The following is a 115,343-nucleotide window of genomic DNA, read 5'->3' on the forward strand; positions in this document are numbered from 1 at the left end:
ACGGACCAATTTTATTTCTTCATATGGAGATGCTTGATAATGCAATCCTCGCAGTGTCCCTTTTCGGCGATTATAAGAAACATTACATTGGACAAATTCACATTCCAAACCGTGTGATTTAAACTCTTCTTGACACCATGTTCTAGCAAAGTGTCCCCTCGAATCAATTAAAAGCTCCGGTTCTATTAAAAAAGCCCCCGATAACTCCGTTTCTATAAACCTCATCCTTGCATTCCCCCTGTTTATTAGTCAGATATACATTTCAAATAACCGCCAGGAGCAACTGTAATTAAAAGTTTATTTTCTATACTCGCATCTACAGTAAAACGCTTATTCTCTTGTAAAAATTGTCTAACTGCACTTTTGGGACTATTTCCTTTTTTCCAAGGGCGGTTTCCAAAAAAATGATCTGGCATATCCTCTACAATGGTATCTAATACAACCAGATAGCTCTCTTTTGTAACAAAAGGAGAATACACCTCTAGCTCTCTCAAAACATGCTCATGGGTATGATTAGAATCCAATATGACAAGGACAGATTTGCGTTTTGAGATGATCTCACGGACTTCCTTGATGACTTCAACACTAGTTGAATCGCCTTCAATCAGAAAAACATTATCCGAAAATGGGTGATTCTCTATTGCATCACGATTATGAGGTCTTATATCAATATCTATACCTATCACTATGCCATCGTTGCCAATTAACTTTTGTAATGAGGAATGAAAAATAATTGATCCCCCACGTGCTATACCTGTTTCAATAATTACATCAGGCTTCACACTCCAAATCATTTCTTGCAGGGCGATGATGTCCTGAGGAAATTGAATGATCGGCATCCCCAACCATGTAAAATTGTAAGTATAGTTATATTGGGCTTGTTGGAGAATAAAATCATGTGCCGTTCTTTTCAAATTTGTATCTGCTGCTTGCCGTTTAACATTTTCTCTCTTTTCCAACTCAAAATTTCCTCTATCCATATCCACACATCCCTTTTATTTATTCAACAACGTTTATCTCAGGTATTGGTACAATCCATTTACCTCCCCATTCACGAATGAAGGATGTTTGCTTCATAATTTCGTCCTTCAAATTCCATGGGAGAATAAATACATAGTCAGGCTTTGTTAATTTAAGTAGCTCAGGAGAACTAACAGGAATTCTAGAACCCGGAAGAAAAGTCCCCTGCTTGTAAGGACTTCGATCTACTGTATAATCCAAATAATCACAATCAATGCCACAATAATTTATTAAGGTGTTGCCTTTAGCCGGAGCACCATACCCAACAACAACCTTTTCATTGGTTTTTAATTGAATAAGGAAATTTGTGATCTTCCTTTTTAATTGGACCACTCTTAATTGGAACTTTTTATACATCTCAATATCGGTAATCCCAAACTGCAATTCTTTTTCAAGTAATTCATGTACAGATGATTGTATAGAAGTTTCTTTGTTCTCTACATGACTTGCATAAATTCGAATAGAACCACCATGAGTCTCTAAGTGCTCAACATCATAGATCGAAAGTTCATGGTTAGCGAACAGTTTTAGGACCGTAGTAAAAGAAAAATAAGAATAGTGTTCATGATATATCGTATCGAATTGATTATTCTCTATGAGCTGAAGCAAATGAGGGAACTCCATCGTAATAGTACCGTTGGACTTTAGTAAAATTTTCATTCCGGCAACAAAATCATTTAAGTCAGGGACATGCGCAAGTACGTTATTCCCAAGAAGTAAATCTGCCATCTTACCTTCCTGCTTCAAAGACTCAGCTATAGATTTTCCAAAAAAATTCATTGAAGTTTCGATGCCCTTTTCAATAGCAACTTTTGCAACATTCACGGCTGGTTCAATTCCAAGAACAGAAATTCCTTTTTCTTTAAAATATTGAAGTAAATAGCCATCATTGCTAGCAATTTCGATTACTTTTGTATCACTAGTATAATGAAATCTATCTATTATATGTTCAACATAATCTTGGCAGTGACGTAGCCAGCTATCTGAGAAACTACTAAAATAGGCATAATCACTGAATATATGTTCAGGGGTTTCAAATTCGTGCACTTGAACCAAAAAACAGTGTTCACAAACATACGTTCTCAGCGGGTAAACATGCTCCATTTGATCTGTTGATTTAACATACGAATTTGCCATTGGAGAAACTCCCAGATCCAAAAAAACAGTGTTGAGTTCTTCACCACAAAAACGACAGCTATTCATGATGGCTATGCTCCTTTATGATCTCTTCAAAATACGATATTTGATTTACTGTTACTCGACGCATATCCTCACCTTGAATGTAAGCTCGAGTCCAATCCACAACCCAATCTATGCTTGTATCAACAGATAAGAGAGAAGACCATCCTAGCTTCAACTTTGCTTTTGAGCAGTCCAATCTTAGATAATTGGCTTCATGTGGATGGTTACCTTTATCATCATATTGGATATTTAAAGATTCACCCCATGCATTTTCAAACAACCGAAGCAATGTTTCTACTGATACAGCTTCTTGGTCCCCAGGACCGATGTTCCATGAATCACCATACTCTTTACCATCAAACCACATTCTTTCTGCCAATAGTAAGTACCCGTACAGCGGTTCTAAAACATGTTGCCAGGGTCTAACTGAACGCGGATTCCGGATAAAGATGATTTTATTACTTACAATTGAGCGGATGATATCAGGCACCAAACGGTCTTCTGCCCAATCTCCTCCCCCTATTACATTACCAGCACGTACGCTAGCCACCGAAGGTCCGTCGCTAAAAAAGGAGCTTCGATACGAGGTTGTAATTAATTCCGCACAACCTTTACTTGCACTATAGGGATCACTGCCACCGAGTGGTTCGTTCTCCCTATAACCCCATATCCACTCTTTATTGTCATAGCATTTATCGCTCGTAACGTTAATGATAACTCGGAGACTGTCTACTGAGCGAGCAGCCTCAAACAAATTGGCAGTTCCTATAATATTGGTTGAGAATGTCTCCAAAGGATCGAGATACGATTTTCGCACTAGAGACTGAGCCGCCATATGAAAAATAATTTCCGGTTCAAACGAACATATAAGTTGCTTCAATTGGTTAAAGTCCCGAATATCTCCGTATGTTGTTTGCATGCCACTTCCTACTTCAGCCTGACTAAATAGATTGGGAGAAGTCGGGGGTTCCATTGAGAACCCCATTACTTCTGCCCCCAGTTTTTGCAACCAGATCGAAATCCAACTTCCTTTAAATCCAGTATGCCCGGTTATCAAAACTTTTTTACCCTTCCAAAATGGCATTACGAATCCCACACTTTCCACGGAGCTTCTTTCTTTTCCCACATCTCCTCAAGCTTTACCTTATCTCTTAATGTATCCATAGGTTGCCAGAAACCATGATGTTTAAATGCCGATAACTGATTACCTTGGGCGAGCTCCTCTAACGGTCCTGCCTCCCAAATCACGCTATCATCCTTAATAAGACTGAATACTTCTGGTTCCAAGACAAAGTATCCTCCATTTATCCAGCTTCCGTCGCCTTGTGGTTTTTCCTCGAAACTAGTTATTCTATTTTGCAGTATATCTAATGCTCCAAATCGTCCTGGGGGTTGTACACCGGTTAGAGTAGCTTGTGTTCCTGATCTACGGTGGAAATTAATAAGTTCAGTAATATTGACATTAGAGACCCCATCTCCGTAAGTAAAACAAAAGGTTTCATTCCCTATATATTTTTGTATCCTTTTAAGGCGTCCACCCGTCATTGTTTCAAGTCCGGTATCTATTAATGTTACTCTCCATGGCTCACTATTATTATTGTGAATCTCCATGTTGTTACCTCTCATGTCAAAAGTGACATCAGACATGTGCAAATAGTAATTGGCGAAATACTCCTTAATCAGATATCCTTTGTAGCCAAGACAAATGACAAAATCATTGATTCCGTAATAGGAATAGATTTTCATAATATGCCAAAGGATCGGGTGGCCGCCAATCTCAATCATAGGTTTTGGCTTTAAATGAGTCTCCTCACTGATTCTGGTTCCATATCCTCCTGCTAGAATAACCGCCTTCATCCTAGTCCACATCCTATCTTGTTGAGAAAATAAAATTGATTTGTAGGACAATGTTTACCAGCCGGTAATCTTCCTAAATATATTTGCTGCCCCGTATACATCCGTAACATTAAAATCACTCAGGTTTAAGTTTAGCCCTCCATTGTATGTGAACCCTTTTTGAAACTTCCTTGGCGTTTTACCCGATATTCCAAAACCAGATTTCTCAATATAATTCTTTACGAACCATTCTTTAAGTCCCCGATCATCTTCTAAGCTGGAGTAAATGATTTGTAGATATTTTTGAAAATCCTCATCGGTAACATCAAGACTTTCAACACAAATTTGTATCATCTTTTGTCTGTTCAAATTATAATCTGCACTAAAATCCCCTAATAACTGTTTTACGTTTAGAAAGGATTCAGCAATAGGAGCTAATACGTTAGGTATATCAGGCACAATTTTAAAGCGGCTAGTTCCCAGTTTATTGTTTAGCTTATTAAAATCCTTCTGAATATCCTTGGATTCTTTATCTTTATTCCCATGTAGCGCTGCAATTCCATTACTTTTCCCAGAAGCGCCTCCTATGCTCATAGGGACGTCTATTGCAATGAAATGCTCCTGTATACATGCCAAAGCGAATCCTGAATAGACATCTGGAATAGTTCCTGCAAATACTGTCCCCGTGATTGTTTTCAGTTTATCAATCAAATCGCGATGAACCACCGCGTTGCAGTACAGCATAGGTAAGGAATTATACGGGATATTAAAATCCACAACATTGTTAATTATATCTTTGCTCTTAATTACCGTTCGATTAATGCTTCCTGTTATAGTCTTAGGAATATTAAAATAATTTTCAACACCATCAAGTTTTACATCAGGCCAGCCATAGAAGACGTAGTCCCACTTCAATATTTTCGTATCCAGGGTGTCTAAAAGAATATCTAAGGTACTAAGTGCATGAAGTAGTAAACCATCATCTGAACCCAGTACAATAATGTACTCTCCTTTTGCCTTTGAGATAGCAAAATTAAAATTTTCTGTCATTGCTAACTCTTGTTCGGTCCGAAAATATTTAATTTTATCATTATTGATACTGGCAACCAAATTACAAGTTGAGTCATTACTACTGTTGTCGCTTACCACGATTTCATAATTGTCAAATTCCTGATCAAGACAGGTTTTGAGGGTATATTCTAAAGTCATGTGATTATTTCTGGTTGGAATAACAATACTAAATTTTAGATGTTCCCGGAACATTGTAACCTTTTTGGCGTACTTTCTACTCTCTATAATTCGTCCTTCTTCTATTAAGGAGTTCGCCATATTATGATAAAGTGTCGGACTGCTGTTTAAAATATTGTTATTATGATTCAGAAGTTTATCGTATATCAAAATAGATTGATTGTAGTACCCATTCTCATAATAGTAATTACCGAGAATATAGTTATACTCGAATAAGTCCCCTTTTTCCAACTCACTTATCATATTTCTAAGTTCCCTAAACCACTTTGCAATATGAAGTAGCCTGCTCTTAAGAAGGTTACCCCGATCATTCCGGATCAAAAACTCTATTTCTGCTTTATCAATTTCTGTAAGTTTAGAATCATTTATAATCGTTTCTGCACATTCATTAATGCGATTTGCTTCTACTGAAGCAAAAATATAGTTTTTGAGAGTAGAAGCCGTCTGCAGTTCATCGTAAGCACGTTTGGCTAATCCGTAAAACTTGTCTGTCTCTGTCCCAGCAAATGTAAGCGCGTATAAAGATGATAGGGTAGGGTTTGGCTTATTCTTCAATAGCCCTTCATATCTCTCTCGAATTATTCCAATTTCAAGATTATCTGCACGCCCATTAATCATCAACAATAACTCTTTACTTTTAGAACTCCATGAATTCAGACTAAGAGATTTACCTGAGAATATATTATTTTCACGATCGTTCTCAGAGTTGTCGCCATTTTCAATTAAATAAACATTTTTATAAATCCCAAGTCTATTAACCAAGTATGATCCAGCATCGTTGGTCGTTATAATATTGGATTTCTCCAAGAGAACCGCATGATCTTCAATATTATTCTTTTCCTTTATATATAGAGTTTCCAACTCTTCTTCATCAGGACAATCATAAATAATTTTGAAGCTGCCCGTAAGTTTATTTAAAACTGCTGCGTGTGCTGGCAAACAACAAATAATTACTATTTCCTCATCGGATAGATCAATTAAACCTTGAATCATATCCAGATAGTTATCTGAGAGAAATCCGCCATTATGATAGACGGAAATAGGAATATGAACATTCAAAAAACCCAATCGACGCATATTATGTTGACTGTATTTCATCATTTCACTGGTTTCCAAGGTTGGTCTCTCTATAGAGACATCAATAAGCGGTTGAATATACTCCACTTGAAATGCTAATCTCGATAGGGATTGAGCAATCAACTGGGGCCTGTTCATAACCTCACTCCACTCTTGAGAGCCTAAAACGATGAATTTCTTTTCCGTTGTGTCATCCATCATTTTCAACTTCTTTATGGTACTTTTTATACTACTAATCTGTTGGAAATCATCAGTTATTTTCATGACCATCCAATAAAGATTAATTGCTGTACGAAACTCCCCCCTAACCTCGTAAAGATAACCTAGGTTGTATAAAATATCTTTGTTTTTATTATCTAAATCTACACCCTTCCATAGTAAATCCTCCGCTTCGTCATATTTCCCCTCTATAAATAGAATAATGGCTTTCATGCTCCATATATCAGCATCATAAGGGGCGAGGGTTTCAAATTGACGTATAAGATCTTTTGATTGTTCGATTTCTCCGTTGTTTATTAATAATTCTATATTCTCTTTAAATATTTTTTTTTGTTGCTCCATCTCTTTATTATTCGACATAAATTCATCTCCATCGGATCTTAATACTTGCCTTATACCATTGAAAATCCCTTGACCCAAGTAGCTAGAGGGAATTTACGCTTTATCTCTTCCTTTATCACACGCATACCCTGTACATTCTCACTGACTTCATACAGGTCATAGCACCTTTCATATGATGAGTAATCAGGCTTTATCTCCAGCAACTTGTTATAAAATAGTTGGGCATCTTGCAAATAACCCGATTTCAGGCAAATATCTCCTAGCAGACTAACTAAAGAAGAACTATTAGGTTTCTTTTCAAAACACTTCACAAGAATATCAATTGCCACCTCATGAAAACCGTAAGATGTCAAAACCTCACCTAATTTTTGTTTTATTCTGTCACTTTCGCTTGTTATTAACACCAAGGAAATACTCTCAAATATCTCAAACTCCTGTAAAACTATCAGATGAGAGATTACCTTTAGTATCATCTCCTCCAAATTAGTAGTCATTGACAGTTTGGTTAGATTTCCACCAAAAAGTATACTCTTGAACATTTTTCTTTCATTAACACTTAAATTTAAGATCATTTGAGCAGAATTATACAATCCTTCGTCCTGAAGGATAATTGCAAGAAGAACCACGTCCAATGCATTTTCTTGATCAAGAGGAACTTTACCCCAGTATTGTTTAGACTCCTCATATTTTTTATCAAAGAGGAGGGCAACCGCTTTGATTTTATCTTCAACAGTCAAATTATAAGTAATTAGATACTCATTAAGTAGGGGGTGACGTAATGAGTACATAGATTCCATAAGCCATCGTAACTCCTCAACATTCGATACATTGTATATATCATTTATATTGAATTTCACATCGTTGAAAGGAATATTACTTTTCAGTATGACATCAAAATAATGATTTAGTCCTGGGACAAAAAGCTTCTTATGTTGAATCACTTGTATGATCTCATCGTAACTCTTTGCCATTTCACCTTTTTTGTAATACAGCAGGGACAAATAATAGTGAGCCCCATACCCCCCTGCTCCCTCTGTAACTGTTATCCCCTTGTCACCCATGATTAAGCATTTACGAAATGCGAGTTCTGCATCTTTAAAATAACCAGCTTCGAAATAAATTTTACCTTGTGCATAACGCAAGTCCACTGTATTTGGGAATATCTCAACTGCATCTTCTAAAACTCTCAAACCTTCCTCATAGTTGCCTAAATAACTCAGGCATGTTGCTATTTTAGTTAAAAGTTCTGGAGTATAAGATTTATTTTTACTGAGTGGGTATGATCTTTGATAGAACTCTATCGCCTTTTTATAGTTACCCAGGGAGTAGTATACGTTTCCTGTGTTAAACAAATTGTAGCCATTTGGATTTTCAGCGACTTCTTTTAACATAATAGGCAGGTTTCTGGATAGCTTATCTTTTTCCGCCACAGTTTCATTCATATAACCAGTATGGAGAATAACAAACTCTGCCATTTCAGTTGAATACTCATAATTCTCGTTCATAGTATCTAGATGCTCGTGTAGACGATTTTTATATTTTAACTGTGGTTTATTTACAAACAATCGAATTGCAGTATGTGTATGCGCCCAACCAAAAGATAGCAAATTTCTGATTCTTGTTAAGTAATAATCCTTACCTGACTCGACAACTTTTTTTAAGTCCGCATCCGACTCCAAGTACTCATCTGCATCCAGAACAAGAATATAATCAGATTCAGCATATTCTAATGAATGATTACGGGCTGCTGCGAAATCATCGTCCCACTGATAGGAATATACTTTCTCTGTATATTTCCTCGCCATTTCCATCGTTGAATCTGTTGAGCCAGTATCTAATATAATGATTTCATCGACTTTGTTTACAACACTACTTAAACATCTATCTAATACTTTCTCTTCATTTTTGACGATCATGCACAAAGAAATAGTTTTGTTCATGGTAAAACTCCTTTTGTAGTAAGTGCCTTATACAACTTTTATCGGCTGTTTCTTAAGTCTTCATTAGCTTTGAAAAAGGAGTTCTCACTAACAAAAAAAGGAATCCCACTTATGGGACTCCTTTTTGACGCCAGTAAAAATTAACGAAGTAATTGCAGAACACCTTGAGGCTGTTGGTTAGCCTGAGCCAACATAGCTTGAGCAGCTTGTGCAAGAATGTTGTTCTTCGTTTGGTTCATCATTTCTTTTGCCATATCTACGTCGCGAATACGGGATTCAGCTGCAGACAGGTTTTCGGAAGAAGTATTCAGGTTGTTGATTGTGTGCTCCAGACGGTTTTGGTTCGCACCCAGTTTAGCACGCTCACCAGAAACTGTTTCGATTGCAGCGTTGATTGTGGAGATAGCTGCGTCGGCTGCAGTTTGAGTAGAGATATCGATACCGCTTGTAGCAGATTGTGCAACACCCAGAGTACTGGCATCCATAGAACCAATGGACAAGCTAATGTTTTGACCTGTGTTAGCACCAATGTGGAATACTACACCAGTAGCAGAACCATCCAACAATTTCTTAGTATTGAACTCAGTAGTGCTGGAGATTCTTGTGATCTCTTTGGAGAGTTCATCAACTTCTTTTTGAAGAGCGCCGCGGTCTATAGTAGTGTTAGTATCGTTAGCGGATTGAACAGACAATTCACGCATACGTTGAAGGATGCTGTGAGTTTCGTTCAATGCACCCTCAGCTGTTTGGATCAAGGAGATACCATCTTGAGCGTTCTTGGAAGCCATATCCAAACCACGAATTTGACCGCGCATTTTCTCGGAAATTGCCAGACCTGCAGCGTCGTCACCAGCGCGGTTGATACGCAGACCAGAAGACAATTTCTCGATAGCTTTGTTAGTGTTGCCTGTGTTGACAGCCAATTGACGGTGCGTGTTCATTGCAGCGATATTGTGATTGATAATCATTTTAAATTTCCTCCCTGAAGGTAAATGTCCCACATCCATGTGGTTTATTGTTGTTACAGCTATCCGTTGAAGTCGGCCGCCCCTCCGCAATAGCTTGTACTATATATATCGACATTCTCGTCGATCTTTTAATAGCATTTTAGGATTTTTTTTATTTTTCGTTATTTTTATTTATCATCTTGCGCAAAGCATCCAAATTTGACTGCGTATGGGCAGCAGATTCACGGTTAGATTCTTGAATGGATAAATAGATTTCCTTGCGAAAAATATCCATTTGTTTGGGCGCTGAAATCCCTATACGGACGGTGTCCCCCTCTACTCCAAGCACCGTGACCTCAATATGATCCTGAATGATAATAGACTCGCCTTTCTTACGCGAAAGTACCAGCATGATTATTCACCTTCCTTTGAACGGATGGTTTCGTCTTTCTTAATGGACTTCAGTGAATGCTTAGTCTGATACGAAGACTGGTGCAACACAACCTGCTTGGCTTGCCTATTATCGGGATTGAATACCAAAGGTGCCAATAGATTGATCGTCGAGTTCTCTACCTGCTCATGTAATGTTAATATGCTGCGTACGACTAAATTAGATTCAATCTTCAGTTCTTCCGTTTCACTATCAGGTAATTCAAACTCATAGTTAGGATAAAAAATAAAAGGGTCCACTAAGACAAAAGATAGTTCTTTCTGCTGAAGGGACTGGAGATAGTAAAAGGGTGCCTCATCATGATCAAGCAACACAAATTCGGTCGTCTCCTCAAATCCCGGAATTCCTTTTTCAAAACGATATACTTCTTTTTCATTAACTTCAATGTCACCCCAAATAGATGTGGATATAATCACTAATATTCCTCCAATATTTAATCAGATATATACATTTTATTATAAAAAAAAGGCTATAGACGGCTTGAACAACCTCTATAACCTTAACTTATTTTACATCGCGACATCAATTTCAGGTGGAATATAGGCCACTGATGGATACTGCTGCATATAAATCTCCAGTTCCCCCCGAGTATACTCAATTTCTGGACGATTAACGGTCACATGCATTTCCGATACAGCAGGTGTATAGGCAATATCAGGTGCACGCGTTTCAACATGAATATCGACATTATCCATAGATGCTGGACCCCTAAATTCAGGAAGCACATGCGTTTCAGTATCCTCTCCAAAAACATTGGCTATAGTATTCCCAGGAATGTAAATATCCGCCATTCGGTTACCTTGTTCAACTTTATGCGCAAGAGCTTGTAAAAAAATCTGTGGCACCCCTGAATAAATTCGATTATTCATCTCAAGGTAATTGCCACCGTTATAGGCAGAGAAGGCTGCACTTTGATCTATGGTCAGCTGTGGCTTATATTGGTGAATTTCCAGTTGAGCACGGCGTGTCGTTAATTCCATATCAGCCGAAGGCTGCCGAATCGAATACTGCCCAGGGTCTGCGTCAATATGCAGGATAGCCGGAGTTTGCCGGATCTGAAGTGTCGGAATGATGGCCATCTATCCACCTCCTTAGACTATCTTAAGAAATCAACTAATGATGCGGATATTATTTTCGCTCCCGCTGACAAAGAAGCATTATATATATTCTCTTGGATCTTGGAATTCATTAAAAGCTCAGCGTAATCCGCATCTTCCGTTTTTGATTGCAAATCCGTTAAGTTTACTTTCAGATCGCTCAAACGGCTTTGCATTAGCTCCACACGGTTGGATTTAGCTCCCATTTCCGACCGGACTTTCAGCATTTTATCCACACGTGAATCAATATTAGCTAGTTGATCCCCACTTGCTTTAATATCACCACTTGCCAAAGCTGCAGATAGCTGATTAAAAATAGTAAATAAATTATCGGCATCCGTGCTTGTTCCTACGACTTCATTACCTGTAACGTTAATGGGCAAAGCTACATTTTCACCCACTATAAAGTTAACATTTCCTGTATCCGTAGCAATGGATGCTGCTCCAGACGTATCATGCGTATTATCAGCATTCAAAGGGAGATCATAAGGCTTCTTGTCATAGGTCTGACCATTGAATATATATTTCCCGTTCAATTGGCTGTTCACAACATCAATCATTTGTTCCTTAAGCTGACCAATTTCTTTATTGATGCTGTCCAGCGCAGATTGTGGATTAGTTCCCGTAGAGGCCTGTACTGTAAGTTCACGTACTCTTTGCATGATTTGGCCTGCCTGATCCATGACCGTATCATTAAAATCAAGCCAAGACACTGCGCTGTCCACATTCCGTTGGTATTGTTCATTTGAAGACAATTCAGATCGGTACCTTAAGGAATACGTAATGCCTACAGGATCATCAGAGGGCTTGTTCAGCTTACGACCAGTCGACATCTGGTTCTGCGTATTATTCATACGCTCAGAATTTCGATTCAAATTCAGCAAAAGCTGTGAGCTTAGCATATTGTTAGTAACTCGCATAATTATATCCCTCCGTAATTAAATACCCTTGTATAAAACACAAGATATTTAATCCCCATTCTTATCTTCCCACTACACCTGTGGAGTTAATTAATTTATCCAATAATTGATCGAATGTGGTCATAAACCGAGCAGCGGCGCTGTAGGCATGCTGAAACTTGATCATATTGGACATTTCTTCATCCAGTGAAACACCACTCACAGACTGGCGCATAGTTTCAACCTGAGATACGAGGGCTGTTGAGTTTTGTGTCTGTCTTGTTGCCTCTTGAGCCTCTATACCCAACTGACCAATCATAGAACTGAAAAAGCTATCAATAGTAGCCTTGTTCCCTGTAGAAACAGAAGTGAAATTATTTAATTTCAAATTGGACATGAGGGATGCCAATGTATTATTGCCTTTAACCAATTCCTCAGTAGGAGCAGTGCCTGTTACACGAAGGGATGCTGCAATGGCGTTAGGATTATCTACTATAGCAGTATTTAACGTAATGTTGCCTGCCGTTATCGTCCCGCCATTATTTGAAGCTACAAAAAAAGGTTTACCTGCAACCATATTACCGTTAGCATCTTTTTCCTCTTGGGTATAACCCAATTGATGCAAACCATTAAGACCTTTAACCGTAACTGTTAAATCCGATTGAAGTGTGCGATTGGTCCCTGTATAAGTCACTCCGTTCAGTACAGTACCTTCTGGCAATACTGAGCCTTTGGGTAGCGTTACAGAAATATCACCGTTTGCCAATGTATTAGCGAGATTATCCATTTGTGCAGTATAATCTGCTACAAATTGATCTCTGGAAATGATCATTCCATGTACTTCGCCTCCTTGCAAATCATTGGAAGCAAAAGCAGCTTGTAAAAAAGCGCCGTTAATACCAGTAGTCGGTGCAAACCCAGTTACTAATGCTTGACCACCCATATTAACGTTGTAGCCTTGATCAGTATCAGTTACCGTTACATTAACGATCTTCGAAATTTTATCGACGATCAAATCACGCTGGTCACGTAGATCATTAGCGTTATCTCCCAAGCCTTCAATTTTAGTAATTGATTGATTCAGGTCCGCTATGGAGTTCACATAACTTTGTAGCTCGCTAGACTTAGCCTCCACATTTGAGGTTAAATCCGCAGATAGATTGCTTAACTGTTTACTCATATGATTCATTGCATCAGTCAACGCAAGCGCATTTTCTTTAACAATAGTTCGTGCGGTTACACTTTCTGGGTCTTTACTTAAATCAGACCAAGATTTATAAAAGTTATCCAAAACCTTGCGAATCCCTGTATCAGACGGCTCATTCATAATCTGTTGTAGCTTATCAAGTGTGTTACTTCTAATTGTCCAACTACCCAGCTCAGTATTTTCTCCGCGGTACTGACTGTCCAAGAACTTCTCACGAATGCGTTCAATAGCATCAAATTCAACACCTGTTCCCAACTGACCAGGCACATTAGAACGGTTAATACCATATGCCTCCATAGGTATAGAAGCTCTCATCTTAACCGTTTGCCGTGTATAGCCTTCTGTATTGGCATTAGCTATATTGTGTCCTGTTGTATTTAAAGCTGCCGTTTGTGTAAAAAGGCTTCTTTTAGCTGTTTCTATGGAATGAAATGTGGATGGCACTCTATTTTCCTCCTCGGATCAAGCCTTAGTGTCGAACAATCCAGGTCGTGCAGGTTGATTACTTTTCTGATCTGGATGCATATAAGTCATCTCCTGATTAGGACGACCTACAAGTAGATCTAACGAGTAATCAATAAACACCAACGATTGCTCGATGAGCTTTTGATTGATTGCATTAATTTCCTTTAATTCTGAGAGAGTGTGGGATAAGCGGCTCTGGACACTGAGGAGTTTGTTCTTATCTTCAGGATCAAAAACAAGGCGTGCCAGCTCGGTTATAGTCAAGTTAAGCTGAGACTTAATACCACGTTCACGAAGAAGCTCAAACGAAAACTCCATACGAGCTTCCTCTAGCTGTTCCACCTGTTTAAGGAGTCTGGATTCCTGATTCAAATGCTGAACCAGGCTATCCATATCATTTTCCATAACAATTTTTTTCTTACTTTTAGCTAATTCTAATAAGATAAGATGCTTTTGATCTAGCTGCTCCAGCACATCAATCAAACGCTCTAAAGGCATATTCCTTCACCTAGCTTTCGGAAGACTGCTTGAAGTAAGGTAACAGCTTATCTGCAATTTTATCGGCATCTACACGATAGGTTCCCGAAGCTACTTGTTGCTTAAGCTCCTGAATTTTCTTAACACGATCTGCATCACTGCTGCGGTTCAGCATTTCCATCGCTTCCGGAGAAATCGAGACCTCGTCCTTGCGGCGAGACTTCTTAAGCTCCTCTTGACGTCCTGTTTCAATATTTCGTTGGTATGGATTAATAGCTCCGATGCGGTTGGTCTCGTTAATTTTCATAACTTCCACCTTCCTTAGTTATTTGATATGGTCAGAATGTATCAGACGACATAGCGTCGAACATGGTTCGTATTATGCCTCACTTCTTTATTTTGTGCATGGTTGCTAAAAATAAAAAAACCGATAAGCTCTATAAAGATTATCGGCGGTATTTGAAACTTTTTGAATAGCTGAATGTGTTTTTAATTCCCCTGTACTACTTTCCACGAAGTTTATCAATCGCGCTGTAGGTACCTGAGCCCATATTATTACTTTGATCCTGATTACTACTTTCGGATACAGCCTGATGCAGGTCTTTAGTCAGACGTGTTCGACAAGAATCGCACATATGTCCTGCACGAATCGGTATCCCACATACCTCGCAAGGATACGTCATATTAGGTGCATTAGCAATGGAAATACGTCCCTCACGTATAAATGTCGTGATTTGCTTTACGGATACCTCAGTAGCCTCCGAAAGCTCATGCATATGAATGCCCTTATTTTCACGTATATGTTTGACACAGCGTTCGTATTCGATTTCAATTTCTTTAATACAGTTCTGGCAGATTCCCCTGACGTTCATAATAAACAGCTTTCCACAGCGAGGACAGTTATCCAAATTCATCCTCTGTAACGCCCCTTTCCAATTTCCGATCTTTAAATTACTTCTATCCTTACATTACCTTATAATGAAGAGCCTCGTCTAGCAAATATTTCAAAAAGGGATTTTCAGATTTTACACAATCGCACATCTTATAAGTTATCATAATAAGAGTATAAGAGAGAAAGATCCATCAGTGAAATTTTATTAACATCTATATGCATCAATATGCAATGACATAAAATAAAGAAGCTCATGGAAGCTAATGTTCAGCCTATTGCATGTGTCTATTTATCGTCAAACATTGCTCCCTACTTTAGATAGAAAATAAAATAAGCGCCATTCCAGTTATTTTCGGGAATAGCGCTTCATTAATACAATTAAAATAGCTATATGAATATGAGTAAATGTAGAAATTAATTATCAAGATGAGGGAAAAACCGGGCGAAACAATCCTCAGAAGAATTCATGTTCACCTGTGCCCCGAATGACATCAAGGAAATCCTGTAAATCCGGGGGAACGGCGCCCATACGAATGCTCCGCACATGGAGTGTGGGTATTCATAAATCTCATGGATCTAACATCATCTCAACTTATAACCTATCTGAAATCAAGCTAGATGCACCAATGGAAATTTACAGCCAAAAAAAACAAGCTATTTCACAAATAATTATTCAAAAAGCATTGTTTTAATAGAGGCCTTCCCGTATACTATAGTCAAACGCTTGGTTTAAAAAACACACTTCATTATACATTTATAATGATAATTATTTATTTGTTTTTGTTTGCGGCACTTGCAGTTCTTGACCTACTTTAACCAAGTTATTGATTTTAACCAGTTCTTCAACAGTCACACCGTATTTTTCAGCAATAGAAGTCAATGTGTCGCCCTCTTGAACATTTACTGTGATTGTATTTACAGTTGCTGGTGTTTCAGTTGTAGTCGTTGCTGGTTTTGTGGTTGTTGCTTGATTGTTGTTCTCAGTGGCTGGTTGAGCTGGTGTTGTAGTTGCTGCTTTTTCAGTAGTTTCAGTTTTGAAAAACTTAGCTTCAAATGCTTTTTGTGCTGCTTCTTGCTGCTCTCTCATGATTTGGTCTTCCAATTGTTGTTTTTCGTAATCGGAGCCAGATTTTGCCATTACTTGACCTGTTGCAAGTGGACTCAACAAAGATACTGCACCCAAACTTACTGCCAACATGCTAGATACTGCTACTTTTTTCATAACGTTTTTCATGATTTGTTCTCTCCTCTTTTTAACTTTAAATTTTAATTAACTGCTTTACTACTGAGCGAGACACTCCCAATGTCCGCTCTTTAGTCATTAGCTAATCACTTATTACCAATCATGTTAGCTATCAACAGATAGAAATTGTACTCCTCTTTTCCAAAAAAATCAACCTCTAAATTGAAATATTCTGTTTTCATCCCTCACTTCCTTACTTTTTGTTTGTCTCTATATTTTTATTATATACCTCTCTCTAGCTTGTTGTCAAATTCTGCTGATTGTACGCCTTAAAAGACTTTTTGCTCTATCATTTAACCCTTCTTTCAAGAGAATTATAACCTTTTTTCATAGTTTCAAGCGAAATTTCATGGGGAATACCAGATATTTAGACTTATGATCTTGCTAAGGTCAGGCAAAAAATAGTCAAATGTATTCCTTGCTCTAATGCCTTTTCTCTCAAAACACGTGCACACGCCTGCAATGTGCTCCCCGTTGTATAAATATCATCAACAAGCAAAACGGTAACGGAAAGCTTATTTTCCGTAACACATTGAGATTTAGCTTTTAAAATAAAAGACTTCAGCAAATTTGTCATATTGGGGTGAACAGAAAACGCATTATTCATTGTGTTCATGCGTTCCTTTTTTGATTTAAAGCTTTGTTTGCCTGTATCTTGTGGACGAGCAAGTAAAGATAGGAAGGGGAGCTTATTCCGCTTAGCAATCTCTTCTGCCAAGATCCGAGCCTGATTGAAGCCTCGCTCTGTCAGCCTCTTCTCACTTACCGGAACACAGGTCACTACATCCACACTCCACAAAGATCGCTTGAAACGAGAATGTTTAAGACCTGCAAACTCATACCTCATCGCCTGATAGGCTCGATTCATGATCTCACCCAGCAGGGAACCATACTTTTCATTCCCGCGATATTTGAACTGCCCGATCCATTCTCTCATCATTGGCGTATAGCTGGTTGCACTCCGATTGCACACATAGTAACGTACTAATCGGTCAAGCCTTACGCAATCCGGGCAAGACGTTGGACGTCCACAATAAACACAACGAATATCGTAAACCCAAGGAATTTGAAGTGAACAAGAAGTACAAATCCCGGGGAATTCGGAAAAACGACCTGTGAGAGTGCCGCAAGCCATACATGCTTGGGACTGGCGATGGAATAACCAATTCAAAAATAGACGGGTTGTTGGAATCATCCCCATATCAGAATGCACCTTTCTTGGTAGCTTACGTACCGACATTGTTTCAGGTTTCACATTTCCAAAAAAACTTTTTTTATTTAATGCATTTAGTGCTTCGCCTCCTTCAGGTATCCTCTTTTCCGAGCCAGTTCATTCATACGTTTAATCTGTCTAATTGCTCTTTTTTGACCTCGTGTCCATTGGGGGGATGTAAAAATAACAACTCCACATGGGTCATCCTTGGACCTGCCCGCGCGACCAGCCATTTGGACAAGAGAGGCTTCATCAAAAAGACTACTGTCCGCGTCTAATACGTACACATCACTCCGTGGAACAGTTACCCCTCGCTCCAAAATAGTCGTTGTAACCAGAACACGTATTTCAGTAGCTCGAAATAAGCGTACTTTAGCGGTTCTTTCTTCATCCTGTGAGGAGGTGCCCGCAATAGGTACATCAGGCAATTGTTTAATCAGCAGCTTCACAAGTCCCTGAATATGTGAGATTCGTGTTACAAACAGGAAAACCTGTGCCCCACGTTGTATGGATACGCGTAGGCGTTGAATAAAGGATGCGGGAAGCCGACCTTTTTGCAGCCATTGTTGCACTGAAGCAGTCCCCAAACGAAATGGGACAGGTAGAGGATGACGATGAAAACGAACGGGAACCTTGGCGTGTGGCAGCAGACCGCGTGCAGCCTCTTTCTGCAAGGATTGCGGTGGTGTAGCAGACAAATAGATAAACTTTCCCTTCGGCTTACATACTGCTCGTGCAGCAAAGGCAAGCATAGGATCATTGTGATAAGGAAACGCGTCAATCTCATCAATCACAACCAAATCAAAAGCTTGACGATAACGCAATAGCTGATGTGTCGTTGCCAGTGTCAGCTGTCCCCTTTGCCAGCGTTCTGCGCTTCCCCCATAGAGCGTCACCATGCTCACATCGGGAAAAGCAATGGCCAAACGAGGGGCTAACTCCAGTACCACGTCGCGGCGTGGTGTTGCCACAAGTGCCGTTCCTCTGTGGTCTAGCACATATTGCAAGAGCGGAAACATCATTTCCGTCTTGCCTGCGCCCGTTACGGCCCAGAGCAAAAAACGCTCTACCTTAGTACCAGGCACCTGCCGATCAGCGTTGTACCTCGCATCTTCGCCAGGTTTCAGCGAAGGCTGCCTGCTACGGGCAAGGTTGTTGCCCTGCGAAGCGGTAGCATCTGATGTCCGGCACGCAACCATGTCGCGTCGGAACAACGCCCGGAGTCCACGGCCTTCCGGGCGAAAATGTCCCCGCACTCCCCCGTGCGGTGTGGCTAAAAAGCGCAGCGCCGCTTCGGCGGCGGCACGCTGCGCTGGGCTTAGCCCCCAGCGGTCGAGTTCCGTCGCCGGGGCTATGCCTGCTGTGCACGGCAGCGCGGGTTTCGCTGCACCGCGCAGCAGCAGCGAGCATTCACGGCTGCGTCCAAGTGCGAGACATGTCTCGCAGTAGGCGCACGCCTTACGGCCGCACGATGCGCAGCTCGTGCGGTGCACTATCCCGCTGCCACAACGGTTGCAGCGGAGTTCATGCGTACGCGCGGCAGACCAGCGCGTGCGAGGTGCTGGATCGAGGCCAGTAGCAAAGCTGAGTCGGCCTTGCAGATATGCAAGTTGTGCAGCGGATCGCCAAGCACGCTCCAAACCTGGCGCTGCCTCTGCCAGTAGCGCTTCGACTTCTGGAACGAGTAACTGGCGTCCTGACAACAAATTAGCCAGCTCATTCGCTTGTCGTGTTAAACACTCCCTCTCCAATCCATCAATTCCCGTGATTAGACTCCTTTTTTGAATAGAACGTAAACCTCCCTTTGTTTCTCGTCTCTCATCCCCACTTTCTGTGCGAGAAGTCCAACCTTGTACATGATCCCAAATGCATATATTCTCTACTCCTCCAGATAAAATTCGTTCTCCGTCAAAAGGTTCAAGAGTCAGTTCACTTTTTAGCTGTGCGATAATATAAGCCCACCACTGCCGTTTCCCCCATCGCTCCATACCTACTAATTCCTTAAATGTTTCACACAGCTTTGTTCCCCAGGACAAGGGGAGCTCATCTTCTAATAACACCCACCTTTCGACAACATTCCCCTGCCCCTCATCTTGATTCATCCACCATGTCATATCTACTCGAATATCCACAGATAATCGGAGATTCCAATTCCCCTTATACCTCACTGCGTATACTGCAATTTTCACCTTCCCCTTCTCCCCCATTCATGACTTTTTGGGTTCTTATCACCCCAGAGAACAGCAAAAAAGCACACTTCTGTGGCTAATAGCCTGAAGTGTGCTTCACATCAAGTAGATCTCAACGATATCCCTGTTGTCTTGCCTATGCAACTGTTTATAAACATTTATATCTATATCCGATTTTGACCACGATGTCCACAATCCCCTGTCGCTAAGGAACAAGCGGAGCGTCCGCCAACGATTTGACTGTTCTAAGATCAATAACAACCTGCTTTTCACCGCCTGACTTCGGTAAAACCGGGTTCCCCGGTGAAAAACGACTTGAAATGACTGAAACATCCATATGACTATAGCGCACTAGCCGTGTCAGAATCGGTAGCGTATCATCCATAGATTCATCATCCAGTACCGTCACATGTAGCGGCCTCCGGTGCAGCCAGGCAAGTATGTTCAACGAACGCATCACCCATTCCACACGATCTCCGTCATTGGACGTAATCACAATATAGCGAATCGCGCGATGACCTGGAGATATCGCGCATGAATCTTCGCCATTGTAATAAGCCTGAACCGCCTGTCGTATATACATAAGATGCACGACAGCGGCCCCCACACCGTATATAAGCAATATCCAAACCAAGTGAGCCGTCACGAGGGTTCCACCTCCTCCTATAGCGACAATATATGCCGTATAACAGGAAGAGGTGTCACGGTTATGTACTGGGTTTCTGTATGAGCGGACATATCGCCCGGAGTGAAAGGCGGTACAGCATTCATATCTATTAGCAGCTGCATCGTCTAATGCATGAAAAAACTACACTTTACAGCGTAACCCATCCATATTTGATTGAGTTAATAACCGCTTGTGTACGGTCATCAACCTCCATTTTTTGCAAAATACTGCTGACATGGTTTTTGACCGTTTTCTCACTAATGAATAAATATTCACCGATCATCTTGTTGCTCTTACCTTCAGCCATCAGACGCAATACTTCAGCTTCACGACGGGTCAATGGATTATTTTCACCTGCGACAAACTTCACGCCGGCTTCCTTCGTATGACCTTCAGCCATAGCCCCTGTTTCATTCAAGTAGGTCATCCGGCGGAGTTGCTGAATGAGCTTACCTGTTACCTTCGGATGGATAAACGCATAGCCTTCATGAACCGAACGAATAGCATTAATGAGGGACTCGGCCTCCATATCCTTTAACAGATAACCATTGGCTCCCTTGCGCAACGTCTCAAATACATAGCTTTCATCATCATGAATGGATAAAATGATCACTTTGACATCCGGGAACATCTCACGCAGTTTTTCGGTTGCCTCTACACCATTTTCGATTGGCATATTAATGTCCATCAGAACAATATCCGGTTTCTCTACGTTACAGAATTCCAACACTTGAATACCATCGCCACATTCTCCGATGACCTCAATGTCGTCCTCCATATTCAAAATACGTTTAAGTCCTTCACGGAACAACTGATGATCGTCCGCTAAGAGAACTTTAATGGGTGCATTGCTAATTTCCTGATTTTCCATGTTGTTACTCCTTTCCCTTTTCCACGTTGGTTGGGATATGAATCACTATCTTGGTGCCTTGATTCTCAGCTGATTCGATCTCCATTCTCCCCTCGAGCAGTTCAACCCTTTCCCGCATACCAATCAGACCAAAATGCCCATGATCTTTGCTTTTTTGCTGAAAAAGCTCTGGCTTAAAGCCCAAACCATTATCCTGCACCACGATTTTTACAAGCTGCGCCTGATAGGTAATCTCAACAAGCACATAGGTAGGATAAGCATGCTTGGCAGCATTGGTCAAAGCTTCCTGGATCAGACGGTAAATGGCTGCTTCCATCGCGGAAGAGAGACGGTGTTCCTTGCCCCTTGTTTCAAAAAGCGATCTAATCTTCGTTTTTTCTTCAAAATCCTGCACATATTTCCGGAGCGTCGGAATAAGTCCCAGGTCATCCAGGGCCATAGGACGCAAATTGAAAATGACCTTTCGCATTTCCTCAAGACTGGAGCGAACCTGTTTCTTCAAGTCTACTATTTCGTCCTGAACCATCTTAAATTCCTGCTTGGCGATCATTCTTTCCACAATTTCCGTCCTAAGCACTAGATGCGCAAGGAGCTGCGCAGGTCCATCGTGAATTTCACGGGATATGCGTTTGCGCTCCTCTTCCTGAGCCAAAATAATTTTCAGACCAATAAACTGCCGGTTTTTAGCCGATTCGATGATCCGCGTCACTTGTCCCAATTCGCCCGACAAATATTCCAGCACGACTCCCATCTGCGAACCGATGGTTTCGGCGCGCTCGACAGAAGCCTCGACACTTTTGGCCCGCTTTTGAAGATCATCCCTTCTGGCTTTGAGATACATTTCCTTCTCGCGGAAAATCATCACATCGAGTTGTAGCTGTGTTGCCTTCTCATAAGCCTGCTTGATATCCTCTTCCGAATAACGAACGAAGTCACGGCTGACCTCAGTCAACCGAATGCGGGACCGCCGATAGTTCATTTCCAGCTGGTCCACCTTTTCGATCGTTTCTGCTGTTTCCTTCAAGACGCTCTGGAGCTCCTGATTTAACGTGACCAGCTCGGTCCGGGCCGTGTCCAATATTTCGAACATCTGATATTTGCTGTTCTCCATCACCTGGATGGCATTTTTAATGACTCGGTCTATGATATCGGCTTGAAAGTCCACAAATGTTCTACTCCAATCCTAGCATTTCAAGTATATATCATACCATATCATGATTGAAGGGTGATGGTCTTCGTTTCTTGTTCCCATTTTACAGTCATTCCTAACTGCTCAGACACGAGTCTCAACGGGACTAAAGTCCTACCCCCTAGCACAACGGGTGCAACATCAGTACTTTGACGCTTCCCGTTCAGAACAACTTCTTTTTTCCCTACGGTCAAATCCATCAGCACACCACCGCGCATAACGGTGATCCGTTGATCGCCCGCATTCCATTTTGCTTGTCCGCCAAATGCGTCCAGCACATACTTAATCGGAACATACGTTGAACCATCGCGAGTCATCGGAGCTGCATCAATTGTTGTAGGTGTTCCGTTTACTGTCATTGAGTTTTGTCCGATCGTCATTTGAGCTGTTCCCTTTTTAAGTCCTTCTGTGCCGACCGTTCCCGGTGTATTAAAAGAAATATTATCAAAAGCAACATTGCCTGTTTTAGCACGTTCGTCCTGACCTTCCGCCACATTGACCACATAAAGACGTTTCAGCTTCGCTGGATACGAAATATTCAAACCGCTCATATCTGCATTAATGGTTTTCCAACCGTTCCAGTCGATCACTTTAGCGAGATCAATATATGCTGTTTTGCCTTGGGCATCCTCTAGCTCCGCACGCAGCCAGTTCAGACTCTTATCCCCTCTGACATCAATTGAGATGGAAGTAGCCGCCTGTTCAAGCGTTTTCCCGGACGTGCCGTTCAATTGGGCGTAAGCATACATTTTACCACTGCCATTTGTCATATCGTAGTTCAGTTCCAGCACTTTGGAATTGGCATGGTCGCCATCTCCTTGTACAACAGCCACTGTGCCGGTAACACCTTCCACATTCGAAGTAAAGTCAACCGGATACGAAACATTTTCGAAGTTCTCCCAATTGTTTGTACTTGCTCCGCCAGCAGACAAGAAGACGACAGCGCTGAAACCATCATAGCGACCGATGGCATAGCCCGTTTTCACGCCTGCATCCACCGTATTTACTGTAAGTTGATTGTCCTTAACGCTTCCCTTAAAGCCAATGAACTCCCATTTGAGCGCATCTGACGTAATGCTGACACTCTGTCCATCTTTTGTCTTTGCCGTTACCGGTACAGCGATTTTAGCTCCAGCGGTAAGCGAGCCAGTTCCACTTCCTGCGGTGAGTGATGAAATTTCATCTGCTCCAAGCACGGTGACCTTAGTTGTAGCGCTGGCTGAGCCACTGGATGCCGTTAAAGTAGCCGTTCCCGGTTTGGCTCCCTTCACAACGCCGCCGCTCACTGACACAACAGCCGGGTTGCTGGACTTCCACGTCACTTGTACTTTTGAGGTATCGAATGGATTGTAGTAGTTGTCATAGCCTTTGAAGGAATAGCTTCCGGTCTGACCAATCAGCAGCGTTTTATTGCCCTTGATGGTGAAACCTTTAAGCGTTCCTTTAGGAGCATTGGTATATACCCCCACTCCATTTACGATACTACGTTGCTCTGTACCATATTCCGTATTGAACGTAAGTCCCGCTGTCGTATCTCCCAAATCACGAGTCACCATGGTCGTAGAACCGCCCCCATCGAGGTTCATACCCTTCCAGACGCCAATATCTTTCATCAGCGTTTGCAGCTCGCTCAGGGATACACCAACACTGTTCCCATTCTTCTCAACGGCAATGACATAAGCGTAACGCTTGTCACGGGAATATCCCAAAGCTGTACGCGCACGCGTCCCGCCTATGCTTGTTGTGCTCCGGGAAAAAGAGGTTTTCTGACCGTCATTTACTAATATGGTATGTCCACCAATCATCATCTGAAGGTTGGAAGGATCTACTTCACTCCCTGTCGATTTAACACGAAGGCGATAGCTCGTTTCTACGGTCTGTCCCACGGTCAGATGCGCTTTGGCATAATCAGCCGCTTTACCGTGAGTACGTAAAATATAGCCATCCTGCGGAACGGTCATATTCAATGTAGCATTGTCGGAGACTTGCGTAACCACACCATTTTGTACCAATACCTCGGTAGGCGTTGTCGAACTGTTTTTGGGCCGCTCAATTGCTTTCCAAGCAGATGTATAAATATACATAGCATTAGAGTGACTATAACTGCCCCCACTCGTCTCAGGCGAATACGAAGCCTTGTTCATCCCCGCCAAAGAGAAAGACGACCCGTCTCCAGCTTTTACTGTTCCTTCAAAAGTAAACTGCTCCACCATCGGAGAACCATCTTTGGTTACAGCAAAGGCATACATGCCCGTTAAATCAGATGGAGTAGACATCAACACACCCTTGGATACTTGTCCACCGATCGGAGCTCCCTCGCTTGAGGTATTAAAATAATCCCCGTTTACACCAGCAACCGCTCCAGTCTCTTTTGCCATGCCGCCTGTGCTCTGCCGGGTCGTAAACTGTCCATTCTTCCCCGTCATGACATCCAGCTTAACGTACGGGTTTTGCAAGTCTACTCGAATGATATCAGCCAGCGCTGTTCCTTTGGAGCCTTTAAAACGATATTTCAATAATGTTGCACCCGAAGTAATGATCTCTTCTCCCAATTTTACAGTTGAACCAGAGGCTGCACTTGCGATTGGAGCAGACATCCAGCCATTCAAGGGGATTAGAGCCCCAGTTCCAGCAACCGGACCGACCCATAATACCCCTGCCAGTGTTAACACGGCCCATCTTTTAGCGATTCCTCTGCCATTAACTTTCACTTCACTCTGTTTCTTATTACTTAAAAACATTTGGATAATAGCTCCCATCTTCAGTGTATTCAAACGGATTTATTCCGCACGTGTACTCTATCAATAAACAAAAAAATCCTCTTATGTTAATAGACTTATTATATAGGCAAAAGTTACGAAAATCCCGTCAACTAATTCATAAAATCTAAAACGATGAATTGACGAATGCAATATCGGCGCACTATAATACATTTGAACTTATTAGTTCAAATAATACTGATTAGTTCACAAGTCCAATTATGACCCTATCGGAAGGATTGATAATCATGAATAAACAACGGGCCATCATCATACTCACTTTATCCCTGTGCATCGCAATCGCCGGATGTTCTACAGAAAAAAAAGATGCCGCTCTAGGTTCATCTGCACAGCCAACCGTTGTGCGCACCGCAATCGTCAAATCCACGCCACTTCATGCGGCCTATAACTTGTCAGGCACTCTTCAGGCTTATGAGGAGAACACACTGGCTTTCCAAAATGGAGGCACTGTAGCCAGTGCATATCTCACTGTCGGTACTGCTGTACAGAAGGGCGCCGTTATTGCTAGTCTGGATGATACTGACTACAAGCTTCAGGTGGCACAGGCGACAGCCTCCATTTTGGAGGCACAGGCTGGTATTGATAACGCACAGGCTAATTTACAGGCTGCTACCTCCGCGATTCAATCCGCCGATGCCGGCATTACAGGAGCTCGCGCGAATGTTAACAAGGTCAATAAAGGCGCACGTGCTCAAGAGAAACAACAAGCGCAAGCTACTGTAGATAAGGCACAAAGCGCTTATAACAAGGCCAAGACGGATAGCGAGCGTACACAGAAGCTGTTTGAGGCAGGCGCTGCTACCGCATCAGATAATGAAAATGCTCGCCTGAATGCTACCGCAGCCCTGAAAGACCTGGAACAAGCCAAGGAATCCCTGTCCCTTTTGCTGGAAGGGGCCACAGCCGAAGATCATCAATCCGCCCAAGCTTCCTTTCAAGATGCGCTTGCAGGTAAAAGCAAAGCCCTAGCGGCCAGTGAACAGGCTGCGGCTTCCCAAAAACAAGCTCATGCCAACTACGAAAAAGCCCTTGTTGCCAAGGGGCAGGCAGAACTTGCACTTTCACGCACACGTCTAATCTCTCCTGTGAACGGTGTAATCTTAGACAAAATCGTGAATACAGGTGATTTGGTCGCGTCAGGGCAAGCCGTCTATCGCATAGGCTCCATCGACCGCCTCAAAGTACTACTTCCTGTACCAGACAGTGAAATTAAGGATTGGAAAAAGGGTCAACAAGTAGAAGTTGCGCTCTATGAAGAGACCCGTCAAGGTACGGTGTCTAACGTCTATCCTTCAACCAGCACCGACACAGGAAGGGTTAACGTAGAGATTGTTATAAACAATCCACAGCGAGACTGGTTACCCGGTCAGGTCATTAAAGCTGCTCAACAGGTGACCGACAAGAATGGGATTCTCGTTCCTGCCGAAGCAGTCATTAACACGGGAAGCAAGCCTTTTATTTTCAAAGACATTCAAGGAAAAGCTGTTAAAACCCCTGTGGAGCTTGGTAATCAGGTTGTAGATAATCAGTTGCAAATCGTATCGGGACTTCGTGAAGGCGAACGTATTATCGTTAAAGGGGCAGAAAACCTGTTTGATGGAAATGCGATTCAGTCGGAGGAAGGCGGACGCCCATGATTGAGTACATCGTAAAAAAACGAAAAATTACATTGCTGTTTTTTGTCATGCTGATTTTGGTCGGAATCTTCGGCTTTTTCCAGTTACCACAGCAGGAAATGCCGGATGTCACCATACAGAATGCTATGGTAACAACAGTCTACCCTGGTGCTTCACCACAAAAAGTAGAACAAACCGTAACTAAAGAGCTGGAGAAACGCATTAAGGAAGTTGAAGGTGTTAAAACGATTAGTTCGACTTCTGGTAACGGATTCTCCTCTATTTTAATCGAATCCAAAAACGGAGTTAATCCTCAAACGGTTTGGGATGATATGCGTAAAAAAGTGCAAGATGCACAAGCTGATCTTCCTCAAGGCGTTGAAGTACCTGTTGTAAATGACAAACTAACCAGCTCTTTTATCGGCTCCTATGCCCTGACGGCTGACTCTTCCGCACCGCTGTATAAACTAAATGATTTAACAACGACTTGGAAAGATCAGCTCAATACCATTTCTGGCGTATCTAGCGTCAAATTCAATGGTCTCCCTGATCAAGAAGTACGTGTCCATATTGACAATCAGAAACTTCAGCAATACCAGCTTTCGTGGGGACAAGTGGCTCAAGCGGTTCAGGCTCAAATTGATCGGGTCCCTACTGGTAATATTGAATACAACGGACGTACCTATCAACTTATTGTTCGCGAGACCGAAAAAGCTGATGAATTGAATCAGGTCCTTTTGACACGCACCAAAGAGGGTAATCCTGTTTATTTGAGAGATGTCGGCACAACGGAGCTGGCCCATCCTAATACAGAATACTTTGCCTATGTAGAGGGTAAACCGGCCATTACGCTAAGTATTGGAGCAGAAACAGGCACAGACATCCCTTCTATGAGCGAAAAGGTCAATACCAAGCTCAAAGAACTGGAGAAAACACTTCCCGCAGGTGTTCACTTTCAAACTCTTTTTGCACAAAAGGATCAGGTAAGCCATATCTTTGACGACTTAAAGCGTGAAACGATTCTTGCGATTGTGGCCGTTATTCTCGTTTGTATGTTGGGGCTGAATTTGCTCACCTCTGCATTTGTTGCACTGGCCATTCCTATTTCGGTTTCGATTGCCATTATCTTTTTGCCTATGTTCGGCATCACTCTAAATCAGATTTCCGTTGTCGGTCTGATCATCGTACTCGGCATACTCGTGGATGATGCCGTAGTTGTAAATGATAATATTGAGCGTAGACTTACGGAATTAGGAGAATCACCCTCAGTCGCAGCTGTAAAAGGTACCAAAGAGGTCATGCTTTCTATTTTGGTTGCAACTCTGGCTACCATCTCAGCTTTCGCGCCATTGTTGTTTCTTCCTGGAAATGTAGGTGCCTTTATTAAACCTATTCCTGCTATTGTCTCCCTGACCATGCTTGCCTCTATGATCATGTCGCTCACCATCATCCCTATTTTTCGAGAATGGTATGAGAAGCGCAGACAGGCTCGTCACCCTCAGGGTAAATCTAAACCAGCAGGCTTGCTCGGCCAGCAGATTCATTCTTTAAACAAGCTCTATTCACAAAAACTGATGCCTAAGGTCATTCAGCGTCCCTTGTTGACAGCCATGGTCGGACTCATGCTTGGAACAGCCGCCTATGGATTAGTTCCCTTTACCTCAGTTGAACTTTTTCCTGAGTCGGAAGATCCTCATGTTGCACTAAATGTAAAAATGCCTGTAGGCACTTCAATTGCGGAAACCAACCAGGTCGTTAAAGACCTTGCAGGCTGGGTGAAAAAGCAACCTGAAACTTCCAAGGTCGTCTACAGCACTGGAGGGACTGCCCCACAACTGTTTAGTGACATTAATAGTTCGGGTGGAAATATTAGTTATAACGAAACGGTGGGGCAGATTGCTGTCGTCGGCAAAGAAAACGTATTCGATCTCAATACGACAGTTGATGCTTGGGAACAACATGTTAAGAAATCCTACCCTGGAGTTACAGTTACGATGTATGTTCCTCGTCTCGGGATTCCAGTGGGTAAGCCCGTTTCTATTCGTATCTCAGGTCAGGATCTGAATGAACTGCAAACTCTTGCCCAAAAGGCAAAGGAGCAGATCGCGACAGTAGAGGGCACAACAGGCATCGTTGATGATATAGGAATTGAACGATATGCACTGGAGCTTGAGGTCAACAAACAAGCGATGGATCAATACCTGGTAAGTTACACAGATTTGACTCGCACCCTGCTTCTATTAAAAGAAGGAGCCCAAGTCAGCCAATTTGATACTGGAAACAGTCTGGTGGATATTAAAATGTATTTGAATCACAGCGACGAGGAGCCAAGTAAGCTTTTCCAACAATTAAGTGTAGTTAATGCAGCTGGTAAGCAAATTCCATTAAACCAGCTTGTCCAGATTAAGCCGTCATTTGCTATTCAGCAAATCAAGCATTACAATATGGAGCGGACGATTACGGTGGAAGCCGATTTGAACGGACGAACTGCAAGCGAAGCGATGGTTGATGTTGAAAGTAAGCTGGCGCAAATGAAGTTCCCAGAAGGCTACAAATGGGAGGTTGGTGGGGAAACCTCTGACCAATCGACCATATTCAAGGACTTAGGACAGCTGGCTATCGTTGTAGTCTTGCTCATTTTACTCTTGATTACTATGCAATTTTATTCTCTCTCCATTCCTATTATTATTATGACGACCGTGTACCTGGCAGCAGCCGGCGGGATTATTGGTATTTTCTTGACTGATATGCCTATCGGTTTTATGAGCATCATGGGAATCATTGCACTCGCGGGCATTGTTGTGCGGAATGGGATTGTGTTAATTGAATTTATCGAGGATGCACGACATGAAGGAATGGAATTGAAGGAAGCCGTAATACAGGCGGCCGCCGCTCGCTTCAGACCGATTTTATTGACATCCTTGGCCGCCATTGTAGGTATGATTCCGTTGGCACTATTGGGAAGCCTGCTCTTTAAGCCACTGGCGTTTACCGTCATTTTCGGTTTGTTATTCTCGACCTTGTTAACCTTGTTTGTCGTGCCGTCCTTGTATATGATCATGGCCAAATACAAGATGCGCCGTCAACTCAAAAGACAGCAGCACACAGTTATCACACGTGGACAACCTTTGTGATGTATGAAGTGAATTCGCATATTGTCGAGTTGGTCGGTCCCTAGGGGGAAGTAAGTATGGAAAGTAAAAAAAATGATATTTTACAGGCCGCCATTCGGCTGTTCTCCAGAAAAGGCTATTATTCAACATCTGTTGAAGAAATCGCCAAAGAAAGTGGGATGGCGAAGGCATCCTTCTATAAATATTTTCAGGGAAAAGAAGAACTTCCTCTAGAAATGTGTATCATTCTGGAAAATAACATTGAACAAGACATCCGGGCTCTCTACAGTAAACCTGATCTTTCTAAGCACGATAAACTGCACGGTTTTATTGTACTTTACTTGAAAAATCTCGTTGAAAACAAAGTGTATCTCATGATGGATCTTCCTGAGCCTTCCATGCTTATTTTCCAGAATGAACAACTTAATTACGCATTCGAGAATCATGAATATAAATTGTACAAATGGGTTCGCGACTGCCTGATTGATATTTTTGGACCGAGCATTGAAGATCATGCATGGGACGTGACCTTTGTACTTAAAAGCATTGTGTTTGAATATATTCGCTTCTTTGCCGATCGAATGAATGATGAAACGATTGAACATCTAACACAGTTTATTATCTTCTTATCCAGTTCCTTGGCAACCAGTCTGAACAATGCTGATTCAGCTCCACATTTGTTCTGGAGCAAGCAAGGCTGGTTACCCGAAAGTGCTCTAAGTAATCCCTTTGATCAAGGCCGTCAAATTAACAGCCTTCTCCACTCTATGGAAGACAGTATACTGCTGTCTTCTTGGAGTTCAGAGGAGAAACAGGAGTGTCAGCAAATCTACGCTCATTTAAAGGAAGAGGCTCTGAAATCGAACCCTCAGAAAGGCCTCCTGAAAGCCCTTTTTGCGTATTTGGAGCAGTACAAGGAACTGCAAAAGGTTTGTCGTTTACTTAAAAATTTATTGGACCATGCTCCGATATCCGAGTAGTCACTCAGCATTCGGTACATCAGAGCAAATTCGTACTTAACAGCGAAATACAACCCAAAAAGACTGTTCATGCAAAGCATGAAACAGTCTTTTTGGGTTGTTGCTTTTATTTTGATAACATCCGAGGAATTACAGCCCCGCTTGTTCTTTTAGAATCTCAGCTTTATCTACGCTCTCCCATGGTACATCCAAATCTGTACGTCCAAAGTGACCGTAGGCAGCAGTTTGCTTATAAATTGGACGACGTAGATCCAACATGCGAATAATACCTGTTGGGCGCAAATCAAAGTTATTTCGGATCAATTCAACCAGCTTCTCATCACTCACTTTACCCGTACCGTATGTATCGACGTTAATCGAAACAGGCGTAGCTACACCGATGGCATAAGCAAGCTGAATTTCCACTTTGTCTGCCAATCCAGCTGCTACGAGGTTTTTCGCTACATAACGAGCAGCGTAAGCAGCGGAACGGTCCACTTTGGTCGGATCTTTACCGGAGAATGCTCCCCCGCCGTGACGTGCATAACCACCATACGTATCCACAATAATTTTACGACCTGTCAGACCTGCATCTCCTTGAGGACCACCGATAACAAAGCGTCCTGTCGGATTAATGTAATACTTGGTTTGCTCATCCAATAATTCGGCAGGAACAACTGGCAAAATAACCTTTTCTTTGATGTCTGCTTGAATTTGCTCCAAAGTAGTATCCTCCGCATGCTGCGTAGAAACTACAATAGCATCAATACGAACAGGTTTACCATTTTCATACTCTACCGTTACTTGGGTTTTACCGTCAGGACGAAGGTAATTCAGCGTTCCATCCTTACGCACTTCAGACAAGCGCCGTGCAATACGGTGAGACATAGCGATAGGTAAAGGCATCAACTCCGGCGTCTCGTTCGTAGCAAAACCAAACATCAATCCTTGATCTCCAGCCCCAATGTTTTCCGTTTCTTTATCTACTTCAGCAGGATCACGGCTTTCCAAGGCAGCATTAACCCCTTGAGCGATGTCCGGCGACTGTTCATTCAAAGAAGTCAATACAGCGCAAGTATTATAGTCGAAACCGTATTTCGCACGTGTATAGCCAATTTCCTTAATCGTATTACGTACAATGGATGGAATATCCACGTACTCCGATTTGGAACTGATTTCACCAATGACGAGAACGAGACCAGTAGCTACCGATACTTCACATGCTACCCGTGCATTAGGGTCATTAGCCAGAAAGGCATCCAATACAGCATCGGATATCTGATCACAGATTTTATCCGGATGGCCTTCTGTTACAGACTCGGACGTGAACAAATGACGGCCTTTTACAGACATGAATTTCAACCTCCCACAATTAAAATACATGAGGATTTAATAAAAAAATCCTGACATGGTAATGGCATTATTCAGATACCTTCAAGCCATCAAATGGCGGTAGGTATCTTGTTACACCTGATTAATAAAAAATGAACCTTCTCCGGTAGGAAAAGGTTGCGTACAAGCCTCAAATGCCATGATATCCTATTTAAAACAAGGTGTCAATTCGTGTCACCCAATGACAACATTCGAAATTAGGGTAAGTCTACATGCAAACCATTTTTGATTCACATGTTAATTACCCCAGATTTTACGCTACTATATGTTCAAAAACTGTAGAAATTATTGCAACTTACAATGTACCATATTCAGATAAGCTACGTTCAGCAGATTGTATCAGTCGCTTAGTAATTTCACCACCAACCGAACCGTTCTGTCTTGAAGTTAAATCACGCCATGCTACATTCCCGCCCCCCGCAAACTCCCCCAATTCTGCAGCAAATTCACTGTCAGCCTTAGGTTGTATATGTGTATATTGGGGATTATAAACAGGTAGCCCAAACTCAGCAGCGATTTCATACTTCAAATCATCTAACCTGGCACGACTTTCGGGAATTAATCGTCTTTGACCTCTTGACGCCATCGTATACACCCTCCACTAAATGTATTGTCTATCATGGGGTTAGTGTGCAGCGATTAGGTTCAACTTAGCCAAGAACAATTTGCTATCCCAAACAGTATTTAAGAAAAAGAGCCGCCAAAAGCTGCTTAAATACAAAACAGTTTACTGAACAGTATAACCGCCTCGTACCATAACGACCAGACCAAACTTCTGACCTTCTTTTACTTGAATACCTCTTCCTTCTCTAGGAAACGATAATAAATGATTTTTTTCGACAGCCTGATTATGAACAATTTCCGTTCCAGAAGTAATATCAATAGCTCCACTGGCATCCATACTATACACAACAGCATAACCATTACGTAAAATAAATTCCGAGCCTGCTTTGGCAATCAGTTTTTGACCAGGCTTTACATCAACAACCTTTAAAACCTCTGTCTGCTCTGGTGTGGAAGTTTTTCCTGCACTAGAAGTTCCTGACGCCGTTGTGTTAGAGGTAGCGTTTGTCGCTGGAGTAGTCGAACTAGTCGTTTTACTACTCGTGTTACTTGCGGGAACTCCACCTTTGATTGCCTGGGCAATTTTTTGGTCAACATAGCTTTTGGTTACGACTGGATCATCAGCTGTACCAGGTTGTCCAGAACTGGAGGCACCGTTAACTGAATTGTTCATCAAGGAGCCTGCTACAATTCCTCCCCCAAGTAAAGCTGCAGCCAACGATACTTTATAGCGTGATTTCATGAAGTCCTCCTACAGTAGGTTATAGCAAGTATAGTTAAGTTTTAATTATTGCGCGCTTGCTCCAGTGGAACCTTGCATAGCCCAAGGCTTATTGAAAGCCACCTTCAAAGTATCAATACTTGAAACTATATCTTCCGCCTGTTGCTCAGCAGTAGTTACTTTCAAATTAGCTTCATAAACCTGAAGCTCTGTAGCCAACCCAACATCAAATTGCTTCTTAGCCATATCAGCCGCACTTCTAGCACTCACTAAGCCTGCTTGAATCTGTGAATATTGACTTTCCAATGCTTTGATATTGTTATAAATTGTTCTTACAGCTTCTTCGAGTTGTCTCTTTGTGCCTTCTGTAGCATATTGAGCTTTTTCAACATTTAGTTGTTCAGCTTCATAAGGGGTATTTCCTGGAGTATTGAAGTTGTAAAGCTTCAAGCTCAATTCAGCCAAATCCACTTTTTGCTCACTCAACCAAATAGCAGTACTGCTAGTAAGTACTTGGCTTACTTTTGTCTCTACATTATCTTTAAATTCAGAATAGACAGGCTTATCCTTCAGTTCATAACGTTGCTCTGGTTTGTAACCAATCACTTGGTTCAAAGATACATATGCACTATCTAAATCTTTTTTTGCCTTCTCTAAAGCAGCTTGATTTTGAGTCAACTGATTAGTCGCTTGCGTGACCTCATAATCACTCGACATTTGATTATCTCTTTTAATTTGTGCAACTTTAAGCTTGCGCTCTGCATCTTCAATATTCAAAGCAGCCAGCTTAACGGCATTTTGCTTTTGAAGGAGCTTATTGTAAAGATCTTTTACATTATATTCAATACTTTCTTTGGTCATTTCCAGATTCTTCTTGGTAGCCTCATAATTAAGGTTCGTTTGGGCATAACCTTTGTAAGCTTTATCTTGACCCTCATTACCTGCTTCTGCTGGAACAAAGTCAATATTTTTGCCTGTCTCTTTTAAAATTTTTCCTGCCTGATCAATACTCACTTCTCCTGTTTTCACTGAAGTACTATCAGCAATAGCCAGTTTGACTGCATCGTCATAGGTCAAGGAGTTATTATAGTAAGTATCATAAGTAACTTTGGTCACAGGAGCTGCAAGTGGCTTACTAGACAAGCTATTGGTGTCAGTAGCACTACCACTACCTTGATTCGAAATGGTCACTGTTCGTGTAGTCTGATCCCAATTTACTTTGGCGCCTAATGATTGGCTCACAAAACGTAAAGGAACGAGCACTTGACCCTTTTGTATTTGAGTTGCTGCATCGAGCTGTACCGGCTTACTGTTTTTATAAGCAAGTTTGGAGCCAATATTTAAAGTTAATGTATCGTCATTTTTAGATGCTGTTACTTTTTTAGCCTTGCTGTCCCACTCCACTTGCGCTCCCAAGCTTTCAAAAACACCACGAAGAGGCACCAAGGTTGTATTTTGACTGACTATCGGAGACTGTGTATATTGCTGAGTCACACCGTTAATAATAACCTTTATATCACCTGACTGAGCTCCTGCAAGATTAGCAAACGCAGATGTAAGAACCAATGTGGATAGTAATGCCATTCCAAAACGTTTCATAATTTCTCTCCTTTGTCAATAAGACTAATAAAAGAAAAGGGCTCCGAAAGGAACCCTCTTCTCATCTAATTCAGTTAACTCAAAAGAGTTGCTCTTAAATTAGTTGTTGTTTTCAACAGTTACTGTTTTAGCAGTTGCATCATAGTTGATGGATGCATCCAGCGCTCTGCTCACCCAGAAGATAGGCAGTACAGTACGGTTTTTGTTAGTTACAGCTTTAACGTCCATACGAATCACAGAACCGTTAACAGTCAACAGGTTAGTGTTCAGTTTGATTTGAGCAACGCGGTCACCTTTAATCAGGGTAACTGTGGAAGTTGCTTTGTCAAACAGGATGTTTTGTGGGGATACACCCAAAGCTTCAGCTGCATAACGTACTGGCAAGTAAGTGCGTCCGTTTTGAGCATAAGCAGCTACATCAGCTGTTTTAGATTCGCCGTTCACAGTGTAGGAAGTGCTTCCCAGTGTGAAGACAGCTTTAGTTTTAGTAGCACCTGGAGCTGGAGTTCCAACAGTTGCGATTGCTACTTCAGCAGCTGCAGTGTTGTTGTCTTTCCAGTTTTGAGTGTTGTCAGTTGCGCCTTTGTATGCAGTGTAAGAAACTGCGCTACCTTTCAGCTTAGCAACGATGTCGCCTTGAGCTACAGTACGGTCAACAGTCAGCTTAGGAGCAGAGATTGTGATTGTACTTGGAGTAGCAGATTCGCTGTCGATGTAGAAGCTCAGACGGCCTTTGTTGCTTTCGCCGTAAGTATCAGTAGATACGCTCTTCACTTTAACGTCACCAGCTGTAACTTTTACTTCTGGAGTAGAAGCAAAACGTACGCCTGTTGGCAATTCCAAGATTACTTCACGGCTACCATCTTTCTTAACGAAAGCTTCTTTAGCAGCTTCAGTGATTGTGATATCGCCAACTTGTTGGTCACCCAGACCGATTGTCAGGGTTGGTTTGGAAGCAGCAGCCAGAGTAACTGCTTGTTTCACAGTTGCAACCTTAACATTACCGCTCAGACCTTGGCTACCAGCAACTTCAACGTTCAGATCACCGGAGAAACCAGGTTGCGTAGCAACTTCAACGTTTCTCAGTTTCAAAGTACCAGCGTCAGTTGTGCTGTTAGGGTTGTTGAAAGTCAGTTTCAAAGTACGTTTGTCAGAGTCAGTGTAAGATACCTCTGCTCCACCCAATCCGTTAGTATTTTCCATAGAACCAGCGAAGCTGTTTCCTGGGTTGTTACTCTTGAAAGTTTCCTGCCAACGAGCACCTTCAGGCAGACGCAAAGTTACAGTACGTCCTTTTACAAAGGATTTAGCAACAGTTTCTTTAATTACGATGTCGCCAACTTTTTGTTCGTCATGTCCAGCAAGAATAGTTGTTGGGGTAGCTACAGTAACACCACCACCGATTTCGCCATAGTTACCAACAACAAGAGAGCTAACATCAGTTGTTGCATTACCAGAAACGCTAACAGTAACATCGCCTTGTTTAGCATTTGTTTCATCATCTACATGGAATTTAACTGGCAATTGGAAAGAATTTTGTTTGGAGCTTTTCACAGTATCTTTCAATCTTACAGTAAGAGTATCATCAATTGGGTTAGCATCAATGTCAGCAGCTTTTATATCACCAAAAAGAATTGCTGCTGTACCAGCAGCATCCCATTTAAAACCACTTGGCAATTTCAACTTGATATAGTTACTACCTGTCAAAGAACCTGCAGTTTCCTCTTTAATTTTCAATGTTGCAGTGAAGTTATCTTCACTGGAAACTGTATCGTTTGCAGCAAGAGAAACTTGACCGGAAGAAACAACGTTTGCGATTGTAATTTCACCACTAGTCAAACCACTATTGGAAGCAGCATCAATAGCTGCTTTAACTGGACCGTTACTTGGACCAGCTACATTAATTCTACTGAAGTTCAAGAAGAGAGTAATATCATCACTGATGTTAGTGTCACCAGTAAAACTAATTTTAGCGGAGTTTACGTTAACTGGTTTACCATCAGTGTCATAATTGTTGATGATTGGAGCAACTGTAATACCAGTGTCCTTATTTCCATCAAAGTCAGCGTATACACCCAAACCATAGGTAGCATCACTTACAGAACCAATTTGAGTATCACCTTTTTTTGTACCTATAACATCAGCAATTTTAGCAACATTACTACTGTTAAAGTAGAAACCTTTAGGCAAAGTAACAGTAAAAGAAGAACCATCTTTTACAGAAGCTTTGCTCACTGTAATTTTCACTCTGCCATCAAGATTAACAAAATTCTCAGCGCTACCACTAATAGTAGGAGTGTTAATAGTTGTGAAGCTAGAAGATGCATGGATAGCAGTTGGTGCAGTCAATGCTGCGATTGGAGCTGCTACACCAGCAACCAATGTTGCTGTTGCCAGCACGTTGATCATTTTTTTATTAAACTTTGTCATAACCTTTTTTTCTCCTCCTTGAATATAACCAGAAATATTATTTTTGTCTTTTTGTCGGATCTTGTCACTCATCAGTCGTTACACCTCCTTTCCGAGCTTTATGAGAACCCTTATAAAATGATATCTGTGACAATATCACAGAAGCTTGGAATCTAGTTGAAAGAAAGCGTCCATTTATGACGTACTCCAGTATTATACAATGTGATAACAATGCAGTAAAGATTTTTTTTAGCGAATTTTGTCTTTACGCTTTTGTACCCCTTTGTTTCATACTCACCCAATTAGACGTAGCATGGGTTCAAAAAGTTGCGTCTGTTTCAAAAAAAAATTTTATTTTTTTTGATTATGTATTCCGCTTCCCACAGTCATAATTATACTATTGAACCTGTTCCTCCGTCATCCTACAACTTTTACCTTATCAACCTTAAATGTACAAGGGTTATTTTCGTACATTTAAGTCGGTCTTTAATGGAGTATATTCGTTAAGAATTATCCATAGAATATCTAAAGTACATAAAGTCTATAGATTCCCTTGAAATCTAATACTCTAATACACTTTAAGTAGTAGGAATGACGGAGTAACAGTGATTTACCGTAAATATAGCCGTGACAAATTACTTCACTACATTAATCTTCGCGCCATCCGTAAGCAGACTAACGCCCTTAACGACCACATTTTGTCCTTCAGCAAGCCCCTTGGTTACCTCAACCTGTTTGGCACTTTCCTGGCCTGTCTGCACCTCTACCCGCTTAGCCACTGTTCCTTCCACTACATAAGCATACTTTTTCCCTGCCTGCTCCGTAATGGCATCCTGCGATACCAAAATGTTTTTAGGAGCTTCTGATTTCATGTATACAGTTACAACCATCCCTGATTTTAATTCGCCAGAACCATTAGGAACTGATATCTCGACAGGGTACGCCTTCAGATCATTATCCATTACCGGATTGACAGCCGATACTTTGGCCTCAATTCGCTTATTTAACGAGTCCACGCCTACAGTCACAGATGAACCCACCTGCATCTTAAGAAGCTCAGATTCAGAAACGTTAACTTTAGCAATAATAGGATTGGTATTCGCTATTGTAGCAACCGCGGATTGTGCACTAACCATTTGCCCCTGGGTTCCTGTTACTACCGATATCGTACCGGAAATAGGAGCTTTGACCACAGTATCCACCAGTTGGCTACGCGCTGTGTCTAAACTGGACTTAGCTTGATTGACAGAAGCACGAGCTACGTCAATGCCCGTTTTCTGTTGGGCAAGACGTAATGATTTTTGAGCATTGCTATATGTTGTTTGTGCACTTTGCTTGGACGTTTGTGCATTGTGAAGTGTGATCTGTGCATTCTCCACTGCAGTTAAAGCCCTTCTATGCGCTATTTGAGACTGCTCTAACTCAGATTGAGATAGAGCGCCCGCACTAAACAACTGTTGGTTGCGGTTGAGCGTATTTTGAGCATCACGCACGGAACTCTGAGCATCGACCAGACTGGTCTGAGCTTGGGTGATGGTGTTGTCTTGCTGGACAAGCGCACTTTTGGCTTGATCCACGCTGGATTCTGCCTGCTGTACCGATTGCGCTGCACCTGACTCTGCTTGTTTTAAATTGGCCAGGGCAACTTGGTAAGACTCCTGGGATTGCTTAATCGAGTCCTGCAAGTCCTTTTGGTCTATAGTAAACAATGTGTCGCCTTTATTTACTTTTTGGCCCACTGTAAGGTTAATACTTTGAATTTTACCACTAATTTTCGGAGACACCTGAGCTGTCTCTTTGGGAGCAAAGCTTCCAATAATACCTGTTGAATCGTTAATACTACCTTTAGCCACTTTTGCTACTTGAACTGGAATGGCTTGCTGCGCCGTAGTCGGTGCGGCAGGGGCCTCTCCCCCACCGCAACCCGCTAATGCAACTGATAAAAGCAAAGTTGTAGCAATCAGAGCACTTTTTTTATTCATTATGTTTCTCCACCTCACCTTATATATGAACACTTTTTTGTAGTTTCGCTTCTTTTTTTAATTCTCTCTTCGCTTGTCTTTTTAATTTCCGATTCTTACGTTTTTGTATCATATTATCCATGATGACGTAGACTACCGGAATAAGAATCAATGTAATAACAGCTGCGAAGGATAACCCGAATACAACAACAACTGCCATCGGTGCTTGTGTTTCGTTACCCTCTCCTGTAGCGAATGCCATTGGGATCAAAGCTAGTACAGTAGCCAGCGTGGTCATCAAAATCGGACGCAACCGCTCAGACGCTCCATGAATAATAGCTTCATCCCGATCTTGGCCGTCTTTTCGGAGCTGAATTATAAAGTCAATCATAACTATGGCATTGTTGACGACCAAACCGACGAGCATGATGTAACCCGTCAAAGCTGAAACGCTGAGACTCGCCCCGGTTACAGCTAAACCGATAAGCACACCAATTACCGTAGGTGGAACGGAAAACATAATAACAAACGGTGTGAGCAGAGATTCAAACTGTCCTGCCATAACCATATAAATCAGAACTATAGATAGCAGAATAGCTATCCCTAAGTTTATAAAAGACTCCATCATTTGTTCAGTTTGCCCGCCACCCGTATCTGCACTGTAGCCTTCTGGGAAGTGAGTACTCTTCAAAAGAGCATCTATTTTCTGTTTGACGGTTAGAATGTCCCCTGTTCCATCAATATCAGCTGTAATCTGCACTTGACGCGTTTGGTCTTCACGAGTAACAGTATCGGGTACAGTCCGTTTATCAATACTTACTACGGAAGACAAAGGTACATCAATACCTTGTGGAGTGGTAATCCGCAAGGCTTGTAGATTTGACAAATCGTGGCGATTTTGCTCTGGCAATGATATCTTCACATCAATCTGATCTTCACCTGTACGATAGCTTGTGGCGACTGATCCATTAAAAGAAGTATTCACTGCAGATAAGATTTGAGTTGCTGATAAGCCATATCGACTCGCAAGCTCCCGATTAACGGTAATCTCATATTCTTCGCGAACGGCACTCAAGCTACTTTTCACATTGACCGTACCCGGTATTTTTTTCACGTCCGCAACGAGATTGTCCGAGAGTTCTCTCAGGACGTCAATATCGTCACCTTTTAGATTAATGTTAACAGCCGCACCACTTGAAAGGCCTGTTGTAGACGTCAGTGTAATCTCTGCATCCGGAATACTATCAAATTTCTTACGAAGGACCTCAACTACACCATCTGTTGGCTGATGTCCATCCTTCAGCGTTACGCTTAGATCCGCCGAATTAGTTGGAGTTGCACCTGAAAAGGCAGAATTGCCACCAGATCCAACAGTCACTGTCATTTTGTCCAGATCAGGAACTTTCAAAATTTCTTTTTCTATATCTTGAACAACCTTTTCCGTTTCTTCCAAGACCGTTCCATTAGGAAGTTTCACGTTAATTGTGAATTCCCCAGTATCGGATGCTGGGATAAATTCAGCCTTAACGAAAGGAACTAGAGCCCCAGCTGCCACAAACATTAATAAAGTAATAATTAACACAGATTTTCTATGGTTAATTCCCCACTTCAGTATACGGCGATACCCACTCTTAAATTTCTCGAAGCCAATATTAAACCACACAATAGGGTTAATACCTTTATAAGTACGTGATGAGTATATGGATTCATCTGGTATAGTAGGTAACCAACGCGAGCCGAGCATTGGCACAATCAGAAGAGATACAACCAAGGCTGCAATGTGAGAGAAAATAACTGTTAACGCCAACGGTTTAAATAGAACTCCCGCAATTCCGTCAACAAAAACAACTGGTAAAAATACTACAATCTGCGCAAGTGCAGACGCCATAACGGCATTACCCACCTGTTTGGAGCCATCAATAGCCCCTTGTAGCATGCTTTTCCCTTCATGTCGTTGTCTAAAAATATTCTCAATAATAACAACAGCAAAGTCGACAAACGATCCTAACCCCAGAAGCAAACCGCTCAATGAAATAACATTAATGGTTTGTCCGGTGAAATACATCATCATAAACGTAGCTACGAAGGAAATTGGAATAACGATAGCAGCAATAATGGTAGAACGTATACTGTTCAAAAATAAAAGTAATACAATGGCTGCGATAATAAGCCCCAATATAGCATGCTCTACTAGTGAGTGTACGGAGTCGCTAATCGGTTTCGAAGCATCTGTTACCATCTCTAATTGAGTTCCCTGAGGCAATTCCTTCCGTATCGAATCTAAACTATCCTTTACAGAATTGGCGATTGAGAGGGTATTCCCCCCTGTGGCTTTCGTAACAGAAATATTGACACTTGGCTTTCCATTAAAAGTAGAAATGGTTGTAACATCATCCAAGGAATCTTCAACTGTCGCAATGTCCTTTAGCTTAACGCTCCCCTTCCCTACTGGAATTGGCGTTTCACCCATTTCTGAAACAGCTTTATATTCACCCTGAACCCGAAGTTGGATTTCTGTATTGCCTCGGTATACTGAACCAGCAGAACCAGCTACGTTATTAGACGATAGCGCTTGGCTGATTTGATCCAGCGTAATACCATAGCTTTGAAGCTTGGCTTGATCTACAGTAATCTTCACAAGCCGTTCTTGCCCACCTGACATGCTGACTGAAGCTACTCCCGCAATTCTTTCAAGTCGCGGCTGAATAATATCCTTAGCAATAGGCTTCAGCTTGTTAACATCCTGGTCCCCTGTAAAGGAGAGTGTAATAACCGGCGTTGCATTGAGATCCAATTTAAGTACGCGCGGCGAATTTGCCGCCTTTGGAAGAGATCCTCGAACTCCATCAATTTTGTCTCGCATGTCGAGGGTTGCTTGATTTATATCTACTCCCCAATTAAATTGAATGATGACCATAGATGATCCTTCTGAAGATTCGGACTGGATCGTATCTACATTCTCAATAGAAGCCAGACTCTTTTCAATAGGTTTGGTCACCAATTCCTCAACTTCCGTTGGTGTCGAGTTCGGAATACTGGTCGCTACCACAGCGATAGGCAACTTCATATCCGGCATCTGCTCGACAGGAAGCCTTAACGCAAAAATACCGCCCCCGATTAGCAAAGCAATAATTAACATAAATACTGTTACAGGACGGCGTATTGAAAACTGAGACATCTCATCACTCCCCACTCACTTCTCTATGTAATATTTAAGCACACACATCCACTACTACGATGAAATAGGCGTAAAGTTTCAGATAAATGTGCAAAAAAACATATAAAAAAATAATAAACACATTTTGAGATAAAAGCTTAAAAAAAAGCAATTAATTACAGACGTTTAAGCTAAATCCAAAATAAAAAACGTTGTAAGGCTAATCCAAAGTTTTTACCTCATTGATATTATGGCATAGGCCCTTAATTCCAGTCAAATAGCTGATTTATAAAAAACATCCCTCTCATGTATATGAAAGGGAATTTCCATTTCGCATGGAGGGATGTTTAATAATTTCAGGTGTTTTGTTGATTAGATTTTAGGAAGCAGCTTTTTATCAGCCATAACTTTAGCTACAATAATGGCTGCATCTCCACGCAAGGTCAGAGAAGTAGGATTAAACATATATCCTTTTTTCAGATCGCTTGCATCAACAGGTGAACCCGTAATAAAGCCTTTCTTGGCAATAGCCAACACAGATGCCTGCGCATAGTAATCAATTTTGTCCGCATCTTTAAAGGTTTTAGAAAGATTCTTCATGATCTTGTCATGATCTGTTTCAAGCTTCAAATTCAATGCCTTAGCGATAATGACTGCTGCATCTTGGCGTGTGATTACATCTTCCGGCATAAAGATTCTTGGTTGCGAACCTTTGACGATACCGGCGCGTGCAGCTGTTTCAATATAACGATAATCATAGAGCGCATCTGCTGATATCGTATTTGGAATAGACACGTCGTCAAAATGCTTCGCTCCACTGAAATTAAGCGGAATTTGCAGACCTTTGACAATCATCGACGTGAATTCGCCTCTTTTAATGTAGCTGTCAGGTCCAAAGCTATTAATTGGATCCATTGGATTCATGACACCTTTAGCCAAAATGGCTTCGATGTAATCTCTGGCGTATTTGTGCTTAATGACATCACTATACGTTTCTCCAACTTTAGCAACTACATAGTAACCGAAACGATCAAACGGTACTTTAATGGTGTGTTTCTTCGGATCCACCACACCACCAATGTTCTGCCAGTCTTTAAGATCAGAATCAAAATAGAACACCGACATTTGTTTCCCTGCATCCTGAGCAATACTGCTATCATACGTCAGCGTCAATGTAGCACGCTTGGAAGGTACTAACTCGTTAGATGGGTCACGCCAGTAGAAGTTTTTGATCTTGCTGCTGTCATTTTGCGACTTGTTAGCCAATTGATAAGGATCAGCACCATATGTCACTGGATCGTAAGCATCCGTTTTGATATCATCTGCGGTACCTGGGTCAATCCAGAATACTGGACTGGACTTGGTAAAACGACTTGGGAAATCCCGGTTGAAGTATCTACTTCCGTCTGCAATCAAGCTCCGCATATCGGACAATGCTTTTTCAGTTTCAAATTCATGACGGTCTACCACACCATCTTCGCTATTTGCTATCGCAAAGTACAAAGTATGCCCAGAGAAAACCTGGTTTTTGAATTGCTGTGGTTGATCGTAATCCCGGCGAATTAGACTCGTTCCCTTCGCAAAAGCAAGTGTAAGATTACCATCGAACACTTTGTGCGATGTTTTCATCGCTTCCATGTACTGCTCGCCAGGAATATTTGTAGGCACATATTTAACAGTAATGGTTTGTTTTAGTTTTTCCTTGCCTACTGTAACCACTACGTCAATTTTATTATCTTTGTTGGCTTTTAGACCTGTTACGATGGCTTTGTAAGTTGATGGGTAATCAACGGTACCATCATAGTCAGAATCAAATCCTTCTTGAACCGCTTTTTCCTTACCTACCATAACACTATCTGCGTTACCTGCGTTCACAACAACTTGCACAAAGTTTTGATTCACGATTCTCTTTTCAGGGAGCGGACGCAAAATATCAAAAGATGTAGATTGACCTGATACTTGCAGTCGGAAAGTAGCAAATGGTCCGCTCTTGCCGCTATTGTACAAGGTAATGTTATAAGCTACTGGTGTTCCATCTTGCGAAATAGTTTGGTTTTTCAACACAAAGCTGAAATACTTTTTGTCCGGATGGTAGTACACAAGCAGGTCTTTTAAATCTTTATTAGTAAATTTATCTGTAGTAGAACCGGAATTGTATGTTGTCTTAGCATCTTCTGCTGAGAAAAACTCGTTACTCAACGTCCAGTTGAATTCACTGTCATCCGATCCCTTAATCTCCAAAATATATTGATCTTTATTGGCAATATCACTTAACGAACCATTTACCTGATCTGCTTTACCCAAATCGGCAATACTGAAAGTACCAAATACATTGATATTTTTCAGAGATGTATTGTAGTTAGTATCATCCACTTTGGTGAAATTAGCATCTTTTGATTTCGGAGCAATTTCGCTATACTTCGGTGTATTGCTCAAGCCGCTAACTGGTGTAAAAGGGATGATTCCTTGTGTATTTGGAACAGGAATTACTGGAATATTCGTCTGTGTAAAGTTTACTTTTACCGTATTGCTGTACTCAATACCTGGCTTGTACACAAACTTGATTTCATTATTCCCGTTCGCCAAGGCATTGGCTGCGGCTGTCTCTGAGGAAGCAGCAAGCTTGAAGTCCGCTCCTGAACCATCCAGATCAACCAATACATTATTAACATACAGGAATACATTTCGGTTACTTCCAGTGTAATGAATATCCGCTGCGTTGCTCACATCAAGCAATTTACCTTTAAAGTAGCCCAGTTGAGTCAATTTATAGGTATTCAAGTTTGAGCTGGATGTATTTAACGGAATTTGTTGCCCATCATAAATCGTATCGTATTTCATGAACGGACCCTGCAACAGATTCACCGTTGCTTTAATTAATTTGGTCGAGTCGCCATTCAGGTAAAAATTCAGTACGTTTTGTCCTTCTTTAGGCAAAGTGTCTACATAAGCAACGATTTTCTTCACTTGTGTTGACTTACCATTGATTGTACGAATTACATCTTGCGACCCTACAGTATGAACCGTTACTCCGGAAAGCTCACTAATCGAAGTAGGTGCACCATTAACAACGATAAACTCCATACCTACAGGTACAGATGCAGCATCTGTAGTCTTGTTCTTCATAGAGCTACCTGTTAATTTCAGAGCTTCATCTATGGCAGCTGCTTGATCAGACCCGCTTCCCTTAATTCTGCTCAACAATTGATTATTAAAATCAGGAAGATAGTTTACATCATCAATATACGGCTGAGTACTGCTGCGCAATGTAAATTGAACAGCTGATGGAGCTGGAGGTGTACTGCTATCCGTATAGGTTATCCCCAGGGATGCCCTGGTCAAATGATCAATAACAGCTTCTGAAGGTACAGTCACCTGAAATGGATATACTTTATAACCATTTGATGTAACCACATTTGCAGTATCAATTGTGGCATCAACTCCAGTCGCACTACCCACAGCGCTACCATTGTTACTCACATCGGTAAAACGCGCATTAATTGTGGCTACTCCTGGATCGGTTGGACCGCCTGGCACCAAAACATTACCTTTTAAAACCACACCACTTGTAGACGATACGGTAAAGTCTGGTGAAGTGGTCAGATCGGCAGAAACATTCCCATCCTTGTTCAAGGTCAAATCAGAGAATTCCGGTTTTCCCGTATAAATCGTAATTTCACGTGTAACTGTAAGAGCCTGAGTTCCGTTATTCACTTTAATATTCACTATATTTTTACCTGGACTGAGTACAACACTACCTGTTAGTTTATAGCCAGTGTAAGAGGATACATTATACGTATTACTGCTTTTTGCAGACGTAAGCGTTACACTGTCGGCATTAGGCGCCGTACCTTGAATGACTACTTTAACATCATCCGTACCGCTATTGCGAGCGTCTGTTAACACAGCTGTCTGGTTCTCTACTAATTGCTCTGTTTCACCATTCAGCGTAGCAGACAGATCATAAACCTTGGGTCCATCCTGGTACTCTACGTAAATAGAATCCTTCATCTCAGCCGAGTTTTGGCTACTTTGGAATGTAATTCGGTTCAAACCAGGAAACAGTTTGATGTCTGTAATTTGAAGTGTAGAGCCACTGACCGTAATTCCGCCTTTTTGACTCTCATTTTTATTCACCACATTAAGGGTCGTTCCATTTTTAGAGAGCTGGAATACACTATATGATATCGTGCTTCCGTTCACTCCGTTAATCGTACCGTTAACTGTAATACGGTCGGTGTTCACCGATCTGGCCGAATCCGCATCATACTTCTCATTTGGAAAAATGAAATAAGTTCCTGTCGCAGCATGAGCCGTACCTACCAGGGCCGCCGGCACCAAGCCAATGATGAGACCAACCGTCAGCAACATGGATAGCAATCGTTTCAAATCATTGTCCTCCTTTGATTCTGTCGCACCTTGGGGTACGTAATCATTCAATACTTTTTTTATCGGTAGTAAACATACAAAAAATTAGTAAATTCTCAAAAAAGGAGGGAGTTTTTTTACAGCAAACATCAAAAAAGCCTTCAAACCCGCGGTATTCCGCCAAGCTTGAAGGCTTACTTTTAAATTAAAATTATAATTTCGAACGCGTTTGGGAATCTGGCTTAGCCAACAACCGAATCAGTGTGTTAATAACTGGACGTTTGGTTTTGCCAACAAGACCAATAACCTCTGCACCGATCTGTAGGAAGAACATCATAATACAAATCACGACAAAGGTGACCCAGTTCGCTTCATTAAGCGCAGCAGACGATTGAATCACGGCCAATACACCGAAAAATGCAGCAATACCGTAGATAATCAACACCGTCTGTCTGTGACTGAAACCTAGTTCGCGTAAGCAGTGATGCAAATGACCTTTATCCGGAGAGAAAATCGGTTTTTTCTGCAACTTGCGACGAATGATAGCAAAGAATGTATCTGACAATGGTACACCGATAATAATCAATGGCGTAATAAAAGATACGATAGCAATTTGCTTGAAACCAAGCATGGATAGCATGGCCAGACAGAAACCTAAAAATAATGACCCTGTATCACCCATAAATATTTTTGCAGGATGAAAGTTAAAAAATAAGAATCCGATAATACTGCCCAGCAGCACAAGACAAAGCATAGCTACCATGTAATTGCCCATCAACATCGACATCACAAAGATAGTTCCAATCGCAATGCCTGAGACACCTGCAGCCAGTCCATCCAGACCGTCAATCAAATTGATGGCATTCGTTACACCTACGATCCAAAAAATCGTAAGTGGAATGGAAATCCAGCTTTCCAAAGATGAGTATGCATCCTGAAAAGGTACATTTACAAAATCTACACGAATATCAAAAGCAAACACGACCATACACGCAACGGCAATTTGAGCCAAAAATTTCAATTTTGCATTGAGATCGAAACGATCATCGAGAGCACCAATCAGTGTAATCAGCGTACCGCCAATCAGAAAGGCTGCGATAAAGTTAATATCCCGAGAGGACAGCATTCCGTCAGGCACAAAAGGTAACACCGCCAATAAGGACAACAGAAATGCCAAGAAAATCCCCAATCCGCCAAGACGCGGCATAATTCGGGTATGTACTTTTCGGGCATTCGGTACATCGACGGCTCCAACCTTCACAGCGAATTTCTTGACGAGCGGAGTCAGTAACAGCGCAAGTCCCAGTGCCATGATGAACCCAATAATATAGATCAATAACATTTGATCATTCGACCCCCAATTTTAAAGCAATCCCTTTTCAGATGTAACCGCATTGAATTATACTCTGATCAAAAATAAATACCAAGCTTCATATTCTGGCAAATTAGCGGGTTTTGGAGGCAGATTCAAGCTATTTATCACACTTTTGTGACGTTTTCTTTTTCGCGCATCACTTTCGCGGCGAATTTCGGCAGCGCAAGCATTCTTTTGTAACGGCTTGGCTCTTTGAGGAGTCTATATAACCATTCAGCCCGTAGCTTTTGAAACAATTTAGGTGCGCGTTTGGTTCTGCCTGATATAACATCGAAGCTGCCGCCAACCCCCATCATCACCGGTACACCCAACTTTTCCTTATATTTACCAATCCAGGGTTCCTGTGTGTCCGCTCCACGTGCTACAAACAATAAATCAGGATTTGCTTCACGAATAGCTGCAATTACGGCTTCATCCTCTTTTGGTCCAAAAAAACCATCACGCTTGCCACAAACCGTAATTGCGGGATAAAGCTCATGTACCCGCTTTGCGGTCGCTTGAATCACCTCAGATGTTGATCCCAGTAAATAAACCTTCCAATGATAGTTTTCGCCAGCTGCAAGTAATTCATGTAACAAGTCAAAGCCCGCTACACGCTCAGGTACAGGATGTCCTACATAGTTTGCAGCCCACACTACGCCGGTCCCATCCGGGACAATCAGCTCCGCCTGTTTCATCACGTTCATGTACACTGGATCTTCCAATGCTGCCATTACCATTATCGGATTGGCAGTGATCACTTGATGGGGCCGGCGAGACTCCACTGCTTGAATTAATACATTTAATGTATCTTTCATATTAAGCCTTGATACCGGAACACCGAAAATCGGGACGGTAGGCACATTCGTAACCTTATCAACTGTCACTGTATCCATCATCCTTTGCGACACAAGTAATTAACGATATGCTGCGCCGGTAAGCGAGCCTCACTTTTTAACAAAGCAATGGCCGCTCCCTGGCTCTCGATCCATTGACTTCGCTGATCCAGCAACCGCATAGACTCATTAGCCAGTTTTTGTCCATCCAGTGCCTCTGTAGTGCCTACAGGCTGGCTACCGACACGGCTGAGGAAATGATCAATTTTAGGATCATAGGATATCCCCAACGGAGGCACCTGATGGGATGCTGCATAGATCAAGCTGTGTAATCGCATCCCGATCATCAAACTGCAACGACTGACTTCCAAAAGCATCTGTTGAGGATCGGTGACTTGATCACACATGCTTACAATGCTTCCCGTCCCCCTAATATCCCCCAACAAATCCATTACCATCCTTGAAGCCTGCTCGTCATCAGGCAGATGGAAAGGTAAAAAGCGTAAGTGTACACGGCGCTCAGCAGCTAATTTTTTTAAGCCCTCCGCGATAGCCTTCAAATCGCGGCGTTCCTTATCCCAGTAACGTACAGATACGCCAACGATCGGAGGTTGATCCTGATCAGTCTCAGTTGCTGCTTTATGCAGCTCGGAACCTGGGGGCAATGGAAGCCCCATTACCGGATCAGGAACAACTTCGACAACCGGGTTCTTTAGTTTCATAGTATCCAGTAGTGCGGCAGACTGCTCATCTCTTACAGAAACATATTCACAGCGCTGAAACACAGAACGGATCATAGGATAAAATATCTTCCGTTGTACCGGGCCAATGCCCTGAGCATATACAAATGTCGGCTTTCCAGCCCATTGGGCCAGTTTCAGAATCGCCAGATAATACGGAATACTTTTAGGACTTGTTGCATCCTGGAGCAGACTCCCGCCGCCACTTATTAGCCCATCGCTGTTTTTAATCGCTCTACGAACTTCCCCCAAACTCATCCGCGGTACAGCTTCTACTCCGTACATTTTCTGTGTCCAAGCAGGGTCAGAAGATAGAACAACAGGCTTGACCGTGATACCCGCCTGACGGCTCTCCTCCTCTAAAGCTGTCAAAATCGACTTGAGCACCGCCTCATCCCCACTATTGTGAAAGCCGTAATAACCCGAGATGATTATCGTTTGAGCTGTGGTGACCATTTCTTCCAACACCCTTCCAGCACTTGCCACACGACAATTGCGATGATTCCCAGCACCAGACCGAAGCCCAATCCTAACAGCCCGCGACTAAGCGACAGTGCCGCTGGAGAGTGAATGTGAGCAAAGGTATCCACCATAGAGGCTTGACCAATAGCAGCTATAATCAGCAAATAGATTGCTTTGCGATATTTCAAACTCAGGAACGCTCCTGCAATAAACAGTGGGTGAGCCATCAAAAATTCCTTATTGCGTGGACGTACACCAAACGCATTTTCAAGGAAGTTCCGGAATGCCAGCTCCGTATTCGACACTGTGCCCGCATTTCCAGTACGAGTCAAATAGTAATAACCTGCGGCTGCGATAACAGCCAGTGCGATCACCCACAATACAGTAATCGGCGTACGTAGCAGCTTGGAAATTTCCTCTCGTATAGAAACGCCACGATAAAAGAAAATATATATCGCTGCCAAGAAGATCGGCAGAATGTGAAGCAAGCTTACACCTCTGAATTGGTTCAGCACAAGGCTGTAAGCAATACTATTCAACAGAGCAATAACAAATGGTACTGCAGCCAGCGACAAAATCGCTGTCCGTACGTACAGTATAAGCGTTTGAACCAAACGCTGACCTGCAGAAAGTTCAGCCCCCTGTTCACGTTTAATTCTAATCGTGTGAACAGCAATGATCATTGCAACCGTTGGTCCGCTAATCGCCGCGAGTAGGGCTAGACCTTGCTCCATCAAGCTGGAGTTCAAAACATAAAGTCCTGCTGAACCTACCAAACCGAGTGCAAATGCCAGCAAAGTCAATGCCGGGACGAAATAGGACACCATAATGGAGAAGAATGCCAGTGCACCTAGTACGACAATCATTTTCAGATAGCGCTGAATGGACGAATCGACTACTTGGAATGGTTCAGCCTGTCCGAGTTCAAACCCCTTTTTCTCCATCCGTTGTACAGCGTTACCCGGCTTGTCCAAGCTGTGGATCAGGTTATCTACCGAATCCTTCACCTTGGCTTCAGCAATACTACGGCTAGGCGCGGTATTCAGATACAACATGCGAATATTACGATCCTTGGTAGCCAGAGCAAAACGATCGGCCAACGTTTCCACATCGAGCGTTGCATCTTTATCGCTCAATGAGTATAAACGCACAACGTTATAGTGGATATCGTAAGCGAGCTTATTGAAGCCTGCTTGCGGTTTTTTTAAGTTTTCGATAGCAGCTAGGCCAATATCGTATTTGTTCAGCAATTTAGCAAATGCCGCTAAGCTATGATCTTTCTCGTTATCGGTGAAGCCTTTGACTGAATCACCTTCAAACAAAATGCGTTTTACACCATTCTGCTGAAAGGAAGCAAGCATCTCTTCTGTCAACTCCTGGTTGTAAGGAAGACTGTCGCTCATCCGTGGAACAATAAAAAATCCTTTGCTCCGAAGCTGCTTCATCGCAATCGGGTCAGGCTGCATGGGCTTGAGGTACGCATCCTCTGGAGATGTTTCCACAACTAACCCTTCCTGTCCCTGATAAGTCCAAGGTTTTACATTGATGTCCAGGCTTGTAAACGTACGTAAAATTAACGGCTTTAATGCCTCCGCATTTTCTTTGTCAGCAAAAACAATATACGTAAAATTCTCATTTGCAGGTGAAAGCCGTTTTTCCATATCGGCAACGTTCTGAGTCGTATAGGTTACGACACGGCCCGCTTTACGAAAATCATCCAACGTACTTTCATACATCGCCATGCTGTTCACACCCGCTTGCTGTAAGCGGTCAAGCTGCTCATTCAGATAGTCCTGCGGATGAGCCTGATACGAGGCTGCCTCCGTCAAATCCCGATAATCGAATACAATCTCTACTTTTTTACTCGAGGATTCTGTCTTCACACGATCGGCGATGACTGGAATGGAAGCCAGCAAGCCGACAGCCACCAAAATCCATAACCATTTTCGAGAAGCCGTATTCCAATACTGCCATTTCTGATACACCAAAGAACCTCCTTAATATTCGGGATTTTGCAAAATTCAATGCTGCCCACCTTGTCGTACTCAACCTTTTGGTAGGTCACTCATTGAATTTTGCAAAATCCTCCGTTGCCGGAATAAGCCTATTTTTCCAAAGCCTCTTCCAGGTTATTCTGCAATACAGAAATGACCTCCACGGCGTACTGCCCTTTGCCGTGAGAGGTCACCGATTACTATATCTTATCCAATTACCTTAACCTATTCTATTATAAAGGGATTTTTCTCAAGCGTCTACGCGAGCCATAACAGCATCGACCAGGTGGCTGATTCTTTGCTCCGCGTCTGACAGCGAGGAACCGCGTACCGCAAAGTATACTTTGATTTTCGGCTCTGTTCCCGAAGGGCGCAGGCAAAACCACGAACCGTCCTCCAGTAAGAATTTGAGTACATTTTCCTGTGGAAGACCGTCCAGACCTTGTGAGTAGTCCAGTACCTTATCTACCTTCACGCCTGCAATCTCTTGAGGCGCGTTGCTACGCCAATCGGTCATTTTGCCCTGAATCTGTGCCACTCCATCCTTACCCTTAAGAGTACGAGACTCCAGCTTCTCAAGGAAGTAGCCAAACTGCTCGTACAGCTCTTGTAAAACATCATAGAGCGTCTTACCTTGTGTGCTGTAATAAGCAGCAGCTTCAGCGATCAGCATAGCCGCCAAGACAGCATCCTTATCGCGAGCATAATTCCCTGCCAAATAACCATAGCTCTCTTCATAGCCAAACAAGTAGGTATACTCGCCAGTTTGATCAAACTGGTTCATTTTCTCGCCAATATACTTGAAGCCAGTTAGCGTGTTAAACACGGTTGCTCCAAAATGTTCGGCAATAACTGCACCCATTTCGCTGGTTACGATGGTTTTGATAACAGCCCCATTATTCGGAAGCTTGCCCGTTTCTTTCAGCTGATTCAATAAGTAGTAAACCATGATCGCACCAGACTGATTACCGGACAATACTACATATTCGCCATCACGGTTTTTCACAACTGCACCCATACGGTCAGCATCAGGGTCTGTTCCGATCAACAGATCTGCACCAATTTTCTCACCTAGCGCAATTGCCAGTTTAAACGCATCGCGTTCTTCCGGGTTTGGCGACTTAACAGTCGAAAATTCAGCATCTGGCAGCTCTTGCTCAGGTACAATATGCACCTGTTCAAAGCCGATTTTCTCCAGTACACGAAGAACCGGTACATTTCCAGTGCCATGGAGAGGCGTAAACACAACTTTGAAGTTTTTGCCTGGTCCGGCTGCAATCAGCTCACGGTTCACACTCACACTGGCTACCGTATCTACAAACGCTTCATCTTCCTCTTCTCCAAGCCAAACCAACAATCCCTGTGCCTCTGCTTCCTCACGTGTCAGACTGCGAATGTCAGCAAAAGAAGGAACCTCACGGATATAACTAATTACCTGTTCAGCCTGATCAGGAACAAGCTGACCCCCTTCATCGTTGTATACCTTGTATCCATTATACTCAGGAGGATTGTGACTGGCTGTTACAACGATCCCTCCACTGGCTCCCAAATGACGTACACTAAACGAAAGCTGTGGCGTTGGACGCAAGGAAGGGAACAATTTAGCCACGATACCATTGCCCGCCAGCACCAAAGCTGCATCCAGTGCAAACTCTGGTGAAAAATGACGCGAATCATGTGCAATGACAACCGAAGGTTTGCCTTCTTTACCAGCATGCTGTTCTAAAATATAGCGAGCCAACCCTTGAGTCGCACGTCCGATGACGTAACGGTTCATCCGGTTACTCCCTGCTCCGATCACTCCACGCAGACCGCCTGTGCCAAATTCCAGCTCTTTGTAAAAGCGATCCTCCAGTTCCTGCTCGTTGCCTTCCAATGCGCGCAACTCCTGTTTGGTTTCTTCATCAATATAAGGGTCTTGCAGCCAGCTCTCAATGCCTTCTAATGCTTTTTTACTCAACTGCGTCATACGGAATTTCCCCTCTCCATTTTTGGTTTATCAAAACAGGATTTCTATGTACACTTGCACTCGGTTCAGACCTCGTGCTTATGTCGGCAGAGCTTTATTTATTGGGGAGGGTCAGATAAAGCAAACATAATTTCGCCCTCAGCTACTACCGTATCGCCTACTTTAGCCGTAGCTTTCCCTTTGCCAAATGCGCCTTTGGAACGAGTGATTTCCACTTCAAGCGTCAACGTATCCCCAGGAACCACCTGTCCTCGGAAACGGAAACCATCCAATCCTGCCAAGAACCCGATTTTGCCACGATTGCTCTCTAGGTGCAGTAATGCGACTGCCCCAACTTGAGCCAGTGCTTCGGTAATCAACACACCAGGCATAACGGGATACCCCGGAAAATGTCCAATGAAATGAGGCTCATTCATCGTTACATTTTTAATACCTACTGCTCTTTTCCCTTCCTCCAGCTCAATAATACGATCCACCAATAAAAATGGCGCTCGATGTGGGATAATCTCCTGAATTTGATTAACATCCAATTGCAATTTGTCCATTTACCTTAATAACTCCTCCCGCTTGCAGGTCTGACTCTGTATCAATCATGAGTTACTGCAAGCATAATATTACCCCGCCTACGCTGTATAAAAACAGCTCTTGGCGGCAACAATGTTAGATATCCTTCACCTACTGCAGAAGTGGAGGTTGAGATAAGGGGCTTTTTCCGCCGGTTATGCAACCTGAGGCGCGAAGAAGCCCTTTTGCCCGTGCTTGGTTTTACCCCGCAGTGTTATAAACTTCCCCATCATTATACAGTTATCAGATGCAAAAAGAAAATTACGCGGAAGTACCATATTGAGTGCTCCTAATATGGTGTAAAGCGGGAATTCATTTGAGCTAAAGGGAGGGGCTACGGGGATGGATCATTCTTCCGATCGCTGTTAACCTCGGATTTTCCATTGTATAAGAATCAAGGGTAAAATCCGAGGTTAAAGGCGAACGCTATCGCTTCTTCAGAACGATTCCATCCCCTCCGCCGAGTTACTTTTAGCTCAAAAGGAAAGCCTCGCTTCAATAATGCTGGCTTGTCGGGAAAGACGAGACAAAGTCGCAGCCCCTTGCGATGGCCTTAATTGGCTGCAATTCATACGCGGTACGCTGGAGGATCCTGCCTAAAGGCATAACAAAACCCTGCGCCACTGGCACAGGGTTTTGTTATTCTATACTCCCCACACAAATTGCGGGTGGTTTATTTTAATAAGAGTGGCACTAATGGCGGGTAGCAGCGGAGCGAAGGATTTGAATCTGGAGAAGTGCGAGCGTTCGCCTTTGCAACGGGATTTTCACATCTAAAAACTTAATAATTAGGAAAATCGCGTTGCAACAGCGATCGTAAGATCAAATCATTCGCGGAGCGGTCTTTTCCCGCCACCCCACTCTTTTAAAGTAAACTTAAGGCGCAAAAATAAGATCAATGACATGCTGCCAGGTTTTCCATTCAAATACGCCTGACAACCCTTGCTTACCTACAATTACATATCCTGCAATTAAGCCGCCTAACAGCGATAACAGGAGCAGCAACGGAACTATGAAATAACGAGCAGTACGCCAGCGGGACTTCGTCTTTACAGGCACCGGACGGGAATCAGATTGTTCTTCTTTCATCACCAAATCCTTAAGCCCTCAGATTGTTGGCCATGTTCATCATCGTATCGCTAGAAGTTAATGCCCGTGCCGCCATTTGATACATCCGCTGAACTTGCATCATATCCGTCATTTCGCCCGCTAAATCCACATTAGATTCCTCGAGATAACCGGAACGCACAGATACGTCCGCTGGAACAGCACCTGCCACACCTGCAGCTCCGAATACATTTGCCTCTGTTACACCATTCAACAACACGAACAGGTTATCATCCCGCTGTTCCAGTCCTTCTGGACGCTGTACATCCATTAGCTTGATTCTCTGACCAACTGTCGGATCCCCAGTTCCATTAGCACGAATCAGCAGTTCGCCATCCGAGTTAATAGCCACCTTGGAACCCGCTGGAGCAGTCACAGGAACATCATTGTTATCCAGCACGGAGTAGCCTTCAGCAGTGGTCAACATCATCGTCGCACTGTCATTGGGATCAGGAATAAAATGAAAGCTACCATCACGGGTCCAGGCTTTTTGCCCATTTCCCTGAACTTCAAACATGGCATTACCCTGGATCGCCAGATCAGTAGGAAGTCCCGTCTCCTTGAGCGGACCTTGCTCCATATTTTTCATGATTGCGGCCGTTTTAACTCCGTAGCCCAAATTATAACCGAGCGGCATGGCCCGTCCATTTTGGAGATACGTTGAAGGCTGTTGTTTCACATTGGCCAATACATCTTCAAAGGAACCCTGTTTACTCTTATAACCAACTGTATTGACATTAGCAATATTATCGGCAATTAAATCCAAACGCTGCTGCACACTGGCCATAGATACCATTGCACCAATCATGGAGTTGTTCATCACTTACCCCCTGTTATACACGGCCTACTTCATTAACGGCCTTGTCCAAGCTTTTATCATAAAATTGAATTACCTTCTGATTCGCTTCATACGCTCTTAACGCAGCCATCATATCCACCATTGACTGTGAAGCATCTACATTAGATACCTCCAGGTAACCTTGACGAACGGATACAGCATCATTAGCGGTCATCATTCTAGCTGTAGCACCATCAGTATCATTCAGACGGAAATTCCCATTACCCTCACGAACGAGCTGGTACGGACGATCAATGACACTAATACCGAGCGTCGTACCCAATGTCTGGTTGGACTGGCTATCTACCAATTCGCCCCGCTCATTTACTTTAAGCTCTGAGACAGCCCCGGTCAATTGAATTGGGTTTCCATTCGTATCCAGCACCGCTGAGCCAGTCGATGAAAGCAATGCTCCCGCTCCATTTACTTGAAAATGCCCATCACGTGTATAACGAACATTACCATTACTGTCCCGCACCGAAAAAAACGCTTCTGGACGGTAGGTGACTTCACCGTTAGCATTGATGAATTTTCCCGCCTGATCAAAAGCCATAGGTTGACCAGTAGCTGGGTCGTTCACATTAATATTGGACTGTATCGCAAAATCCGTCACTTGTCCACTGTCCTTTAATGCTCCCTGAATGTAAGGGGAGAGGCTTTCCTCAGCAAAAACGCCAGTATTGAGCTTGCCGACCGTACGGTCCGGGTTATCAGGGTTACCACCCGTCATGGATATAAGCATTTCGGGGAAAGAACGCTGAACACTGTTCTCCTGTTTGTATCCCGTCGTATTCATATTAGCAATATTTTGCGTCACGGTGTCATGGCGTCGTTGTTGTGTCATCAATCCGGCGGCCGCAGTATATAAACCTCTCAACATGTAACGTGCACCCCAATCCTATACTCTGCTAAAATCATATGCTCGCGCGGAGGCACGAAGGCCAAAATGCTAGGCAACCTGCCTGACCGCACACGAGTCTCTTATAGTCACTATCGGCAGATTAGAACTTTTTCTTAACCACATGATCCAAATTATCCAGCATAATTCCTGTACCTTTAACAACACAATGCATCGGATCTTCGGCAACCAGTACGGGAACGCGCAGTTCTTCAGCAAGTAGCTCGTCCAATCCGCTAAGCAAGGCACCGCCACCAGTCAAAATAACACCACGGTCAATAATATCAGCTGACAGTTCCGGTGGGGTCTGCTCCAATACAAACTTGGCCGCAGCAACAATCGCTGACACAGGATCTCTAAGTGCATCCTGCACTTCATCTGCAGATATACTTAACGTTTTGGGCAATCCGGATACCATATCCCGTCCACGGATGTCCATCTCTGCACGACGTCCACTCGGATGCACAGTTCCGATAGCAATCTTGATATCTTCAGCCGTACGTTCTCCGATCAGAAGCTTGTACTTCGTTTTTACATATTTCATGATGGCTGTATCAAATTTGTCCCCTGCCATTTTAATGGAAGAAGCTGTTACGACATCCCCCATAGAGAGGACTGCAACATCAGTCGTTCCACCACCAATATCCACTACCATGTTGCCGCTAGGCTCAAAAATATCCATTCCTGCTCCGATGGCAGCCGCTTTTGGCTCTTCCTCCAAAAATACTTCCTTGGCCCCGCTACGTTCCGCCGCTTCACGAATCGCTTTTTGCTCCACTGAGGTAATGTTCGTTGGCGCACAAATTAGAATACGAGGGTGGCTGTACCAGCTTTTTCCCCCCACCCGATTGATAAAATATTTTAACATCGCTTCTGTTACTTCAAAATCGGCGATGACACCATCACGTAATGGACGGATGGCTATGATATTACCAGGAGTACGTCCCACCATACGGCGCGCTTCCTCTCCGACAGCCAGGACTCTTTTTGTATCGCTTTCTATCGCGACAACGGAAGGTTCGTCAAGAACAACCCCCTTCCCTTTGACGTGGATAAGCACGTTGGCCGTACCGAGGTCGATACCGATATCATTACTGAACATATTAAAAAGGCCCCCAAAGTGATATTTTAAAAAGCTAAGATTCGACAAGAAGCGGCAAATATATGTATAAACCTACGGTTACATGTCATTTTTCGTCTTGTACCATCTTTTAACATATCATACTTCAGGGGGTTGATTCAATGGCTTTGCAGCCAATTCACTATATATTTTTAGGACTTGCCGGAAACGAGAATCTCCCTTCGTTTGCCACTCGTTTTTTTGTACTTAATTTTCGTGGCTTCTCCCCCCCGCAGATGGCGGATGGATTTATGGTATTCAAGAATGTGCTTCACCTGATCGGCAAGATCCGGGTTGATTTCAGGCAGCCGTTCGGTCAGATCTTTATGCACCGTGCTCTTGGAGACACCAAATTCCTTGGCAATCGTACGGACCGTATTCCTTGTTTCCACGATACAGCGACCGATTTTGATGGTCCGTTCCTTGATGTAATCGTGCACGCTCCCGCCTCCCTACTGTGGATAGTTTGGTACATTATATGAGGAGCGTGCCTATATATTCGCGGTTTGGCGGGAAGACATGCTTCGGAAGGCCTATTTATTTGGCAAAAGCAGCTTATGTTTACCTTATGCACAAAAACTACACAAGAAAAAAGCAGGGAATATGGATTCCCCGCTTTGCATGCAAAGCCATGACCAGATTTATTTTTTAGGAAGCAGACCTGCTGGATTCACAGGCTTGTCATCCTGATACACTTCAAAATGCAAATGTGTTTTCAAATCCTTTTCAAGCTCGTTACGACCCGCTGAAGCAATCACATCGTTTTGTTTCACTTGATCGCCTTCTTTTACTTTCAGATCACTCAAGCTTTGGTACACCGTTTTGAGATTATTATCATGCGTAATTTCTACGACATTACCTACCAGCGGATGTTGTTCCACACGAGATACTTTGCCACTCAGGGCGGCTCTTACTTCAAACGCCTGATCGTCAGTCCGGGAAAGATCAATCCCAGTGTTAGCGGTAAATGTTTTATCGTACTCTACCATAGCTGCCGCCTGCTCATCAGCGGTCGCATTCTCATCAAAGAACGGCTTTACGACCTGTACTGCGCCAGCATCTGCCACTGGCCATGCGATATTTTCCGACTGGGCAACGACTTCCACGCTTTCTGGCTGTTGTCCGTTAACATCGGTATTCACTGCACTTGTGCTTTGTACCGATGGACTAGCTGGGTCAGGTTTGAAAGACTTCTGGCTGGCATCCTGATAGACCCACACTAAAGTTAGTATAATGGCTGCTGCGGCAATGTAGGCTGCCGGGTATGCCCACCTTTTGGACAACAGCTTTTTCCACGAAGACGGCCGTGAAGCTCTTCCACCCTGAAAGGTTTTGGGTGTTTCTTCATGGTTTTGGTTCTGGTTTTTATTTTGTTCATTCATTTGCTCATCACCTCAGTAACCAGTGTTACCGGGTGCAACTCTTTTATACTTCAAAGTTTCGAAATATTTACTAACTTAGAATACGAGAGGCTTGCGCAAAAGAAATGCCAGTATAATAGTGAAGGAGTATTTGAGTGGCAGTATGACCTTCTTTGGCCATTCCATTGGCTCCCCACTGACTCATACCAACACCATGACCATAGCCATAGGTTGTTATAGCAATCCGGTCCCCTTCAGCCTTCCACGTAAACTCAGCCGAACGCAACCCCAGTTTGTTACGGATCTCCGGTCCTGTAAAGATTGAGCCACCAACTTCAATCTTCTTGATGCGATGTCCTTCTGTCTTGGAGAGTATACGAATTTCTGGCATACTTCCTCCTCCAGTAGAGGCGGCAATTGCAGTACGACTTAACCCCAATCTATCGAACACGCTTTGACGACTCAGTGTGACGGTTTCTGAATAACGCGGGGCCAACTGCTTGTCCCATGGACTTGATACGCTTCGTAAATAGGGCACTGCCTTCGCCCACACATCCTCTGAATTTTCGGTGTAGCCATTGCTAGTAGAAAAAAAAGATGCCGTAATGGGCTTGCCTTCATATACCATGATCGTATCCTTGGTGTCTCGTACGGCCTGCTGAATTTTAGCCAGCTCTGCGGATTTACCAGAATGCCCCCATTCTCTAGTAAGTTTAGCTTTGGAGATATAAGCCTGATGTTTAACAGTATCCGTCACATCTGCTCCCGCAGGGGCACCGCTAGTGTCATCAGCCAGCAAGCGCCGGGCAATGAAGGTACGCGCGGCAATGGCCTGCGCTTTCAGTGCCTCACCCTCGAAGCTGGGCGGCATTTCGGCGGCTACTACGCCGACAATGTATTGCTCCAGCGGTAACGTCTCCGTGCGACCGGTGGACGTGACATACACACGCACGTCCGGCTCTGCCGCCACCGGTACGCTGCGTGTTGGAGCAGCGGGTACCGCTGGCATCGGCGGGACGCCCGGTAAGCGCGTGACGGGCGTCTCACCCTTTGCCGTCACGCTAGGCGCAGCCGGTACTGCCGTGCGGCTGCTTGGCGGCACCGGCTGCGCCGTCTGGCGAGGCCACGCCATTAGCGCGGGCACAGCCATGGCAAGCACCAGCACCCCTGCCATGGCGGCGAATGGCAGCCATGGGCGGCGGCTGCCCCAGCGTGGGGCACGCCCGGCGGAAGGACGCAGGTGCGGCAGCGGGCTTGCAGCGCGTGCGTCATGGGCCGCTACTCCAGCGATAGGCAGAGCCGTATCAACGGATTTAACAGCGGAAGGCACGACTGTTGTACGCCGATTGGGCTTGACGCCAGTCGGCAATGTACCTCTTGCGTCCGGCTGCTGTTGCATAAGCTTATTTTTCTGTAACAAGGTAGCTATAGAGCCAGTGTCTTCCTCCGCAAATGAAGCCTGGCGATGTTCCTTAGGATGATGAATGGGTATACGGATGCGAACCTGTGAATCTTTCATAGGCTGAAACCTCCATCAAAGGGCTAAGTGTCCGGCTGGAAGTATAGATATACTCCAGCAGATATTTTCAATCATATGAAGTCGTCCACTTTGATAGAACCATTTTAAGAGAACTGAAAGAATGAAAAAGACTGGCTATAAACAATAAAAAGAACCAAGTCCTTTCGGACTTGGTTCTTCGTTGTTTAAGAATATACGTATGCAACATGAAGCTACATGCGTTAAAGCTTAGGCGAGGGAAGGCTGAATCTTCTTAAACAGATTCCCAGACGCCTCTTCCGGCATTACGCGCTCTGTACTGGGTGAATGATCCAGTTTGGACTCTTCCACGGTCACTCTGTAAATGTCCGCTCCCAATCCGGTCAGCTTCTCAGCCAAATGAACGTAACCACGATCGATGTGATGTACACCAGATACTTCCGTTGTACCTTCTGCAATGAGTCCGGTCAGAATTAACGCAGCACCTGCACGCAAATCTGTAGAGGTTACTTTCGCACCTGTCAGCTTAGCATTACCCGTTACAATGGCAGAACGGCCTTCGACCTTAATCTCCGCATTCATGAGATGAAATTCATCCACATGCATGAAACGATTTTCAAACACGGTTTCCGTAATAATGCTCGTTCCTTCAGCGGCAAGCTGAAGTGCCATCATCTGTGACTGCATATCGGTAGGAAAACCTGGATAAGGCAACGTTTTAACATCAACGGCTTTTAACGGCTTATCTGCAATGACACGAATTCCGTTCTCATCAGGTTGAATGGTTACACCCATTTCTTCCATCTTGGAAATAACCGGACCCAAATGATCGGATATTGCGCCTTCTACATATACGTTCCCGCCTGTGATCGCAGCAGCAACCATATAAGTACCTGCTTCTACCCGGTCGGGAATGACGGTATGTTTTACACCATGCAGCTTCTCAACGCCTTCAATACGAATAACGCCCGTGCCCGCACCGCGTACTTTGGCACCCATTCCATTCAGGAAATTTGCGAGATCAACAATCTCAGGTTCCTTAGCAGCATTCTCGATGGTAGTTACGCCCTCAGCAAGAGTAGCGGCCATCATAATATTCTCGGTTGCCCCTACGCTGGCTACATCCAAATAAACTTTAGCTCCACGCAGACGCCCGTTACTTTTAGCTTCAATAAAACCTTGGCCCAGGCTAATTTCCGCGCCCAATGCCTCAAAACCCTTCAAATGCTGATCAATGGGTCGCGTTCCGATTGCGCATCCGCCTGGAAGCGAGATTCTTGTACGTCCCAAACGCGTAAGCAGCGGTCCCATAACCAAGAATGAAGCGCGCATTTTCCTAACCCACTCGTAAGGGGCTTCACAGGAAATTATCTTCCGCGCGTCAACACGAATGACCTCATCTTGGTATGTAACGCCTGCTCCTAAGGACTCCAGCACTTTGTTAATGGTCATCACATCGTCTAGAGGAGGTGCATCAATAATAACACTTTCTCCTTCTTCTCCTAACAGAGAAGCGGCGATGATCGGCAGAACTGAGTTTTTGGCTCCGCTGACTTTGACACTCCCGGTCAATCTGTTGCCACCGCGGACGATAAATTTGCTCATCTATGGTTCCCTCCGCGCGTCATTTCTCTTTTCCATTCTGGAAAAAAAGAACATATTCCGCTATTTTCATGCCTTGCTTTTTCATTACATAAAAAAACAAGATTTTACTAATACCCTAACTGCCATCATACCACTGATTAAAACAAGTATACAAGCGTTTTTTTGTACTTGACGACCATTGTACTCTAACTAATTCAGCCAGCTATACATGTATGGTTCTTTTGTTTACCATTGTTAACAATATGACGCGATGTTATTCGACAATTCCCGCAGAGACGCAGTCATAAGGTCATATAACCCGCCTACTTCATGTTAAAACAAATTCTAGAGCATCTGGCTCCAAGAGATGTAGCTCAACAGGAACCCCGAAACCAACTGTCCCAAAATAATAGCAAGAAACAAGTGCAGCAATCTGCCCTGCGGTCCTTTGGGTTGTCGGATTAACAAATCCAGCTTTAAGCTCTGTAAAGCCCACCAAGCTAATGCTATACAGATGAGCGATACGATCATAGAGATCAGCGCGGTCATACTCGCCGATTGACTTAGCTGTTCTGCCAATTGCTGTTTCCCGTTCAACCATAATTCCCCCCATCTGCGTCACAGACTTCTTTATAATACTCGGCGAACGCCTAATATGCCAGTGCTATTTCTGTTTTTAGGACATTTATTTCGACAAAATGTGATTAATCACTTCTGTTTCGTGAATTTAAAAGGTACTAAATACCTAGCAGCCAGGCAAGAAATAGGACTGTACATTTGGTAATAACAGCTAAAAAAAGAGTCCGATCACAGTGATCGAAGGAAGCAAGGTTCCTCCTCACCCTCTACCGGACATTTTCTGGCAGAAGTTATGAATTGGTCTCCTTGTCGTTCCATCCGTATACTATGCCGAACCCTTTTAAAATTCCACTTAAACTCCAATATTAATTCTTATTGGTTCTGATGCTTGTAGCATTTAGACGGTTAAGCGCCCGTTGCAGAGCTACTTCCGCCCGATGATGATCTATCTGTTCCTGCTTGCTCTGGAGCCGCAGTTCTGCCCGCTCCCTTGCCGCACGGGCACGCTCCACATCAATTTCTTCGGAACGTTCCGCGCTCTCAGCCAAAATGACCACTTTATCCTTGCGGACTTCAAGAAAGCCCCCATTGACCGCGATCACTTCGGTTTGACCACCGATTTTAATGCGTATCGGTGCAATCTTCAAGGGAGTGACCAAGGGAAGGTGTCCGGGCAAAATCCCAAGATCGCCTTCCGAGCCGCGAACACTGATGCTGTTTACCTGTTCTGTATAGACCAGGCGCTCCGGCGTCACAATCTCTAGTAAATACGTGCTCACTTGAATCCCTCCTGGAAGCTGTCCGCAGACAGCTCACTTCGTAAGGCTCGGCTAATCTTTGCCTGTATGTTTACAGCGTTTTAGCTTTTTCAACTGCTTCTTCGATGGCTCCTACAAAAAGGAAGGCCGCTTCTGGAAGGTGGTCATACTTGCCTTCCAAAATTTCTTTGAAGCTTCGTACAGTTTCTTTAACCGGCACATATTTACCCGGGAAGCCGTTAAATGTTTCGGCAACGTGGAAAGGTTGAGAAAGGAAACGCTGGATTTTACGTGCACGTGCTACCAACATTTTATCTTCTTCACTCAGCTCATCCATACCCAGGATGGCAATGATATCCTGAAGCTCATTGTAGCGGGCCAAAATTTGTTTTACCCCTTGCGCTACATTGTAATGCTCTTCACCCACAACGTCTGGAGCCAAAATCCGGGAGCTTGATGCAAGTGGATCAACCGCCGGGTAAATACCCATTTCGGAAATTTTACGTTCCAGATTCGTTGTAGCATCCAAATGGGCAAACGTTGTAGCAGGAGCCGGGTCAGTGTAGTCATCCGCAGGCACGTAGATCGCCTGAATGGAAGTAACGGAACCTTTTTTAGTAGAAGTAATCCGTTCTTGCAATTGACCCATTTCAGTAGCCAGCGTAGGCTGGTAACCTACTGCTGAAGGCATACGTCCCAACAGGGCAGAAACCTCAGAACCCGCTTGGGTAAAGCGGAAAATGTTATCAATAAAGAGCAACACGTCACGGCCTTCTTGGTCACGGAAGTATTCCGCCATCGTCAGACCTGTGAGAGCTACACGCAAACGTGCACCCGGAGGCTCGTTCATTTGTCCGAACACCATCGCTGTTTTGTTGATAACGCCGGAATCTCTCATTTCATGGTACAAGTCATTTCCTTCACGTGTGCGTTCACCTACACCCGCAAATACAGAAATACCACCATGCTCCTGAGCGATATTGTTAATCAATTCTTGAATGGTTACGGTTTTACCTACACCAGCACCACCAAACAATCCGACTTTACCACCTTTGGCATAAGGAGCCAGCAAGTCAATAACTTTAATACCGGTTTCGAGCATCTCTGCTTGAGTTGTCAGCTCATCGAAAGAAGGAGCTTGACGGTGAATCGGATTTCTTGCTGTTTCACTCATATCAGCACCATTATCAATTGGCGTTCCAAGTACGTTAAATACGCGTCCAAGAGTTGCTTCGCCGACAGGTACTGAAATAGGTGCTCCCAGATCTATGGCTTCAGCTCCACGAACCAAACCATCTGTGGAAGACATGGCAATACAACGCACACGGTTGTCACCTAGATGTTTTGAAGCTTCGAGCGTCAGGTCAATTTTGACTCCGCTCTCCAGCACAGTCCCAATATGAATGGCATTCAGGATTTCCGGAAGCTGTCCACGTTCAAACTCAACGTCGACAACCGGACCCATGATGCTCACTACGCGTCCTTTGTTCATCTTTTGGTTTCCCTCCTACAAGCTTGCACAGCCGCAAATCCGAACCACTCTGATTTGTTTTGCGCCCGCAATTTATCATAATAGTGTAGACTCTGCTATAAAACAGTCGCTATAAGCCTGATTAAGACTGAGCACTTGCCCCTGCAACGATTTCCGTAATTTCCTGGGTAATAGCCGCTTGACGAGCACGGTTATAGGTCAAGGAAAGCTCACCAATTAACTTGGAAGCATTCTTCGTAGCAGATCCCATTGCCGTCATCTTCGCTCCCAGTTCACTAGCTTTACCATCCAGCAAAGCGCCGTAAATGAGCGTTTCCGCGTAACGTGGCAGCAATACTTCCAGCACTCCTTCTGGTGAAGGCTCATACTCATAGTTAATTGAGGATGAAGCTGTAGCTGAATCCGGTGTCGCCATTGGTAACAGACGGTCAACTGTTGGAATTTGAGTCAATGCGTTGACAAAGCGGTTATAGCATAGATAAAGCTCATCAAATTCTTTAAGTTCAAAGCCTTGTACAGCCTTGCTTGCAATCGTTTTGATATCTGCAAAAGCAGGTGTATCCGACAGATCTGTTACCGATTCAGCGATAGGAAATTCACGACGTCTAAAATAATCCCGTCCTTTTCGCCCAATGATGAAAATCACAAATTCATCCTGTGAACGGTGACGTTCAGAAATCGTCTGCGTAACCTGTCGTAAAATATTGGCGTTATAACCACCAGCCAGACCACGATCAGATGTAATGATGAGATAAGCAGTCTTTTTAACCGGACGCGTTTCCAGCATTGGATGCTTGATGTTATTCGCTCCAGAAGCAATGCTACTCACAACTTCCTTAAGCTTTTCCGAGTATGGACGAGCCGACTCCGCTTTCTCCTGAGCTTTTCTCAGCTTGGATGCAGCGACCATTTCCATCGCTTTCGTGATCTGCTTCGTACTCTGCACACTTTTAATCTGACGTTTAATCTCGCGCATACCTTTTGCCATGATTTCACCACCTTCAAGCTTTGGCAAAGCCAAAGCTAACTTCGTAAGATTCAAATCCAGCCGGGCATATGTTAAAGGGCCTGTTATTGAGGGTAAAACATGCCAAGGAAGCCAAAACCCGGAGGGCACGCTTCCTTAGGACATCTTTCATCATAAACAGGCAAATTCCAATGTATTATACCGACGTGGCGAATGATTTTTTGAATTTCTCGATAGCTGCCTTCAAAGCCGTTTCGTTATCAGCCACCAAGTCTTTCGTGTCGCGGATAGATTGAAGCACGTCCTGATGGTCAGACACCATGAAAGACAGGAAGTCTTTTTCAAAACGTTTTACATCCGCTACAGGGATATCATCAAGGAAGCCTTTTACAGCAGTATACAAGCTCAATACTTGTTGCTCTACAGCAAGCGGTTGGTTAACACCCTGTTTCAGAATTTCCATCATGCGTGCGCCGCGATCCAAACGGGCTTTTGTGGATTTATCCAAGTCGGACCCGAATTGGGAGAACGCTTGAAGCTCACGATATTGAGCAAGATCCAGACGCAGGGAACCTGCTACCTTTTTCATCGCTTTAATCTGAGCTGAACCACCTACACGTGATACGGAAATACCTACGTTAATCGCCGGACGTTGTCCTGCATAGAACAAGTCAGCTTCCAAGAAGATCTGTCCATCCGTGATGGAAATAACGTTGGTTGGAATATATGCAGAAACGTCGGAAGCCTGTGTCTCGATGAACGGCAATGCGGTAAGTGATCCGCCGCCCAACTCATCATTCAGCTTCGCTGCACGTTCCAGCAAGCGAGAGTGAAGATAGAAAACGTCACCCGGATATGCTTCACGGCCCGGTGGACGACGCAGCAACAGGGACAATTCCCGGTAAGCTGACGCTTGTTTAGTCAAGTCATCATAAACAACAAGGACATGCTCGCCTTTGTACATGAAATACTCACCCATAGCGCAGCCAGAGTAAGGAGCAATGTACAGCAATGGTGATGGCTCGGAAGCTGATGCCGTAACGACAATCGTATATTCCAGCGCACCGTGACGACGCAATGTTTCAACAACTTGAGCTACCGTGGATTGTTTTTGACCAATAGCGACATAAATACATTTCATGCCGTTACCTTTTTGGTTCAAAATTGCATCGATTGCGATAGATGTTTTACCTGTTTGACGGTCACCGATGATCAACTCACGTTGACCACGACCAATTGGAACCATCGCATCAATAGCTTTAATCCCCGTCTGCATAGGCTCATGTACCGATTTACGGGCCATAACGCCTGGAGCCTGACTTTCAACCGGACGGAATTCTGTTGTAGCAATCGGTCCTTTACCGTCTACTGGTTGCCCCAATGGGTTAACTACACGTCCGATCATTGCTTCCCCTACAGGGACCTGCATGATCTGGCCTGTACGTTTTACTTGACCACCTTCACGAATGTCGGAGAATTGACCCAAAATAACAACACCGACATTGCTTTCTTCCACGTTGAGCGCCAAGCCCAATACGCCAGTGTCGAATTCAACCAATTCACCGGCCATAACTTTTTCCAGTCCGTAGACGCGGGCAATACCGTCGCCGACTTCAACAACAGTGCCGACTTCAACGACCTCGATATCATTTTTATATTGTTCAATCTGACTTTTAATCAATGAACTGATTTCCTCAGGTTTGATACTCAAGTGTGTTCACCCCTATCTTCTATACTCGTCTGTTAAAGGATTTCTCGAGACGATCCAGCTTGCCGGCCAGACTGCCGTCATACAGTGTATCGCCGATAACCACTTTCAATCCGCCCAGCAGACTCGGGTCCACTATATTTTCCACACGGATTGTTTTATGTTCACGGGCTCCGAATTCCTCGGCTACCGCTGTTTTTTCCTGATCACTTAAAGCATAAGTCGAATACACCTTTGCATGAGCAAGTCCCAGCTTGTATTCCTGAATATCGAGGTATCCGGCAAGGAGAGATTCGAACAAATCTGCTCTACTCCGCTGAATCAACAGTTTGATCGTGTTAATTAGCGAGGCAGACAGCTTGCCTTCAAAACTGTTAGCCAGAACTTGAAGCTTGACCGCTTCCGTAATGTTAGGAGAATTAATGAATTTACGGATTTCAGCATCCCCCGATACAGCCTCTACAAAAGCACGTAGCTCCTGCTCGGTTTCCATAATGGTCTGTTCCTGCTCTGCCACTTCAAACAAAGCTTTCGCATACCGTTTGGCTACTACCGTATCCCGGCTCATGCTTTGCCTCCTACCTCTTTAAGGTATTGGTCGACAAGCTCTCCCTGGACTTGGTCTTCCTTGATTTCCTTTTGAATCAGTTTGGAAGCAATTTGTACCGAAGCTTTACCCACTTCGCTGCGCAGTTCAGCAACCGCCTTATTACGCTCGCTTGTGATTTCACGAACAGCTTCGTCTTTCAGGCGGACAGCTTCGTCTTTGGCCTGAACAATAATTTGCTCCGCTTGTTTGTTACCTGTTTGTTTTGACTGCTCAATAATGTCGTACGCTTCCTTACGTGCCTGCTGGAGAGCCTGCTTTTGCTCCTCAACATAAGCAGCAGCCTGTTCACGCGTCTGTGCCGCTTCATTCATTTGCTGTAATACAAGCTGACGCCGCTTCTCCATAACGGAAAAGAGAGGTCCGAATGCATAACGCGTTAGTAACCAGTACAAGATCAAAAATGCAATAATTGTGAAAACGATACTTGTCCAATTTAAACTCAATTGAAGTCACTCCTTTCCGGTGAACGTCAGTCCTAGTTATCTCTTAAGCCAAGCAACAAAGAAGGCGCGGATGGCTGTGGCCTTCCCCGCCAAACCTTGCAAGTTTCAAATTATTATGCCTTAGCGTAGAAAATAAACGCCAGAACGACCCCGATAATAGGCAAGGCTTCAACCAGACCTACACCGATAAACATTACCGTTTGCAAAGTTGATTTAGCCTCAGGCTGACGAGCGATACCTTCAACTGTTTTACTTACAATCAGACCGTTCCCAATACCTGCGCCGAGCGCACCCAAACCTACTGCGATAGCTGCTGCTATTAATGCCCAAGCTCCCATTTAAAAAATCCTCCTTAGAGATGTGTATTTGTGTTGTACATGTATTTGCAGTTAAGAGCGAAGCGTACTCCTGAACTTAACTAAAAACCCGAAACTAATTTTACCTAATGCTCTTCTTCATGCGTGTCAATTGCCTGTGAAATATATACGAACGTCAAAATGGTGAAGACGAACGCCTGAATACTGCCGACAAAAATACTGAATCCTTGCCAGACCACGAGTCCCAATACGGAAGCAATCCAGCCTCCTACACCAAGTGCTGTCAATTTCAGCAGGACACTGATCAAAACTTCGCCGGCAAAAATATTACCGAATAGACGCATACCATGTGTCAACAGTTTTGAGAACTGCTCAATCAAGTTAATTGGCAAAAAGAATGGAAATGGCTGAATGTAATGCTTGAAGTAAGCTTTGGTATTACGGAAAATCCCCAGGAAATGAACCAGGACAAAGATCATCAAAGCCAGTCCAATGGATACCCCTGCATCTGCGGTAGGTGATTTCCACCAGCTGATACCTACATGGGCAGCTTCGCCCGGGTGAGACGCCTGTGCTTGTTCTAATGCTTCTTTGACTGGAATGATTTCATGTCCAAATACTTGGGCACTTTGCGCATTATCGAACTCGGTCACAATCCCGAACGGTAAGCCCAGCATATTTCCGACGAAGATGAACATGATCAGCGTCATCCCCAAGGAGAGGAATGGCTTCCCTTTTTTCAAATCCATCGTGCTGGTAATCAGTCCTTGAACGAATTCGACGACCCATTCCATAAAATTTTGCAGCTTGCTTGGATTGTCCACAGACAAATTGCGCGTTGCAGCAAATGCCAGTCCAAATACAATCGCGCAAGTCACAACCAGCATAATAATGACGGACAAGTCAATGTTAAATCCGCCCAATTCGATAATCGGTGATTCATGCAACATGTTTTCTCACCCCTTTCTCAGTTGAGCCATCATTTTTCCTGTAGCGCGAATATGATGCCTATAATTAAAAGAAGAAATTGTCCAGTCACCAGGCTTGCCATTACAGCGATCTCATGGAAATAGGCCGGAAATTCTAGCGCCAGCACTACTGCCAAAATAGAGGTCCCTACTCGAACGCCAAAGCCAATGCCCACCTTTTTCTTCTTGCCTTCACCGGCGGCTGCATTCGCAACCTGTCGAATTTTGTAGGCCATATACAGCACATTAAGACAGCTTACTCCCGTTCCCAGAATGATTCCGTGAGCAATGTCACGATGTTGGGGCATGAAGGCGGAGACCAGGAAACACAGAGCCATAATACCAAGCGCTACGATCCATAACATTTTTTGCATACGGGTCATCTCATTCATGGTTATCCCTCAATACCTTTCCGATCACAAGGGCAATACTTAATGCGCCTACAACCAAGCCTGCGAGAACGCTTACGCCAATCCAAACTCCGGAGCCACCAAGTTTGGCATCGAGCCACTTTCCGGCATAGAAGCCACCCAGTGTGCATATCGCCAAATCAATGCCGATCGCGCTCACCAATCCAATTGCCTTGAAGGCATTCCCGGTGTTATTTCGGTTGTTGTTTTGCTTGGAAGGTTTGACCACTTTTCCATGTCACCCCTGCAATTCCAGTCCATTTTACTTAAATATAAGATGCTTTGTCAATTGAGATATTTTAGCGCCCTAAAGTATAAAATCAAACGACAAAGCATCTTAAATTGCTGTATCCCTTGGTAACCGTACAGTTTAACTGTATGCTTGCCTTGTAAAGAATAATTATATCGAACGAACACCTTTTGTGAACATTGTGTGAAATTCTTCAGGACGTTCGGATTGAACGCCATAATGGTGCAAAATCGCATTGACAATTCTTACTGATGCTTTTCCATCGCCGTAAGGATTCGCTGCCTGACTCATAGAATCGTACAACGCGGAATCTGTCAAAAGCGCCTTGGTCCGATTGTACACGTTCTCTTCGCTCGTACCCACCAGTTCCAAGGTACCCGCTTCAATTCCTTCCGGTCTTTCAGTCGTATCACGCAGCACCAGAACAGGTACTCCGAACGAAGGCGCTTCTTCCTGAAGCCCACCGGAATCCGTAAGGATCAGATGTGTATGTGGGTAAAAATTGTGCAGATCCACGACATCCAGCGGATCAATCAGCTTAATACGCGGATGGTTGCCTAAAATCTCAAATGCAGGTTCCTTCACAGCCGGACTCGGATGAACCGGATAAACAATAGCGATATCCTCAAACTCATCCGCAATTCGCTTAACCGCATTAAAAATCTGACGATGCGGTTCCCCTTGGGATTCCCGGCGATGTGCTGTCATAAGAATCAGGCGTTTGCCCTGAGCCCAGTCCAGTACAGGGTGCTCGTAATCCTGCCGAACCGTATACTGAAATACGTCAGTCACTGTATTGCCTGTAACATATATTCGCGATTCAGGCTTATTTTCCTTCCGCAAATTTCCAGCCGATAAAGAAGTAGGCGAGAAATGCAGATCAGACAGTACGCCTGTAAGCTGACGGTTCATTTCTTCAGGATATGGAGAAAGCTTGTTCCACGTCCGCAAACCTGCTTCCACATGCCCTACTTCAATCTGCTGCATAAAGGCTGCATAGCTGGCGAGGAAAGTGGTCAGCGTATCGCCGTGAACCAACACGATATCGGGCTTGGCCTCACGCAATACAGGTTCCAGACCTTGAAGTACCCGCATGGATATTTCATTTAGTGTCTGGCGATCCTTCATTACGTCCAGATCATAGTCAGGGTGAATATTGAAAACTTCCAGAACCTGATCAAGCATCTGGCGATGTTGAGCCGTAACGCATACCACGGACTCGATATGCTCTGGGTGACGCTGAAGCTCCAAAATAAGAGGAGCCATCTTAATCGCTTCCGGACGCACACCAAAAATTGTCATCACTTTGATTTTGGACATTTTCTGTTGAACCCCTTTTCATAATAAATGTCCGCTTCACAGATCTTCCATTATTTAAAATAAGGACCTGTATAACGTCCATAGATTTTGCCGAACCGCCAAAGGCAGTCTACTTGGTTCCGTACAAGCGGTCTCCCGCGTCACCAAGACCCGGAATGATATATCCATGATCATCCAGACGCTCGTCCAGTGCAGCGACATAGATGTCTACATCAGGATGTGCATCCTGCACAGCTTTGACTCCTTCAGGAGCAGCAATCAGATTCATCATTTTAATTTGAGTGCAGCCTCTCTTTTTCAACACATCAATCGCCGCAATTGCCGATCCACCCGTTGCAAGCATCGGATCAATCACGATCAATTCGCGCTCAGTTACATCTGTAGGCAGCTTCGTATAGTATTCTACGGGTTGCAGTGTCTCAGGATCGCGGAACAGTCCCACATGACCTACCTTTGCTGCAGGCAGCAGCTTTACTACACCATCCAGCATACCCAAGCCTGCACGCAGAATCGGAATAAGACCCAGCATACGTCCGGAAATCACTTTACCTTCTGTCTCAGCAACCGGTGTCTGCACCGTAATGCTTTCCAGCGGGATATCCCGTGTAATTTCATATGCCATCAATGTTGCTACTTCATCCACCAGCTCGCGGAAATCCTTGGTGTTGGTCCGCACATCGCGGATAAATGTAAGTTTGTGTTGGATCAAAGGGTGATCACAAACCACCAGTTTCGCCATAATATATTCCCTCCGGTATTATCGTCACGTTCTTTCGCACCAGCATATCGAACTATCCTGAGTCGAAAGGATCTATGTAACCTATTTGTACAAACCAAATAAGCACAGATGCAATGCGTGCCTGTAAATCCTGTTTATTATAACATTCCCTTGATTGATTTAACACCTGCCACCGTAACCTTTTGTCAAGGGAAAGATATGACATGTAAAATAATGAATAGGACCGCTTTACGTGTGACTTTCGTCACATAAAAACACAGCAAAAAGGCTCTGGCGGCCCTTGACCGCCAAAGCCTGAAGGCTTTATACTTCCTGCCCGAGCTATAGCCTTTGCCTCCTCATGCAGAGGTATTCTTTTATCTATACTTCAAATTGTCCCATGCCCCCTGAAATTGCTGAAGCATTTCATCCTTTGTGATAACCCCTGCAATATAGGCTTGCATACTGCTGCTTAAATCCTGATTCAGCCCCTTCGGAAAGCGTTGGAAGTTCCAACTCCATATCTTGCCTTCCCTCACATGCCGAGATATTTCTGCACCTAGATCGCCTGTCGTCTCGTCGCTGGACGTAATACTTTTGAAGGCGGGAACAAACTTAAACTCCTTGGTGATATAATGCTTGCCTGTTTCTGATGTGACCAACCAATTGAGGAATTCTTTTGCCTCCTGCTTCACAGGCGAATTTTTATTGACCACCCAGTTCGATGCCACTCCCACAGCGAGTCTACCTCCTGTGGAGGGATCATTGTCTATAGGCGCAGGCAGAATACCCAAATTCAAGTTAGGATTAATTCCATCTATTTGCGGTTGCGTCCAGTTCCCCTGGTGCATCATAGCAGCCTTACCTGTCGAAAACAGCGTCACTTGTGTATTGTAATCCGTCGTGAGCGGATTGCGGTTCCCATATTTTATAGTCAGGTCAAGCAACTTCACCCACTGATCGAACACCGGGTTACCGGGGATGCGAGCCGTTCCTTTGTTTAAATCCTCAACATAACTTTCCGGGTTCGGCTGTCTGGCAAACGGAATATTGATAAAATGGTTCCCCAGAACCCACCATTCCGCATACCCGTTAGCAAAAGGTATAATCCCTGCCGCTTTCAGTCGCTTGGCTGCTTCCTCCAGTTCATCTATCGTCTGAGGTAGTTTGGTTATGCCCGCTTTTTTGAACAAATCCTTGTTATAAACAAAACCAAATCCTTCTAGGTTCATAGGCTGTCCATAAATCTTACCGTTAACCGTCATCGGCTTACGAGCGAAATCGTCCAGATCCTTTACCCATGGCTGATCCGACAAATCCTCCAAGTACTCCAACCACGTATCGCGGTCCTGGTAGCCCTCATTTGTGAAAATATCCGGCTGATCGCCTGATGCGAATTTAGCCTTCAACGAAGCACCGTAGTCCGTACCACCACCGACAGATTGGATATCCAACTTGATGCCAGGGTGCGCTTTTTCATATTCTGCCTTCAGCTTATTTAGCGGTTCCGAAATCTCTACTTTGAATTGATAAATGTGTATCGTTTTCGTTTCACTCTGTTGAGCCTTCGTATTTCCGCAACCTGCAAGTGTACATGCGAGCAGCACCATCAAGGAGATGACAAGTAACGCTGTTCTTTTCATCGGATATCCCTCCCTTCAGCCCTTGACCGCACCGGCTGCAATGCCAGAAACGATGTATTTTTGCATCACCAGAAAAAACACAACAATTGGTGTGATCCCCAACACCAGTGCTGGCAGCGCCAAGTCCCATTGCTTGGTGTACTGACCAAACAACATATAGGTTGCAATCGGAATGGTGCGCAGCTCAGGATCATTCAAAATGAGCGAAGGCAACAGATAGTCATTCCAGATCCATAAGGTATTCAATATAAGCACGGTTACGAACATAGGCAGCAGGAGTGGACAAACGATGCGAAAGAACACCCCGTACCGGGATGAACCGTCCACCCTTGCCGCCTGCTCGATCTCAATAGGTACCGTTTTAATAAAGCCATGAAAAAGAAAAACGGATAAAGGCGCCCCAAAACCCAGATAACATAGGATCAGTCCTGGTATACTGTTGTTTAAGCTCAATACGTTGGACACTTCCATAAGCGGCAACATAATCGATTGAAAGGGAACTACCATTGCTGCCACAAGTAAACCGATTAAAAGGAGTGTCATGCCGAACCATCTGGTAAGCGGCCATCGAGCTGATGAGCAGCAAAAGCGCATTACTGACGATCGTGACAATCAGTGAATTCCCAAGTGCTGTGGGAAAGTTTATTTTATTCCAGGCGTTAGCATAGTTTTCAAAACGGAAGGTTGTCGGCCACGAAGCGGAATGGGCCAAAATGTCACCAAAGGATTTAATGGAGTTTACGAGCAAAAAATAGAATGGAACCAGAAAAATTAACCCGATCACAATAAGCAATATTTCAGCAACCCATGTGCCCAAATGGTAGTTTGACGTTTTTTCCATTACATTTCGACCTCCTTTTTCTTCGTGAGACGCACCTGAATGCTGGTAATGATCGCAACGACCACGAAGAAAATCATAGCCTTGGCAGTTCCCAATCCAAGTCGATTATTTGTAAACGCTTCATTATATATGTCCAACGCTACAGACTCTGTCGACTTGAAAGGTCCCCCTTTTGTGAGAGCCAAATTCAATTCAAATACTTTAAAGGACCAGGATATCGCTAGGAACAAGCAGACGGTCACCGCTGGCATAATAAGTGGCACTACAATATGACGCAAAATCTGTCTTCGGCCCGCGCCGTCAATTTGAGCCGATTCAATCAGGGCAGACGGGACATTATTTAACGAAGATATGTAAATAACCATGAGATAACCTGCATATTGCCATACAAACACAATGACAGTTCCCCAAAAAGCAGTTGGCCCATCACCCAGCCACGGCAGTTTAAAAAAGGAAAGCCCTGTTGCCTCCCCTACCGCAGAAAAGCCGCGTACAAATATAAATTGCCAGATGAAGCCGAGCAGCAAGCCGCCAATCATATTGGGCATAAAAAATACAGTTCGCAGTGCATTACGGGTACGCAACGGTTTGGTAAGTGCATAGGCTAGGAAAAAGCCAATCAGGTTCGTCAGAATGACACCACATACGGTAAACCGAACCGTAAACCAGAACGCATTACGGAAATCTGGATCATTCCTAAAAATATGAACGTAATTCCCTAGCCCGAGCCATCGGATATTTTCAGATACTCCATCCCAGTTCGTCATGGAATAATACAGCCCCAGCAGGAACGGAATGACCATAATCAAGACGAAAAACAACGCCATCGGTCCCACAAATACGAGCTGCTGCAATAATTGCGCGGATTTTCTTTGACTCAATGTAATCACTCCTTTGTCGTAGATATGAAGGAAGCGCGCGCATAAACCCTTACTGTAATCGCTTATTACCCAAAAATGTAAGTTTCGAGTCGTTCAGAAGCAAAAAAAGGCTGTTCTCCTCCGGCTTACGGAAGGAAAACAGCCTATAACATAAAGATTATGAATGTCGATGAATTAGTATTGAGTTCCTGGATAGATCGGGAACTTGTCTGTCAACTCGCCAACCGCTTGGCTTGCTTTGGACAATACAGTATCATCTTTCGGGTTTTTAAGGGTTTCGGCAATGATTTTACCAATTTTGACCATAGCCTCTTCATCCATACCACGAGATGTTGCAGCAGGTGTACCAATACGAATCCCGCTGGTTACGAATGGACTGGTCGGGTCAAAAGGAATCGCATTTTTATTGACCGTGATGCCCACGGAATCCAATACATGCTCCGCTTCTTTACCTGTGATATTCAAATTGCGCGTATCCAATAGCATCAGATGGTTATCCGTACCACCGGATACAATGTTAATCCCCTCAGCCAGCAGTGTTTCAGCCAGCACCTGTGCGTTGCGGACTACATTTTGCGCATAGGTTTTGAACGATGGCTGGAGCGCTTCACCCAAAGCAACCGCTTTGGACGCGATCACATGCATCAGTGGCCCCCCTTGAGTACCAGGGAAAATAGCTTTATCAATCGCTTGCGCCCATGCTTTGCGAGTCAGAATCAGACCCCCACGCGGACCACGCAGCGTTTTGTGTGTCGTTGTTGTTACAAATTGGGCATGCGGAACTGGACTTGGGTGAATTCCCGCTGCCACAAGACCTGCGATATGTGCCATATCCACCATGAACAAAGCACCTACATCATTGGCAATGGAAGCAAAAGCTTCAAAATCAATAGTACGCGGATATGCACTCGCGCCAGCTACAATCAGACGAGGGCGGTGCTTGAAGGCTGCCTTGCGCACTTCATCGTAGTCGATGCGGAAGTTGTCTTCGCGGACACCATAGGCAGCAAAGTTATACAACAAGCCGGAAGCGTTAACCGGACTTCCGTGTGTTAAATGGCCACCATGCGCCAGATTCATACCCAGTACAGTATCTCCAGGTTTGAGAGCTGCCAGATACACTGCCATGTTGGCTTGTGCTCCAGAGTGAGGCTGCACGTTAGCATGCTCAGCGCCGAACAGTTCTTTTGCGCGGTCACGTGCGATGTCTTCAACGATATCTACATGCTCACAGCCACCATAGTAGCGTTTGTTTGGGTAACCTTCAGCATATTTATTCGTCAGCACGGAGCCCATGGCTTCCATTACTGCTTCACTGACAATGTTCTCGGATGCGATTAGCTCGATATTGTGGCGTTGTCGTTTCAGTTCAAGTCCCATTGCTTCCATCACTGCTGGGTCACTTTTACGCAGGTGTTCCATCATGATTGATTACTCCCTCTCCATAGTCAATTGTTGGGTATACAAGCTAACGCCTGCTCCTCTGTTGGGTACCTCATCATCATTGCAAAAACGATTAGTACAAACATGCCGCCATGCCAAATGCTAATCGCAGTTTCCGCCGACTTCTTGCTCCAGACTGTACACCGCCCGTTGTCCGCCAATAAGTGGAGGACGGGTGAACGCCGCTGTCACACGTGCTTCGCCAATCCAGCGAAGGCTTGGGCGAAACGGAACAGCAATCGGTCGCAGATGCATGCCAATCAGCGTTTCGCCGATGTCTATCCCGGCATGAGCCTGCACGTTCGCCGCCAAACACGCGTCGCTCATAGAACGATAGGCGACGGTAGCCATAGAGCCTCCTGCTGTACGAACAGGAACAGCCGCAACCTCCATCAGTCTCAGCCGCTCCAGCACAGCCCGTTCAACGACCAGCGCTCGGTTCAAATGCTCACAGCATTGAAACGCTACATCAAAGCCATACTGCCTGCGAACGGACTCTACTCCAGACAACAGTTGTTGAGCCACATCGAGCGCTCCCGCCGTGCCAATTCGACTTCCAGCCACTTCACTTGTGCTAACGCCAATAACCAGCAGGCGACCAGCCCTGAGACTGGCTGCTTCTGCGATTTCCCGCACAACAGAAGTGGTCTGTGCTTCCAGCGAAATCTCATGATCCAATTGTCCCACCATTGGAACCTCCTTTGGTTGAACAGCCTCTCAGAGACTAGGCACGGTCTCATGCCCCAAGTTCAACACACTCTCTCCTGATCACAATCTCACTATATTATAGCCGATGTTTCAGATTTCGAGCAGAAAAAATGGAAGAACCTTTGAAGGAATCAACTCTCAGCTAAACATCTGGCATAACTTGTATATGAAAAAAGAGCAGTCCACACCTATGTGGAATTGCTCTTTTGCCCAGGCGACCGGCCGTATATCCGATGCTCCATCGTGGTTAATCCCACTTTTGTCGCCAGTTACATCGGATTCTCATTTTTCCACCTTATCTTAACGGATTAACCGTCGAAAATCAACAGATTCCGTACAAAATAGATGAGTAAGAGCGATTTTATTCGGAAGAGGCCTTTAGCTTGTCCAGCAGCTTATGCAGCGCCGTGCGGATTTCCGCAGCTGTGACATCGTAGTCTTCTCGCGAACCGCCAAACGGATCTGAAATATCAAAGCCCGGAATCCGTTGGTGTAATTCAATCATTCGTTCACGCTCCTGCGCCGATAGCTCTTGTCCGAGTGAAGCCATCAACTGCTGTGAAGCATATAAACCATCCAACTCCTGTACATCATTCAACACCGCATCCCGGTTCTCCACATATTCCTTAAGCGTAAATACTTTGCCCGCCGTTTGGGGAAAGCGCTGAATTACGTGCTGTTTATGTCCTTGCGTCAAGGTTAAGATCAGATGTGCCCACCCGGCAAGCCCGTCGCTCAAAGGGGTTGAAGTGATCTGATCGGATATATCGTGATCACGTAGAACCGCCTCTGCATGTCGGGATATCGGCGTGCCTTCCATCGCTGCCACTCCCGCAGAACGCACTTCCAGTTCTAGTCCATGCTCAGCAGCCAACTTACGCAGCATCCCTTCAGCCATTGGACTACGACAGGTATTCCCTGTGCATACAAATAAGATATTCTTCAACGTTTTCACCCCCCGTATGTTAAAAAATATATAAACAGAGGATTACTATAATCCTAATCCCTTACTTTAACCCTGCACTTATTTTACACTGTCTGAGCTAAAATCAAAACATAAACATAAAGCCGAATGCCAGCAAAATGGCACCGCCCACTGTTTCCCCGTAATCTCCTAGATTGCGGCTGACCTTGCGACCCAGTAGCAGGCCCAACATCGCCATTGCTCCCCCGCAAAAACCAAATGCCAGAACAGACAGCACCAGATCACTCTGGAACATCCCCAGTGACACTCCTACAGAAAATGAATCCACGCTCACCCCAAGCGCAAACAGCAAAAGACCTAAAGGCGAACGATGATCCAATACCTGTACGCCGTCCCCTTTGAAGGAATTATACACCATATGCCCGCCTAAAAGGATGAGTAGCCCCCCTGCGAAGTAGGTCGTCACATGACCTAATAAAGAACTCATATAATGGCCTGTGAAAATTCCCAGCAATGGCATCAGAATGTGAAAAAAGCCAATAACAGTGCTGATGCGCAGCACGTCTCGCAGGCGTATCCCCTTCATGCCGATCCCTACGCCCAGCGATAACGCATCCATTCCTAGCGCTACCGCCATGATCAGAATCGTTACAACCTGCCCGGCATGGGCAGAGGCTGCCAGCATACTCCATCCCTCCATTATCCGTCTGTTCTTGTACACGTTATGCGGACAAGGGGCAAATCAGTACAAGCATGCACTGAAAGTACCCAATACCGAGACGAGGAGGGAGGAAAATTTAATATAAGAGGCTCTGATTCGACAGAAGCTACAGGCGGACGATTCGGTGACCTGCCGCTTTAAGCAGGCGGTTCATAACGGCGTCGCCCAATCCTTTCGGCGGACAGGATTCCGCCAAAATGTAGGTGACGCCATCCTCGTCGCAGCAGCGCAGCACGCCGTACAGGCGTTGCGCTGCCTCATGGAGCGCGTCCAGCTTGCCTAGCGTGTAGACGCGTTCTCCGGCGTAGTCGGCGGTATGCTCGTCGAACGCGAGCACTGCCGTGCGCTCCCCGCGGGCGGAAGCCTCCGCCAGCGCAGCGCGAATCCAGCCCGTCACCTCAACGGACGACGGGCCTTGTACCACGCTCAAGCGGCCTCGCGGCGCGTAGTGTGTGTACTTCATGCCCGGCGAGCGCGGCGCCGGGCTGTCGGCATCCTCCCCGGGCGTAGCGGCCAGCGCCGGGTCCAGCACGACGGCGCGAGCAACTGCAGCGAGCTGCTCAGCCGTCACGCCGCCGGGGCGCAGGATGGTGACCGTTCCGTCGTCAGCCGCCTGCACCACCGTGGACTCCAGCCCCACACCTGTGGGGCCTCCGTCTAAAATGCCGCCGATGCGGCCCTCCAGATCCTCCCGCACATGCTGTGCAAGGGTGGGACTGGGTCTTCCCGAACGATTGGCGCTTGGCGCAGCCAACGGACAACCCGCTTCAGCGATCAAGCGCAGCGCTATCGGATGATCTGGCATACGCACACCAACCGTGTCCAGCCCGGCCGTTACACGCGATGACAGTGCCTGCGGTACCACTGGTAATACGAGAGTCAGCGGTCCCGGCCAGAACATATTCATCAGCGCCCGGGCTGTATCGTTTATTTCTGCTACCATACCCTCTAATTGATCAGCATCAGAAACATGTACAATGAGCGGGTTATCGGAGGGGCGTCCTTTGGCAGCGAATACCGCCTCCACCGCTTTTGTACTACGAGCATCGGCTCCCAGTCCGTACACGGTCTCCGTAGGAAAGGCTACCGTCTCTCCAGCTTGGAGGAGTACAGCAGCCTCGCGTATGCCTTTTTCCGCCGCGATCCGAGTCTGTTCAGCCGAAGTTTCGTCAGAAACACCCCCGTCAGTGTTGTTCACAGGAACCAAACATCTTACATCCCACCATTGGGTATGGGAAGACTTCAATGCCTGCTTCAGCTCGCAATTCCCCTGTTCGTCCAGCTTTTGCTCCGATTTTTCCTTTTGCACAAAATCTCCGTGCAAGTCTTGCATTTGATTCGATTTATCACTCATATCAGATCATCCCATATCTTATTGTCGTATACAGGCCAGTGATTTCGCTTGATCCTATAAGGCTACTTTGAAAGATCAGTTTATTTGGCTCTGCCATGTGTATATCTATCGTAAGCTCCATTATAGCATATGGGGAAACTTACACTCCTCAACGTTTAGGCAAACAAGCCACTCACCCAGCTGCACAGTCCCGCAAGTGCATCCCACAGAAAAAAACGCACTTCCGGCTCCTTGTCAGTGGCATTCGTCCGACTATCTCCATGATCCGTTTTTGGTGATACCGTTTGTGCCGCTGCTTCCCCACTGCCTGCATCAATAAAGCACAGCGGGGGAAACAGCACGCACCACCAATTTTGACCTTTTCCTTGCCCCAGCGTAACCCGTAGCGCTTCATAATTCCCTGCCGGGTAGACAAGACCACCGTACATTTTCGTCGGGAAAGGTACGCTCGCCAGTTCCACCTGATGGTCATACGCAATGCCGCGACGAGCCAGTTCCGTACCTACCAAACGGTCAATTTCAGGTAAATGAGCATCAATCAATGATCTCGCTTGGTCTAAGCTTTGCGGGTTTTCCAGCTCACCCACCCAAGCATTCATTTGCTGCACAATAGCGTCCCGTATTTCGCGTTTAACCAGCTGATCCTCTGGGCGATCCGAATTGGCCAAAATACGCAGCCGAATGGAGTCGTGTGGAATCACTTCCAGCCCTGTTGTAGTCACTCCTGCTGCTAAGGTTCCTCTTGTTCCCGTGGTCATAGCGGCATCCGTTTTTTGACCTTCCCAAGACATCATTAATATTGAAATACAAATTAATATCATTGCAGCTTGCTTTACCCAACTCCTCATCTTCGTCCCCCCAAACCCAAACTCTATCATGTCTATCAGTTTGTCCGGTTTGGGAGAGTCTAAACCTATAAGTCTTGTAAAAAATTCATAACCACTTTACAGATTTTCTTCAATACACCCTCGAATCATGCTACACCAAGCTTCTGACCCTCGCCGAGGAATATAAAAAAGCCCAGATTTCACAATCTGGACTCTCGCGTTGCACCGTTTCAACTCACACACAAATACCAATCAGTATCTAGCCACAGTCCACCTGTACTAGGCTTTTTTCGCCTTCGTCAAGTTCAATCTGGAAGGCTGTGGCAGATCATCCTCCAGCTCTTGGCCGTGCACCTTAATGCTCATAACCAAGCCGATACTAGCCATGTTAATAAGCAACGAGGTACCACCATAACTTATGAACGGGAGTGTAATCCCTGTAAGCGGCATAATGCCCAGAAACGCACCAATATTCTCAAAAATCTGATACAGCAACATGGACACAATCCCGACAATAATATACGGTCCGGCGCGATCCCGGCATTCCAGCGAAATCAGGATCATTCGGTGAATCAAAATAAAATATAACAATAGTAGCACTGAAGAGCCTACAAAGCCAAATTCCTCCGCTACGACCACAAAAATAGAATCCGCATACGTATAAGGAACACGCCCGGACTGTACCGAGGTTCCTTGCAAAAAGCCCTTGCCCATCATCCCGCCAGAGGCTATCGCCAACTTGGCATTTTTGGTATGATAAGACGCCTTCGCGGTTGCCTCTTCCGGTACCAACCAAGGGTCCAACCGCTCAACCCAGTGACTACGGCCAATCCCCTTCATAAAGGAATCAATCTCATCGTGAAACGAAATATAAGCTTTGATCCCGCCGCCAACGGCGACTGCAAATACGATGAATCCGATTAACGCATGGGATGCCTTCACATTACCAATCCATAGCATACCAATGACGATGACAATGTAACCGAGCGCATTACCCAAGTCATTTTGTGCCATAACCATGGCAAACGGGACAAAGCTCACCAGAGCCACTGGAAGAACATCCTGAATGAAATACAGTCTGCTCTTGCGCTTTTTGATCAGCATATAAGTCAGAAAAATGATAAGAACCAGCTTGAATACCTCGGCAGGCTGAAGATTCAAGCCACCAATTTTCAGAAAGCCCTGAGAGTTGTTAACCGTCCCACCAAAAAATCCGAGACCCAACAGGAATATTCCGCCTCCATATACGTACAGGGCTTTTTTAATGAATATCCGAAAATCGACCATCGCTAAACCCAAGATCGCCACAAAACCCAATATATAATACCCGATCATCTTTTGATAGTCGTTGCCGTGCTCTGCCAAGTTCGTAGGGCCCCTACCTGCGCTGTATACCGTTATGATACTAATCGCCATGAGCAAAACCAGAATAAAGATAACCGGACCGTCAATTTTTTTCAATTTCTGAAGCATGATTTCCCCCTGAGCCGTTTCTCGGTCATACTCCTCTTATTCTAAAGGAAAGACTCGCAAAAAGAAAATGCACCACTACTCCGAGACGCCTAGGACATGTCGTTCAATCCCTGCAAGGTCAGGAACGATTATAATGTTCTTCCAATGACCTGCCTGTTCCAGCAGGCCAGCCACGTCTCTGGCCTGTCCCATCCCCAGCTCAAACCCGATTAGCCGGGGCGGAGCCTGAAGGAGTCCGAGCTGCTCCAGCATTGCCCGATACGGGCCGAGCCCGTCAGGACCACCATCGAGCGCCATTCGCGGCTCATGGTCGCGGACCTCCGGCTGTAGGCCAGCGATGTCAGCAGCCGGGATGTACGGCGGGTTGGACACGAGAATGTCCACCGTCGTTCCCGCAAATGGCGCCAGCAGATCGCCCTCGCGGAATTCTACGGCTGCGCCGTTCGCAGCAGCGTTATAAGCCGCTACTTTTAACGCGGCGGCCGAAATATCCCCTGCCGCTACGCGCCAGCTCGGTCGTTCAGCCGCCAGCGTCACGGCAATCGCACCGCTGCCCGCGCCGATGTCGAGCGCCTGCGGAGCGCCGCTTGGCCACAGCCGATCGCCGTGCTGGAGTATCGCCTCGACGAGCAGTTCTGTCTCGGGGCGCGGAATCAGCACCGACGGCGAAACCATGAACGGGCGGCCATAAAATTCCTGCCGTCCGATAATATACTGCGCCGGTTCACCCGCAGCTTTGCGGGCTATGATCCGTTCCCACGCCTCCTTGGCAGTGGAAGGGAACGGATCACCCAGAGCGGCGTAAAACGCCGTACCTTCCAACCCGAGTACATGCTCCAGCAGCAAGCGGGCATTATGCTGGGGCTCCAGAACGCCACAGCTTCCTAAAAAAGAAGAAGCCTCAACCAAGGCTTCTCTGACACTCATGTTCCGTTCCGGCGACATCCGATACACACAATCGCGCTCGTTCCCCAAAACTTAAACCTCTTGTTCCATCAAATCAGCCTGCTCTGCAATCGTGAGCGCCGATACGATTTCTTCGATCTCCCCGTTCATCACCTGGTCCAGCTTATGCATAGTTAGTCCAATACGATGATCCGTTACACGGCTTTGCGGGAAGTTGTAGGTACGGATACGCTCACTGCGGTCTCCAGTACCTACTTTGCTCTTACGCTCGCCTGCATATTTGGCTTCTTCTTCCTGACGCAACATATCCGAAATACGGGCACGCAAAACTTGCAGCGCCTTCTCCTTATTGGAGTTCTGGGATTTTCCGTCCTGACAGGTTGCCATAATACCTGTTGGCATATGCGTTACACGCACCGCCGACTTGGTCGTATTAACGGATTGTCCGCCCGCACCGCTGGAACAGAACGTATCCACGCGAATATCCTTGTCGGAAATTTCAATATCCACTTCTTCTGCCTCAGGCATAACGGATACTGTAGATGTCGATGTATGAATACGTCCACCTGATTCCGTCGTCGGAATCCGCTGTACGCGGTGTGCGCCGCTTTCGAATTTCATTTTGCTGTATGCACCGCGGCCGTTAATCATGAAAATAACCTCTTTAAAGCCCCCGAGATCATTCATGTTCGCGTCCATCAGCTCTACACGCCAGCCTTGGGTATCGGCATAACGGGTATACATCCGGTACAAATCAGCTGCGAATAGTGCCGCTTCGTCACCACCCGCTGCACCACGAATCTCAATAATAACGTTTTTATCATCATTCGGGTCCTTCGGCAGCAGCAAAATACGGATTTTTTCATCCAGCTCCCGCTTACGAACACTCAGTTCTTCAATCTCCATTTTGACCATTTCACGCATCTCGTCGTCCAGCTTTTCACCCTGCATGGTTTTTGCAGCTTCCAGCTCTTCAACGACATTTTTATATTCGGTATATGCTTCATAAGCAGGCTGTAAATCAGACTGTTCTTTGGAATAATCTCTAAGTTTTTTGCTATCGTTCGCTACATCCGGATCGCAGAGCAGTTCGCTCAGTTTATCGTAGCGGTCCGCCAATGATTGCAATCGGTCCAACAAGCGATTCACCTCTTCAGTTAAATTAATATGAAGCCAGCTTCAATTTCACTGGCTACAGCTCTTTATTATACCAACTAATTCATGAATTAGCTACAAGAAATACTGACTAATTTAGGATTTTGCAAAAATCCACACGACATGTAATTCAATAAAAAAAGTCGCCGCCCTAATATAGGCAGCGACCGCATTATCTAGCACATTTTAGAACACACATACTTGAGTGAGACATCGTCTTTTATATATCCGAATCGAGTATTGTACTCTAGAAATTATATATTAAACATTAAAACGGAAATGCATAACGTCTCCGTCCTGCACTACATATTCCTTACCTTCCAGACGAAGCTGACCACGTTCCTTGGCCCCGTTCATCGAACCAGCAGCAACCAAATCGTTGTAGGATACAACCTCGGCACGAATAAATCCGCGTTCAAAATCCGTATGAATTACGCCCGCAGCACCCGGTGCCTTCGTTCCTTTGTGAATCGTCCAAGCGCGTACTTCCTGCACACCTGCTGTGAAATACGTATACAGTCCCAACAAGCGGTATGCCGCTTTAATCAGACGGTTCAATCCGGATTCGGCTAATCCCAACTCCTCAAGGAACATCGCCTTGTCTTCGCCTTCCAGCTCAGCAATTTCAGATTCTACCTTGGCGCTAATCGGCACCACTTCTGCATTTTCAGCCACGGCAAAATCGCGTACCTTTTGCACATATGGATTGCTGTCGGCTTCCGTTACACCATCTTCGCTAACATTAGCGGCGTAGAGTACAGGCTTCATCGTCAGCAAATGAAGATCGCGTACAATCAGCCGTTCTTCATCCGACAATTCTAAGCTACGCGCAGGTTTATCAGCATAGAGCGTTTCCTTGATCCGCTCCAGCACTTCAACTTCTTGGGTGTACTGCTTGTTGCCACCCTTCATGTTTTTGCGGGAACGTTCAATACGCTTGTCTACGCTTTCGATATCCGCCAGAATCAGTTCCAAATTAATGGTCTGAATGTCGCTGATCGGGTCAATTTTGCCGTCTACATGGGTAATGTTCTCATCTTCAAAGCAACGTACCACATGTACAATCGCATCCACTTCACGAATATGAGCCAGAAACTTGTTACCCAGACCCTCGCCCTTGCTCGCACCGCGCACAAGTCCTGCAATATCAACAAATTCAAAAGCCGTTGGCACCGTTTTATTCGGCACAACCAGTTCGGTCAACTTATCCAACCGCTCGTCCGGTACTTCAACGACGCCTACATTGGGGTCAATCGTACAAAATGGATAGTTTGCGGATTCCGCACCCGCCTGCGTTATTGCGTTAAAAAGTGTTGATTTGCCCACGTTCGGCAAGCCCACAATCCCCGCTTTTAAAGCCATAATCAGAACAACTCCCGTTTATATAAAATATGCGTTATGCCATCCGTTAGTTTACCAACCCACATTATATATGAGAACCTATACACGCGGCAAGCATACGGTTATGGAATTCAGGATTTTACTATATCCCTATTTAGATTTCTTTGCTCATCTGGATATCTGTAATCCGATAGCCCGACTTGCGATATACATGCAAAGCTCGCTCATTATGCCCAAATACATGCAACCCGATGCGGACAGCTCCCAGCCTGCGAGCCTCCTGTTCCAAAGCCTCCATCGCCATCGTACCTAGACCCCTCCCCTGGTATGAATCGTATACAAGGATATCCAGTAGAAAAGCTTCTTTTCCTTGCACGCCGTCCGTAATATTGAACCAGATGTAGCCAGCTTCCTCCTGACTCTGCCCCCCGTCATCGGAAAACATCAACATATACAGGTGAGCATGAGGTGTGTCTAGTCTCTGTGGCAGGTATCGAGCAAAACTTTCTGCCGCTCGCTCTGGTGCTTCTTCAACCGTCCATGTACCTGCTTGGATTTTCTCATCCGCATAGTCGGCAAGCGAGCGTTGTTCAAATCGATCATATTGCTCCGCATTCATCGGAACCAATGTAATAAGTCCGCTCATCCATTTACCTTCTTTCTTAGTCGAGTCGTATCTTTGAGCCCTTCTATTCCATCTACCCCAATGCCAAACATGACCGTGCGGAGTTCCAGTTCGACCTGCTCCAAACGTGCCTCCAGCGCTTCACTAGAGGCAACCGCAGAACCGAGCAAAGAACGCCCGAAGCCTGCCATGTCAGCTCCCAAAGCAAGCACCTTCGCTGCATCGACACCGTCTCTCAGTCCACCGCTGCCGATCAGAGCACCATGTGGCTGAGCGGCTCTGACTTCCACGATACAATCAGCGGTCGAATTGCCCCAGTCCGCAAACGCTTCCGCCGCCGCGCGACGCACAGGATCAGGGTTACGAAATTTCTCCACTTGGCTCCAGCTTGTCCCGCCTGCACCAGCGACATCAATAAAGGCTGCACCCGCATCATACAGTCTTGACGCCGTCTCGCCATCTATGCCCCAACCTACTTCCTTCACTCCTACAGGCACTGAAAGCTGACGAGACAACTCCTCGAAACGATTAAGCAGGCCGCTAAAATCCAAATTCCCTTCGGGTTGGAAAATCTCCTGCAATCCGTTCAAATGCAGCACCAACATATCTGCTCCGGCAATGTCTACTGCACGGCGACAATCGTCCACGCCAAATCCGTAGTTCAGCTGCACCGCACCCAGATTGGCAAGGATCGGGATATTGGGTGCCAGACGGCGGACTGCAAAGGTTGGAGCCAATTCTTCCCTTTCCACCGCAGCCCGTACCGAGCCGATGCCCAATGCCCAGCCGCGTCTCTCCGCTGTCTCTGCTAATCGCTCATTAATCGCTCCTGTCTCGGCGCTGCCGCCTGTCATGGAGCTAATAAGCAACGGTGTTCGTACAGCCTGTCCTAAAAAAGTAGTATCCAGGCGAACCTCGTCAAAATGCAACTCCGGCAGAGCGCAGTGCTTAAAGACATACCGCTCCAGCCCGCTGGTGATACCTTGTCCGGCCACATCTTCTTGCAAACAAAGGCGGACGTGCTCAATCTTCCGTTCGCCTGTCCGCGCGGCAGGCAACAAAGAGCCGGATCTGTTAAAGCCGTCAGGTGCTCCTTTTTTATTCTCTGTACTACTCATCTATGTTCCACCTCATCCAAAGTCACTCTGTTTATTGTATCAAGTTCAAGAAGCACAAATAAGACCGTTCCCGAACACGGTAACCGATCTATTTATCGTCTCTTATACAAATATCGTAGCCCTTAAAATGGCTATTTTAAGATACTTTCATTGTATCATGGATGGAAAAATATATACACGATCGTGAACATTTTTTCTTACCCATAGATCATGTTCAAAATTCGCAATAAACCAGTTATTTCGGATACTCTACAGAAAAGCCGCCCCCAATTGAGCTGCCGCTTTTCTGCAAAATGCCTACTCGAAAGTATGATCCCTATCCCGGCAAGATAAAGGTCATTACATTCTCCTTTATCCCTTCATCGAATCAGGTACAGATGAAATGCTTTCTCCTTGCTCCTTCGTACGCCCGTGTCCAAATTTGAACACAAGAATACCACCGATAATGACCAATACACCGATCAGCTTGTTAATGGTAAACGGAATTTTCTCTAATCCTAGCCATCCTAATGAATCCCACAACAGGGCGGTCCCTAATTGCGCTGTCAATACAATGGAGATCGCATAGGTCGGACCAAGTCGCTTCATTCCTTGTACCAGACAGAACACAACACCGACACCAATCATGCCACTGAACCAGTACCACGGCTGCATATGCTGTAAAGCAAATGTATTTTTCCCTTCAAAAATAAGACTCCCGAGTAAGGAAGCCAAGAACCCTGTGCCCAGCACCAATGTTGTTGTGGCCCACGATCCTGTCCGTTCATTCACCTTATTATTGAATATCGTTTGCAGACTGACCAAGGCACCTGCGATAACCGCCAATACAATTCCTAATAACATATGTTAACTCTCCCTTGATGATCCTTGATATTCTTCTGCTTTTTACTACATGCTCCTATTACAATGATTCATAAATATTATGCCCTGCCAGTTCACTCAAACCTTTTCTGTCCCGAATGACAATATAGCCTTTTGTCCGTTCAACCCACCCATCTTCAATCATTTTGCGAATGACACGGTTGAGATGTCTATAGCTGGTTCCGATCAAATTCGCCACATCTACCAGACTGGATGCACGTAATTCCTCATGAAAAGATGTATTCGATTCGTCAAAAGAAACCGATAACAGGTAGCTCGCCAGCCTGACTTCCACCGGATACATGAGATTAAAACTGGAAAAATCGGAGTCCAGGCAAAACTTTCGCGTAACAATATCCAATAGAAATTGCAGCAAAGGAGCATAGTCTCTGCCGTATTTGTTCATCCATTGGTGGTGAATGCCGATCACATAGATCGGAGACACTGCCTCTACCGTGTTGATGACGTGACTACTCCGAATATATTCAACATCTCCTATAACCTCGATCGGTGTTTTGAAGCAAAGGATCAGGGTTTTCCCTTCTGTAGAGCTGGTATAAATCTTGACCTTGCCCTGCACCAGTATATATAGATGCTCAATGGGGTCCCCCTGTAAACAGAGCTTTTCCCCTTGCTCCAAACGATGCAACGACAAATAAGGATGTAGTGGCTCGTAGAGTATGGATTCCAACTCATGCAGCTGCAAAAAATATTTTAGCTGCTCTTGATCCTGAATTTCTCTCATTCCTAAGCTCACCTTCAATCTCTACATTCTAAGCTTTCTTTACAAGTTAAATTTCTATTTTAAAGCTTCAGAATAATTACACCCGCGATCATCATACCAATACCTATAAATTGTGGCAGCTTCATCTTTTGCTTCACTATACCGAACCATCCCTTAATATCTACCAGGAAGGTTAAACACAACTGCGCAATCAACAACGCCGAGATCGTGAACGTAACTCCAATATGTTGGATCGCCGTGACTTCACTAAATATAATAATAGCTGCAAAGGCACCGCCCCAAAGATACATCGGCTTCACCTGTTTCATTTCAGCCACATTGCCATCCCTTGTAAACATCCAGACTAATGCTGCCAAAATAAACCCTATTAGCTGAGTAACAGCAGCAGCCTGCCATGTACCAATATCCTGACTAATCCGTGTATTCGCTACACCTTGTAGCGTAATACACGCTCCTCCCAGAAAAGCAAACAAGATTCCTCTCATAAATCGTTATTCTCCCCATGTAAATGACTTTTCTATATATTAAATTATAGGGCAGACTCTCTATAAAGGACATATGTCCTCAACGAATAGTAAAACATCCTTCATTTCATTCAGTATCCGCGTCAATCCTGCACACTTGCGTTAATAACTTGACAGTATCCCATCATAAAACTGCATGTTCCGGCACGGTAAAACGGAATGCAGCATCCAATTGAGGAGTTGATCGTCATATGACTACACGTGATCCGCTGCATTCTAAGCCGGAATATCAAAGAAAATCCAGGCATAAGGGCCGTGCCCTTAAAATCGCCATTCTGGTACTTATCCTTTGGCTGATAGCCGTCATGCTGTATCAGACCCATAAACCCTTGCCTCCGTTCGTCTCTTATGAGAGTCAGGAGTATTCAACCCATGAGGTAAACTTCTGGACGGATTTGACCTATCCCACCGGGGATGGTAGTACTGCACAGCATGAAGGACAAATTTTGAAGCGTATGCTCGGGATCATTGATGAAGCCGAGCAATTTATCGTCATCGATCTGTTTCTGTTCAACGACTATAAGCATAAAGGTCAGCACTTCCCCCAAGTTAGCGCACAAATGACCGATCATCTTATTGCCAAAAAGAATGCTCATCCTGATATGCCTATCTTTTTCATTACAGATGAAGTCAATACCAACTATAATTCTGCTCCCAATCCTTTGTTGGAGAATATGAAGCGAGCAGGGATTCAGGTCGTGCAGACTGATGTAGATCCGTTGCGGGACTCCACACCCATCTATTCGGCGGTGTGGCGTACCTTTTTCCAGTGGTTCGGGCAGCAGGGCACAGGCTGGATTCCCAACCTGATGGCCAGTGACGGACCTGATGTTACGGCTCGCTCCTATCTTAAGCTGTTAAATGTCAAGGCCAATCATCGAAAATTGGTTGCCAACGAACAGACAGCGCTCATTTCTACAGGCAATGTGCACGACGCGAGCGCCTATCACTCCAATGTAGCGCTGGAGGTAAAGGGGCCTATCATCGGAGACATTTTACAAACAGAGCAGGCGGTGTTGGACTTTTCGGGCGGTGGACAGCTTCCTGCCTATACACCACAGGCCGAACCCAAAGTTCCATCGAGTAAGGACAGCTACCGGATCAAATATCTAACTGAGGGCAAAGTGTACACCTCAGTTCTGGATGGCATTGCGCAGACGAAGAAAGGTGACAGCATTCATATGGGCAAGTTTTATTTGGCTGACCGTAAAGTATTGAATAGCCTGCTGGATGCCTCTGCGCGTGGTGTAAACATCCAATTGCTGCTGGACCCCAATGAAAATGCGTTTGGTCAGGAAAAAATCGGCATCCCCAATCGTCCGGTTGCCCAAGAGTTGTCCGATAAATCGGGTGGGAACATTCAGATTCGCTGGTATCATACCATCCATGAACAGTTCCATACCAAACTGATTTATATTGCCAAGGTGCAAGGAGAGCATATCATTTGGGGTGGCTCTACCAATCTGACCCCCCGTAATCTGGATGATTTGAATCTGGAAAATGAATTGTGGGTGGCCGCTCCGGCGGACAGCAAGCTGACCCGACAGGTTGCGGCCTATTTTGATAAGCTATGGAATAATCAGGGGGCTGAATACAGTTTGGATCTAACAGCTTACGAGGATCATTCAACATTTTGGAAAGATATTATATACCGTCTACAGGATATTTTAGGCTTTACTACATTTTAACTACGGAATAGTGCTGTAGCGAATTCGTTTATGCCCTACAGCAGCGGTGAAAGCAGCCGCGCGAGCGATTCCATCAAACGTTTGAACAGACGTTTTTTCATGAATTCTTCGCGTACGATCAGACTGGCAGAATGCAAATCTCGTTCGTAGTCTGTTACCATCTGCTGCACACTGTGCGTTTGAATTAACAGAGCGTTAACTTCAAAATTCAAATGAAAGCTACGCATATCCATATTGGCTGTCCCGATGGTCGCAACTTCCCCGTCAATGATGAGGAGCTTGGAGTGGAGGAACCCTTTTTCATATTCATATACCTTGACTCCAACCTCCAGTAACGACTGGAAGTACGAATGAGACGCGAGAAAAGGTAGCCATTTATCCGGTTTTGCGGGAAACAGAATACGTACGTCCAACCCGGACAAGGCAGCCATCCGTAAGGCAGTCAGGATATCTTCATCCGGGATAAAATAAGGAGTGGCAATCCAGACTGATTTTCGGGCGGACGTGATCATGGAGAAAAACAGATTTTTAAGCACTCTCCGCTCATTATCCGGGCCGCTAGCAATAATCTGCACGCCTCCGTCTGTAATGGGTTCAATACTGGGAGACAGATATTCGCTATCGAGCACCGACTCACCCGTCATGTGAAGCCAATCCTGTAGAAATATAAGCTGCAACGTCCGCACAGCTTCGCCCTTCACAATCATATGCGTATCACGCCAAAAGCCGTAGGCTTTGTTGCGGCTGAGATACTCATCTCCCACATTTAGACCACCAATTAATCCGATATTACCGTCGATGACTACAATTTTACGGTGATTACGATAGTTTACCCGGCTGGAGAAGAACAAGATCCGAGCGCCGCCGTACGCAACAACCTCTACTCCTGCATCTCTCATTTCTTTCAAAAATGACTTTGACAACTGAATACTGCCCACCGCATCGTACATAAACCGAACCTTAACACCCGCTTTAGCCTTTTCAATCAAAATTTTCTGAATGCTGGTACCGATATCATCCGAACGGAAAATGTAATATTCCATATGGATATGATGCTGCGCCTTGCGCAGTTCTTCTAGCAAAGTGGAGAAGGTTTCATCTCCATTGTTCAGAATTTGAGTTTCCGTCGCAAAATAAATCGGGGAGCGGGCCAGTCTGCGTGCCAAACGCATCAACTGCTGCTGCTCATCTGTAAAGCAGGTCAGATCCCGTTTGACTCGCAAAGCATCCTTTTCTATGCGGTCGTAAGCCTGTTGGTCACGCAATGCCTTTTTATCATACTTGCGACGCTTGAATACATTTTGCCCAAACAGAAAATAAAGAGGAAGTCCAACGACTGGCAGCAATGCCAGCAGCAAAATCCAGGACATCGTAGTGGAGGGATTACGATTCTCCGTAAAAATAATCAGACTGATGGAGATCACTGTCAGGGTGGAAAAAATACTGATGACAGTTCCTTCATTTTTGCCGATGTAATTAAACAAGCCAAAATAATAAATAATAAACACCATAGCCGCGATCAATACGGCTAGTAAGCTTCGCCTCATAACTAACCTCACTTCCAGTGGACTGCATTCGACAAGTATTCTTCATTATATTGTACATGAGCCCCTTATTTCTTCCCACTTTTTTATTAAAATGTTGATAAAAAAATCCAAAGAAAAGCTTTATACAAAACACAATGACGCTGGGTTGACACTTACTTTTTTTTGTGCAAGAATAAACTAACGAACGTTAGGTAGGTGACAATAATGGGAATGGAAGAGATTCGAAAGGCCGCTCTTTTTCAATTTGCCACCAATGGGTATGAAGGAGCATCCTTGAGCAGTATTGCCGCTGAGGTCGGTATCCGAAAACCGTCTATATACGCGCATTTCCAAGGCAAAGAGGATCTGTTCCTACAGGTAGCGAGGTATGCTTTTCAAGAGCAGAATTTACGTATTTTCGAGTACTTTACGGAACGTAAAGATCAGCCGCTTAAGCATACCCTGCATGACTTCTTGTTTTGGATGGGACAGGAATATGAGAGCAACGACTCAGCCAAGTTTATGCTTCGCTTTTCCTTCTTTCCGCCTGTATCGTTGTATAACGAGGTGCTGGATATTGTTAATCCTTTTCTGGACAAAATGGAGCGAAAATTAACTCGCCGCCTCCGGAATACACAGGATCGGGAACCTTTTGGGCATATGGAGCCAGTGGATGTGGCTTTAGCCTTTATGACACTGGTGGACGGAGTCATAGTGGAGCTACTGTACAGTGGAAGCGTCAACTACCACCGAAGACTGAACGCTGCATGGCCTATTTTTTGGCGTGGGATTACGTTAACCTCACCTCATGAAGCATGAAGCCGTCGAACTTATAAAATTTATTTTTGAGGAGAATATTCATCATGAATCGCAGTTGGATTTACGTTTTTGTTGGCGGCCTGATTGAGGTCGTATGGGTATCGGGTTTGAAGCATGCGGATTCCATACTCGCCTGGGCTGTAACCGTGCTGGCTGTGGTGGCCAGCTTTTATTTGATCATGAAGGCTGCGAAGCGTTTGCCTGTAGGCACGGTATATGCTGTATTTACTGGACTAGGGACAGGGGGAACGGTCGTAGGTGAAATGCTGCTATTCGGGGAACCGTTTCAATGGTCCAAAACGCTGTTAATCGCCCTTTTGCTGGCAGGTGTGGTCGGCCTGAAGTTAGTTACCGACCGTGATGTTCAGGAAGGGAGTGGCGCATAATGGCTTGGATTGCTTTGGTTATCGCGGGATGCTCGGAAGTATTAGGAGTCATCGGTATGAAGGGAGTTACGGTGGGCAAAGGCTGGAAGTCCTTAGTGCTTATGATCTTATCCTTTATTCTTAGCTTCTCTCTACTCAGCTATGCCATGAAAAGTTTGCCTATGGGGACTTCCTATGCGGTATGGACAGGCATCGGAACGGTTGGTAGCACGATTACAGGCATGTTCTTGTACGGTGAACAAAAAAGCGTACTGCGTGTCTTATTCATCGCCATGATTCTTGCCGCAGCATTGGGATTAAAGCTAATATCTTAGCATAAGCGAATGGCATCAAATGCTGCAAATTGCTGATCTTAAAGGAGTGGTGCCTTGTGATTACCACCGTAACGCTTAACGCGGCTGTGGATAAAATCTACACAGTTGCAGGCTTCGGTTTGAATGCCGTCCACCGCATTGAAGGCGGCCTGACGGTACCGGGCGGCAAGGGCGTGAATGCCGCCCGCGTCATTCGCACACTAGGCGAGCCAGTACGAGCAACCGGGTTTGCTGCCGGACACACCGGACGGCTGCTCATTGACGGGTTGAGCGCGGAAGGCGTAAGCGCCGATTTCATTGAAACGGCACATGGGGAGACCCGTCTCGCCATTACCGTGCTCGACCCGTCCGCGCGCACGCAGACCGAGCTGATTGAGAGCGGACCGACCGTTGGGCCACTTGAATTAGCCGCACTGCGGCGCAAAATCGAGACCCTTGCCGAGGATTCGGCTTGGGTCGTATTCTCCGGCAGCCTGCCACCCGGCTGTCCGCCCGATCTGTACGCCGAGCTGTGCACGCTGGCAAAGGCACGTGGCGCGCGGGTGGCGCTGGACGCGAGCGGTGAGGCGCTGCGCTTGGGGCTGCGCGGAAAACCCGACCTCGTGAAGCCTAACGAGGACGAGGCCGCCCACTTCGCGGGGATCGACGCAGCGCGTCCGGATGCCGCTGAAGCGGCGGCAGCGAAGCTGCTGGACGCCGGAGCGCAGCTGGCCGTCATCTCGCTCGGCGCGAGCGGGGCGCTGGCGGTGACGCACAATGCGCGCTACCGCGTGAGCCTGCCAGACGCGGACATTGTCAGCGCGCTCGGCAGCGGTGACGCCATGGTCGCCGGCCTGGTCACCGGCGCGGCGACGGGGCTGGATCTCCCTGCCATGCTACGGCAGGGAGCGGCCTGCGGCACAGCGGCAGCTCTGCACGCCATGGCCGGGAAGATCGAGCTCCAGGATGTGAGGCGTCTGGAGCAAGGCATTACGGTGACGCTGTTGTAATTCAGCGTCACTTTTTTTATTTCATCTACACATTCGCTCATTTTCATACCACAAACACAGTTGTTCCGATTCCGAATGTTCTATATTCCAACTATGCGCTTTTTCGATTTACAATCCATCCAACCCTCGGGACGCCCGAATTGCAGGCGGTGTAAATGGTGCAGGCTGTCTGGCCTTTATGCTATTTTTGATCGGTGTTCCCTTTGCATGAGCGGGGTGTTCGCTGTATTGAAGTTTTTCCTCTAACCAGGCTTGGGTCACATACTGGTAATGAAATTTATCGCCATATAAATGGCCAAGCCTAAAATAATCAGGGCCGATATTTTGTTGAGCACAGTCCCAAACTTCCCTTCTGAATCCATACGTCCCACGAGACGCCCCGCCGTTGCAAGACCAATAAACCATATCCAAGATACGGACACGGCGGCTAGACCAAAGGCCCAGCGTTCCCCGCCGTCATATTGGAGGGAGCTGGTTCCAATTACGCCAACCGTGTCAAGTATGGCATGTGGATTCAATAGCGATACCGAAGCGGCAAAAATCATCTGGCGTTTCGGCCGCATCGCCTGACTTTCTCCCGAGGAAGCTGTCTTCGATCTCCATAAAGTCCAAGCCATATACAACAGAAACAAACAGCCCGCCGCATAGAGTACGTTCGTGAGCCATAGAAATTGCTGCAAAATAAGAGATACGCCCCCAACCGCAAGCGTGATCAGGATTGTGTCACAGACACCCGCTGTAATGACAGCAGGCAATGTATTGCGAAACCGCGACTGGGACGCCCCTTGATTAAACACAAATACATTTTGTACCCCCAAAGGCAAAATCAAACCCAGTGCCAATAAAACAGCATGGATAATAGCTTCCAGCATAAATATATTCCCCCAAATTTAACCCATTATATTTCTCTGGTATTTTCTCTCCTAAATAGTCCTCGAACAGGAAGCTTGTACGTGCCTAATCCTCTTGCATTTCCTTTAAATTCTTCACGCTCTGCGTGGTCTGTTTTATACTATGCTTCAACTGCTCTATAGCAAGCTGGTAGTCCTGCGGATTGTTCATATTGAACACTGCCTTATGCCACATGTCTTCACTCACTCCCGGCAAATCTTCTACTGTCGCATAACGAACGTTCAGCTTGTCCAACCAATCGGTGAGACGAAGCCGTCCACTACGCAAACATTCCTCGGCAGACGGTAGCACGCTCCGATGGTATACAGCCAGCAACGGGTGTATACGTCCATCCATAGAAGGTATCACTGCTTGCAATGCTGGTTCCCTCGTTCCTTGCAACTCCGTCCACTTCTTAGTTACAGCGAGCAGATCATGTAGCACCTCTGGCTGTACAAAGGGCATATCACAAGCGACAACCATCCCCCACTCCGTAGTAGATGCAGATAATCCTGCATGGATACCGCTCAAGGGCCCCATGCCCCGAAAAACATCAGACACAGTTTCCATACCACTCAGGCCATATCCTTGGTTGTCACGAGTGACTACTACAACCCGCTGGGCCGCCTGCTGCAATGTAGTATACATCCGTTCAAGCATAGTGGCTCCATCAATCTCAAGCAGAGCCTTGTCCTGTCCCATTCGTCTGGAACGTCCTCCTGCGACGATAATACCAGTCACTTTCACAAATATGCCCTCCTTTTTTTCTGAAAACAATTGCAAATGTGCATCATGAATTTTTTGAACAAAATTTAATTATTACATAATTGTTAATTAATTGGTTTGTTAACCCTTTCAACACATGATACATTGGAATAAAGAACCTCCCCACAGATCGGCATCGATGCGCAGTTCTCTATCGGGCTAAGAAAGGAATGGCTTGTCTTGCAAAAGAGAGAAATTCAAGAGACTCCTCTATATTCCTTAAAACTGTATAATTTTTTTCTATATGGAGCTATGGTCATTTTCTCCAGCTTCTTCCCGTTGTATCTGCAAGATATCGGCATGGACAAGCTGGAGATCGGGAGTCTGATGGCCATCGGACCTTTTGTATCCGTATTCGCGAACCCTTTTTGGGGCTATACAAGCGACCGGAGCCGTAACCTCCGACGTATTCTGCTATTTATGATTATAGGTACCTTGTTATTGCTGCAAGCTTTATTTCATGTCCATACGTATATCATGATTTATGTGTCGATGATTGGTTTTTATTTTTTTCAAAGCCCTTTATTTGCCCAAAGCAATAGCCTAATTCTCAGCTATATTGAGGGCACAGACCGGAAATTCGGCTCATTCCGTATATGGGGCTCCTTCGGCTGGGCTGTGACAGCGGCAGTTGCCGGCGTAGTTATTGACCAAACGGGGATATCCAGCATATCCACCATCTTTACGGTACTTCTTCTGGCTGCATTGATCTGCACCTTGTCGATTCCACCACTAAAAAGCTCTGTGGAGACAGCAACTATTCATTTGCGTGGCTTTGGCAGCGTTTTAATGAACGGATACTTTATATCCTTTATTTTATTGGGCATCCTTGTATCCATCCCGAATTCGATCAACAGCGCCTTTATGTCCCTGTACATCACCGAGCTGGGTGGGTCCAAACAGATGCTTGGTTTTGCTGTTTTTATGTCATCGGTATTCGAAATTATTGTATTTTTGCTGTTTGATCGCTTCTTGAACAAAAAGATGACCGTGATGGTAGGTTGTTTGGCACTCGTCAGTTTGCTGTTTGCCTTACGGTGGGAACTGATGGCTCTGGCCACAGACCCGATTCAGATCGTGTTTATTCAGGCACTTCATTGCGTCACCTTCGGTGGATACTTCTATGTAGGCACCCAGTTGACCGTCCTATTTACCCCTGCAGCATACCGATCATCCGGACAGGCCGTATATACCTTGACCTGGAGTGGTATATCCGGTATCGTAGCAGGTTTTGCGGGAGGTTGGCTATTCCAGAACTTTGGTGGAGAAATGATGTACCATGCAGGGGTCTTTTTCGCCCTACTTGGCTCTGCGGGATTCGCCATTATGTGGTACATGCTGTACAAGAACGGTTATCAGCCAGGACTGCCAGCGGGCACGAACGAATAGAAAATGCCCCTTAACTACACTAGAGGAATGAGGTATCCCCTCTTCCCTTCTGGCTTGTTAGCAAGTATCGTCAAATGTATAAAGAGCGTGCATGCGTAAAATAAAGGAGTCTGCCAACGGCAGACTCCTTTTCAACTGGTCGCACGAAGCTACCATCTCTCCCACGCTTTCCAACAGCCTATTGCTTAGGCAATTGGAAAGAGCTCTTCAACGATACAACACGGTTAAATACAGGCTGACCCGGTTTGGAAAGCTTCGGATCGACACTGAAATAACCATGACGGAAAAATTGGAACTTGTCCTGCGATTGAGCTTCTTTCATGTTCGGCTCGACATAGCCATGAGCAATTTCCAAAGAGTTCGGATTCAATTGGTCAAGGAATGTTTTTTCCGATGCATCCTCTTCAATCTCATCCGTGTCCTCTGCGTTAATCAAAGGCTCATACAAACGGAATTCGGCAGGAACCGCTTGAGTAGCCTCTACCCAGTGGATCGTGCCTTTCACTTTACGTCCAGTAAAGCCTGATCCGCTCTTGGTTTCTACATCATAGGTACAGTGGATTTCCGTTACATTTCCGTCTGTGTCCTTAATCACATCGTTGCATTTAATGAAGTAAGCATGCTTGAGACGTACTTCATTACCAGGGAACAAACGGAAGTATTTGCTCGGCGGATTCTCCATGAAGTCCTCACGCTCGATATAAATTTCACGGGAAAACGGAATTTGGCGTGTTCCGAGTTCCGGATTTTCCGTATTGTTTTCCGCCTCCAGCATTTCAACTTGTCCTTCAGGATAGTTTGTGATAACCACCTTCAACGGATCTATAACTGCCATGGTGCGGGGTGCTTTAAGCTTCAAATCCTCACGTACAAAATGCTCCAGCACCTGCAAATCGATGACTCCGTAGGCTTTGGAAATACCTGTCTCATATACGAAGCTGCGGATGGCCTCCGGTGTATAGCCGCGACGACGTAAACCGGAAATCGTCGGCATACGCGGATCATCCCAACCATCTACGTGCTTTTCATCGACCAGAAGCTTAAGCTTACGTTTGCTGGTTACGGTTTGGGCCAGGTTCAGCCGTCCAAATTCGTATTGGTGCGGTACCTTTTCCATCTCACATTCAGCTACAACCCAATCGTACAGCGGGCGCTGATCTTCGAATTCCAGCGAACAGAGTGAGTGCGTTACTCCCTCAATCGCATCTTCCAGCGGATGAGCATAGGAGTACATTGGATAGATGCACCATGTGTCGCCAGTATTGTGATGTGCTGTGTGTGAAATGCGGTAAATAATTGGATCACGTAAATTAATGTTTCCTGAAGCCATATCAATTTTGGCACGCAGCACCTTTTCACCATTTTGGTATTTGCCTGCACGCATCTCTTCAAACAGCTTCAGATTATCTTCCACACTGCGATCCCGATAAGGACTATTTTGCCCCGGTTCGGTCAGTGTGCCACGAGTTTCACGGATTTGGTCCGCGCTTTGGTCATCCACATAAGCTTTACCCTTTTGAATCAGCAGGATGGCACGCTTGTACATTTCTTCGAAATAATTGGAGGCAAAGTGTTTTTCCTCCCATTCATAACCGAGCCACTTCACGTCCTCTTGAATGGAGTTCACGTATTCCGTGTCTTCCTTCGCCGGATTGGTGTCGTCAAAACGCAGATTTGTGCGTCCTCCGAATTCATCTCCTAACGAGAAATTGATCCAGATAGCTTTGGCATGTCCAATATGCAAATATCCGTTTGGTTCAGGCGGAAATCGTGTAACAACCTCCTTTACCTTACCCGTACGTAGATCTTCTTCAATAACATTTTTAATAAAATTGGGGGGAGTGATCGGCTTCTCCACGCTAATCAACCTTTCTTCCGTATAATCTGTGTAAAACATGTTCCCTTAAATATACCCTTTCACACCGCATAACTCAATAAAATGAAAATCCTTATGCTCTCTTCAGCAAAAAAAGTGACAAGTTATGAAAAAGAGTTAACATTTTCGGCAAATAAATTCGTTATAGTGTATATATCTTTTATTTTGCCCGGAAAAGGAGACCCACCCGTGTTTAAGCTGCTCATTGTGATCCTGCTGTCTATGCTTTTGTCCTCTTCCGTCATGACTTCCGGCCATCCTTCACCGGACCCGGTGAACGGAACTGTACAATCTCGTCCACTAGCCAGCGCTCCAGAAGACTCATCCGTCCGCTTATATGCTGTTAGTCCGTCACAGGGATTATTCCATTCAGCTGTATTGGAAATCGGCCAACAACGCCACACATTCCGATGGTCGGGCTCGGCAGATATTTCCACCGCACCACAATTATATTATAGGGATGTGAACGGGGATGGTGTGCGTGAAGCCGTCGTGGTCCTCACGCGTGCCTCGGGAACGGGTGTCGAATTGCAGGAGTTGCATATTGTTAACGCACGGACGATGGAAGAATATGCAGTCGAATCGGCAGCAGATGCTGTGTCCCAGCGCGTACACAGCTCAGTGGAGCCACGTGACCACAACCGCCAGGTTCATATTGCTGTCACGATTGACGGTGTCACACACACGATGGACCCTAAAGCATCAGTATTTTACGATGATCCAGCCCAATTTACAAAGCATCTCGATTTTAGCTCTGTCGTAATGTATGATGCCGAACAGCTTCCTCTGCAAGCCACTGTATCTGGCAGTGTATCCCCAACCGAATTTGTAGGGGATTTGGATCTGAAATATGTATACGAGCATGAACGGTTCCGGGTGGGACCTATTGAATTTGAAGCTTCCTCTCCCTTTTGACGACTCTCGCAGAATAAGGTAGCATGGGATTAAATGCTAGACTGGCTGGTTTAGCGATTTTCCGAGTGAAAGAGGGGATCAATCATGTTTACATATGCGTTGGACGAACGCACAGTCCTTCGGCCGCTCACCAAGGAGCATGTGCAGCCTCTGTTTGAGCTGATCGAAATGTCCCGTGACCGCCTGCGTCAATGGCTTCCATGGGTAGACTCTACCACGGAAATCAGCCACACAGAGCAGTTCGTGCAGGGCGCCTTGAAACAAGCCGCAGAGAACGGTAGTCTGACCGCCGGAATTTGGATAGACAACGAACTTGCTGGCATCATCAGCTACCATGAGATCAATTGGACTCACCGCTCCGTTAGCATCGGATACTGGCTTGGACACGGGTACGAAGGACAAGGTCTAATGACCAGCGCCTGCCGCGTATTCGTTGAATATGCTTTGATGGAGCTGGACTTGCATCGGGTCGAAATCCGCTCTGCAACGACGAACCGCCGCAGCCGCGGTATTCCGGAACGTTTGGGCTTTGTGCTCGAAGGCATTGTACGCGAAGCGGAATTGCTGCCCGACGGCTACATGAACCACGCAGTGTACGGTATGCTCCAAAATGAATGGAAGCAACTTCGGTAATATTGTATTGTACAACAACGCCGCAGACCTGAGCAGGTCTGCGGCGTTGTTGGTTTAGGCCGGGCATACAACCGAATTGCTGTCTGTAGCCTCCCGCCTATTTTAAGAAATGGGCCATTAACACATCATCTACGAATTGGCCTGCTATGTAAAACTCCTCATGCAAACGTCCTTCAATCGCGAAACCACTTTTTTCATAAAACATAAGGGCTTCCGTGTTGCATGAGAGTACACGCAAACTCAACTTGCGTATGCCCTCGGCGGCTGCAAAGTCCTTCATGGAGTTCATGAGTGCCGTCCCAATGCCTTTGCGATGATAAGCTGGATGTACAGCTATATTTATTTCGAGTACATGACAATTACTAGCCAACAGCGTTGGAGGACGAAATCCAATATACCCGCAGAGTACTTCCTGTTCGATGGCGACCAGTTGAGAGCCTGGAGGCGTATTACGCAGAAACTCCCCGCGCGACTTCCAGGACAGCGAAGCGGGAGCCGTGCGTTCATTCCATACCAATTCATCCAGCGCAATCAGATCAGGAGCATCCTTCATCTCCGAATGACGTATCGTCAAGAGTTGACTTGTAAACAATTCCTTTCAATCCTTCCTGTGAAGGCTTTCCTGAAGCAATAACTACAATCATCCGTCACTTATTGTACCATAATTACAGCATAATACTGCATTTTTATTAGGACTTAAGAACTGGGAACATCCGCCTTGGACGTCATAGTATTTAAAGTATCCGAATGATGCCGGAAACGGTTCAACCAGCTGTGCAGGACGAAAAACAGGATCGACAACACCGCTACGCCTGATGCCAGCCAAAGTGTAGGCGGTAACCCACCACCATCATACAACTTCCCCATAATATAAGGCCCCATTACCCGTCCGGCTGCGCCAATGCCCCCCACAAGCCCAATGTAAAAGGGTGCACCCCGACCTCCATGATCAGACAGGAATGCTGGAACCGCAGGTGCAATCAGCATTTCTCCCAGGGTCGCCAGAACCATAGCGAATATCATTCCAGTATAGTTCTGTGTGCCCAGCATGACAATATAAGCCGCCAAATAAAATCCTCCGGCCCATGTCATTTGCGTTGAAGCGTGATGAGCGTACAGTCGTTTTATCCAAAAAATAATGGGTTGTGCGGCAAAAATAAGGATACCATTCAGTGTCCATAGTAATCCATACATCGTTTTAGGCAAGCCCTGCTCAATAATATGGGGAGACACTCCTGTATTCCAGATCGAATTGCCGAACCATAAAAAAAGCGAGCCTAATCCCACAAAGAGATACAGCCTGGTATCACGAAACAGCAATCGAGCTGGGATTTCCTCTCTTTTCTTCACAGACTTGCTGAGCTGTACTTCCCCCTCTTCCCGATCCACCCTACTTAGATAAGACCAGAAGAATCCGGCAAATACCGCAGAAGTCACCCCGTTCATCACAAAGCTGAGCTGATAGGAAAGATCCGCCAGCACACCACTCAATCCCGTACCCACTGCAACCCCAATATTGTTAGCGACATAAATAATATTAAACAGCTCTCCGCGACGGTCAGCGAAACGAAAACCTACAAACGCCTGAATCGCAGGCACAGATACGACATTAAAAAAACCGATAAAACCCATCATGATGACAAACGCTACCCAATGACCGCTGGTAAATGGAAGCGCGAGAAGTCCCAGCGCGTTCATCGCGAGCGAGCCAACAATCAGTTTCTTGGCTCCAATACGGTGATAGAGGGCTCCGCCCAACACTTGACCAAAAATTCCGCCCAGAGACTGCACTAAAATCGCAATTCCTGCATCTCCCATACTACGGTTTAGCTCGTCAAACACATACATGCTAACCAACGGCCACATCAGAGAACTTCCAGCAGAATTAATCAGGCTGGCAACGAGAAACACTTTCACTTCTTTCGGATAAGACTCCAACCATTTCATATCTTTTGTTTCTCCTTTTGCATCTGACGCCATAAAAGGCATAATCTCATTGGCGCTTCACATTCACCACCGTTGAGAAGAAAGTAGCCCCCTGTCCCATATCCGACAGCCGATCAGAGGTTAACACATTGATACGCTGTCTGCGTCCTTTGCCTTCCCACCATAATCCCTGACTAATCACTGTACCGGGCAGCATCAGATCGGTGACTTTCGCTTTCAGCTCATACGTCCCCCGATCATTCCATACGGTAACCGGGTCCCCATCCGCGATGTCCCTTGTCTGGGCATCCTCCGGGTGAATTTGTAGCAAGGGCTCCCGCTCCAGTCGCTGATGCTTGGGCAAGTTAGCGAAAGTAGAATTCAGAAAATTATGGTTTGGCGGTGAAATAAACATTAATGGATACCGCTCGTCCGCTTGCGGTCGATGCTCTCCGTCGTACCCTTCAATCAGCGGCACATAAGAAGGCATCGCGGGCAGACCTGCTTGTTTCATTTTTTCCGAATACAACTCAATTTTGCCTGAAGGCGTAGTTAGACGCTCCAGATAATTAGCCTTTGGCGTCATATCGAGCTTTACAAAAGGTGACTTTTGTAAAGCATCCAAGGTTACACCGTTCAGATAAGGGTTCGTTGGATTATTAAGCGCACCTGCAATCATATCCTCTTCACTTTCCGTAAAGGCAGCTTCATCAAAGCCCATTGCCCGTCCGAGCAGGCTAAACAGCTCATAATTGCTTTTGCTTTCCCCAAGCGGATCAATGACGGGCTGCTGCATTTGGATATAGTGGTGCCAGTACGATTTGTACAGATCTGTTCCTTCAAAAGAAGACGCGGCAGGCAGCACAATATCTGCATAGCGGGCCGTATCGGTTAGGAATAGGTCATGAACGACTGTGAACAAATCCTCTCGTTCAAATCCTTTAGTCACTCGTTCCGAATCGGGGGCTACAACTACCGGATTACTGCAATATACGAATAACGCCTTAATCGGCTGTTCCTTCTGTAGCAGCGCTTCTCCGATCCGGTTCATGTTAATCATCCGGGCATCCGGGTTCTGTCGCAGATCAGGACGCTCCAGATGGGCGCTGTTAATCTTGGCATAAGCGCCATTGGAGCGTGACGCTCCCCCGCCGTGCTTCAGCCATTGTCCAGTGAGCGCAGGCAAGCATGTAACCGCACGTACGTTCATACCGCCATTATCATGATGCTGAAGACCATTACCGATATTGATATACGCTGCTCTCGCAGTTCCGTACATTTCCGCCAAACGGATAATATCCCCTTCCGGCACGCCGGTAATCCGCGAAACTCGCTCTGGTGTATATGTCTTAACATGCTCGCGCAGTTCCTCATGACCTACTGTGTAGCGATGTAAAAATTCGTCGTCCGTCAGTCCTTGAGCGAACAGTACATTCATAACACCCAGCGCGAGCGCTGTATCCGTCCCCGGATATAACGGAATGAACCAATCCCCCCATTGCGCCGTCCGGTTACGATGAACGTCAATAACGACCACCTTAGCACCTTTTTTACGTGCTTTCTCAGCCAAAACGACCTGATGCATGTTGGTGCTAATGACATTACCACCCCACACAATAATGAGGTCTGCATCCTCCGTGTCCTCCGGGCTGGTGCCGCCCTTAAAACCCATAACGGACGCCCAGCCTTCATTCCCAGCCACGCTGCAAATCGTCTGATCCAGTTGGCTTGAACCCAGCGCATTAAAAAATCGGCGATCCATTCCATCCACACTCAATACGCCCATATTGCCATAAAAGCTGTAGGGGAGGATAGATTCCGGTCCGTCCATACGTATCAGTTCCTTGAACCGACCTGTAATGGTATCGACTGCCTCCTCCCAGCTAATACGTTCAAACTTCCCTTCTCCTTTGGGGCCTATACGCTTCAACGGATAGAGCACCCGATCAGGATCATATACCCGCTCCGTCATATTGCGAACTTTGTTACAAATAGCCCCTTTGGTAATGGGATGATCTGGGTTTCCAGTCACCTTGACTATCTTTCCTTTTTCCTTGTGAAGCAGGAGCCCACACGTATCCGGGCAATCTAACGGGCATACAGCCGGAAAAACACCGTCCTGCTGCTCCGTCATCCGCTGTCCCCCTTGTAAGTCTTGTTGAAGCGTGGCCTCACGAGGCGCGCTATTGCGATGATCCATAGTGTTGATGCTCCTTTCCGTTACCGTTTCCAAAAATTACACTGATCTTATCATATCCACAGCTTTGGCCTATGGCAAGAGAAGGATTTTCCCACACAGCCGCTCTCCAAAATATTAAAAAAATCCGTCTGCTGCATAGAGCAAAACGGATTTTTTAAGAATTATAATTTTTTTCAACATCCTGTTTCATCATATCTTACTGAGGGTAAAAAAGATCAAGGCATCATGGACGAGAGCACACTCATCCTCCATGCCAAATCATGGACCACTCCCAAAAAAATCCGCCATGACAGGTTTCGTTCCCCCGGGCCTGTCATGGCGGATTTGCTTTGTTCATTGCTGTTTAAAGTACCGTGATTAGGTAGGATCACTCAACGGATTGGATGTGCAACCGAAGAAGTAGTTGGAGATTCATTCACTGGATGTGCGTTGGCTTGAGGCTTTTTCAGATAGGCCAACCAGTAGGCTCCAGCCACAAACAGGCTACCTCCTACCAAATTCCCCAGCCAGACCGGAATGAAGTTCATAACATAATCTGCCCATGAAAAGTGGCCTGCAAAAATAGCCGCCGGAATGAGAAACATATTGGCAACAACGTGCTGAAATCCAATAGCCACAAAGGCCATGGTCGGGAACCAAATCCCCATAATTTTGCCGCCAATGGAGTCTGTACTATATGCCAACCATACAGCCAGTGCTACGAGCCAGTTACATCCTATACCCGATATAAAAGACTGCAAAAAGCTTTCGTGTAGCTTATGTCCTGCCATATCCACCACTTTGTCCAGATAAGGGCCCGTTTCTGTCAAACCCAGCACATGCCCAAAGAAAAATGCAACGAATAACGCACCTGCAAAATTACTGAGCGTAATAATCGCCAAATTACGAAGCATGACTCCTGTCTTAATCCGTCCTGCCCATCTCGCCAAAGGGACCGCCATCATATTGCCGGTCAGCAATTCTCCGCCGGCGATCAAAACTAATACCAGACCAATAGGGAACACCGCAGCTCCAATAAAGGTGGCAATGCTTCCCCATTCTTTAGGCGCACTTGCAATAACACGTATATCCAGCAAAAACCCGAGTGCAATAAATGCACCTGCCAAAAATCCCAGTACCACCGCCACAGTCCACGGGTTGTTCGCCTTGGCCACTCCTGTTTCCACCGTCTTTTCAGCAATTTGCCCCGGTTTATAGCTCGCCATATATCCCCGCTCCTTTAATATCTATTCACTAAAATATTCTTCTTTCATATTTTATTTAAAATCAGTGATTAAGTTTGTGAAAAAAATCACTTTCGTAACTATAAAAAAAACAGCCCCTGAAAAAAGGACTGTTTTTCTGTATTATTACATCTACTGCGCTACTACGCGCTTTACATTTAATTGTATTCTTCCTTTTCAACTGCTCTTAAGAACCAAAGAACTCCACCAAGGCCTACCATGGCCACGACTACAAGAAAAAGGATATAAAACAAACTCATAAGTTACTTCCCCCCTGATCCTTATGCTACTCTATATTGTACTATAAGGATTCATCCGTACGCCTCAGATTGTTGACAAACTTATGAACAATGTCACAGACAAATCTAATTATACAGTAACTGGGTTCCGTTCAGATATTGTAGGCAATGCTTGTAAACCTGCCGCGTTTAAGAAATTCCAAGGCTTGTTATAATGCGGCTGGAAGAAGAAATCGACAAAGGCTAACTGGTCAATGGTCATATGGTTTTGAATGGCTACGGATAGCGTGTTAATGGATTGCGTCAAATCCACCTTCGACATAATTTGAGCCCCCAGAATTCTTCGCGTCTCCTGCTCATAAACCACTTTCAGTAACACTTTTTCGGAGGTTGGCATAAATTCAGGTCGGTAGCTGTCCTCAATGGTTACAGCTTCTACAGTCATGCCTTCGTCTGTTGCCGCAGCTTCCGTCATGCCTGTTCCTGCGATATTGTCTTCGTAAATTTTGATACCCGAAGTTCCTTGGGTTCCCATGTAGGCAATGGTTGGTTGCACCAGATTACGTGCCACCAGCGTACCCATACGAACTGCGTTGGTTGCCAAAGGGATATAAGCCGTTTTGCCGGTCGGATTATAGCGAATTGCACAACTGTCGCCTGCTGCAAACACGTCCGGGCAACTACTTTGCATATAGTTATCCACAATGATCGCACCGTTAGGCAACATATCTACCTGACCTTTGAGCAGATCCGTTTGAGGTCGGAAACCGATGCAGAGAATAACAAGCTCTGTTTCATATTCTCCTTTAGAGGTCACGACTTTACTTACCTTACCGTTCGTACCCTCAAAACGACTCACCGTCTCGCCAAGTACCAGCTTAATGCCATGTTCCTTCAGGGAACTTTCAATCCGGTCTGTATACTCATGGTCCAAATACTTATTCAATATACGATCAGCACTGTCGATCAGCGTTACATTTTTACCGTTCATTTGGAAAGCTTCTACCAATTCAACACCAATGTATCCAGCTCCCACGACTGTAATGTTCTGTACGTGCTGGGCTTTCTCAATGATATCATTGGAATGATTATAGTTTTTACAGAGCAAAATATGATCAAGTTCAATGCCTTCCAGCTTTGGAATAATGGGCCATGATCCCGTGGTCACAATTAGTTTATCAAATGTGTCTGTAAATTCTTCACCTGTTTGGAGATTACGGGCATGCAGCGACTTGCCAGCCGTATCCACACTCGTTACCTCATGAAGCATCTTGGTCACTACACCCAAGTCAGACAGTTGATCTGGAGACGAATAAAACAGGCCGTGCGGATCTTTGACGACACCACCTACGTACAGCGCAATACCACAAGATAAAAATGAAATATTATCATTACGCTCGTAAACGGTAATTTCTGCATCTGGATAACATTTAGCTGTGTTAACGATAGCTGCTGTGCCTGCGTGTGTACATCCGATAACTGCTACTTTCATGTTAAATTCCTCCTTGGTGTGTGGGCATAAACTGTATGATAATTGTGAATAGTTTCACGTAAACAGCTCGTTAGCGTTTGTGATTTATTTCACTTCATGTACTTATTATAGTGTGATATTTTTCACATTACAATAGCTTTTTGTGATATTCACAATTTGTCCACATTTAAAAAAGAAAGGATATACGAGATCAACTGTTTGCTGAAATGTTTTTTTGCTCCATTCAGTTTCCCCTGTAGGCGGCCTGATTATGCCCATGGAATCGACTTTCACATGATGCTCCCCCTTAGACAAATGCACATGTAGAGAACAAAAAAAGGTCCGCTTCCCGGAGACATGCCGGAAATCAGACCTTTTTAAACATATATTTTGGAATGAAGGCAAAGCTACTATAGCAATTGCTCAATGGCTGCTTTCATCGTTTCTGGTGACTCCTTCGGTTCAAAACGACCCACAGGTACACCTTCACGATTCACAATGAATTTCGTAAAATTCCACTGAATTGTCCCATCTTCCTGTTCTCCAGGCTGTTGCTTTTTCAAATATTCAAACAGAGGCGCTGTATCCGGTCCATTGACGTCCACTTTGGCGAATACCGGGAAATTAACCCCGTAATTCAGTTGGCAAAATTCAGCCGCTTCCTCGCTGCTGCCCGGCTCCTGACCGCCAAATTGGTTGCAAGGAAAACCTAATACAACTAATCCCCGATCCTTATATTCGTCATAAAGCTTTTGCAAATCCCCATATTGCGGGGTAAGTCCGCATTTACTGGCGGTATTCGCAATAACCAGCACCTTACCAGCGTAAGTATTCAGAGAAACCTCCTGATTCGCTGGTGTTACGGCATTATGTGAATAGACAGACATACAGCATCCTCCTTCGTGTCGCTTGGTTTAGGTTACATAACCTATTTTAACCAAAACGTGACGGACATGCCAACATCCACAGAGACTTTACCGTGATGCCACCACTTCGAGTCTGCGTTCTTCGCGTTCGGAAGCGGACATTTTGGGGCAAGTATAACAATACCGCTGACCTCCACCTGTCTTGTAATATTGGCAACAGGACGGTTTCATGTAGGTATTTTCACCAGGGCGGTAAGGATTGTCCAATTCAACGAGACGAACCGTAAACGGATTTCTTTTACGCCCGAATATCTCTCCCTCAAGTTCACGTGTCACATACATATAATCTTGTTCAAAGCGCTCCACATCCTGAGGATCAGTCAACGATGGCTGTACTCTATCCTTAAAATACAGCAATGCCAACGGAAACTGTCCCCACATTTGGCCGATAGATGCGCTCCCCACTGTAGCAATTGCTTCCAATATGGGCCGCATCTGCAAACTGTAAAAGTCTCGTAACACTTGCTGAGCCTGTTTGGAAGAACGGTGATCCCCATTGTTCCACGTATTGTCCAGCTCTGTTAAGTCGATGACCTGAAGACTAATAGAGGGATATTGACCTTCATAACAAATATGAAATCTGAGATTAGAAACGGACAGGTCCCAACGGCGTTCACACAGTGATACCATAAAATGCTGCGCAAACACGAGGCCACGCAACTGGTTCGCAAAGTAAACGGCTGCGGTTAAATCGTCTTCAGCACGCAGAAGATCGCCATAATACTCCATCACAGAGCGGATCTTATCTGGTTCAAGCCATTCGGCCACTGGCCCGGAATATACAGCATCCTCCGGCGTGACTCTCACTATGTTTGCTAGTTGCTCAAGCTGATCGTAATCCAGTGGTTTCATGGTATGTCCCCTTTAACCTCTTGCCGCTACTTGTGCTCTAGCATCACGTCGCTCAGCAACAGAACCCACAGGTTGCTTATCTTCCACATTCATATCTTTTATGGCTTGGCTTACCGCAGGCTGTCCAGCCAAAGCATACGGAAGACAGAGCGGTACACCTGTACGAGGATCTGTTACAATATCAGCCTCAATCCCGAACACTTCACGCAGCACATCAGGGGACATAACCTCAGTTGGAGTTCCTACCGCCTCAGCTTTCCCTTTTTTGATTGCAATCATATGCTGAGCATACCGGGCCGCATGGTTCAAATCATGCACAACCATAACAATGGTGCGCTCCTCCGAAGTATTTAGATACTCCAGCAAATGCAGCACTTCCAGTTGATGCGCCATATCTAAAAATGTCGTCGGCTCATCCAGAAACAAAATATCCGTATCCTGCGCAAGTGCCATAGCAATCCAGGCACGCTGACGCTGACCGCCAGAAAGCTGATCAATCGGACGATCGTGGAACTCGCTCATTCCCGTTACTTGAATGGCCCACTCTACCATTTTGCGATCTTCCGCTTTCATGGAACCAAAACCTTTTTGATAAGGAAAACGTCCGTAAGATACCAGTTCCGTCACGGTTAATCCTTCCGGTGCAGTCGGATTTTGCGGCAAAATAGCCAGCTGCTTAGCTACTTCCCGGGTGGATTGCTTATGAATGGATTTACCGTCAAGCAGAACACTGCCGCCCTTAGGATTCATGATGCGAGCCATCGTCTTCAGAATGGTGGACTTGCCAGAACCATTTGCGCCCACCAAGGCTGTGATTTTCCCTTGCGGTATTTCTACGTTCAGATCTTCTACAATCAATCGATCTTCATAAGCAATATCCAGATTTGCCGTTTTCAGACGAAACATGTGGAATCATCCCTTTCCCTTATCCAATATATATAGTCACGGGCTTAACGCACGACTTTCATCAAAACTTCATTCTATCTTTATATAATAAAGATATTGATAATCATTATCAAGTGTTAACTGGTTTATTTCCTATATCATACAGTGCATATCATCCAATATTTCCTCAAAAAATTCAAAAAAAGATCACAGCTCCTCGAAGCTGTGATCTTTCAAATCCGGCGAATTGCATTATGACTGTACAGAAGACAGTCCAAATGCTTCGGCCATGAGACGTATAGATTTCATTTTGGCGTCAAAGTCATGAATAATGCTCGCAACCATGATCTCCTGTGCATTATAGTCCTTACTTAATTGCTCAATCTGACGCTTCACCTGTTCGGGCGAACCGACCACCATACGTTTGCGATTCTCACGTATCCGCATCCGGTCAAACGGCGTATACGGATACGCCAGTGCCTTTTCCACGGAAGGTGTTCCAGCGGAGCGCATTCCCTGCTCTAATAGTACAAGAGACAAGTCCATGCTGGAAGCCAAGCGATTGGCCTCCTCTTCGGTATCCGCACAGATCGCAAATACGGCAACAAGCGAACGTGGTTGGTCACTATGCTGGGAAGGCTGGAAGCTTTCCTGGTATTCCTTCATAGCCCCTGTGCCGCCTTCACCATTAATGAACTGCGCAAACGCAAAGCCCACGCCACGCTCGGCTGCCAGACCTGCGCTATCACCGCTGGAGCCGAGCAACCACATTTCCGGTACAGTTTCTATAAGCGGCATCGCCTGTAGCGAACCGAAACGGTGATTATTGCCTGTGCTGTCATGTAAATAAGCTAACAGGTCATCCAACTGCTCAGGGTATAGATCTACACCCCCTCGCATTTTGCCTTCTTGCAGGGCTCTGGTAGCAATGGGCATTCCTCCAGGCGCCCGTCCCAGACCTAAATCAATGCGTCCCGGATACAATCCCTCCAACACACGAAAGTTTTCCGCTACTTTATAAGCGCTGTAATGAGGCAGCATCACCCCACCCGACCCCACTCGAATGGCCCGAGTACGGGCGGCCAGATGTGAAATCAGTACCTCCGGGCTGGACCCAGCGAGATTTGCTGCAGAATGATGCTCTGATACCCAAAAGCGATGATA

100 protein-coding genes, 1 pseudogene and 1 riboswitch (2 of these 102 cut by a window edge) are annotated in these 115,343 nt (G+C 45.1%); of the genes and pseudogenes, 12 read left to right on the plus strand and 89 right to left on the minus strand.

Features of this window, described 5'->3' with window-relative positions:
* The 16 genes from rfbC to MKY35_RS23765 all read right to left on the minus strand — a co-directional run.
* Positions 1–225 carry the start of a dTDP-4-dehydrorhamnose 3,5-epimerase gene (gene rfbC / locus MKY35_RS23690; protein ID WP_190298101.1) on the minus strand. Its footprint begins 309 nt before the window's first position, so only the first 225 of its 534 coding nucleotides appear in the window; the start codon lies at positions 223–225; its stop codon lies off the left edge, out of view.
* Between the two features lie 20 nt (positions 226–245).
* Positions 246–980 carry a CmcI family methyltransferase gene (locus MKY35_RS23695; RefSeq protein ID WP_342444968.1) on the minus strand — a complete coding sequence of 245 codons (735 nt, stop codon included), beginning with the start codon at positions 978–980 and terminating at the stop codon, positions 246–248.
* Between the two features lie 19 nt (positions 981–999).
* Positions 1,000–2,223: a class I SAM-dependent methyltransferase gene (locus MKY35_RS23700; protein WP_342444969.1), complete on the minus strand. Its 1,224-nt coding sequence runs from the start codon at positions 2,221–2,223 to the stop codon at positions 1,000–1,002.
* Complete coding sequence (gene rfbG / locus MKY35_RS23705) at positions 2,216–3,286, minus strand: CDP-glucose 4,6-dehydratase (protein ID WP_342444970.1); 1,071 nt, start codon at positions 3,284–3,286, stop codon at positions 2,216–2,218. The genes MKY35_RS23700 and rfbG overlap by 8 nt, the downstream gene beginning before the upstream one ends.
* Complete coding sequence (gene rfbF / locus MKY35_RS23710; protein ID WP_134902835.1) at positions 3,286–4,059, minus strand: glucose-1-phosphate cytidylyltransferase; 774 nt, start codon at positions 4,057–4,059, stop codon at positions 3,286–3,288. Before rfbF ends, rfbG begins: the two co-directional genes overlap by 1 nt.
* 54 nt (positions 4,060–4,113) lie before the next feature.
* On the minus strand, positions 4,114–7,002 hold the full coding sequence (locus tag MKY35_RS23715) for a glycosyltransferase (protein ID WP_342444971.1): 2,889 nt from the start codon (positions 7,000–7,002) through the stop codon (positions 4,114–4,116).
* Positions 6,975–8,864 (minus strand): glycosyltransferase, encoded by a 1,890-nt coding sequence (locus tag MKY35_RS23720; RefSeq protein WP_342444972.1) that lies wholly within the window; start codon positions 8,862–8,864, stop codon positions 6,975–6,977. Before MKY35_RS23720 ends, MKY35_RS23715 begins: the two co-directional genes overlap by 28 nt.
* A gap of 140 nt (positions 8,865–9,004) precedes the next feature.
* Positions 9,005–9,832, minus strand: coding sequence for a flagellin Hag (gene hag / locus MKY35_RS23725; protein WP_340957078.1), 828 nt, complete (start codon positions 9,830–9,832; stop codon positions 9,005–9,007).
* A gap of 151 nt (positions 9,833–9,983) precedes the next feature.
* The gene (gene csrA / locus MKY35_RS23730; RefSeq protein ID WP_029514583.1) at positions 9,984–10,223 is read right to left on the minus strand and encodes a carbon storage regulator CsrA; all 240 of its coding nucleotides are present in this window, start codon (positions 10,221–10,223) and stop codon (positions 9,984–9,986) included.
* 2 nt (positions 10,224–10,225) lie between these two features.
* Positions 10,226–10,678, minus strand: a complete 453-nt coding sequence (fliW, locus tag MKY35_RS23735; RefSeq protein ID WP_342444973.1) for a flagellar assembly protein FliW — start codon at positions 10,676–10,678, stop codon at positions 10,226–10,228.
* A 93-nt stretch (positions 10,679–10,771) separates the two neighbouring features.
* Positions 10,772–11,341, minus strand: a complete 570-nt coding sequence (locus MKY35_RS23740; protein ID WP_342444974.1) for a DUF6470 family protein — start codon at positions 11,339–11,341, stop codon at positions 10,772–10,774.
* A gap of 17 nt (positions 11,342–11,358) precedes the next feature.
* Positions 11,359–12,279, minus strand: coding sequence for a flagellar hook-associated protein FlgL (flgL, locus tag MKY35_RS23745; RefSeq protein WP_342444975.1), 921 nt, complete (start codon positions 12,277–12,279; stop codon positions 11,359–11,361).
* Between the two features lie 61 nt (positions 12,280–12,340).
* On the minus strand, positions 12,341–13,909 hold the full coding sequence (gene flgK, locus MKY35_RS23750; protein ID WP_342444976.1) for a flagellar hook-associated protein FlgK: 1,569 nt from the start codon (positions 13,907–13,909) through the stop codon (positions 12,341–12,343).
* Between the two features lie 18 nt (positions 13,910–13,927).
* The gene (locus MKY35_RS23755; protein ID WP_029514588.1) at positions 13,928–14,428 is read right to left on the minus strand and encodes a flagellar protein FlgN; all 501 of its coding nucleotides are present in this window, start codon (positions 14,426–14,428) and stop codon (positions 13,928–13,930) included.
* A gap of 10 nt (positions 14,429–14,438) precedes the next feature.
* Positions 14,439–14,714: a flagellar biosynthesis anti-sigma factor FlgM gene (flgM, locus tag MKY35_RS23760; protein WP_029514589.1), complete on the minus strand. Its 276-nt coding sequence runs from the start codon at positions 14,712–14,714 to the stop codon at positions 14,439–14,441.
* Between the two features lie 196 nt (positions 14,715–14,910).
* Positions 14,911–15,321 carry a TIGR03826 family flagellar region protein gene (locus tag MKY35_RS23765; protein ID WP_029514590.1) on the minus strand — a complete coding sequence of 137 codons (411 nt, stop codon included), beginning with the start codon at positions 15,319–15,321 and terminating at the stop codon, positions 14,911–14,913.
* 529 nt (positions 15,322–15,850) lie between these two features.
* On the opposite strand from MKY35_RS23765, the gene MKY35_RS23770 reads away from it, so the two are divergent.
* On the plus strand, positions 15,851–15,991 hold the full coding sequence (locus MKY35_RS23770; protein WP_342444977.1) for a hypothetical protein: 141 nt from the start codon (positions 15,851–15,853) through the stop codon (positions 15,989–15,991).
* 74 nt (positions 15,992–16,065) lie between these two features.
* Here MKY35_RS23770 and MKY35_RS23775 read toward each other — a convergent pair whose 3' ends face one another.
* From MKY35_RS23775 to MKY35_RS23805, 7 genes are all read right to left on the minus strand, one after another.
* On the minus strand, positions 16,066–16,533 hold the full coding sequence (locus tag MKY35_RS23775) for a LysM domain-containing protein (protein WP_342444978.1): 468 nt from the start codon (positions 16,531–16,533) through the stop codon (positions 16,066–16,068).
* Positions 16,534–16,915: 382 nt separating this feature from the next.
* On the minus strand, positions 16,916–17,482 hold the full coding sequence (locus tag MKY35_RS23780) for a ComF family protein (RefSeq protein WP_039271511.1): 567 nt from the start codon (positions 17,480–17,482) through the stop codon (positions 16,916–16,918).
* Positions 17,483–17,829: 347 nt separating this feature from the next.
* Positions 17,830–19,944 (minus strand): helicase-related protein, encoded by a 2,115-nt coding sequence (locus tag MKY35_RS23785; RefSeq protein WP_342444979.1) that lies wholly within the window; start codon positions 19,942–19,944, stop codon positions 17,830–17,832.
* A 205-nt stretch (positions 19,945–20,149) separates the two neighbouring features.
* Positions 20,150–20,590, minus strand: a complete 441-nt coding sequence (locus MKY35_RS23790) for a hypothetical protein (RefSeq protein ID WP_342444980.1) — start codon at positions 20,588–20,590, stop codon at positions 20,150–20,152.
* A 169-nt stretch (positions 20,591–20,759) separates the two neighbouring features.
* Positions 20,760–21,482 (minus strand): response regulator transcription factor, encoded by a 723-nt coding sequence (locus MKY35_RS23795; protein ID WP_007432713.1) that lies wholly within the window; start codon positions 21,480–21,482, stop codon positions 20,760–20,762.
* Positions 21,483–21,486: 4 nt separating this feature from the next.
* Positions 21,487–22,647, minus strand: a complete 1,161-nt coding sequence (locus tag MKY35_RS23800) for a sensor histidine kinase (RefSeq protein ID WP_013312293.1) — start codon at positions 22,645–22,647, stop codon at positions 21,487–21,489.
* A gap of 47 nt (positions 22,648–22,694) precedes the next feature.
* A complete protein-coding gene (locus MKY35_RS23805; RefSeq protein WP_342446699.1) occupies positions 22,695–25,412 on the minus strand; it encodes a stalk domain-containing protein in 2,718 nt (905 codons plus the stop codon).
* 266 nt (positions 25,413–25,678) lie between these two features.
* Here MKY35_RS23805 and MKY35_RS23810 point away from each other — a divergent pair, with 266 nt between their 5' ends.
* From MKY35_RS23810 to MKY35_RS23820, 3 genes are read left to right on the plus strand one after another with little or no spacing between them, the layout of a single operon-like run.
* Positions 25,679–27,088: an efflux RND transporter periplasmic adaptor subunit gene (locus MKY35_RS23810; RefSeq protein ID WP_342444981.1), complete on the plus strand. Its 1,410-nt coding sequence runs from the start codon at positions 25,679–25,681 to the stop codon at positions 27,086–27,088.
* Positions 27,085–30,201: an efflux RND transporter permease subunit gene (locus MKY35_RS23815; RefSeq protein ID WP_342444982.1), complete on the plus strand. Its 3,117-nt coding sequence runs from the start codon at positions 27,085–27,087 to the stop codon at positions 30,199–30,201. The genes MKY35_RS23810 and MKY35_RS23815 overlap by 4 nt, the downstream gene beginning before the upstream one ends.
* A 56-nt stretch (positions 30,202–30,257) precedes the next feature.
* Positions 30,258–31,160 (plus strand): helix-turn-helix domain-containing protein, encoded by a 903-nt coding sequence (locus tag MKY35_RS23820; RefSeq protein ID WP_342444983.1) that lies wholly within the window; start codon positions 30,258–30,260, stop codon positions 31,158–31,160.
* Between the two features lie 129 nt (positions 31,161–31,289).
* Here MKY35_RS23820 and metK read toward each other — a convergent pair whose 3' ends face one another.
* The 53 genes and pseudogenes from metK to MKY35_RS24085 form a co-directional block, all read right to left on the minus strand.
* A complete protein-coding gene (gene metK, locus MKY35_RS23825; RefSeq protein ID WP_013312298.1) occupies positions 31,290–32,492 on the minus strand; it encodes a methionine adenosyltransferase in 1,203 nt (400 codons plus the stop codon).
* Positions 32,493–32,826: 334 nt separating this feature from the next.
* On the minus strand, positions 32,827–33,117 hold the full coding sequence (locus MKY35_RS23830; protein WP_029514599.1) for an alpha/beta-type small acid-soluble spore protein: 291 nt from the start codon (positions 33,115–33,117) through the stop codon (positions 32,827–32,829).
* Positions 33,118–33,258: 141 nt separating this feature from the next.
* Entirely contained in the window at positions 33,259–33,837 is a 579-nt protein-coding gene (locus tag MKY35_RS23835) for a hypothetical protein (RefSeq protein ID WP_029514600.1), read from the minus strand.
* A 45-nt stretch (positions 33,838–33,882) separates the two neighbouring features.
* Positions 33,883–35,415, minus strand: coding sequence for a stalk domain-containing protein (locus MKY35_RS23840; RefSeq protein WP_342444984.1), 1,533 nt, complete (start codon positions 35,413–35,415; stop codon positions 33,883–33,885).
* A gap of 99 nt (positions 35,416–35,514) precedes the next feature.
* Positions 35,515–37,917, minus strand: a complete 2,403-nt coding sequence (locus MKY35_RS23845; protein ID WP_342444985.1) for a copper amine oxidase N-terminal domain-containing protein — start codon at positions 37,915–37,917, stop codon at positions 35,515–35,517.
* A 542-nt stretch (positions 37,918–38,459) separates the two neighbouring features.
* Positions 38,460–39,806, minus strand: coding sequence for an efflux RND transporter periplasmic adaptor subunit (locus MKY35_RS23850; RefSeq protein ID WP_342444986.1), 1,347 nt, complete (start codon positions 39,804–39,806; stop codon positions 38,460–38,462).
* Positions 39,807–39,825: 19 nt separating this feature from the next.
* On the minus strand, positions 39,826–42,963 hold the full coding sequence (locus MKY35_RS23855) for an efflux RND transporter permease subunit (RefSeq protein ID WP_342444987.1): 3,138 nt from the start codon (positions 42,961–42,963) through the stop codon (positions 39,826–39,828).
* A 351-nt stretch (positions 42,964–43,314) separates the two neighbouring features.
* Complete coding sequence (locus MKY35_RS23860) at positions 43,315–47,331, minus strand: S-layer homology domain-containing protein (RefSeq protein ID WP_342444988.1); 4,017 nt, start codon at positions 47,329–47,331, stop codon at positions 43,315–43,317.
* Positions 47,332–47,521: 190 nt separating this feature from the next.
* Positions 47,522–48,652, minus strand: coding sequence for an MraY family glycosyltransferase (locus tag MKY35_RS23865; RefSeq protein WP_039271535.1), 1,131 nt, complete (start codon positions 48,650–48,652; stop codon positions 47,522–47,524).
* Positions 48,653–48,789: 137 nt separating this feature from the next.
* Positions 48,790–49,551, minus strand: coding sequence for a WecB/TagA/CpsF family glycosyltransferase (locus MKY35_RS23870; RefSeq protein ID WP_029514607.1), 762 nt, complete (start codon positions 49,549–49,551; stop codon positions 48,790–48,792).
* An 8-nt stretch (positions 49,552–49,559) separates the two neighbouring features.
* Entirely contained in the window at positions 49,560–50,696 is a 1,137-nt protein-coding gene (gene csaB / locus MKY35_RS23875; RefSeq protein WP_342444989.1) for a polysaccharide pyruvyl transferase CsaB, read from the minus strand.
* Positions 50,672–52,687 (minus strand): DUF5693 family protein, encoded by a 2,016-nt coding sequence (locus MKY35_RS23880; RefSeq protein WP_342444990.1) that lies wholly within the window; start codon positions 52,685–52,687, stop codon positions 50,672–50,674. The genes csaB and MKY35_RS23880 overlap by 25 nt, the downstream gene beginning before the upstream one ends.
* Before the next feature lie 259 nt (positions 52,688–52,946).
* Entirely contained in the window at positions 52,947–54,665 is a 1,719-nt protein-coding gene (locus tag MKY35_RS23885; protein ID WP_342444991.1) for a phospho-sugar mutase, read from the minus strand.
* Positions 54,666–54,763: 98 nt separating this feature from the next.
* A complete protein-coding gene (gene fabZ, locus MKY35_RS23890; RefSeq protein WP_013312312.1) occupies positions 54,764–55,210 on the minus strand; it encodes a 3-hydroxyacyl-ACP dehydratase FabZ in 447 nt (148 codons plus the stop codon).
* Between the two features lie 895 nt (positions 55,211–56,105).
* A complete protein-coding gene (locus MKY35_RS23895; protein ID WP_029514611.1) occupies positions 56,106–56,318 on the minus strand; it encodes a DNA-directed RNA polymerase subunit beta in 213 nt (70 codons plus the stop codon).
* Positions 56,319–56,328: 10 nt separating this feature from the next.
* On the minus strand, positions 56,329–57,156 hold the full coding sequence (locus tag MKY35_RS23900; protein ID WP_039271541.1) for a flagellar hook-basal body protein: 828 nt from the start codon (positions 57,154–57,156) through the stop codon (positions 56,329–56,331).
* A gap of 13 nt (positions 57,157–57,169) precedes the next feature.
* Positions 57,170–58,054, minus strand: a complete 885-nt coding sequence (locus tag MKY35_RS23905; RefSeq protein ID WP_342444992.1) for a flagellar hook-basal body protein — start codon at positions 58,052–58,054, stop codon at positions 57,170–57,172.
* Between the two features lie 121 nt (positions 58,055–58,175).
* Positions 58,176–59,174: a rod shape-determining protein gene (locus tag MKY35_RS23910; protein ID WP_023990703.1), complete on the minus strand. Its 999-nt coding sequence runs from the start codon at positions 59,172–59,174 to the stop codon at positions 58,176–58,178.
* 170 nt (positions 59,175–59,344) lie between these two features.
* A complete protein-coding gene (gene spoIIID / locus MKY35_RS23915; protein WP_007432737.1) occupies positions 59,345–59,632 on the minus strand; it encodes a sporulation transcriptional regulator SpoIIID in 288 nt (95 codons plus the stop codon).
* A gap of 201 nt (positions 59,633–59,833) precedes the next feature.
* Entirely contained in the window at positions 59,834–60,574 is a 741-nt protein-coding gene (locus MKY35_RS23920; RefSeq protein ID WP_029514614.1) for a M23 family metallopeptidase, read from the minus strand.
* Between the two features lie 70 nt (positions 60,575–60,644).
* Positions 60,645–62,072 carry a stage II sporulation protein D gene (gene spoIID, locus MKY35_RS23925; RefSeq protein WP_342444993.1) on the minus strand — a complete coding sequence of 476 codons (1,428 nt, stop codon included), beginning with the start codon at positions 62,070–62,072 and terminating at the stop codon, positions 60,645–60,647.
* Positions 62,073–62,300: 228 nt separating this feature from the next.
* A complete protein-coding gene (murA, locus tag MKY35_RS23930; protein ID WP_029518503.1) occupies positions 62,301–63,656 on the minus strand; it encodes a UDP-N-acetylglucosamine 1-carboxyvinyltransferase in 1,356 nt (451 codons plus the stop codon).
* Positions 63,657–63,980: 324 nt separating this feature from the next.
* Positions 63,981–64,232 (minus strand): DUF1146 family protein, encoded by a 252-nt coding sequence (locus MKY35_RS23935; protein ID WP_013373430.1) that lies wholly within the window; start codon positions 64,230–64,232, stop codon positions 63,981–63,983.
* 347 nt (positions 64,233–64,579) lie between these two features.
* The gene (locus MKY35_RS23940; protein ID WP_013312322.1) at positions 64,580–64,993 is read right to left on the minus strand and encodes a F0F1 ATP synthase subunit epsilon; all 414 of its coding nucleotides are present in this window, start codon (positions 64,991–64,993) and stop codon (positions 64,580–64,582) included.
* 70 nt (positions 64,994–65,063) lie between these two features.
* The gene (atpD, locus tag MKY35_RS23945) at positions 65,064–66,464 is read right to left on the minus strand and encodes a F0F1 ATP synthase subunit beta (RefSeq protein ID WP_029518505.1); all 1,401 of its coding nucleotides are present in this window, start codon (positions 66,462–66,464) and stop codon (positions 65,064–65,066) included.
* 121 nt (positions 66,465–66,585) lie between these two features.
* Positions 66,586–67,452, minus strand: coding sequence for an ATP synthase F1 subunit gamma (gene atpG, locus MKY35_RS23950; RefSeq protein WP_023990707.1), 867 nt, complete (start codon positions 67,450–67,452; stop codon positions 66,586–66,588).
* Positions 67,453–67,627: 175 nt separating this feature from the next.
* Positions 67,628–69,142 carry a F0F1 ATP synthase subunit alpha gene (gene atpA, locus MKY35_RS23955; protein WP_342444994.1) on the minus strand — a complete coding sequence of 505 codons (1,515 nt, stop codon included), beginning with the start codon at positions 69,140–69,142 and terminating at the stop codon, positions 67,628–67,630.
* 19 nt (positions 69,143–69,161) lie between these two features.
* A complete protein-coding gene (locus MKY35_RS23960) occupies positions 69,162–69,707 on the minus strand; it encodes a F0F1 ATP synthase subunit delta (protein WP_029518507.1) in 546 nt (181 codons plus the stop codon).
* Positions 69,704–70,192, minus strand: a complete 489-nt coding sequence (atpF, locus tag MKY35_RS23965) for a F0F1 ATP synthase subunit B (protein ID WP_023990709.1) — start codon at positions 70,190–70,192, stop codon at positions 69,704–69,706. The genes MKY35_RS23960 and atpF overlap by 4 nt, the downstream gene beginning before the upstream one ends.
* A 113-nt stretch (positions 70,193–70,305) precedes the next feature.
* A complete protein-coding gene (gene atpE, locus MKY35_RS23970; protein ID WP_025683777.1) occupies positions 70,306–70,530 on the minus strand; it encodes a F0F1 ATP synthase subunit C in 225 nt (74 codons plus the stop codon).
* 104 nt (positions 70,531–70,634) lie between these two features.
* The gene (gene atpB, locus MKY35_RS23975; protein ID WP_250240605.1) at positions 70,635–71,459 is read right to left on the minus strand and encodes a F0F1 ATP synthase subunit A; all 825 of its coding nucleotides are present in this window, start codon (positions 71,457–71,459) and stop codon (positions 70,635–70,637) included.
* Positions 71,460–71,488: 29 nt separating this feature from the next.
* Positions 71,489–71,869 carry an ATP synthase subunit I gene (locus tag MKY35_RS23980; protein ID WP_069010012.1) on the minus strand — a complete coding sequence of 127 codons (381 nt, stop codon included), beginning with the start codon at positions 71,867–71,869 and terminating at the stop codon, positions 71,489–71,491.
* A complete protein-coding gene (locus MKY35_RS23985) occupies positions 71,862–72,116 on the minus strand; it encodes an AtpZ/AtpI family protein (protein WP_342444995.1) in 255 nt (84 codons plus the stop codon). The genes MKY35_RS23980 and MKY35_RS23985 overlap by 8 nt, the downstream gene beginning before the upstream one ends.
* Positions 72,117–72,287: 171 nt before the next feature.
* Complete coding sequence (gene wecB, locus MKY35_RS23990; protein ID WP_342444996.1) at positions 72,288–73,457, minus strand: UDP-N-acetylglucosamine 2-epimerase (non-hydrolyzing); 1,170 nt, start codon at positions 73,455–73,457, stop codon at positions 72,288–72,290.
* A gap of 109 nt (positions 73,458–73,566) precedes the next feature.
* The gene (gene upp, locus MKY35_RS23995) at positions 73,567–74,196 is read right to left on the minus strand and encodes a uracil phosphoribosyltransferase (RefSeq protein ID WP_013312332.1); all 630 of its coding nucleotides are present in this window, start codon (positions 74,194–74,196) and stop codon (positions 73,567–73,569) included.
* Positions 74,197–74,552: 356 nt separating this feature from the next.
* Positions 74,553–75,818: an ABC transporter substrate-binding protein gene (locus MKY35_RS24000; RefSeq protein ID WP_340886625.1), complete on the minus strand. Its 1,266-nt coding sequence runs from the start codon at positions 75,816–75,818 to the stop codon at positions 74,553–74,555.
* Between the two features lie 15 nt (positions 75,819–75,833).
* A pseudogene (locus MKY35_RS24005) lies at positions 75,834–76,659 on the minus strand (carbohydrate ABC transporter permease).
* A complete protein-coding gene (locus MKY35_RS24010; protein WP_342444997.1) occupies positions 76,659–77,540 on the minus strand; it encodes a sugar ABC transporter permease in 882 nt (293 codons plus the stop codon). The pseudogene MKY35_RS24005 and the gene MKY35_RS24010 overlap by 1 nt, the downstream one beginning before the upstream one ends.
* A 174-nt stretch (positions 77,541–77,714) precedes the next feature.
* Positions 77,715–78,965: a serine hydroxymethyltransferase gene (gene glyA / locus MKY35_RS24015; RefSeq protein WP_013312336.1), complete on the minus strand. Its 1,251-nt coding sequence runs from the start codon at positions 78,963–78,965 to the stop codon at positions 77,715–77,717.
* Positions 78,966–79,085: 120 nt separating this feature from the next.
* Positions 79,086–79,673 carry a TIGR01440 family protein gene (locus tag MKY35_RS24020; protein ID WP_342444998.1) on the minus strand — a complete coding sequence of 196 codons (588 nt, stop codon included), beginning with the start codon at positions 79,671–79,673 and terminating at the stop codon, positions 79,086–79,088.
* Positions 79,674–79,892: 219 nt separating this feature from the next.
* Positions 79,893–79,974, minus strand: a riboswitch (ZMP/ZTP riboswitch).
* A 78-nt stretch (positions 79,975–80,052) separates the two neighbouring features.
* Positions 80,053–80,637, minus strand: a complete 585-nt coding sequence (locus tag MKY35_RS24025; protein WP_029518516.1) for a low molecular weight protein arginine phosphatase — start codon at positions 80,635–80,637, stop codon at positions 80,053–80,055.
* A 103-nt stretch (positions 80,638–80,740) separates the two neighbouring features.
* Positions 80,741–81,301, minus strand: coding sequence for a manganese efflux pump (locus tag MKY35_RS24030; protein WP_342444999.1), 561 nt, complete (start codon positions 81,299–81,301; stop codon positions 80,741–80,743).
* A gap of 142 nt (positions 81,302–81,443) precedes the next feature.
* On the minus strand, positions 81,444–82,691 hold the full coding sequence (locus MKY35_RS24035; RefSeq protein ID WP_342445000.1) for an L-threonylcarbamoyladenylate synthase: 1,248 nt from the start codon (positions 82,689–82,691) through the stop codon (positions 81,444–81,446).
* Positions 82,692–82,846: 155 nt separating this feature from the next.
* Complete coding sequence (gene spoIIR / locus MKY35_RS24040) at positions 82,847–83,539, minus strand: stage II sporulation protein R (RefSeq protein WP_342445001.1); 693 nt, start codon at positions 83,537–83,539, stop codon at positions 82,847–82,849.
* A 258-nt stretch (positions 83,540–83,797) separates the two neighbouring features.
* On the minus strand, positions 83,798–84,991 hold the full coding sequence (locus tag MKY35_RS24045; RefSeq protein ID WP_029518520.1) for an FtsW/RodA/SpoVE family cell cycle protein: 1,194 nt from the start codon (positions 84,989–84,991) through the stop codon (positions 83,798–83,800).
* 75 nt (positions 84,992–85,066) lie between these two features.
* Complete coding sequence (gene prmC, locus MKY35_RS24050) at positions 85,067–85,966, minus strand: peptide chain release factor N(5)-glutamine methyltransferase (protein WP_342445002.1); 900 nt, start codon at positions 85,964–85,966, stop codon at positions 85,067–85,069.
* A gap of 3 nt (positions 85,967–85,969) precedes the next feature.
* Positions 85,970–87,037 (minus strand): peptide chain release factor 1, encoded by a 1,068-nt coding sequence (prfA, locus tag MKY35_RS24055; protein ID WP_013312344.1) that lies wholly within the window; start codon positions 87,035–87,037, stop codon positions 85,970–85,972.
* A 276-nt stretch (positions 87,038–87,313) separates the two neighbouring features.
* Positions 87,314–88,414 (minus strand): redox-regulated ATPase YchF, encoded by a 1,101-nt coding sequence (ychF, locus tag MKY35_RS24060; protein ID WP_013312345.1) that lies wholly within the window; start codon positions 88,412–88,414, stop codon positions 87,314–87,316.
* Between the two features lie 133 nt (positions 88,415–88,547).
* On the minus strand, positions 88,548–89,039 hold the full coding sequence (locus tag MKY35_RS24065) for a GNAT family N-acetyltransferase (protein ID WP_069010020.1): 492 nt from the start codon (positions 89,037–89,039) through the stop codon (positions 88,548–88,550).
* A complete protein-coding gene (gene fni, locus MKY35_RS24070; protein ID WP_069010021.1) occupies positions 89,036–90,136 on the minus strand; it encodes a type 2 isopentenyl-diphosphate Delta-isomerase in 1,101 nt (366 codons plus the stop codon). Before fni ends, MKY35_RS24065 begins: the two co-directional genes overlap by 4 nt.
* A 351-nt stretch (positions 90,137–90,487) precedes the next feature.
* On the minus strand, positions 90,488–90,979 hold the full coding sequence (locus MKY35_RS24075) for a DMT family transporter (RefSeq protein WP_318627943.1): 492 nt from the start codon (positions 90,977–90,979) through the stop codon (positions 90,488–90,490).
* A 58-nt stretch (positions 90,980–91,037) separates the two neighbouring features.
* Entirely contained in the window at positions 91,038–91,742 is a 705-nt protein-coding gene (locus tag MKY35_RS24080) for a cyclic nucleotide-binding domain-containing protein (protein WP_342445003.1), read from the minus strand.
* A gap of 59 nt (positions 91,743–91,801) precedes the next feature.
* Positions 91,802–92,227: a DMT family transporter gene (locus MKY35_RS24085; protein ID WP_069010024.1), complete on the minus strand. Its 426-nt coding sequence runs from the start codon at positions 92,225–92,227 to the stop codon at positions 91,802–91,804.
* 230 nt (positions 92,228–92,457) lie between these two features.
* Between MKY35_RS24085 and MKY35_RS24090 the strand changes: the two genes are divergently transcribed.
* Entirely contained in the window at positions 92,458–93,954 is a 1,497-nt protein-coding gene (locus MKY35_RS24090; RefSeq protein WP_342445004.1) for a phospholipase D family protein, read from the plus strand.
* A gap of 35 nt (positions 93,955–93,989) precedes the next feature.
* On the opposite strand, the gene cls is transcribed toward MKY35_RS24090, so the two are convergent.
* Positions 93,990–95,501, minus strand: a complete 1,512-nt coding sequence (cls, locus tag MKY35_RS24095) for a cardiolipin synthase (RefSeq protein ID WP_029518528.1) — start codon at positions 95,499–95,501, stop codon at positions 93,990–93,992.
* Positions 95,502–95,705: 204 nt separating this feature from the next.
* Here cls and MKY35_RS24100 point away from each other — a divergent pair, with 204 nt between their 5' ends.
* The 4 genes from MKY35_RS24100 to MKY35_RS24115 are packed head-to-tail and all read left to right on the plus strand — an operon-like array spanning position 95,706 to position 97,988.
* Positions 95,706–96,299: a TetR/AcrR family transcriptional regulator gene (locus MKY35_RS24100; RefSeq protein ID WP_342445005.1), complete on the plus strand. Its 594-nt coding sequence runs from the start codon at positions 95,706–95,708 to the stop codon at positions 96,297–96,299.
* 44 nt (positions 96,300–96,343) lie between these two features.
* Positions 96,344–96,685 carry a multidrug efflux SMR transporter gene (locus MKY35_RS24105; protein WP_013312354.1) on the plus strand — a complete coding sequence of 114 codons (342 nt, stop codon included), beginning with the start codon at positions 96,344–96,346 and terminating at the stop codon, positions 96,683–96,685.
* On the plus strand, positions 96,685–96,999 hold the full coding sequence (locus tag MKY35_RS24110; protein ID WP_165146127.1) for a multidrug efflux SMR transporter: 315 nt from the start codon (positions 96,685–96,687) through the stop codon (positions 96,997–96,999). Before MKY35_RS24105 ends, MKY35_RS24110 begins: the two co-directional genes overlap by 1 nt.
* Before the next feature lie 56 nt (positions 97,000–97,055).
* Positions 97,056–97,988: a 1-phosphofructokinase family hexose kinase gene (locus MKY35_RS24115; RefSeq protein WP_342445006.1), complete on the plus strand. Its 933-nt coding sequence runs from the start codon at positions 97,056–97,058 to the stop codon at positions 97,986–97,988.
* Between the two features lie 257 nt (positions 97,989–98,245).
* Here MKY35_RS24115 and MKY35_RS24120 read toward each other — a convergent pair whose 3' ends face one another.
* Complete coding sequence (locus tag MKY35_RS24120; protein ID WP_342445007.1) at positions 98,246–98,860, minus strand: LysE/ArgO family amino acid transporter; 615 nt, start codon at positions 98,858–98,860, stop codon at positions 98,246–98,248.
* A gap of 85 nt (positions 98,861–98,945) precedes the next feature.
* Entirely contained in the window at positions 98,946–99,626 is a 681-nt protein-coding gene (locus MKY35_RS24125; RefSeq protein ID WP_029518535.1) for a molybdenum cofactor guanylyltransferase, read from the minus strand.
* A 198-nt stretch (positions 99,627–99,824) separates the two neighbouring features.
* On the opposite strand from MKY35_RS24125, the gene MKY35_RS24130 reads away from it, so the two are divergent.
* Entirely contained in the window at positions 99,825–101,033 is a 1,209-nt protein-coding gene (locus MKY35_RS24130; RefSeq protein WP_342445008.1) for an MFS transporter, read from the plus strand.
* Between the two features lie 178 nt (positions 101,034–101,211).
* Here MKY35_RS24130 and MKY35_RS24135 read toward each other — a convergent pair whose 3' ends face one another.
* Positions 101,212–102,930 carry a glutamine--tRNA ligase/YqeY domain fusion protein gene (locus tag MKY35_RS24135; protein ID WP_342445009.1) on the minus strand — a complete coding sequence of 573 codons (1,719 nt, stop codon included), beginning with the start codon at positions 102,928–102,930 and terminating at the stop codon, positions 101,212–101,214.
* A 168-nt stretch (positions 102,931–103,098) separates the two neighbouring features.
* On the opposite strand from MKY35_RS24135, the gene MKY35_RS24140 reads away from it, so the two are divergent.
* Positions 103,099–103,824: a copper amine oxidase gene (locus tag MKY35_RS24140; RefSeq protein ID WP_342445010.1), complete on the plus strand. Its 726-nt coding sequence runs from the start codon at positions 103,099–103,101 to the stop codon at positions 103,822–103,824.
* Between the two features lie 84 nt (positions 103,825–103,908).
* Positions 103,909–104,457, plus strand: a complete 549-nt coding sequence (locus tag MKY35_RS24145; RefSeq protein ID WP_029518539.1) for a GNAT family protein — start codon at positions 103,909–103,911, stop codon at positions 104,455–104,457.
* Positions 104,458–104,554: 97 nt separating this feature from the next.
* Here MKY35_RS24145 and MKY35_RS24150 read toward each other — a convergent pair whose 3' ends face one another.
* The 9 genes from MKY35_RS24150 to MKY35_RS24190 all read right to left on the minus strand — a co-directional run.
* On the minus strand, positions 104,555–105,049 hold the full coding sequence (locus tag MKY35_RS24150; protein ID WP_342445011.1) for a GNAT family N-acetyltransferase: 495 nt from the start codon (positions 105,047–105,049) through the stop codon (positions 104,555–104,557).
* Between the two features lie 104 nt (positions 105,050–105,153).
* A complete protein-coding gene (locus tag MKY35_RS24155; protein WP_318627948.1) occupies positions 105,154–106,404 on the minus strand; it encodes an MFS transporter in 1,251 nt (416 codons plus the stop codon).
* 46 nt (positions 106,405–106,450) lie between these two features.
* Positions 106,451–108,583, minus strand: a complete 2,133-nt coding sequence (locus MKY35_RS24160; RefSeq protein ID WP_342445012.1) for a molybdopterin oxidoreductase family protein — start codon at positions 108,581–108,583, stop codon at positions 106,451–106,453.
* 371 nt (positions 108,584–108,954) lie between these two features.
* Positions 108,955–109,788, minus strand: coding sequence for a formate/nitrite transporter family protein (locus MKY35_RS24165; RefSeq protein ID WP_165146106.1), 834 nt, complete (start codon positions 109,786–109,788; stop codon positions 108,955–108,957).
* A gap of 387 nt (positions 109,789–110,175) precedes the next feature.
* Positions 110,176–111,537: an FAD-dependent oxidoreductase gene (locus tag MKY35_RS24170; protein WP_307351333.1), complete on the minus strand. Its 1,362-nt coding sequence runs from the start codon at positions 111,535–111,537 to the stop codon at positions 110,176–110,178.
* A gap of 389 nt (positions 111,538–111,926) precedes the next feature.
* The gene (locus MKY35_RS24175) at positions 111,927–112,403 is read right to left on the minus strand and encodes a glutathione peroxidase (protein ID WP_342445013.1); all 477 of its coding nucleotides are present in this window, start codon (positions 112,401–112,403) and stop codon (positions 111,927–111,929) included.
* A gap of 87 nt (positions 112,404–112,490) precedes the next feature.
* Entirely contained in the window at positions 112,491–113,294 is an 804-nt protein-coding gene (locus tag MKY35_RS24180; protein ID WP_342445014.1) for a (2Fe-2S)-binding protein, read from the minus strand.
* A gap of 12 nt (positions 113,295–113,306) precedes the next feature.
* A complete protein-coding gene (locus MKY35_RS24185) occupies positions 113,307–114,200 on the minus strand; it encodes an ABC transporter ATP-binding protein (protein WP_165146097.1) in 894 nt (297 codons plus the stop codon).
* Between the two features lie 231 nt (positions 114,201–114,431).
* Positions 114,432–115,343 carry the 3' portion of an LLM class flavin-dependent oxidoreductase gene (locus tag MKY35_RS24190; RefSeq protein WP_029518548.1) on the minus strand. Its footprint extends 108 nt past the window's final position, so 912 of the gene's 1,020 nt are visible here — the last part of the coding sequence; its start codon lies beyond the right edge, outside the window — the gene reads right to left on this strand; the stop codon is at positions 114,432–114,434.

It is taken from the genome of Paenibacillus sp. FSL L8-0638 (assembly GCF_038593075.1).
Lineage (GTDB): Bacteria > Bacillota > Bacilli > Paenibacillales > Paenibacillaceae > Paenibacillus > Paenibacillus polymyxa_D.

Coding starts and splice junctions, on each gene's coding strand:
- MKY35_RS24085 (WP_069010024.1), bottom strand. CDS start 92,227: ATGAGAGGAATCTTGTTTGCTTTTCTGGGAGGAGCGTGTATTACGCTA.
- MKY35_RS24135 (WP_342445009.1), bottom strand. CDS start 102,930: ATGTTTTACACAGATTATACGGAAGAAAGGTTGATTAGCGTGGAGAAG.
- spoIID (WP_342444993.1), bottom strand. CDS start 62,072: ATGAAAGATTCACAGGTTCGCATCCGTATACCCATTCATCATCCTAAG.
- MKY35_RS24065 (WP_069010020.1), bottom strand. CDS start 89,039: ATGAGCGGACTTATTACATTGGTTCCGATGAATGCGGAGCAATATGAT.
- MKY35_RS23885 (WP_342444991.1), bottom strand. CDS start 54,665: ATGACGCAGTTGAGTAAAAAAGCATTAGAAGGCATTGAGAGCTGGCTG.
- wecB (WP_342444996.1), bottom strand. CDS start 73,457: ATGTCCAAAATCAAAGTGATGACAATTTTTGGTGTGCGTCCGGAAGCG.
- MKY35_RS23780 (WP_039271511.1), bottom strand. CDS start 17,482: ATGATGAGAGAATGGATCGGGCAGTTCAAATATCGCGGGAATGAAAAG.
- MKY35_RS23700 (WP_342444969.1), bottom strand. CDS start 2,223: ATGAATAGCTGTCGTTTTTGTGGTGAAGAACTCAACACTGTTTTTTTG.
- MKY35_RS24075 (WP_318627943.1), bottom strand. CDS start 90,979: ATGTTATTAGGAATTGTATTGGCGGTTATCGCAGGTGCCTTGGTCAGT.
- metK (WP_013312298.1), bottom strand. CDS start 32,492: ATGTCTGTAAAAGGCCGTCATTTGTTCACGTCCGAGTCTGTAACAGAA.
- flgL (WP_342444975.1), bottom strand. CDS start 12,279: ATGCGAGTTACTAACAATATGCTAAGCTCACAGCTTTTGCTGAATTTG.
- MKY35_RS23795 (WP_007432713.1), bottom strand. CDS start 21,482: ATGGAAAATCAGGAAATTAGCAATGCACCCATTAAAGTTCTCTTAGCG.
- MKY35_RS24165 (WP_165146106.1), bottom strand. CDS start 109,788: ATGGCGAGCTATAAACCGGGGCAAATTGCTGAAAAGACGGTGGAAACA.
- MKY35_RS23920 (WP_029514614.1), bottom strand. CDS start 60,574: ATGAATGAACAAAATAAAAACCAGAACCAAAACCATGAAGAAACACCC.
- MKY35_RS24120 (WP_342445007.1), bottom strand. CDS start 98,860: ATGCTGGAAGCTATTATCCATGCTGTTTTATTGGCACTGGGTTTGATT.
- MKY35_RS24080 (WP_342445003.1), bottom strand. CDS start 91,742: ATGAGAGAAATTCAGGATCAAGAGCAGCTAAAATATTTTTTGCAGCTG.
- MKY35_RS23815 (WP_342444982.1), top strand. CDS start 27,085: ATGATTGAGTACATCGTAAAAAAACGAAAAATTACATTGCTGTTTTTT.
- MKY35_RS23855 (WP_342444987.1), bottom strand. CDS start 42,963: ATGTCTCAGTTTTCAATACGCCGTCCTGTAACAGTATTTATGTTAATT.
- MKY35_RS23835 (WP_029514600.1), bottom strand. CDS start 33,837: ATGAAATCACGCTATAAAGTATCGTTGGCTGCAGCTTTACTTGGGGGA.
- MKY35_RS24160 (WP_342445012.1), bottom strand. CDS start 108,583: ATGGATCATCGCAATAGCGCGCCTCGTGAGGCCACGCTTCAACAAGAC.
- MKY35_RS24020 (WP_342444998.1), bottom strand. CDS start 79,673: ATGGTGGGACAATTGGATCATGAGATTTCGCTGGAAGCACAGACCACT.
- MKY35_RS23900 (WP_039271541.1), bottom strand. CDS start 57,156: ATGAACAACTCCATGATTGGTGCAATGGTATCTATGGCCAGTGTGCAG.
- MKY35_RS23865 (WP_039271535.1), bottom strand. CDS start 48,652: ATGTTATTGATCTATATTATTGGGTTCATCATGGCACTGGGACTTGCG.
- cls (WP_029518528.1), bottom strand. CDS start 95,501: ATGAGGCGAAGCTTACTAGCCGTATTGATCGCGGCTATGGTGTTTATT.
- MKY35_RS24000 (WP_340886625.1), bottom strand. CDS start 75,818: ATGAAAAGAACAGCGTTACTTGTCATCTCCTTGATGGTGCTGCTCGCA.
- fabZ (WP_013312312.1), bottom strand. CDS start 55,210: ATGGACAAATTGCAATTGGATGTTAATCAAATTCAGGAGATTATCCCA.
- MKY35_RS23830 (WP_029514599.1), bottom strand. CDS start 33,117: ATGGCGTCAAGAGGTCAAAGACGATTAATTCCCGAAAGTCGTGCCAGG.
- rfbG (WP_342444970.1), bottom strand. CDS start 3,286: ATGCCATTTTGGAAGGGTAAAAAAGTTTTGATAACCGGGCATACTGGA.
- MKY35_RS23775 (WP_342444978.1), bottom strand. CDS start 16,533: ATGAAAAACGTTATGAAAAAAGTAGCAGTATCTAGCATGTTGGCAGTA.
- atpG (WP_023990707.1), bottom strand. CDS start 67,452: ATGGCAAAAGGTATGCGCGAGATTAAACGTCAGATTAAAAGTGTGCAG.
- hag (WP_340957078.1), bottom strand. CDS start 9,832: ATGATTATCAATCACAATATCGCTGCAATGAACACGCACCGTCAATTG.
- MKY35_RS24100 (WP_342445005.1), top strand. CDS start 95,706: ATGGGAATGGAAGAGATTCGAAAGGCCGCTCTTTTTCAATTTGCCACC.
- MKY35_RS24180 (WP_342445014.1), bottom strand. CDS start 113,294: ATGAAACCACTGGATTACGATCAGCTTGAGCAACTAGCAAACATAGTG.
- MKY35_RS24030 (WP_342444999.1), bottom strand. CDS start 81,301: ATGCTGGCAGCCTCTGCCCATGCCGGGCAGGTTGTAACGATTCTGATC.
- spoIIR (WP_342445001.1), bottom strand. CDS start 83,539: ATGAGGAGTTGGGTAAAGCAAGCTGCAATGATATTAATTTGTATTTCA.
- MKY35_RS24105 (WP_013312354.1), top strand. CDS start 96,344: ATGAATCGCAGTTGGATTTACGTTTTTGTTGGCGGCCTGATTGAGGTC.
- MKY35_RS24175 (WP_342445013.1), bottom strand. CDS start 112,403: ATGTCTGTCTATTCACATAATGCCGTAACACCAGCGAATCAGGAGGTT.
- MKY35_RS23895 (WP_029514611.1), bottom strand. CDS start 56,318: ATGAAAGAAGAACAATCTGATTCCCGTCCGGTGCCTGTAAAGACGAAG.
- murA (WP_029518503.1), bottom strand. CDS start 63,656: ATGAGCAAATTTATCGTCCGCGGTGGCAACAGATTGACCGGGAGTGTC.
- MKY35_RS24170 (WP_307351333.1), bottom strand. CDS start 111,537: ATGAAAGTAGCAGTTATCGGATGTACACACGCAGGCACAGCAGCTATC.
- MKY35_RS24145 (WP_029518539.1), top strand. CDS start 103,909: ATGTTTACATATGCGTTGGACGAACGCACAGTCCTTCGGCCGCTCACC.
- MKY35_RS23820 (WP_342444983.1), top strand. CDS start 30,258: ATGGAAAGTAAAAAAAATGATATTTTACAGGCCGCCATTCGGCTGTTC.
- MKY35_RS23905 (WP_342444992.1), bottom strand. CDS start 58,054: ATGTTGAGAGGTTTATATACTGCGGCCGCCGGATTGATGACACAACAA.
- MKY35_RS23765 (WP_029514590.1), bottom strand. CDS start 15,321: ATGAATTTGGATAACTGTCCTCGCTGTGGAAAGCTGTTTATTATGAAC.
- MKY35_RS23805 (WP_342446699.1), bottom strand. CDS start 25,412: ATGTTTTTAAGTAATAAGAAACAGAGTGAAGTGAAAGTTAATGGCAGA.
- fni (WP_069010021.1), bottom strand. CDS start 90,136: ATGAGTAGTACAGAGAATAAAAAAGGAGCACCTGACGGCTTTAACAGA.
- MKY35_RS23850 (WP_342444986.1), bottom strand. CDS start 39,806: ATGAATAAAAAAAGTGCTCTGATTGCTACAACTTTGCTTTTATCAGTT.
- atpB (WP_250240605.1), bottom strand. CDS start 71,459: ATGTTGCATGAATCACCGATTATCGAATTGGGCGGATTTAACATTGAC.
- MKY35_RS23755 (WP_029514588.1), bottom strand. CDS start 14,428: ATGCCTTTAGAGCGTTTGATTGATGTGCTGGAGCAGCTAGATCAAAAG.
- glyA (WP_013312336.1), bottom strand. CDS start 78,965: ATGATGGAACACCTGCGTAAAAGTGACCCAGCAGTGATGGAAGCAATG.
- MKY35_RS23840 (WP_342444984.1), bottom strand. CDS start 35,415: ATGAAACGTTTTGGAATGGCATTACTATCCACATTGGTTCTTACATCT.
- upp (WP_013312332.1), bottom strand. CDS start 74,196: ATGGCGAAACTGGTGGTTTGTGATCACCCTTTGATCCAACACAAACTT.
- csrA (WP_029514583.1), bottom strand. CDS start 10,223: ATGCTGGTACTTTCGCGTAAGAAAGGCGAGTCTATTATCATTCAGGAT.
- MKY35_RS23980 (WP_069010012.1), bottom strand. CDS start 71,869: ATGAATGAGATGACCCGTATGCAAAAAATGTTATGGATCGTAGCGCTT.
- flgM (WP_029514589.1), bottom strand. CDS start 14,714: ATGAAAATTAACGAGACCAACCGCATCGGAGCTATTAATCCATACCAA.
- ychF (WP_013312345.1), bottom strand. CDS start 88,414: ATGGCTTTAAAAGCGGGGATTGTGGGCTTGCCGAACGTGGGCAAATCA.
- MKY35_RS23695 (WP_342444968.1), bottom strand. CDS start 980: ATGGATAGAGGAAATTTTGAGTTGGAAAAGAGAGAAAATGTTAAACGG.
- MKY35_RS23910 (WP_023990703.1), bottom strand. CDS start 59,174: ATGTTCAGTAATGATATCGGTATCGACCTCGGTACGGCCAACGTGCTT.
- MKY35_RS23960 (WP_029518507.1), bottom strand. CDS start 69,707: ATGAGCCGGGATACGGTAGTAGCCAAACGGTATGCGAAAGCTTTGTTT.
- MKY35_RS23720 (WP_342444972.1), bottom strand. CDS start 8,864: ATGAACAAAACTATTTCTTTGTGCATGATCGTCAAAAATGAAGAGAAA.
- atpE (WP_025683777.1), bottom strand. CDS start 70,530: ATGGGAGCTTGGGCATTAATAGCAGCAGCTATCGCAGTAGGTTTGGGT.
- MKY35_RS24090 (WP_342445004.1), top strand. CDS start 92,458: ATGACTACACGTGATCCGCTGCATTCTAAGCCGGAATATCAAAGAAAA.
- atpD (WP_029518505.1), bottom strand. CDS start 66,464: ATGAACAAAGGACGCGTAGTGAGCATCATGGGTCCGGTTGTCGACGTT.
- MKY35_RS24155 (WP_318627948.1), bottom strand. CDS start 106,404: ATGAAATGGTTGGAGTCTTATCCGAAAGAAGTGAAAGTGTTTCTCGTT.
- rfbF (WP_134902835.1), bottom strand. CDS start 4,059: ATGAAGGCGGTTATTCTAGCAGGAGGATATGGAACCAGAATCAGTGAG.
- MKY35_RS23740 (WP_342444974.1), bottom strand. CDS start 11,341: ATGGCCATCATTCCGACACTTCAGATCCGGCAAACTCCGGCTATCCTG.
- MKY35_RS24045 (WP_029518520.1), bottom strand. CDS start 84,991: ATGCTTCAGAAATTGAAAAAAATTGACGGTCCGGTTATCTTTATTCTG.
- MKY35_RS24110 (WP_165146127.1), top strand. CDS start 96,685: ATGGCTTGGATTGCTTTGGTTATCGCGGGATGCTCGGAAGTATTAGGA.
- MKY35_RS23845 (WP_342444985.1), bottom strand. CDS start 37,917: ATGAGTGACAAGATCCGACAAAAAGACAAAAATAATATTTCTGGTTAT.
- csaB (WP_342444989.1), bottom strand. CDS start 50,696: ATGGTCACCACAGCTCAAACGATAATCATCTCGGGTTATTACGGCTTT.
- MKY35_RS24035 (WP_342445000.1), bottom strand. CDS start 82,691: ATGAGTGATAAATCGAATCAAATGCAAGACTTGCACGGAGATTTTGTG.
- MKY35_RS23810 (WP_342444981.1), top strand. CDS start 25,679: ATGAATAAACAACGGGCCATCATCATACTCACTTTATCCCTGTGCATC.
- MKY35_RS24185 (WP_165146097.1), bottom strand. CDS start 114,200: ATGTTTCGTCTGAAAACGGCAAATCTGGATATTGCTTATGAAGATCGA.